The organism is Ruegeria sp. CK3, assembly GCF_056536565.1.
The window spans coordinates 111,814-200,255 of record NZ_JBQFPV010000012.1 but is presented as its reverse complement, the minus strand read 5'-3'; the positions used below and the strand labels follow the sequence as shown (position 1 = coordinate 200,255).

General features: G+C 55.6%; 84 protein-coding genes, 4 tRNA genes and 4 pseudogenes (1 of these 92 running past the window's edge). 59 read left to right on the top strand and 33 right to left on the bottom strand.

The genetic code is table 11. From position 1 onward, the window contains the following. The first annotated feature begins 49 nt into the window (after nt 1-49). The 10 genes and pseudogenes from ACR0C3_RS19275 to ACR0C3_RS19230 all read left to right on the top strand — a co-directional run bounded on the left by ACR0C3_RS19275 (nt 50) and on the right by ACR0C3_RS19230 (nt 6,429). A complete protein-coding gene (locus ACR0C3_RS19275) occupies nt 50-256 on the top strand; it encodes a transcriptional coactivator p15/PC4 family protein (RefSeq protein WP_480760002.1) in 207 nt (68 codons plus the stop codon). Continuing rightward, nucleotides 257-745, top strand: coding sequence for a hypothetical protein (locus ACR0C3_RS19270; protein WP_480760000.1), 489 nt, complete (start codon nt 257-259; stop codon nt 743-745). A gap of 184 nt (nt 746-929) precedes the next feature. Then, nucleotides 930-1,268, top strand: a complete 339-nt coding sequence (locus tag ACR0C3_RS19265; protein WP_480759998.1) for a DUF5681 domain-containing protein — start codon at nt 930-932, stop codon at nt 1,266-1,268. Between the two features lie 103 nt (nt 1,269-1,371). Next, nucleotides 1,372-1,512, top strand: coding sequence for a hypothetical protein (locus tag ACR0C3_RS19260; protein WP_480759997.1), 141 nt, complete (start codon nt 1,372-1,374; stop codon nt 1,510-1,512). Nucleotides 1,513-2,444: 932 nt separating this feature from the next. Further along, a complete protein-coding gene (locus tag ACR0C3_RS19255) occupies nt 2,445-2,618 on the top strand; it encodes a hypothetical protein (protein WP_480759995.1) in 174 nt (57 codons plus the stop codon). Between the two features lie 74 nt (nt 2,619-2,692). Next, nucleotides 2,693-3,232, top strand: a pseudogene (locus ACR0C3_RS19250) (IS30 family transposase); the annotation flags it as partial. A gap of 130 nt (nt 3,233-3,362) precedes the next feature. Next, the gene (locus ACR0C3_RS19245; protein WP_480759993.1) at nt 3,363-3,731 is read left to right on the top strand and encodes a hypothetical protein; all 369 of its coding nucleotides are present in this window, start codon (nt 3,363-3,365) and stop codon (nt 3,729-3,731) included. Further along, the gene (locus ACR0C3_RS19240; protein WP_480759991.1) at nt 3,683-4,111 is read left to right on the top strand and encodes a hypothetical protein; all 429 of its coding nucleotides are present in this window, start codon (nt 3,683-3,685) and stop codon (nt 4,109-4,111) included. Before ACR0C3_RS19245 ends, ACR0C3_RS19240 begins: the two co-directional genes overlap by 49 nt. A gap of 260 nt (nt 4,112-4,371) precedes the next feature. Beyond that, nucleotides 4,372-5,883, top strand: coding sequence for a peptidoglycan-binding domain-containing protein (locus ACR0C3_RS19235; protein ID WP_480759990.1), 1,512 nt, complete (start codon nt 4,372-4,374; stop codon nt 5,881-5,883). 63 nt (nt 5,884-5,946) lie between these two features. Then, nucleotides 5,947-6,429: a hypothetical protein gene (locus tag ACR0C3_RS19230; protein WP_480759989.1), complete on the top strand. Its 483-nt coding sequence runs from the start codon at nt 5,947-5,949 to the stop codon at nt 6,427-6,429. Nucleotides 6,430-6,452: 23 nt separating this feature from the next. Here ACR0C3_RS19230 and ccmI read toward each other — a convergent pair whose 3' ends face one another. From ccmI to ACR0C3_RS19210, 4 genes are read right to left on the bottom strand one after another with little or no spacing between them, the layout of a single operon-like run. Continuing rightward, nucleotides 6,453-7,667, bottom strand: coding sequence for a c-type cytochrome biogenesis protein CcmI (gene ccmI / locus ACR0C3_RS19225; protein WP_480759988.1), 1,215 nt, complete (start codon nt 7,665-7,667; stop codon nt 6,453-6,455). Then, entirely contained in the window at nt 7,667-8,122 is a 456-nt protein-coding gene (locus tag ACR0C3_RS19220) for a cytochrome c-type biogenesis protein (protein WP_480759987.1), read from the bottom strand. Before ACR0C3_RS19220 ends, ccmI begins: the two co-directional genes overlap by 1 nt. Before the next feature lie 29 nt (nt 8,123-8,151). Further along, nucleotides 8,152-10,125: a heme lyase CcmF/NrfE family subunit gene (locus tag ACR0C3_RS19215; protein WP_480759986.1), complete on the bottom strand. Its 1,974-nt coding sequence runs from the start codon at nt 10,123-10,125 to the stop codon at nt 8,152-8,154. Between the two features lie 53 nt (nt 10,126-10,178). Then, a complete protein-coding gene (locus ACR0C3_RS19210; protein WP_480759985.1) occupies nt 10,179-11,267 on the bottom strand; it encodes an OmpA family protein in 1,089 nt (362 codons plus the stop codon). Between the two features lie 167 nt (nt 11,268-11,434). Between ACR0C3_RS19210 and ACR0C3_RS19205 the strand changes: the two genes are divergently transcribed. After that, complete coding sequence (locus ACR0C3_RS19205; protein WP_480759984.1) at nt 11,435-12,664, top strand: caspase family protein; 1,230 nt, start codon at nt 11,435-11,437, stop codon at nt 12,662-12,664. 56 nt (nt 12,665-12,720) lie between these two features. On the opposite strand, the gene ACR0C3_RS19200 is transcribed toward ACR0C3_RS19205, so the two are convergent. Further along, complete coding sequence (locus ACR0C3_RS19200; protein WP_480759982.1) at nt 12,721-14,637, bottom strand: hypothetical protein; 1,917 nt, start codon at nt 14,635-14,637, stop codon at nt 12,721-12,723. Nucleotides 14,638-15,579: 942 nt separating this feature from the next. On the opposite strand from ACR0C3_RS19200, the gene ACR0C3_RS19195 reads away from it, so the two are divergent. After that, a complete protein-coding gene (locus ACR0C3_RS19195) occupies nt 15,580-15,963 on the top strand; it encodes a hypothetical protein (RefSeq protein WP_480759980.1) in 384 nt (127 codons plus the stop codon). A 924-nt stretch (nt 15,964-16,887) separates the two neighbouring features. Here ACR0C3_RS19195 and ACR0C3_RS19190 read toward each other — a convergent pair. Then, nucleotides 16,888-17,052, bottom strand: a pseudogene (locus tag ACR0C3_RS19190) (integrase core domain-containing protein); the annotation flags it as partial. A gap of 74 nt (nt 17,053-17,126) precedes the next feature. On the opposite strand from ACR0C3_RS19190, the pseudogene ACR0C3_RS19185 reads away from it, so the two are divergent. The 5 genes and pseudogenes from ACR0C3_RS19185 to ACR0C3_RS19165 form a co-directional block, all read left to right on the top strand. Continuing rightward, nucleotides 17,127-17,309: pseudogene (locus tag ACR0C3_RS19185) on the top strand (class 1b ribonucleoside-diphosphate reductase subunit beta); the annotation flags it as partial. Nucleotides 17,310-17,479: 170 nt separating this feature from the next. Continuing rightward, the gene (locus ACR0C3_RS19180) at nt 17,480-17,890 is read left to right on the top strand and encodes a hypothetical protein (RefSeq protein ID WP_480759979.1); all 411 of its coding nucleotides are present in this window, start codon (nt 17,480-17,482) and stop codon (nt 17,888-17,890) included. Nucleotides 17,891-17,894: 4 nt separating this feature from the next. Further along, nucleotides 17,895-19,226 carry a hypothetical protein gene (locus tag ACR0C3_RS19175; protein WP_480759977.1) on the top strand — a complete coding sequence of 444 codons (1,332 nt, stop codon included), beginning with the start codon at nt 17,895-17,897 and terminating at the stop codon, nt 19,224-19,226. Beyond that, entirely contained in the window at nt 19,227-20,351 is a 1,125-nt protein-coding gene (locus ACR0C3_RS19170) for a hypothetical protein (RefSeq protein ID WP_480759976.1), read from the top strand. A gap of 5 nt (nt 20,352-20,356) precedes the next feature. Beyond that, complete coding sequence (locus ACR0C3_RS19165) at nt 20,357-20,776, top strand: hypothetical protein (protein ID WP_480759975.1); 420 nt, start codon at nt 20,357-20,359, stop codon at nt 20,774-20,776. A 1,239-nt stretch (nt 20,777-22,015) separates the two neighbouring features. Here the strand turns inward: ACR0C3_RS19165 and ACR0C3_RS19160 are convergent. Continuing rightward, a complete protein-coding gene (locus ACR0C3_RS19160; protein WP_480759974.1) occupies nt 22,016-23,281 on the bottom strand; it encodes a radical SAM protein in 1,266 nt (421 codons plus the stop codon). A gap of 611 nt (nt 23,282-23,892) precedes the next feature. On the opposite strand from ACR0C3_RS19160, the gene ACR0C3_RS19155 reads away from it, so the two are divergent. From ACR0C3_RS19155 to ACR0C3_RS19145, 3 genes are all read left to right on the top strand, one after another. Further along, on the top strand, nt 23,893-25,200 hold the full coding sequence (locus ACR0C3_RS19155) for a hypothetical protein (RefSeq protein WP_480759972.1): 1,308 nt from the start codon (nt 23,893-23,895) through the stop codon (nt 25,198-25,200). 1 nt (nt 25,201) lies between these two features. After that, nucleotides 25,202-25,600 (top strand): inorganic diphosphatase, encoded by a 399-nt coding sequence (locus ACR0C3_RS19150; RefSeq protein WP_480759971.1) that lies wholly within the window; start codon nt 25,202-25,204, stop codon nt 25,598-25,600. A gap of 98 nt (nt 25,601-25,698) precedes the next feature. Continuing rightward, complete coding sequence (locus ACR0C3_RS19145) at nt 25,699-27,384, top strand: hypothetical protein (protein WP_480759969.1); 1,686 nt, start codon at nt 25,699-25,701, stop codon at nt 27,382-27,384. 245 nt (nt 27,385-27,629) lie between these two features. Here ACR0C3_RS19145 and ACR0C3_RS19140 read toward each other — a convergent pair whose 3' ends face one another. Continuing rightward, the gene (locus ACR0C3_RS19140; protein WP_480759968.1) at nt 27,630-28,817 is read right to left on the bottom strand and encodes a T6SS phospholipase effector Tle1-like catalytic domain-containing protein; all 1,188 of its coding nucleotides are present in this window, start codon (nt 28,815-28,817) and stop codon (nt 27,630-27,632) included. Between the two features lie 186 nt (nt 28,818-29,003). Here ACR0C3_RS19140 and ACR0C3_RS19135 point away from each other — a divergent pair, with 186 nt between their 5' ends. Continuing rightward, nucleotides 29,004-30,827, top strand: a complete 1,824-nt coding sequence (locus ACR0C3_RS19135) for a hypothetical protein (protein ID WP_480759967.1) — start codon at nt 29,004-29,006, stop codon at nt 30,825-30,827. A 104-nt stretch (nt 30,828-30,931) separates the two neighbouring features. Here ACR0C3_RS19135 and ACR0C3_RS19130 read toward each other — a convergent pair whose 3' ends face one another. Further along, complete coding sequence (locus ACR0C3_RS19130) at nt 30,932-31,435, bottom strand: hypothetical protein (protein WP_480759966.1); 504 nt, start codon at nt 31,433-31,435, stop codon at nt 30,932-30,934. Nucleotides 31,436-31,661: 226 nt separating this feature from the next. On the opposite strand from ACR0C3_RS19130, the gene ACR0C3_RS19125 reads away from it, so the two are divergent. From ACR0C3_RS19125 to ACR0C3_RS19105, 5 genes are all read left to right on the top strand, one after another. Further along, nucleotides 31,662-32,126 (top strand): hypothetical protein, encoded by a 465-nt coding sequence (locus tag ACR0C3_RS19125; protein WP_480759964.1) that lies wholly within the window; start codon nt 31,662-31,664, stop codon nt 32,124-32,126. 198 nt (nt 32,127-32,324) lie between these two features. After that, nucleotides 32,325-33,506 carry a tyrosine-type recombinase/integrase gene (locus ACR0C3_RS19120; RefSeq protein ID WP_480759963.1) on the top strand — a complete coding sequence of 394 codons (1,182 nt, stop codon included), beginning with the start codon at nt 32,325-32,327 and terminating at the stop codon, nt 33,504-33,506. Beyond that, a complete protein-coding gene (locus ACR0C3_RS19115; protein ID WP_480759962.1) occupies nt 33,503-34,120 on the top strand; it encodes a hypothetical protein in 618 nt (205 codons plus the stop codon). Before ACR0C3_RS19120 ends, ACR0C3_RS19115 begins: the two co-directional genes overlap by 4 nt. 64 nt (nt 34,121-34,184) lie before the next feature. Then, entirely contained in the window at nt 34,185-34,373 is a 189-nt protein-coding gene (locus tag ACR0C3_RS19110; protein ID WP_480759960.1) for a helix-turn-helix transcriptional regulator, read from the top strand. Further along, complete coding sequence (locus ACR0C3_RS19105; RefSeq protein ID WP_480759959.1) at nt 34,366-36,759, top strand: DUF5906 domain-containing protein; 2,394 nt, start codon at nt 34,366-34,368, stop codon at nt 36,757-36,759. The genes ACR0C3_RS19110 and ACR0C3_RS19105 overlap by 8 nt, the downstream gene beginning before the upstream one ends. A gap of 426 nt (nt 36,760-37,185) precedes the next feature. Here ACR0C3_RS19105 and ACR0C3_RS19100 read toward each other — a convergent pair whose 3' ends face one another. The 4 genes from ACR0C3_RS19100 to ACR0C3_RS19085 are packed head-to-tail and all read right to left on the bottom strand — an operon-like array spanning nt 37,186 to nt 41,162. After that, nucleotides 37,186-38,724 carry an SAVED domain-containing protein gene (locus ACR0C3_RS19100; protein WP_480759958.1) on the bottom strand — a complete coding sequence of 513 codons (1,539 nt, stop codon included), beginning with the start codon at nt 38,722-38,724 and terminating at the stop codon, nt 37,186-37,188. Nucleotides 38,725-38,733: 9 nt separating this feature from the next. Next, nucleotides 38,734-39,675, bottom strand: coding sequence for an AAA family ATPase (locus tag ACR0C3_RS19095; protein ID WP_480759956.1), 942 nt, complete (start codon nt 39,673-39,675; stop codon nt 38,734-38,736). Beyond that, entirely contained in the window at nt 39,675-40,187 is a 513-nt protein-coding gene (locus ACR0C3_RS19090) for an HORMA-1 domain-containing protein (protein WP_480759955.1), read from the bottom strand. The genes ACR0C3_RS19095 and ACR0C3_RS19090 overlap by 1 nt, the downstream gene beginning before the upstream one ends. 9 nt (nt 40,188-40,196) lie before the next feature. After that, nucleotides 40,197-41,162 carry a CBASS oligonucleotide cyclase gene (locus ACR0C3_RS19085; RefSeq protein ID WP_480759954.1) on the bottom strand — a complete coding sequence of 322 codons (966 nt, stop codon included), beginning with the start codon at nt 41,160-41,162 and terminating at the stop codon, nt 40,197-40,199. Between the two features lie 123 nt (nt 41,163-41,285). Here ACR0C3_RS19085 and ACR0C3_RS19080 point away from each other — a divergent pair, with 123 nt between their 5' ends. Continuing rightward, nucleotides 41,286-42,176 carry a helix-turn-helix transcriptional regulator gene (locus ACR0C3_RS19080; RefSeq protein WP_480759952.1) on the top strand — a complete coding sequence of 297 codons (891 nt, stop codon included), beginning with the start codon at nt 41,286-41,288 and terminating at the stop codon, nt 42,174-42,176. 324 nt (nt 42,177-42,500) lie between these two features. Here ACR0C3_RS19080 and ACR0C3_RS19075 read toward each other — a convergent pair. Beyond that, nucleotides 42,501-42,576, bottom strand: a tRNA-Thr gene (locus ACR0C3_RS19075). A 290-nt stretch (nt 42,577-42,866) separates the two neighbouring features. Here ACR0C3_RS19075 and ACR0C3_RS19070 point away from each other — a divergent pair. Genes ACR0C3_RS19070 through arsB form a run of 4 tightly spaced genes read left to right on the top strand, consistent with a single transcriptional unit; the run spans nt 42,867 to nt 46,975 of the window. After that, nucleotides 42,867-43,694, top strand: coding sequence for an arsenate reductase/protein-tyrosine-phosphatase family protein (locus ACR0C3_RS19070; protein ID WP_480759951.1), 828 nt, complete (start codon nt 42,867-42,869; stop codon nt 43,692-43,694). Nucleotide 43,695: 1 nt separating this feature from the next. Continuing rightward, complete coding sequence (locus ACR0C3_RS19065; RefSeq protein WP_480759949.1) at nt 43,696-44,694, top strand: ArsJ-associated glyceraldehyde-3-phosphate dehydrogenase; 999 nt, start codon at nt 43,696-43,698, stop codon at nt 44,692-44,694. Further along, nucleotides 44,691-45,956 (top strand): organoarsenical effux MFS transporter ArsJ, encoded by a 1,266-nt coding sequence (arsJ, locus tag ACR0C3_RS19060; RefSeq protein ID WP_475217246.1) that lies wholly within the window; start codon nt 44,691-44,693, stop codon nt 45,954-45,956. The genes ACR0C3_RS19065 and arsJ overlap by 4 nt, the downstream gene beginning before the upstream one ends. Further along, entirely contained in the window at nt 45,953-46,975 is a 1,023-nt protein-coding gene (arsB, locus tag ACR0C3_RS19055; protein WP_480759948.1) for an ACR3 family arsenite efflux transporter, read from the top strand. The genes arsJ and arsB overlap by 4 nt, the downstream gene beginning before the upstream one ends. Before the next feature lie 5 nt (nt 46,976-46,980). Here arsB and ACR0C3_RS19050 read toward each other — a convergent pair whose 3' ends face one another. Together ACR0C3_RS19050 and ACR0C3_RS19045 are read right to left on the bottom strand one after the other, a co-directional pair. Then, nucleotides 46,981-48,387: a bifunctional enoyl-CoA hydratase/phosphate acetyltransferase gene (locus ACR0C3_RS19050; protein ID WP_480760014.1), complete on the bottom strand. Its 1,407-nt coding sequence runs from the start codon at nt 48,385-48,387 to the stop codon at nt 46,981-46,983. Nucleotides 48,388-48,497: 110 nt separating this feature from the next. Continuing rightward, nucleotides 48,498-49,526, bottom strand: a complete 1,029-nt coding sequence (locus tag ACR0C3_RS19045; protein ID WP_480759947.1) for an AraC family transcriptional regulator — start codon at nt 49,524-49,526, stop codon at nt 48,498-48,500. Nucleotides 49,527-49,640: 114 nt separating this feature from the next. On the opposite strand from ACR0C3_RS19045, the gene ACR0C3_RS19040 reads away from it, so the two are divergent. The 3 genes from ACR0C3_RS19040 to ACR0C3_RS19030 are packed head-to-tail and all read left to right on the top strand — an operon-like array spanning nt 49,641 to nt 53,866. Beyond that, nucleotides 49,641-51,404 carry an acyl-CoA dehydrogenase family protein gene (locus ACR0C3_RS19040; RefSeq protein WP_480759945.1) on the top strand — a complete coding sequence of 588 codons (1,764 nt, stop codon included), beginning with the start codon at nt 49,641-49,643 and terminating at the stop codon, nt 51,402-51,404. Nucleotides 51,405-51,426: 22 nt separating this feature from the next. Further along, nucleotides 51,427-52,236, top strand: a complete 810-nt coding sequence (gene dmdD / locus ACR0C3_RS19035; RefSeq protein WP_170462976.1) for a methylthioacryloyl-CoA hydratase — start codon at nt 51,427-51,429, stop codon at nt 52,234-52,236. 16 nt (nt 52,237-52,252) lie between these two features. Then, complete coding sequence (locus ACR0C3_RS19030) at nt 52,253-53,866, top strand: AMP-binding protein (RefSeq protein ID WP_480759944.1); 1,614 nt, start codon at nt 52,253-52,255, stop codon at nt 53,864-53,866. 85 nt (nt 53,867-53,951) lie between these two features. Here ACR0C3_RS19030 and ACR0C3_RS19025 read toward each other — a convergent pair. After that, nucleotides 53,952-54,026 (bottom strand) — tRNA-Thr (locus ACR0C3_RS19025). 83 nt (nt 54,027-54,109) lie between these two features. On the opposite strand from ACR0C3_RS19025, the gene ACR0C3_RS19020 reads away from it, so the two are divergent. The 9 genes from ACR0C3_RS19020 to ACR0C3_RS18980 all read left to right on the top strand — a co-directional run bounded on the left by ACR0C3_RS19020 (nt 54,110) and on the right by ACR0C3_RS18980 (nt 59,914). Further along, nucleotides 54,110-54,265 carry a hypothetical protein gene (locus tag ACR0C3_RS19020; protein WP_170379886.1) on the top strand — a complete coding sequence of 52 codons (156 nt, stop codon included), beginning with the start codon at nt 54,110-54,112 and terminating at the stop codon, nt 54,263-54,265. Nucleotides 54,266-54,271: 6 nt separating this feature from the next. Next, complete coding sequence (murA, locus tag ACR0C3_RS19015; protein ID WP_480759943.1) at nt 54,272-55,540, top strand: UDP-N-acetylglucosamine 1-carboxyvinyltransferase; 1,269 nt, start codon at nt 54,272-54,274, stop codon at nt 55,538-55,540. Continuing rightward, complete coding sequence (locus ACR0C3_RS19010; protein ID WP_170470878.1) at nt 55,537-56,013, top strand: DUF2948 family protein; 477 nt, start codon at nt 55,537-55,539, stop codon at nt 56,011-56,013. Before murA ends, ACR0C3_RS19010 begins: the two co-directional genes overlap by 4 nt. A 61-nt stretch (nt 56,014-56,074) precedes the next feature. Continuing rightward, the gene (locus ACR0C3_RS19005) at nt 56,075-56,530 is read left to right on the top strand and encodes a GNAT family N-acetyltransferase (RefSeq protein ID WP_480759942.1); all 456 of its coding nucleotides are present in this window, start codon (nt 56,075-56,077) and stop codon (nt 56,528-56,530) included. 53 nt (nt 56,531-56,583) lie between these two features. Continuing rightward, nucleotides 56,584-57,885 carry a histidinol dehydrogenase gene (gene hisD / locus ACR0C3_RS19000; protein ID WP_480759941.1) on the top strand — a complete coding sequence of 434 codons (1,302 nt, stop codon included), beginning with the start codon at nt 56,584-56,586 and terminating at the stop codon, nt 57,883-57,885. A 99-nt stretch (nt 57,886-57,984) separates the two neighbouring features. Then, a complete protein-coding gene (locus tag ACR0C3_RS18995) occupies nt 57,985-58,464 on the top strand; it encodes a UPF0262 family protein (protein WP_170379879.1) in 480 nt (159 codons plus the stop codon). Between the two features lie 3 nt (nt 58,465-58,467). Beyond that, entirely contained in the window at nt 58,468-58,920 is a 453-nt protein-coding gene (locus ACR0C3_RS18990) for an arsenate-mycothiol transferase ArsC (RefSeq protein ID WP_480759940.1), read from the top strand. 3 nt (nt 58,921-58,923) lie between these two features. Further along, a complete protein-coding gene (locus tag ACR0C3_RS18985; RefSeq protein ID WP_475217216.1) occupies nt 58,924-59,322 on the top strand; it encodes a ketosteroid isomerase-related protein in 399 nt (132 codons plus the stop codon). Beyond that, on the top strand, nt 59,315-59,914 hold the full coding sequence (locus tag ACR0C3_RS18980) for a GNAT family N-acetyltransferase (protein WP_480759938.1): 600 nt from the start codon (nt 59,315-59,317) through the stop codon (nt 59,912-59,914). The genes ACR0C3_RS18985 and ACR0C3_RS18980 overlap by 8 nt, the downstream gene beginning before the upstream one ends. Nucleotides 59,915-60,017: 103 nt before the next feature. Here ACR0C3_RS18980 and ACR0C3_RS18975 read toward each other — a convergent pair whose 3' ends face one another. Further along, a complete protein-coding gene (locus ACR0C3_RS18975; RefSeq protein WP_480759937.1) occupies nt 60,018-60,227 on the bottom strand; it encodes a hypothetical protein in 210 nt (69 codons plus the stop codon). A 146-nt stretch (nt 60,228-60,373) separates the two neighbouring features. Here ACR0C3_RS18975 and ACR0C3_RS18970 point away from each other — a divergent pair, with 146 nt between their 5' ends. The 7 genes from ACR0C3_RS18970 (at nt 60,374) to ACR0C3_RS18940 (ending at nt 63,824) form a co-directional block, all read left to right on the top strand. Beyond that, nucleotides 60,374-61,249 (top strand): carbon-nitrogen hydrolase family protein, encoded by an 876-nt coding sequence (locus ACR0C3_RS18970; protein ID WP_480759936.1) that lies wholly within the window; start codon nt 60,374-60,376, stop codon nt 61,247-61,249. A gap of 90 nt (nt 61,250-61,339) precedes the next feature. Continuing rightward, entirely contained in the window at nt 61,340-61,558 is a 219-nt protein-coding gene (gene infA / locus ACR0C3_RS18965) for a translation initiation factor IF-1 (RefSeq protein ID WP_005978431.1), read from the top strand. An 11-nt stretch (nt 61,559-61,569) separates the two neighbouring features. After that, entirely contained in the window at nt 61,570-62,148 is a 579-nt protein-coding gene (locus ACR0C3_RS18960) for a Maf family protein (RefSeq protein ID WP_480759934.1), read from the top strand. Continuing rightward, entirely contained in the window at nt 62,145-63,167 is a 1,023-nt protein-coding gene (locus ACR0C3_RS18955) for a ribonuclease E/G (protein ID WP_480759933.1), read from the top strand. Before ACR0C3_RS18960 ends, ACR0C3_RS18955 begins: the two co-directional genes overlap by 4 nt. Next, on the top strand, nt 63,164-63,346 hold the full coding sequence (locus ACR0C3_RS18950; RefSeq protein ID WP_170462961.1) for a DNA gyrase inhibitor YacG: 183 nt from the start codon (nt 63,164-63,166) through the stop codon (nt 63,344-63,346). Before ACR0C3_RS18955 ends, ACR0C3_RS18950 begins: the two co-directional genes overlap by 4 nt. Nucleotides 63,347-63,425: 79 nt before the next feature. Then, nucleotides 63,426-63,500 (top strand) — tRNA-Phe (locus ACR0C3_RS18945). A 168-nt stretch (nt 63,501-63,668) separates the two neighbouring features. Next, on the top strand, nt 63,669-63,824 hold the full coding sequence (locus tag ACR0C3_RS18940; RefSeq protein ID WP_480566303.1) for a DUF6538 domain-containing protein: 156 nt from the start codon (nt 63,669-63,671) through the stop codon (nt 63,822-63,824). A gap of 128 nt (nt 63,825-63,952) precedes the next feature. Here the strand turns inward: ACR0C3_RS18940 and nadC are convergent, their stop codons facing one another. The 5 genes from nadC to ACR0C3_RS18915 form a co-directional block, all read right to left on the bottom strand. Continuing rightward, nucleotides 63,953-64,822: a carboxylating nicotinate-nucleotide diphosphorylase gene (nadC, locus tag ACR0C3_RS18935; protein ID WP_480759932.1), complete on the bottom strand. Its 870-nt coding sequence runs from the start codon at nt 64,820-64,822 to the stop codon at nt 63,953-63,955. A gap of 3 nt (nt 64,823-64,825) precedes the next feature. Then, a complete protein-coding gene (locus tag ACR0C3_RS18930) occupies nt 64,826-66,364 on the bottom strand; it encodes an L-aspartate oxidase (RefSeq protein ID WP_480759931.1) in 1,539 nt (512 codons plus the stop codon). Continuing rightward, a complete protein-coding gene (nadA, locus tag ACR0C3_RS18925) occupies nt 66,361-67,332 on the bottom strand; it encodes a quinolinate synthase NadA (protein WP_480759929.1) in 972 nt (323 codons plus the stop codon). The genes ACR0C3_RS18930 and nadA overlap by 4 nt, the downstream gene beginning before the upstream one ends. A 77-nt stretch (nt 67,333-67,409) precedes the next feature. Further along, a complete protein-coding gene (locus tag ACR0C3_RS18920) occupies nt 67,410-68,330 on the bottom strand; it encodes an NUDIX hydrolase (protein ID WP_480759928.1) in 921 nt (306 codons plus the stop codon). A 117-nt stretch (nt 68,331-68,447) separates the two neighbouring features. Beyond that, nucleotides 68,448-68,524 (bottom strand) — tRNA-Arg (locus ACR0C3_RS18915). A gap of 137 nt (nt 68,525-68,661) precedes the next feature. Between ACR0C3_RS18915 and ACR0C3_RS18910 the strand changes: the two genes are divergently transcribed. Both ACR0C3_RS18910 and ACR0C3_RS18905 read left to right on the top strand, forming a co-directional pair. Further along, nucleotides 68,662-69,687 carry a LacI family DNA-binding transcriptional regulator gene (locus tag ACR0C3_RS18910; protein WP_170380279.1) on the top strand — a complete coding sequence of 342 codons (1,026 nt, stop codon included), beginning with the start codon at nt 68,662-68,664 and terminating at the stop codon, nt 69,685-69,687. Between the two features lie 4 nt (nt 69,688-69,691). Further along, complete coding sequence (locus ACR0C3_RS18905) at nt 69,692-70,906, top strand: winged helix-turn-helix domain-containing protein (RefSeq protein WP_480759927.1); 1,215 nt, start codon at nt 69,692-69,694, stop codon at nt 70,904-70,906. Nucleotides 70,907-70,909: 3 nt separating this feature from the next. On the opposite strand, the pseudogene ACR0C3_RS18900 reads toward ACR0C3_RS18905, so the two are convergent. The 3 genes and pseudogenes from ACR0C3_RS18900 to ACR0C3_RS18890 form a co-directional block, all read right to left on the bottom strand. Next, nucleotides 70,910-71,605 (bottom strand): annotated as a pseudogene (locus tag ACR0C3_RS18900) (fumarylacetoacetate hydrolase family protein). A gap of 531 nt (nt 71,606-72,136) precedes the next feature. After that, the gene (gene hpaR / locus ACR0C3_RS18895) at nt 72,137-72,571 is read right to left on the bottom strand and encodes a homoprotocatechuate degradation operon regulator HpaR (protein ID WP_170380277.1); all 435 of its coding nucleotides are present in this window, start codon (nt 72,569-72,571) and stop codon (nt 72,137-72,139) included. Between the two features lie 99 nt (nt 72,572-72,670). After that, on the bottom strand, nt 72,671-73,813 hold the full coding sequence (locus ACR0C3_RS18890) for a DUF3095 domain-containing protein (protein ID WP_480759925.1): 1,143 nt from the start codon (nt 73,811-73,813) through the stop codon (nt 72,671-72,673). A 141-nt stretch (nt 73,814-73,954) separates the two neighbouring features. On the opposite strand from ACR0C3_RS18890, the gene ACR0C3_RS18885 reads away from it, so the two are divergent. From ACR0C3_RS18885 to ACR0C3_RS18870, 4 genes are all read left to right on the top strand, one after another. Beyond that, entirely contained in the window at nt 73,955-75,127 is a 1,173-nt protein-coding gene (locus ACR0C3_RS18885; protein ID WP_480524318.1) for an MFS transporter, read from the top strand. A gap of 21 nt (nt 75,128-75,148) precedes the next feature. Continuing rightward, nucleotides 75,149-76,180, top strand: a complete 1,032-nt coding sequence (locus tag ACR0C3_RS18880) for a glycosyltransferase family 4 protein (protein WP_480524153.1) — start codon at nt 75,149-75,151, stop codon at nt 76,178-76,180. Between the two features lie 103 nt (nt 76,181-76,283). Further along, nucleotides 76,284-77,306 carry an aspartate-semialdehyde dehydrogenase gene (locus ACR0C3_RS18875; protein ID WP_170380274.1) on the top strand — a complete coding sequence of 341 codons (1,023 nt, stop codon included), beginning with the start codon at nt 76,284-76,286 and terminating at the stop codon, nt 77,304-77,306. A gap of 160 nt (nt 77,307-77,466) precedes the next feature. Further along, nucleotides 77,467-79,299 carry an amidohydrolase gene (locus ACR0C3_RS18870; protein WP_480759923.1) on the top strand — a complete coding sequence of 611 codons (1,833 nt, stop codon included), beginning with the start codon at nt 77,467-77,469 and terminating at the stop codon, nt 79,297-79,299. 150 nt (nt 79,300-79,449) lie between these two features. Here the strand turns inward: ACR0C3_RS18870 and ACR0C3_RS18865 are convergent, their stop codons facing one another. Next, on the bottom strand, nt 79,450-79,857 hold the full coding sequence (locus ACR0C3_RS18865) for an SRPBCC family protein (protein WP_480759922.1): 408 nt from the start codon (nt 79,855-79,857) through the stop codon (nt 79,450-79,452). A gap of 84 nt (nt 79,858-79,941) precedes the next feature. Beyond that, complete coding sequence (locus tag ACR0C3_RS18860; protein ID WP_170380271.1) at nt 79,942-80,592, bottom strand: carbonic anhydrase; 651 nt, start codon at nt 80,590-80,592, stop codon at nt 79,942-79,944. Nucleotides 80,593-80,736: 144 nt separating this feature from the next. Between ACR0C3_RS18860 and ACR0C3_RS18855 the strand changes: the two genes are divergently transcribed. The 3 genes from ACR0C3_RS18855 (at nt 80,737) to ACR0C3_RS18845 (ending at nt 83,451) form a co-directional block, all read left to right on the top strand. Next, entirely contained in the window at nt 80,737-81,126 is a 390-nt protein-coding gene (locus ACR0C3_RS18855; RefSeq protein ID WP_170661074.1) for a hypothetical protein, read from the top strand. A gap of 64 nt (nt 81,127-81,190) precedes the next feature. After that, nucleotides 81,191-82,573 (top strand): leucyl aminopeptidase family protein, encoded by a 1,383-nt coding sequence (locus tag ACR0C3_RS18850; protein WP_480759920.1) that lies wholly within the window; start codon nt 81,191-81,193, stop codon nt 82,571-82,573. Continuing rightward, nucleotides 82,570-83,451: a C40 family peptidase gene (locus tag ACR0C3_RS18845; RefSeq protein ID WP_480759919.1), complete on the top strand. Its 882-nt coding sequence runs from the start codon at nt 82,570-82,572 to the stop codon at nt 83,449-83,451. The genes ACR0C3_RS18850 and ACR0C3_RS18845 overlap by 4 nt, the downstream gene beginning before the upstream one ends. A 3-nt stretch (nt 83,452-83,454) precedes the next feature. Here ACR0C3_RS18845 and ACR0C3_RS18840 read toward each other — a convergent pair whose 3' ends face one another. The 5 genes from ACR0C3_RS18840 to ACR0C3_RS18820 all read right to left on the bottom strand — a co-directional run. After that, complete coding sequence (locus tag ACR0C3_RS18840; protein ID WP_480760012.1) at nt 83,455-83,805, bottom strand: DUF2794 domain-containing protein; 351 nt, start codon at nt 83,803-83,805, stop codon at nt 83,455-83,457. 73 nt (nt 83,806-83,878) lie between these two features. After that, entirely contained in the window at nt 83,879-85,543 is a 1,665-nt protein-coding gene (locus tag ACR0C3_RS18835) for an ABC transporter permease (RefSeq protein WP_480759917.1), read from the bottom strand. A gap of 115 nt (nt 85,544-85,658) precedes the next feature. After that, a complete protein-coding gene (locus ACR0C3_RS18830; RefSeq protein WP_480760011.1) occupies nt 85,659-86,876 on the bottom strand; it encodes a phenylacetate--CoA ligase family protein in 1,218 nt (405 codons plus the stop codon). Between the two features lie 19 nt (nt 86,877-86,895). Continuing rightward, nucleotides 86,896-87,729, bottom strand: a complete 834-nt coding sequence (locus ACR0C3_RS18825) for an ABC transporter ATP-binding protein (protein WP_170380267.1) — start codon at nt 87,727-87,729, stop codon at nt 86,896-86,898. 72 nt (nt 87,730-87,801) lie between these two features. Then, nucleotides 87,802-88,442 carry the 3' end of an ABC transporter substrate-binding protein gene (locus ACR0C3_RS18820; RefSeq protein WP_170380266.1) on the bottom strand. It continues 643 nt past the right edge of the window, so only the last 641 of its 1,284 coding nucleotides appear in the window; its start codon lies beyond the right edge, outside the window — the gene reads right to left on this strand; its stop codon occupies nt 87,802-87,804.

Below are 88,442 nucleotides of genomic sequence, written 5' to 3'. Positions count from 1 at the left end.
AAGCCGCTGCACGCATCGTAGCAACCCTTTACTACGGCGAGGGTCGCTAATGGCCCTCATTACCCAGATCCCCAAGAACAGCCGCGAGGAATACCGTGTCAGCCGAGATGATTTCCGGGGGCACGACCTAATCAACATCCGGGTCAATTACATCTCAGAAGAAGGTGAGATGCGCCCTCGCAAACAGGGCGTTTCATTTCGGGCTGAGTTGCTTCCCGATTTCGTTGACGCGCTCAGCAACGCGGAGGCTACGTAGATGGGGCGCGACAGGAAGAACGAGAAACGCGGCGAGCATTGGACCAAGCTTGTCAGAAACATGATGGAGGAGCCCGCTTGGCGGGCCCTCTCGTCAACGGCGCAGGCACTCTACCCATGGCTGAGGCTGGAATGGCACGGTGCAGAATACAACAATAACGGCAAGATTTGTCTAAGCGTCAGACAAGCCGCTGAGCGTTTGGGAGTGTCATACAACACCGCTGCCAAAGCGTTTAGAGAACTTCAAGCAAAGGGTTTCATAGCCGTTACGCGTCCACCAAAGCTGGGCATCAGCGGCGTCGCATCTTCTCCGCTCTTTGAACTCACCGAGATTGCACTGCCAACCGCACACGGCGAGTCCGGCAGAAGGTTGTACAAGCAGTGGTCGAAGGGCTCAGATTTCGCAGTCGTCAAAGCCCCGATCACAACCCAACTGGCAAACGCGGAAAAACAAAACCCTGTCTCAAAAACTGCGACGAGACCGTCGTAGAATTTGCGACGAGAAAAACGGAGGCGACGCAATAAATGCGACAGGCCGTATCAATGTTTGCGACGAAAACACCCGATTTCGGCAGGTCTCCCGTCGCAATATTTAAGACATCTTTAATCTACCAGGGGGTCTGGGGGAAACGGACACGTTCTGCACTAACAATCCAACAAGCGAGGAATGAGCAATGACGGATGAATCAGACCGAAAAAACGGCATGACAACGGACGAGCGAAATCCGGACGGCACTTTCGCAGCTGGCAACTCAGGAAGACCCCGAGGAGCACGTCACAAGGTCACGCGCGCCGTTGAGGAGCTGCTTGAGGGACAGTCTGAAGCAATCACCCAAAAGGCGGTGGAAATGGCGCTAGAGGGCGACAGCACGGCCCTGCGTCTCTGTCTAGAGCGGATAGCGCCTACGAGGAAGGACGCCCCGGTTAGTTTCGACCTGCCCCTATCAAATCCGCTGTGGACGCCTCAGAGGCCGCTCAGGCGGTCTTACAGGCGGTTTCCCAGGGCGAAGTGACGCCATTTTAGGGCGCCACGGTCATGGGACTGTTGGAGCAGTACAGGCGCGTGCTGGAAACAAGCGAACTGGAGCGCCGGATCACGGCATTGGAGGCGCAGAAATGAGTGTAAGAAAAAGACTAGAAAAGCTTGAACAGGTGTCCGAAAGCGGTCCGATCCTTGCCTTGCCCAAAGTCGAGTTTTATTCCGAAGATGGCAAACTCGTATACGAGGTCTCAGGTTTAGGCGTCGCCACTGGCTAATTTTCCGAAAAGTACGAGCCTATTATTTTCTTCGCTAAAGCCAAAATAGACGGTTTGGAAGACATTAACGTTGAACGGTTCAACGGCGAAGACTTCAATAACTTAAGTACTCGCCTTGATGAAGCATGCGAGAAAGCGCTTAGAACCGAAAACAAAGGTCGATTCTTGCCAGTTTTCGGCTGGCGTTTTGCATGGCACTGACCAACCAATTGCTGTCAGCAAAAACTAGTAAATGAAAACAGGTACGACGCGCCGAACTCGTACCCCCTCATTTACAATCGCAAACCCCATTCAAGACGCGCCGCACTTACCCGCTATCGCACGTGAATGTTTGAATTGTGACAGTTTGATGAAAGAGACGTGCGAAGTTTGCTGACGTAGCGGAAAGCACTTCTTTGCTATCGTTGGTTGCTTAAGGGATTCGTTGGGTGACACGCCGAACCAATTAACCCCCTCGAATCCAGTCGGAAAAACCAGAACGTTCTAAAAAACAAACATGTCACCCACGGTCAGAGGATCGCATTGTGGCGAAATTGTGTCCACGATTCATTGTGAAACTTTCCGTTTCGGACCCAGAAACAAATCGTTTCGCCGCAAAACTGGGCGATACGGGGTTTCCCCAATTTTAACCCAACAGCTTTGGTGTCACAGTGTGTCAGACTACAAACACCTCCACTCACTCACGGGTGAGGATAAGGGGTTGGTCCTTACCCCCTCGACCAACCCCTCAAATCACCAAAAGCTCCAAGACTTAGAAACACGGACAGCTTACAGGCGCCACATGTTCCCAGACTGAACTTGAACGTTGAATGGCTGGTCGTCCAGGAATTTACCAAAATTTAGCTTCTGCGCTTTTGCGGTGTAGCCGGGGCACATTCTAAACTGGGTTGCGACAGATCCCCTACCTTGCTGAAAAGCAAGGAGAACGGAGATTGGAACACACAGAGCTGGATCTACGCGAGCAGCGGGCGAATGAGAACTTATTGAACGCAAAGCTGCGTGTGAGCAAGATCACGGCCGAGATCGGCAGGCATCGTTCAACCGTCAATCGGGAAATCAATCGCAACCGTTTCGAAGATGATGAATTGCCTCATTTGAGTAGCTAATATGGTGTCAACGCACAACGAACTGCGTATTCCACACGGGCTTGTCGTCAGAAGCTGATCCGGCTGGATGGCCTGACGTGGCGCCTCGAAGTCAGTTTGGACACTGGGAGTGCGATTGGACGCGGTTCAAACAGAGCCTTGAACAGTCGAATGTGACGTCGCTGGTCGAACGGTTCAGCCGGTTCACGGTGCTGCTGAAGAACCCAAACAAGCGTACGAGACCAGTTATGGCAAGATCATGAAAACGGTGCGCGACCGGCCTCTACTGGCTCGAATACCCATCACATTTGACCGCCACACCGAGTTCGCCAGCTGACCGCTCTTTCAAACTAAGATCGGAACGCAAACGTGGTTCTGCGACCCATCTTCTCCATGGCAGAAAGGAACCGTCGAAAACAAAATTCGCAGGGGCAGGCGCTGGCTTCCCACCAGCGCGACCTCACGGCGGTCTCAGACTATGAATTGAGAATGATCTGGACCGCCTCAATGCAATGCCCAGAAAACGCCTGGGTTGGAAGACTCCCGCCGAGGCGTTATGCCAAAAAATGCTGGAGGAACCGGACAAAGTCCCGTTAGACGACGTTTTGAGAAAAGAACCTAATATGATACTCTAGTAGAGTGTTCCTAGGAGGAATTTTGTGAATATAGATATTAGCTTAGCGGTTTCCAACATGTGGAACAAAGGGAAACCCCACATTTTTTGCTTTCTCAAAATCCAAAACTCCGCCGAGCACTCCTTTGGCCGTGGAAGCCAAAAAAATTGGAGGAAAAACTGGAATGCACTTGGCAAAAATGGTTGGGCTAGGAAACCTTAAGCCTGAGCAGGAATTGGTGGTGTTTGCCGTGAAACTACCGATCGACAGAGGCGTCATCGGCAAACCCCTAAAAAAGGATGGCGTTCCTTTGTACCCACTTGGTAAAGCGGCGAAATTACAACATGTCGGATTTCTGCGCGCCGATGAGAAGCACAAACCCGGCTATTTGAGGAAAAAAGTCGGTGACCCGCTAGTCTGGCAAGTAGACGACAGGACGTCATTTTTCTCGATCGCAAAAAAATGGTGCAAATGCTCCAGCAGAACACGCTGGACAATTGGGCAAAGAAGAGCAGGTTGATCTTGCGCCTAGTCGCCGCGGACCGAAATGTTGAGCGTGTCAGAAAGGGCTACTTTACTTTAGCATCAGCCGCAAAAGGCAAGACACCCAAACAATTGGAAACCCTCTTGGGGTTCAACAGCGGCACATTCAAAAACGGTGTGCATGTCTTTGTCGCCAAAGCTTCGCAACTCAGCCTGTCGAATGTGGACTTCAAAGGCTACACCAATACCATCGGCGGAATTTGCCGCACGAAAATGACAGAAGAGCAATGGAAAGAAGCACGTAAAAACTACAAACCCGGAACGGGCGTTGTTCAGATCAATGTTACCAAACCTATCTCCGTGAAAAATTTCACTGCAAAGAAACCTCTGGGGTACAATGAGAAAATTAGTTTTTGATTTCATACTCAGCCATCATTAACCTTGTGTAAGACTCCGCCTCACCCGGGCAAAGGTTTTTGATCAAATATTTATCAGATTCGGTCGAACCAAACACATTGGGGTTTTCGGCGGATTACGTTAACTTAACTTTAATTTTTTTTATGATTACTCGTGATCATAATGCGAGGTGCAACATTCCAAACTTTATGTATAGCGCCTGAAAAAACTAGTGATTAAGGTCGCTCCATAAGGATTTTTTTATTTAATGGGTGGCAGTTATGGCCGAATTACCAGCTGGGAAATCAAAAAAATTACAAGAGATGCTTAACCGTGTCACCAAGCCAAAGCCGCTGCTGGAAATCGATGGTATTGTCGGGGAAAAAACCAAGAACGCATTGCGCGTATTGCAAGGTATGGGCGGCCTAAAGAAAACCGGTGAGATTGATAGCGATACCGCTTCATTGATTGCGCGAACGATCAAATCCGGAAAGGTTGACAAAGAGCAACCAAAACTCTTCGTGAAATCATCCAAGGGCGTTATCGGTTTATCCGAGCGGCAATACGCTGCGCAAAGGAAGAAGCTGATTGCCCAGCTCAAATCCGGCCCGATCGCGCAAATGCGTACAACGGTTGCAAGAACCGAAGCAGAGTGGATCTATATGGCTGATCTCAACAAGGACCAATGGTTTGTAAGTTTTTGCATCGAGACAACCCGCGGCGTCGATCTACCACCGAAATCGGCAATCAGCCGGGCGCGCAAGGCTTATGAGGCCTGTGCCGCAGCCGTGTCGTCGGGAGACCTGCAAAAGTATTATTCGATCGCACCCAAGTCAGAGGCCGTGATCAACGACGCCTCTTACCGAATGAAAATTTACCGGCAGAAAATGATAGATGGCGGTGACGATTGGGTAACCGTTTTAACCTTCACCAAAACCGGCTCTTTCGCGTTTCTGGGTACTTTTGCCGCCCCGATGGCTGGCGCAGCCCTTGGCACAAGCGTTGTGGCTTCGGCGGTGATCGGCGGGGCCGCTGTGTCGGCCACCGAAAGCGTAGCAACCGAAATCGGGAATCTATCCGCCGGTCAGAAAAACTGGACCGTCGGGGGGGCGATTAAGCGCACCCTGATCGACACCGGAGTTGGAGGAGTTCTGGGGGTAATTGCCAAAGGCGGCGGGGGTGGAAAGCATGTGGTCGAAGCGATGGTCAGCAAGCTTGGGCTGCAACTTGCCAAACAGACGGGTTTCAAGTTGTTGTCGACGGCAACACTAAGACGCGTCGCGCTTTTCCTAGTGACGGAAGGAGCTAAGAATACCCTTGAAGGAGCGGTCAAAGACACTGCAAATGCCCTCAAAGGCGACCCGAAACTCACGATGGACAAATTCATCGGAAACCTTTGCAATAATTTCGTCTCGGGCGCAGCACTTAGCCCGCTGGGCAAGGTGATCGAAGCGTTCTCAAAAAAGGCATCCGGCGCATTAGATCCCGCGGATCGTAAGAGAATCTGGGATGTGGTGTTGAAAGAACTGTCCAAGCAAGCCAAGGGGAAGACAATCCACATCGGCATGATCGACAAGCGCACCCAGGCCTTGGTTGAAAAATACATAGACGATCAGGTGAAAAGCCAGCTCGATAACGTCCTTGCGGAGGTCTACGACAAATGGAAAGGCCCGATGTCGCCACAGGCTTTGCAAAAGAAAATTTCCGAGACTGTGACTGGCGGAAGCAAAGGTAAAAAAATCGCAGCCGGGGCCGTAAAGATTGCGAAAAAACAAACCATGCAAACCAATTGACCTTTGAATGGTCCGTTCAAGAAAATGTTAAAAAGTCCAATTTTTTGAAAGGGAGATTTTCTTATGGCCGCGCCACCCTCCTCCAGAAATCCTGCGAAAACCAGGCAAAACGCCGCGCAATCAAAAAAAAACGTTGCGCTGAATAAAGCCGATCAAAAAAGGAAAATGGCGGCCCGTAAGTCCGTCAAATCCCAATTGGACAAGATCCAAAAAGAAATCGAAAAGGCGAAAAAAGTCAGTGAGCGCATGGTTGCATCTGCCAAAGCCAACGAAGCGCGCATTCTCGAAATCCAAAAGAGCATCGAACTGCAACGGATCGAATTACAAAAACGTTTGAAAGCCCAAAAAGAACAAGAAGAGATGCTGGCGCGTTACGGTCGTGCCGCCGTCAAGAAAGCGCAGGAGTTGTACACCGAGATCAAGATAGACGGCTACGAATTTCCCACGCCCCCCAAACCTCAATCCGGGCCGGCCATACTTTGGGTTGTGAGTTTCTGGGCCGCGCTCATCGCGCATATAGTGACGGCCAAGAGAGCGGCAAAATAGAACCTCTGACCCAACCGATGCCGTTAGTTCAAGCCCAATGACATGGCCAGATTGTCAAACTGCGACAAAGTCAGCGGGTTCTCGGAAAAGGTACGGCGCGCTTTCGACAGCGCGCTTTCCGCCTGAGGCCGGTCACCAAGCACAGTGTAGGACCGGATCAGCCTTGCCCATCCTTCCGGGTCGTTCGGGTCTTGTTCCAACCTCTGTGCAAGCCCTTCGACCATCGACAAAATCATCGCCTGCCTTTCATTGGCGCTCAATGAATTGGCGGCTTCAACCTGTTCGGCCGTCGGGCCGACTGACCCAGATCGCGGCACCGAAGTTCGCGACTGGGAAGGCTCTACGGATATGTTCAGTTCAGCCGAAATCTCACGGATACGGTTCATCATAGTCGGACGCCATTCAGCGTTTTCGGATGCTTGATTTGCAAGTTCCATCCACAGCGTCAACGCATCGCGTTTCTGCCCATTCTGGTCCAATGCAAGCCCCTCATAATAAGCAGCCCTGGCGTTGCCCGGGTCGAGATCAAGGCTCTTGAGGAACGCGTCCCGCGCATGTTGAGACACCTTTCCATCTGAATTTACGACAACCGCGGCGCCATACAGAGAAAGAAGTTCAGCATCGTTGGGCCGCAGCGCGACCGCGCGCGCATAAGCCTGAACAGCAGCGGGGAAATTGGCGGTCTTGGTATATGACCACCCCAGCATTTTCCAACCTTCCACATCGCTAGGGGCGTTTTCCAGACGGGATGCCAAACGTGCTATCATCGTGTCTACATCCGCCACAGGCTGCGCATTTTGCAGTGGAGCTGTTGGAGCGGCTAAACCACTGACATTCGCAGCCACGAAATCGGCAATGCGGCTTGCCTGCGGCGGTTCGTCCGTCAGGTCAGGCCGACCTATCGACAGGTAAAGCACCGCGCTTCCCAGGCAAACCCACCCCATGGTTATACCCACTCCGACTATCCGAACTGCATCGCGGCTTCCGCTCATTTCGAGGCCTCTTTTCTGTTTTGCAATTTTCAGCGCCCTGCGTTCAATTTCAAGCTGAAGACTCTCTTTTTCGTTCTGGGACACGATGCCTTGCGCAGCCTCCTGTTCAAGCGCCCGCATCTGCTCTTTAAGCAGAGAGGCTTCCAGGACGTTTCCGTCTGTCTGGGCGTCGAAGCTCTTTAGAAATGACCGTGCAAGCATCAAGGCGGCCACGATCAGCATCAGGCTGAACACCAGAAGCAACATCAACTCTTGTCCCCACCCACCTCAAAAAAGCCCTTCAGCAGCTTCTTTTCGTCTGCCGAAATCGGTTCGTCGACCAATTGCGACTTGGTGCTTGATCGCCAAAGCCCGGAAAAACCCCAAATCGTCAGCAGCAATAACACTACCGGCGCAGACCAAAGCAGGTAAGTCGATGGCTTCACCGGGGGATTTAGAAGGATGTATTCGCCATAGCGATCAACAAGATACTGTACAGCTTCGGCATCGCTGTCACCTGCGACCAACCGTTCCCGCAGGGCAAGTCTCATATCCCTAGAAATGCCCGAGTTTGAGTCGTCGATGCTTTGGTTCCGACAGACAACGCACCGCAAATCTTTGCTTATATTGCGCGCGCGGTCTTCCAAATTGGGATCACCTAATATTTCATCTGGGTTTACCGCCGAGACAGGTGAAACGGTGCCGATCAAAAGGATCGCCATAAGAAAGACATGTCTCCTCAGCACTCCGATCACACTGCTGACCTCATACCGGCATGGGGCGACTGTACGCCGATGCGCACTCGTTTATCGGCCAGCGACAACACCCCACCCAATGCCATGAGGGCTGGCCCCAACCAAATCAGAATGACAAACGGGTGGTAATAGATCCGAAGCACCCAGGTTTCCCCGCCGACGGGTCCCCCAAAAGAAACGTATAAGTTTGTTAAGAACCGGGCGCTGATCGCCGCCTCGGTCGTCACTGTTTCGCTTACGGTGTAGTATCGCCGCTCTGCCGCCATGACTTTGGGCGCTGCATGGGTTCCGTCAGAGACTGAAACAAGCGCTCTCTGGGCTTCATAATTTGGACCTCGATCCAAAACGACGGACTGGAGCGTAAATGCGTAACCTCCGACCTCGACCGTCCCGCCCAAGGGCAAGGCAACGATCTCTTCATCTTGCCATGCTGAAACCGCGGTAATACCGGCAACAAGCAAACCCAGACCTGCATGCGCAGCAATCATTCCCCAGGTCGAACTTGGGGTTGAAAGTACCAATTGCCAGCTTCGCTCGAAGTCTCGCGCCTTCAACCGGATGCGCGAAACCAAGATCGCTAAAGCGCCAAAAACCACCCATGCAGCCAGACCGAGGGCAAGAATTGGCCCAAGATTGCGTAGGCCGAACAACAGAACAAGCATCAGGATTGCGCCACCAGTCCCGACACCGACAAACCTGATGCGCCGCAACACTTGCAGGGCGTCATCCCGTTTCCAGCGCAGTACACCCCCGAAAGTGATCGCAAAAAGCAACGGCAACATGATCGGGATAAAGCTGCGATTGAAGTAGGGAGGACCAACCGAAATTTTCTCGGGGCTCGTGAGTTCGACAAACAGCGGATAAAACGTACCGACAAAAACCGTTGCTGTCGCCACCGCCAACAGAATGTTGTTCAGGACAAGCCCGGATTCCCGGCTGATCACTCGAAAGGTCGCCTGCCCGCTCAGCGAGTGGCTTCGAAAGGAGAACAGCAGCAATCCACCGCCAGTGAAGAAGATCAAAATACCGAGTATCCATATGCCTCGGGCGGGATCGGTCACAAAGGCATGGACGCTGGTGATAACACCTGAGCGCACAAGAAACGTGCCGACGAGGCTCAGGGAAAATGTCAGGATCGCCAGCAAGATGGTCCAAACGATCAAAGCCTGGCGCTTTTCGACAACTATCGCGGAATGCAGCAAGGCTGTGCAAATCAGCCAAGGCATGAACGAGGCGTTTTCCACAGGGTCCCAGAACCACCAGCCGCCCCAACCCAGTTCGTAGTAGGCCCAGAAACTTCCCAATGTGATACCGATCGTCAGAAAGACCCAGGCCAACAGTACCCAGGGCCGCACAAGCCTGGCCCAAGTCGGGTCCACCTTACCTTCGATCAGGGCTCCGATCGCGAAAGAAAACACGATTGAGACACCAACATAACCCAAATACAGAAAGGGCGGATGCAGCACCAGGCCGATATCCTGCAACAAAGGGTTCAATTCCATCCCGGCCGAAGGTGCTGGCGACAACCTCTCGAACGGGCTTGAGGTAAAGAGCGTCAAAGCCAGGAAAGCAGCGGAGATCAGACCCTGAATTGCCAGAACGCGGGCCTTAAGCGTTTCAGGCATTATTGCCGTCGCGGCGACTGCGGCGCCAAAAACAGACAGGATTAGTATCCACAGCAAAAGGGAACCTTCATGATTTCCCCATGTCGCCGACAATCTGAAATGCAGCGGCATGGCGCTGTTGGAATTGCTTGCGACGACAAGCAACGAATAATCCGACACAGCAAATGCGTACATCAACAAACCAAAGGACAGGGTGACAAAAATCACCTGTGCGAAAGCGGCATGAGAGGCAAAAGCTATTAGGTTTGGATCGCGTCGCGCTGCCCCGATCTGAGGTATGATTGCCTGCCCAACGGCAATCATCAAAGCTAGAATCAAGGCAAAAAGACCGACCTCTGCCGACACTAGCGGCCTCCTCTTATTGTCATCAGATCACATACGCGAATTCTACACACGCCTTATCTGTAAAGCGAGAATTCAATACGGCGGTTCCTGCTTTTGTTGAAGTCCGAGTCATTTGGAACCATCGGCCTCAATTCACCGTGGCCTGTTGTAACGAGACGGAAGGAATTCACACCCTGCCCGATGAGGTATCGTTGAACAGATCGTGCGCGCTCTTCGGACAGGGACTGGTTGTAAACTTCTGATCCGTCACTGTCCGTGTGGCCCGAAACGAGGATGCGCAGCCCCGGACACCGCTGCACAATGTCCAATATGGTGCGGAGAACGAAAAAACTTTCTTCCTTCAGACGCGCACTTCCGGAGGAGAAATATATGTTCCCGGTTTCAGACAGAATTTCAAATCGACCAACGCATTCCTCAAGCGAAAAGTCACCTTGGGTTTCCAGCGCTGCCGGTTCTGTCGGCTGTTGCTCTTCGGCCACTTGCACGGGTGGCGCACCTCCGACCTTGCGGTTGAAGGCGAAATCGAAGTTGAGCTCCATTTGTGGGACGATATCAAATCCACCCGCTGTTTCGGCAATTTTGCGCAGGTCATTCCCAAGCCCAAACTGCTCAACAAAGAAGATTATCGGCTCGTTAGACTTTGCTGAGAACGTGTTCTCGTCAATGACTGAGATCAGAACACTGGCCTCCAGACGGTTGGACACATCCTTTATCTTCAGATTGAATGGCACCGAAACGACCTTTTGCGAACCCACGGCCAATCCCTGAACCATGTCCTCTGTCAATTTGAGGGTTACAACGCCTTCCGGGTATTTAAAGCTTTCGAAAAACAAAAACCGCATCCGGACGTTTCTTAGATCGTTTTGCGTGTCCACTGAGTCCATTGTGACGGTAATCTTTGCCTCGCCAGCTTCGTCAATGGAACCGGTAAATGTGGCAAATGAATGCGTCTCCGCAATACGCTCACCCTTTTCGAACTTCACAGAACTGAAGGTAATTTCCGACGCCTCTGGGTCAATGTTCCAACCAGCTCTCAAGGAATCCGCCGAAACGGTTAGCGACCCCGAAACCAGCAGCAAGACTGCAAGGATCGTGGTACGCATGTTGAAATACGTAGTTGAAATCCCGGATAAGAAGATCATGTGGTGCCTCCACAATTGCCAATGCTACGCTGTCTTAATTCCAAGCATTGGGGTGCGTTTCTAACCAAATGAAAGAAATTGCATTTTTTCAAACTTTTAATGCTCATACCGATCTGGTATCCTTGAACGTCAAAGATCACTCTTTGATGTTAGTTTAGTAGCTCGCCGTGTTTCAACAAAATCTCATATCTCTCTTTATTGTACTTTTTTCTGCGACATGTTGTTTTGCGCAGGATCGCATTGCTCTTGTTATAGGCAATGGCAGCTACGAGCACGTAGGAGTCCTCGACAATCCCAGAAACGACGCTGATTTGATGGCAAAAACTCTTGAAAGCGTTGGTTTTAATGTGACCAAGGTCGTGGACTCGGACCAATTCGCCATGAAACGCGCCATTTCCGAGTTCGGACGCTCGTTGCGAGAGGCCGGAACCGACTCAACCGCTTTGTTTTTTTATGCGGGCCATGCAGTTCAGTCATACGGCAACAACTATTTGCTTCCCGTTGACAGTAAAATCCAGCATCAGGCGGATCTTGATTTGTATGGTGTCGAGGCAGATGGGATCCTGCGTCAATTATTCGCCGCGCGGGTTGAAACCAGTATTGTCATTCTGGATGCCTGCCGAAATAATCCGTTCGAAAGCCAAACTGGCCTCAGGAATGAGGGGTTGGCCGAAATGAACGCGCCGGTTGGGTCGTTTATTGCCTATGCAACCTCACCGGGCAAAGTTGCGGCTGACGGTTTGGGCGCCAACAGCCCCTATACGACTGCATTGGCCAACGCGATCGAAACACAGGTTCAACCTATTGAGCAATTGTTCAAATCTGTTCGCGTCGAAGTTCTGAAACAGACCGGCGGGGCACAAACACCGTGGGACAGTTCTTCGCTGACCAATGATTTTTATTTCCAGCCCCCAGCGCAAAGCGGTGATAGCACCGATGCCGAAAGAAACTTCTGGCTTTCCATTTCAAAGTCCAAAACCCCCGAACAAGTTGAGCTTTTTTTGAAGATTTATCCAAACAGCAGATTCAAGGACGAAGCTTCAGAGCTTTTGGCGGCATTGCAACAAGAGCAGCTGCCAACTCAACCAGAAATCCCGTCCGGGCCATTTACCTTTAACACCCCGATCTCCCAAGGCGATCCGCTGATTGTTGGGCGTTCCATTCAAGAAGTGTTTACGACAGCGTCCCCAATGTTTCCTCCGTTCGACGGGTTGCCGGAAGAGCTCTGGAAAGGACAAAAATGCAGCAACTGCCACCAGTGGACCAAAGAACTGCTGTGTGAACAGGGGCAGTTTTACCTCGGCTCGAGTGCGACGCGTTCCCTTGAGCGACAGCACCCGCTAGGCGGCAGCTTCAAGGTGAATCTGCGCGATTGGGCCAAGGGCGGCTGCCTTTAAGTTTCAGATCTCTGAATCGCTGTGGCACAATAGAAGCTGAACCCAAGCGTCGTTGATCAAAACGACCTCGATACCCCGGCGGTAACAAAGTACTGGCGTTGCCGAACAATGCTGGTCGAGGACTCGGTCTTGGACCAGTTCCCACCAACTTCGAACTGCAGTTCCGTTTCACGGTTAATTTTGTAACGAGAATAGATTGATGGGACGATGAACTTCTCTTGCCCGCCGTCGTCTTCGTCCCGATAGCCAATGCGAATGCGCGGTCGGATCAGCCACTTGTCTGAAATTGGATACCGCAAAGAGGAAGAAGCCACATACAAACCGTCGTCGTCGCTTCGTGAATAACGCAGACCAAGGTTCAATCGGTCATTCAGTTTGAAAATCGACGTGCCAGAAACGCCGAATCCGACATAGGTTCGGACCCCATCGCCTTCGATCGCTTGAACATCATCTGCGCCGGGCAAACCCACCGTAGCAGGCGTTCCGCTGGTGTCATAAAGTGAAGCATACGCAGAAAAATCCCAATCTTCGTTAATCGGGCCGAAATAGGTTAGTCCGAAGGTTGTAACCTTGGAAGTCCGATCAAGAGCCAGATCTTCGATTTCATCATTGCTCAAGGTGGTCTGCAATTCTTCAATTGAAGTCGCGGATTGCCCGATTAGTGCATTCTCAAGCGAGAGCGTCGGGCTTCGGTAATAGGCCAATCTGGCCGTAATTCGCCCTGAATTGGGTAACACTTGAGTGCCGGAAACTAGAATTCGATTAAATTCCTGGAACATGACATCGTATTCAGCATTGGCAAACATTGCGCCGTTTTCAAAGTCATAGTCATATTCCAAGCCCAGAACGCGGCGATCCGTGTAGTCGTCGGTTCGTTCTTCATATAGGTAACCCGACAGCGCTCCGGGACCGGCAATACCCGCCGCAAGTGTGGCACTGACCCCGAATAGATATGAGTCCGCAGCAAAGAAATCGGTTCGTGTGCTCTCAACCGAAGATCCGGCATACACACCCAACTCTACGCCGGAGGTTGTCGGCCAGCGATAAGACAAACCATCTAGCCGATATGCAATTGCCCGTGGCTCCATTCGTTGGCGTCCAAAGGTAAGAATACCGCCGGAGTTCTTATTTTCCCACCTGAAGAATGCTTCGTAAAGCCGGGTCTCGCTGTCTTCGCTGTCTTCAAATGACAAGGTCTGATTTCCCGAAAACGAGAATGTGAGCCGTTTGTTCCTATCATCATAAGTACGCGTATACCGAAGCGCCAGGCTCAGAGCGTTATCGAAAACGTCGTCATCCTTTTCCGAGATCCCCGGAATGCCATCCGGTCTCAGTTCAGTGAATTCGTTGGAGCCTTCGTTGTAACGATAGACCAGACGCGCAGCGCCGCGCGATGTCATCGTTCTTTGGTCTGGATCTGCACCATCAACGCCGCTTTGTCCTTCTCTGCCATAACTGGTGCGAACGGGCTCACTTCTGGGTAGTTGTGTGTTTGGCCCTGTGGCTGGTTGACGTACGCGGTTTTCCGAAACTTCCGGGTCTTTTTGAACCGGAGCAGCCCCCCCCAAAATACTATTGAGTCGCCGCTGAACGCGTTCCGCCCCAGGTCCATCTGGGTACTTTCCAAGATAGGCTTCATACTCGGCCACCGCATGGGCCAGTTGCCCGTTGGCCTCCCTGACATTTCCAAGAAGTTCTTGGGCTTCACGACTGTGGACATGAGCTGGTGAATTCACCAGCCGGGTCAACAACTGGGTAGCCTGCAGGTAGTTTTCGGTTTCGATTGCGGCCAGGGATTCTCGGTACAATTGTTCGATGGCGGGGCTCGACCGGCTTGACTGCGCTGTCATTCGATTGGGAACCATCAAAGTCGGCGCTAGGATCAACAAGACAATCGTAACATACCTGTTCATTTTCTGCCCTTTCCTAGCTACTGCCTTTTTTTGTTTTTCTTGCTGAAAAGCTTTGATCACGTTCTAGTTCCTCACGCATAGCGCGGGCGCAGGACCAGGTGGTCCCGGAGGCGCCCCCCAAAGCCCTGAATCGTGGCATGTTGAACACGTGGTCATTATCTCAGAGTGACACATGAAGGGGGTTGTCTCAGCGCCGGCGCTGTGACAGGCCACACAGTCGTTGGAGACCGCGCTATGCGGGAATCCGGGAATACCCACGCCAGCACCAGCGTGACAGCTCTCACATTCGGCACCAGACGAGATGGTGAGCAAGGTGTGGTCCACGGTGCTACCGGGCAGAGGCGGTTCTCCGGAAGCGTGGCAAGACGTACAATCCACCCCAGCCATAGCGGGCTCAAAATGCCAACTTGGCCTTGGTGTAGCACCCCAGTTTGATCCGGGTACGTGACAGGCAACACAATTATCTGTAGCTGCGTCGTGGTTCATTACAGCGTTGCCGAAGCTAAACGTATCGATGTGGCAATCGCTGCATTCCAAGATATCCTCGGTATGCCACGCTGGAGAAACGGTTGCGCCGTAGAAATTGCCGGGCGAATGGCAGTTCGCACAGAAACCTGTTGTTTCGTCATGATCCATTGATACGACAGAAAAGGACTGCGTGCTGACATGGCAAGCCTCGCAAACCATGCTCGTGTCGTTATGGGCAGCTGGCATTGATACAGCGCCAAATGGATTTCCCGCGTAGTGACAGTCCGAGCAATTGCCGATGACCTGGCTATGATCTACTCGGCCAAAGGCGAATGAGAATGTCGTGTGACAAGATTCACAGTCGTTTCCAGCTGTTATATGATCCGACGGCTTTGCCTCGGCGCCCCACGGGTTTCCGGCAAAGTGACACGACGCGCAATCTCCTGGTACTACGTCGTGGTCAAAGTCGACATTTGTCCAAAGTTGTTCGAAAAAGGGTGTGTGGCAATCACTGCACGTTTCCGGAGCAGGCAAATGGTCGACCGGTTTACCCGAAATGACGAAGTTGTTGTGGCAGTCCACGCAGAGTTGATTGAAGAAATTGTGGTCTACAATCCCTCCAGCAAAAGTCAGCGTGGAATGGCACTCGCTGCACTCGACCCCGGGGACCTGAATGTGATCGACTGTCTGTCCGGGGGCAATGGAACCATTGTGGCACGAACTACATGTTCCTTCGACGGCCGAGTGTTCAAACCTCACTTCCGAGAAACCAGTGGTTACATGGCAATTGTCGCAACTTCCCGCCACCTGGATGTGATTTGCAGGTTGCCCGCGTGCCCGTCCTGCACCGTGACAGCTGGTGCAATCTTCTTGAATCGAGACATGGTCGAAGGCAAATGGTGTGAAGTTTGCGGTTGAATGGCAGTTCGAACAATTGTTACCAGCCGGGGGGTGATTGGACGGCTTACCGCCTGCAATCCCGCCACTATGACACGATACACAGTCCCGCGGGGTTCCCGCGAGTTTATTGTCGATGTGGCACGATTCACATATGATTTGGCTGTGCTTTCCATTTAATGGAAAATTCGCCATTTCAGCGTGATCAAATCCAGGAATATCCAGAACACCTGTTACTGTCTCTTGAGCTGAGGCAGAAATGTGAAGAAAGAACACAGACGCAAATGCTAAGATGAAGTCCAATAGCTTTTGCCGCCGTTTCGTCATCCCCAATATGCCTCTCAAATCCCAACTTGGCTATTGTCACTCGAAAAAAACATGAGCTGACCCTCACGGGTTTGTGATCACGGTATTACGCTGCACCGCAACTTTTCAACACTAAAAAGAAAATTGTGCATTTTGTGTGGGTTAAATGCCCGTAGTCTTTTTTCTACTATTATTCAAAATTTTGGATAATATTTTCCCATCGGCACGGCGCTGAAAAATTCAAATCGAAGACCTGTAAAGTATATTTGAGTGCACGAATCCGAAGTTGAGGCTCCTCGACTATTGACTTCCGGAGTTTCAGCACGAATGCACAATTTTTTCTGACCGAAGCATTCTACTCCTCCAGCGATGTGAAGACGCTTACTGAATACAGAATTTCCTGACAATGCGCCCCGGCTTGACTGTTGATTGGCCGCAACAATCATGGAAAAGAGCGCGGATTCCTGATCCTGTCCGCAGTAGTTTTACATTCGATAAGTGGACTGCTGCCGGTTTCGTGGACGGCCACTAAAGCTTTCATAACTCGCTCCAAAAATGTGATAGGGCTTAGATAGCCATGATCAGTCCCACTTGTGTGGTCCAATTTGATTGTTAGTGCATGACCGGCCTTTGGTCCATTTAAACGATAGTTTCCGGGGAATGCGGTTTATTTCCCAAAACACTGTGCGGGCGTTTTGTGTTGCAGTGTTTCCTCCATTCTTCGATCAAAATCTGCGCTTCTGTTAGACAGTAGAAGAATTCCACGAACTCTCTCTTGATTGCCACCTTGGCTTGTCGGAAGTTGCGACTGAAGCGCGGCGAAACATGATAAGAGCTTCATTGTAAACGGCTTTGAGATGCGTCTTTGACAGTGTGACAACAAAGCGTTGCAGAACCTTGGTTTCGACGCGCTGTTCCCAGCAAATATCTCAGAGGTGAAACCGGCGATCCTGGCGGCACTCGGCCCCGACGGCGAAAACCACGACTTCTTCTCGGGATCTGGGTCGTCTTACATCATAGGTAAGTCTGTTACGACTGAAGACGAAGACTGTAACTTCTAAAGACAGCAGGGGAGCCACAAGCTCCCTTTTTCATTTGCATTATCATAATGAGACTTATGTCTGCGCCTCAGATTCGTATTAAGTCCCTGTAAACAAACATATTGATTCAATAATGAATCCCATTAAGCTCGGCTCAGTTTGCCGAGTTTTTTTGTTTTTAAGGACATAATATGCCAACACCAGAAGACTACGAGCTGGAATACAGCTACGATATGCTGGCCGTTGAAATCCCCGAAGACACATCTGTCATAGACGAAATCTACAAAACAGCTTCTGCGGAATTTGCATCCTATGAAGCTGGTGATCTGCGCAGTGTCATCCTGGAGGACGGTCAAACACGATCATTGGGGATCGTCGCATTGTTCCGGGGTATGGAAGACGTATTTCAGCGTCATGCACCGGACACGGAAGATGAGGCGAAGTGGTTCGAATTCCGCCATCAGTCTGTCGCCGGAAAATCTACAAATTTCTCCAGATCTTTATTCATTGCTCTCCGCCTCGCACAGGAAGACCCGTCGGTTTTCAGTGATGAGCTGAAGAATAAGCACAAAGAACTGTTCGCGACGCATTTTAAGGACTGAGTACATGTTTTTGACGATACTATTGGTGATCTCCTTGGGATGCCTGGCTTGGCTGGCCAAGGAGAAGAAAGTTAAGCATGCATGGATCGTCGGCGGCCTGAATGCTTTGGCCCTGTACACCTGGGTTGATATTCAGTGGCCGTTCCTGACCGGTGTGGTCCTGCTGATTGCGGCCGGGGTCGGGGTTGTGAATACCATGAAGACCCTGAACGGGGGTTCCTCGTCATCGGCGAACAAAGCCGTTGGGTCAACGCAAGGGGCCGGCAAGCGGGCGGCTCAACAAGGACAGCCTTGCACAGCCACCAAGCCGTCAGGGCTTCCAGAGGGCTGCAAGTTTCTGTTGACCCCAACCAGGCTCGAATGGGAATACATCTTTGCTGATTGCTCCTTTGCTATCGCATATGCGGGCCGCAAGATGGTGGTTCCGGAAGGCTCTTTGGTTGTGATGTATCCCACAATCCAAGAGACAGAGGACACCAAGTTTCAGGTTGGTCGCATCACGTACTATGCCCCGATGACAGCGAAAGTCTGGAAGCAAGTCGCGTGGAATGAGCACAAGATTGTCGAAGAATATCTTCAGGAGACAGGAGAGGAGACAGGAGACGCCAAATGGCTGGCTGGCGAGGTCCATTACCTCAATCTGGATGAGAACTGGGACTACGCCCATTTGAACGGCGGCAGCGCCATCTATTGGGGGTCAAGTATGGCAGGCATCCAGATGCCAGAGAGTGTCGAAGGCAAAGGGTACTCAAATCTGACTGCTGAACTGATGGTGGACGTCGAGCTTCAGGCACAGGATTCTGGAGACAATCTCATCGGGATTAACCCCGCAGTGATAATGCGTAACGTGGGCAACGATGGTGTTCTGGTCTCTGCTCGCGCCATCCATGATCACTTCTTTAAAGCCGAGCAAGGCAATGGAGACAGAGCGTCTAACGAGGAAGGTATTCCAGAGGCGCTGAAGACCGGCGCCAAGGCGGAGAGCGCACCCAGGCGTAACTTCCCGGTACAAACTGGCAGGCTAGTGGATCCGCTGGGTGTCCAGATCGGTGGCGCTTACATGTCCGGTGATGGAGAACTGACCGTGGGTCTGGGCGAGAACGTCTCAGTCACGGATCGGGGCCTCAACTACAAGGTCGGTGATGTGACCTTCGGAGACAAAGGTGCCACGACAGATGTCATGGGTATGGAAGTCAATTTATCCCCCGGCAATCCTTTCGATACCAAGAAGAAAGAAGGGAAGATCATGACGGCATTCGGTGAAAAGGATGATACCGAAATGACGCTCTTTGGCCCCAAAAAGAAGAACAAAAAAGGTGGCGGTTTCTTTGGCTAAATGCCGACCGCGGAAATAGAATTTTACAAGGAGACTTTGTTAACAATGTCCTGTTTTTGGAAAACTCTCGCAGTTGCGGCAGTGTTCTCACCAGTTGCTGCGCTAGCAGACTCGTTCTCAGTGAGAATAGTGGCTGATGTCGATAAAATTGAACCTTTGTACGGGTTTCACGCCCTTGGTGGTGAGGTGGACAACTCAGCTTTTGAGGCAGCTTTCAATCACGACAAAACAGACACAGTCGTGTTGACGCTGGTTTTTGATGGGGACGGTATAGAGATCACCTCCGATGAACGTATCAAAGACGAAACTCTGCTCACATATGCATCATTGACGATTGGAGACTACACGGCAACTTTTCCGCCCGGAAGCGTGTTCATGCAAGACGGAGAGACATTGGATTCGATGGGTTTCCAAGTTGATGCTGACGACAGCGCACCAAAAGTCGGCGAGTATTCACTGTTTAGAATAATTGTTAGCGCAAAGGCTTTCAAAAAAGACTACGTGGTATCAGGCCAAAGCACACGATCTGCTGTAGAAACATGGACCGCCTTACCGGAGGCAGGAACAGAGCAGACGTCGATTGATGTCAGGTTTAGTCACCCCGATGCTTCAAAGCCTTTCTATGGCGGTGCCATAACCGCAAAAGGTACATCCTTACAGGTTACAAAGTCAGATGCCCCAGCCTTTCAGCCTGGGGCTTATTCTGGTCCCTTGGACTATAAGGAGTTGTGGGCACTGGGCGCCCACGTCACGGCGTGTATTTCACCGCGCGGTTTTATTGGTTTCAACGAAATGTATGACATCTCCAATGAAGCTGATCGGCCTCGCATGGCATGGATGGGGGAAAATGGTCTCTTTGGACGTGACTTGAAATTGAAGAGGGTCCAAGAGGCGGCATCGCAGGAAAACGCCCAATACCGTCTGATCGAAGTCGATATCGCATTCAATAACGAGTACATGGTGGGCCAGCAGCGGGGCAGCTACTTCGTTTCCATCCTGGAAAGTGAATCTGGGCAAAGCAAAGTAGAAATCGTTGGTCGCGAAGGCGGCCCCAACATCAACGATAAGCGGGAAAATTATCCCTGTCCGCTTGGTGAGTGGATGAGTATTGATCGTTTCACTTGAGGCGATTGGAACGCAAACACGGAACAAATTTTGAGGATTTTTCTATGCCTGATTATTGCAGAATACTTTTTGTTGCCTTGGCGGCCGTGACATTTTTTGGATCCGTAGTCCAGGCTCAGGAACTCCAACAAGGAACCTATCGTGGCGACACCGAGTATAACACAACGGTTGTCGTGAATATCCAAGGCAAACGAGCGTGGGCTTCGATCATCGCCAACGGCTGCCTTGGCGACGTTGAGGGGAAACTGGCACGTAATGATGCCGGTCAACTCTATCTGGTCGATGATCTCTACAACGAGACACAATGCGCGATTGCAATTATCCCGGACAGCACCACCAGCTTCCAGACAGAACAAGGGCCTGAATGCAGCTACCATCATGGCGCGGCTTGTGATTTTAACGCCTACGTTCGATTGCAGCAGTAATATTTGCGCAATTCTTTTGAAGACGTGATTTGTGAGTCAATTTGGTTTTTTGGCTTTTTGCACCGTCTTGACCAAGACATATTGTATTGCGTAACCGTCTGCTCCAAAAATCGGGATTTTGAAGTTTTGGTACTGTAAGATTTGTAAAACTCTACAGGCTAACTTCGCTCATTGTCATCACCGTCAGCATGTTTGTCATCTCACGTTCAGCGTCGCTTCGGGGGCAAACGGCGATGTTTGCGGTGCAGCTCGATGAAACAAATGCGGTATTGTTCGCGATGAACTCTTCACCGATGCCATCGGGTTAGCCACTCAAAGTTCACACCCCAATCATCCTGTAGCGTTGGCTCGCTGCGGTATTCGCGAATGCCCTCCAATTTGCATTTGAGGTCGAAAGGAATTGTTCTGGGCCATTTTTTCATTACTAAATGTTCCATTCTTGTTCTCATCTAGGTCAACGCAAGAATTTACAGCTTTGTCCCCCATATGTCCCCTAGCGCGGCAACGCAGCAGGTTTTGGCTTGAGTATATCTGGACAATGCCAGTCTCAAATTATTGTTTTGAAAATGAAAAAAGTGGTGAGCCGTGCAAGATTCGAACCTGCGACACCCAAAGACGAACTTCGCTCAATGCGAGCGAAATCAAACACAATACAATCTGTCTGGGTGGTTATAAGGGTGGTTTCATCAAGACAAACTGTATTCAAATATTTGATTTTAAAAGATTATTGATTTTTTATTGGTGCCGCTGAAGGGACTCGAACCCCCGACCCCATCATTACGAATTTTGCCGTCCAGTTGTTGGACGTGACCGGACGAGACCCTCCAAATCCGTATAACTCGTTATGATTAAGTAGCTATTTTCTCGGCGCGCTTGGATGGTGCTGGATGTACCCAGAGGACGTTCGACGCACAGTCCCTACTAAAACCCTACTAGTCGAACACACCCCCGCCCCATCCACGGCTAAGTTTTACTTGAGGGCGTCACGCGCTCTCGGTCCAACCACTATCTGGTGCAAAGCTAGTCCCTTGACGGCGAACGTTCGGGCAACTTACAGCGAACGGCAACTAAGAGCCCAAAGCATTGGATGCTGCAATCTGCACTGAAGTCTGCACTATCAGTCATTCCGGACCTTCAGACCGAACTGCACCCGGATTTGGGCAGCTTGACAGCCGGTTGGTAGGCGGGCCGATAGGCTGGAAGGCGCAGCTGGCAGCTGGAAGCAGTGTTTCTTAATGCTCAAACCTCCACGTCCGCCCGTGGCCGCCCGATCCAGGTACACAAGTAGTCCATATGCACGAGGCATTCGCTGTCATCGATGGGCGGATCGACCGGGAAGGGTACATCTGGCGCCATGTCGCGTGGGCAGTAAGGATCCTTGGCGAGCATCGTTTTTTCGCCACCCGACAGATGGCTATGGTAGAGATACGAGCGCGCCGCGCAGCCCCCGCCACAGCCCTTTAGATACGCGCACTCGGCGCAGTCTCCGACCTTTTCGGGATTGGCGTTGCGCTGACGGAACGCCTTAAACTGAGGGCTGTTGATGATGTCGATCAGGTCGTGCTTCAGCAGGTCCATCGGCGCCTTAAAGTCATGCAGGTAGACGCAGGGGCTGACTAAGATTTCGCCGTTGGGCGTGATCGAGTGGATGCGGAACGAAGTCCGTCCGCAAGGGCAGCGCCGGGCTTGGGAGTACTGCGTCATCGCAGCAATCGGTGGCTCGCCCAGATCGACTGCGTGGCAAAGCTCCATCAATCGCGAGAACCCACGGTAGTAATCCTCGACCGGCAGCGCCATGCTCAAGTGATGTGGCTCGATCGGCTTGACGGGATTGATCCGAATGTTGGCATTGTGTGTCCGTGCCAGCACGAAGAGTGCATCGATATGGCGCAGGCTGAAGTTCCAGTTCATTGCAGCCATAATGCAGGTATGCGGAACATCATGCGCCGAGCATAGGTCAAGCGCTTCTATCGCCTGATAGAAGATGTTCGCGCCGCGGTTTTTGTTGTGTTCTTCCTCGAACGGGGAATCGAATGAGACGTCGACGTCGTTCAGCTTCAAGAAGGACGATTTGTGGCGCTCGTAAAGCTTGAGGATCGAGATACCGCTGGTGGTCAGGCCAACTTGGATGCCAGCATCGTCGAGCGCATCGATAATGTAATGTAAAAGCGAGTCGTCAAGCTTGATGCCATTGGTGAAGATTGGTTCGTTGCCGCCCAGATTCACTGTGGCGACGCCGACCTTAGCAAGCTGCTTCACGATGCGGTCGATCATGGGCTTGTTCATGTCGCGCCCGCGCTCTCGCGCGTTCATGCTGTAGCAATGCGTGCATCGGTAGGGGCAGTCGTTCCCGAGCGTCCAGCCGATGTTGCGGATGTTCGCTGGGGTTTCGTCTAGGCCCTCGAACTCGTCGACGGGGCCTACGACGCGAGAGTAATGCTCAAATCGATCGAACTCACTATTGGCATCAAGAATGTTGCCCAGCTTTTGCTCATCATAGCTCAATTCAGTCACCTAATTGCGCATTGGATATCGAGCGGAAGGTACGCAATATCAAGTTTCGTTAAAAGTGTCTCGAGACGCCAGCACGGCAGACTCAATCTGACTTTGTATGGAGGCATGTACCAAAAAAGCGCTCTTGGAAGTACACTGCAGTAAAGATGAAATGAAGGCATCTCCATTGAGTACAAGCGCACCAAGGAGATTTACTTAGTTCAGCACGCATCTTAGCGTCGAAACGTGAGAGTGCAGGTCATCCAAAAGCTGGTCGATCTTGCGTGTGGGTCACCTACGGTCTGGGATATCCAGCGTAGTAACGCAACCTTTAGTAACCTAGGAGGACCCGTTTGTCTTCACCTACGTCGCAATCTGAGACAGACGTGCCATTGGTACCCGTGTCAGATACCCTCAATTGGCTGACTACGCCGACCAGGACTGTCCCAATCTTACCTGGGCATGACCACACGCTTTTGCACGCGGAAGAGTTGGTGCTGCAAACGACAGCTCTGCAGCGGATGCGAAAGCTACGACAGATGGGAATGGCCTACCACGAATACCCATTGGCCGAACACACTAGATATCTACACAGTTTGGGTACCTCGTACTGGGCCACAAAGATGTTTGATGGACTAACGCGTTCAACTGGCGATCTACTTCGTAGCAACCATGCAATAGTCAGTGAGATGCGGAGGGTACTTGGAAAAGAACTCTCACTCGAACTAGTTCTGCGCCTATACTCAATCATCCATGATATTGCCCTCCTACCGCTGGGCCACACGCTTAGAATCCAGAGTCAGCGTTTCAATACGTCAGATTTTATTTTTGAGAAATTATTCGGCGGACGCGTTTCGGATATTCTTGACGAAATCGAAATACTAAACATATCTGAGAAAAAAAAGCTTTTACTAAAGAAGCATTTGGTAGTTGCAGAGGCTGTCGGGCACGCACCTAGAATTTTCCGAGACGACATACACCACCTAAAAGATACACTTTTTCAGCGCATTTCATTTTTGGAAGCGACAGAGAAACTTCCAGTTCTTTGTTTTGCCTATGACCTCGTGCACGGAGTCTGTGCAGCCGATCTTCTAGATTGGTGTCACCGAGATATTTCTGCGATCGGAATCCAAAATGATATTCCGGCGTACCCGTTCTCAGCTGGAGCGGCAATAAAGGTAAATCCCGGCGACAGGGCCTTCCCAATCAATAAGGCCAATATAAAGGAACCTGTATTCAGGTACGGGTTGGACTGCAGCGAGGAATCTGGCTGGGGTCTCAACGCTCTCTTTAGGCTGGCAAGCCTCCATAAGTTGCGCGTCGAAGTAATTCTACGAGGCAACTATTCAGGACAGAAAACTGTTGCAGATGCCGTTCTCGACAAATCGATAAGACTGATTGAGGCGGCAACAGGTGAGCCAATCGAATCTGGGATATCCGCAGGCATGGTTCTGACAATGGGAGACGACGAATTTCTTACACTTCTTGGCAGCAAGCTGAATGCGCTGGATCAGACAAAGGTAACGGATGCATTACAAAATCCTCATCATTACGAAAACGTCATTGAGATGAAAGAGTCCGATTTTGGGCCAGGCTTCACGCGCCGCCTAACAACCCTCGCCTCGAGCGAGGAGCGGTCCGGGCTAGAAGGATCATTGGCTCAATTTCTAAATGCGCGTTACGAAGATGTAATTGTCAGCGTGACCCCAAAAGACATGCAAGGCAAGGTGCCAGATACAATTGTCAATGTAGGAGACTTCGGTTGGCAACCTTTGTGGATGTTGGCATGCAGCAGCCATCTGATACCCGATCTCCGAGACCTTAAGGATGCCTACGTGGTTGGAGCACGGATTTCGGTTATACTGCGAAAAGACGTAGTGTTTGAAAAAAGGTCACTTAATGGGTTTCTAAAAAAGTTATTGGAAAAGTAGCATGCCAAGACATACAGAAAGTCTTCAACCGTGGCTTGGAAAGGCCGTAGAAGTCATCTTGGATAGGCCGAGGGGAAGCGCGCATCCTGACTGGCCAGACCTCGTATACCCGATTGACTATGGATATATTCCGAACACTATCGGAGGCGATAATAGCCCGATCGATGTATATCTAGTTGATGGCTATTTCGGTCACGAAGATTGCGAAACGCGGGTGATTGGTGCGGTAGACAGATTGGACGATGTTGAGTTCAAACTAATTGCTTCTCGCGACAATATATATCGCTCAGTCACTGATATTTTCGAGGCAGTTAGCTTTGTTGAGAAGTACTTTGACGTTGAGATAGTGACTTGCTGCGATACAAAAAGCTTCAGAAGAGGGACACCATTGGCGCCGTAAGAACGCACCCACAAGACTGACAGACAAGAACTTGCGCAACCGATCAGTCAAATATCCCGCGCCAAACATGAACATTTTAACGGACGGAGCAGAGTTTTGTGTCCACACTAATCGAAATTGAGCGACCAGTTTTCCTTCATTTCTTGGATCAAGAAGCTTCTCTTTCGTTTGGGAGCGAGCGTTCGGAAAGAACCGATATCGAAATCATCCATGCACTTGTGCTATTTCATATATCCGGCTTTTCGGTAAATCTTCACCCGCTGACGATGTACCTGAATGAACGTCAAAAGCTTCTTGACCTGATCCTGAAGCTCAATCGATATGACATTCTTTTGAATACGAGCAGCGATCGATCCGTACCAAGTTTTTTACGGACTCGTCAGGAGATGTACGGCTTGGACCCTGCTTCGAAGCCTATATTCTTTCAAAACGCCGATTCAGTACTCGATTTTCAGATTCACAAGACGAATTCTTACTCTATGACTGATAAGATACGTGGAGAAATCTTCTCGATCTCTGGAAGAAGATTCCCTGATTTTGCGGTGCGGGCTACACTTAACGACAAAGAAGAGTTTTTCCTTCATCTCGACGAGGTCCAACGAGTCTTGTTCGAATATGATTACTTGGCCATTACGACAGACAACATATTGGCAGCGAGCTCTTCAAATATGCTCGACGAGAAATTTGCAAATTCCTCGCGACGCGTTTTGTCGGCTCTTTATTACGAGCACTACTGTGACAACAACCTCACTGTCACTGCTTCTGGCATCCCGAAAATGAACTCCAGCGCGGATGATCTTGCTCATTTCCCGCACTACGACATTGCCGTGCTCCAGCGTATGATAGTTTCTCTGGGACTCTTGGAACCACTTGGCAGAGCTTCAGCTAACTTAGAGCTATTTGAGACCTACTACTCGGAGGAGCATTGGCGGTTTGTTTCATCTGCCCAGGCCTTCATAGCTGCGTGTTATGCGCAGGCACTTGCAACAATTGGAGTCGCACACGTGACGCCAGACAATGCACAAACCTTGCGCATTGCAACAGTGAACGTGCTTATGGCGGTGTTGAACAAGGCAATTGGAGGCTCGCTTCAGCCTGACGGACCATTGTTGGAGGCGTATCGCAGAATTGACGAAGCCTTATTTCTAGCTGGAGAGTTCGGCAGCCAAGGAAATCGGCATTTTGCTCATACTTGGCAAAACTCATCAGCTAGATCTTCTTTTGTTCCATTGGTTGGTTTTTCTAGATTGGAACGAAGGTTGACTGCCTTGCGGAATGAACTGCAGCGTAGCGGAGACCTAACGGACCATGAACTGGCAGACCTTATGCAGCCACTTGCGGTATTACTAAATTATTCGGGTCAACTACTGATCGACAACTCGATCGACAGGGTAATAAATGAGGCGGAGTTTCAGGATAGGATCAGGCAAGTTTTAAGGAGTAACCCTCGAATAGGGGAAGCGTTGGAACAGCATCCTCAAGTAGGGGCTGGAATAGCTGATTTGTCCTTTAAGGGAATTAGGATTGAGCTTAAATCTGTTAGTGATAAACGGCTGAAGCTGGCAGATTGCAGAAAGTACATCGATCAAGCGTCGAGCTACAGTACGGCAAGCGGAAGAAAAGTTTCGATATTGTGCGTTCTTGATTGCTCTAAGAAGTCCAGCGTACCGTATCTTGCCGAGGATTGTGTTTCGGTCATGTATCCAAAAGATGGCTCCCGTACTCCTGTTGTTGTAATCCTAATGCAGGGCAACCTCGCACCACCCAGCATGCATTCGCGATAGGCTGTGATTACCTGAATGCGACCACTTAAGATCTGTTTTCTCGTTATGATCGACCCTATAAAGTAGTTCAATTTGACTGTTTGAGCGTGACGAGCCAGTCGTCCAACGGCGCGATGATTACCTTCCCGGTTCCTTCACTTAACAGGAGCCCTCCGCCGTCAGCAGCATTTCAAGATGCTGTATGTTCACCTAAAACTTGGCATCCCCTCAACTCGGTTGATAATTCCTCCAATGCTGGAAGCTGCTCACGCATCCTCAACGACATAATTTACTGGAAGGTTGGACCTTTTAACTGGAGATGATCCATTATCGTGTTCAAAGACAGTTGAGTGAACGGTGGCACCTTCAGGAACAATTCTTTCTTCGAACCATGGAACATAGAGACCCAGAATTCTCTTTCTTCTCGTTGAAACGTGTCGCCTCTTAGGCCTTGGCACTGCCTCCAACAAAGACCAAGCCGCATTCATTGAGTTATTGATTGGCGCTTGCAAATTAGGACCGACGTAGTGTCCACCGTTCTTCGCAAGAACAATTGTATTGATAGTGCGCGTCTTGAGCTCTAGGCCTGCCTTTTTCGCTTCATTGACCATCCACTCAAGCGGTATCTTAGCAATCGCGCTCTTGGCTTCGGGATAGCCGCCACCGACATCTCCATGTGAACCAACAAACCAGACCTCCTTTACGTCTTGCTCGATCTCCGACTTCGGGTCGAAGTGCTTTGTGCGGTAAGGGTTGCCGGTTGGCCAAAGTTGTGGCTGAAACATTGTTCTTCGTTCATCCAGGGCGACGGCATGCCGCACACTCTCAATGCTGGGATTGGTCGTTGTAAACGCATGCGATCTAAGTCTAGGCCCATATCTTCCGCTTTCAATGACTGATCCAACAGTGTCAAACAGGCCTAATAGACGGATTCTGGGTCGAGTTGGCCGCAGTATTCGCTCAAATAGGCGAACTTCGGCGAACGCATTCTCGCCGCCCTCGCTCTTTTCGTTGTCGCCAATGCTCTTATAAGCTCGGTAGGCGTAATCCAACAGGTTCAGGTTATCTGGATGCATTAGCCCAACTGCATGAATAAAGCCCGCCAATACCCTTGCGGTGTAAGCGCCACGACTGAATCCGAAAATGAAGATCCGATCGCCTTCGGTATCAGCTCCGTCTCCTGACCGATGCTCGTAGTGTTGCACAAGATAGCGATAGGCTTCCTTTACGTTTGCATCTAGACCCCAACCGGTCGCCAAACCCCAAATCTCAACGCCCCGCCGGTAGTAGTAGGAAGCGGAGTTCTCAGCTCCAAATGTGCCTACCCCGGGATCATAAAACACAGACTGTTCCGGCGACTTGTTTAGGCATCCAAACAGCCGCAGTATGTTGGTCCTATCCTGCGAAATCTCATTCGATGTTCCGTCGCACAAAATGACGATGTTCTTGCTCAAATGCTGCATCCTATGGGTAAATCGTATACAGGTAGACTAACACCAAGCGTTTTAACTTGAACCGAAATTTTCAAAGAAGTCTCTTGTTGCCGTCGGAGTGCCGAAGGCGGAGTAATTTTGAGGTAAAAGATGACTATTTCTTATGACGATTGCCGACCATATCTATCGGCCACTCTATTCACAATCGTGGATGACAGTGACGACCTTCTTGTGGATCTAAGAAAAGATATCATCGCTGAACTGCGGTCTAGCGTACTGCCAAAGAACGAAGCATCTTCAGCAACTCGCAGCTTCTCCAGCGTCCAAGATCCAGCAGACGCACCGGATGGAATGCAGCTTACCTGGCTGGCGTATGATGAGAAACGTCCACCAGCTTGGTACACTCAGGATGACCTGAAAAACACTCTGCACCATCTCGTCGTTGTGTCTGCGTTGGGAAATGTTCTTTCCATTTGTTGCACAGACAATGGCGCCAGGCAGACGATTGTACGTTCAATAATCAAAGCAGAAAAAGCATCCTTCAAACGCATCGAAAGAATGGGCGCAAGCGACGTTGAAGCGGCGTTTGTTGAAGGAAAGGTCCGGACTCTGTGGCTAAGTGGCGCTCATCGTCGTTCGCTCGTCAAGCCGGACTCCAAAGTGCTCTCCGGAGCGGAGTTAGAAAACGCCTTGGATCCTTTGGATGACCAAAGTTACTTCTTCAGTTCGGTACGCACCACATCATCAAATGCTGAACTTGAGCATGCAGGTCGTCCTGCCATCGTGGGAGCTAGTCCGAAGCATGCTCGAGTATGGCTTGGCCCAAGTAAAGATTGGGAACAATTTGCGGACCGAATGGCGAAATTGCTTCTTCAGGCGAAACAAAGGTTGGTCGACGGGGCTGACGATTATAGTCCAATTCCGGTGCTTGCGCGCCCCACAACAGACCTTGAGGGTGTAGAACATCCCTATGACGTAGCGATCGTCGTGCCTGAACAATTGCTTGCTGACGAAGTCGCACGGGGCGATGACAATCGCTGGCTACAACAGTTCGCAGACCAAGTTCACTTTGCTGTAACTGAACAAGACGGTTCGCGCGATTTCCGCGCCCGAGTGATTTGGGGAGATGAGGAGTATGGAGAACTGGCGTTTAGCTTCGAAGCCAAGTCTGACGGAAGTCATAAACTTATCATTGAAAAACAGACCTGGGATGAAACTAGGGAACATCATGAGGAAATTCTTGCGGTCTGCAGCGAGCCGGAGAACCTGACGCTCTACTTTGACACCGGCCACACCTATTCGCGTGGTCAGTTCTACCGAACTCAATTCCGAGATGCGCAGTTTGAAGACTGGGAATGGATAGACATGGCTGCTGCTGGTGTTTCCGTAAAACAAGAGAAACCTTTGGACGGCCGCCGCTTTGCTGTTGAAGCCATAGGTGACGATGATGATACATCACTGTTTGGTTTGGTTGTGCGTAATTGGCCGATCACCGTGAACTTTGGTGACCCTTCTGGCTGGCTTGTTTGTGACGATGGCGCCGGTGAATCAGCCGATTTCATCCACCTAGACGATACCCCGGGCGCTGCGAAACTCACTCTGATCCACGCAAAAGGTAGCGGGTCTGAGAACGACACTAGGCAAATTTCTGTCTCTGACTACGAAGTAGTAGTCGGCCAAGCCATCAAGAACCTGCGACATGTTGATCGAAATCTCCTTCGCGAGAAGCTCGAACTGAATGGAGAGGGAGTTTTGCGCGATGCAGTGTGGCACAATGGAGTCCGCCAAGCTGACAGAACTGGGTTTCTAGCCGCTTTGGCTGCCGTTGGCTCAAGCGCCGAACTGGAAGTGGTCATTCTGCAACCAAGAGTCCGACAGGAAGCACTTGCAAACGCAAGACAAGCAATGACCGATGGGCATGCAAACGCCACGACGCGGAGAATGCAGCAACTCGATGCTCTACTATTGGGCGCAAAGGCAAACTGCGGGGCTCTCGGAGCCAGCTTTGTCGTAATCAGCGACGCTAGTTAGGAAGCGATGCAAAGAAGAGTTTGACTTTTCGCAAGGGCAAGTATGCTTAAGCGCCCTTATGTTAAGTTGTACATTCGGAGGCTGACACCACGTGTTGGGAACAATTAGGTCGGATGCCGAACCACTCTGTAGCGTTTTTTGAACTCGCGAAGAACCAGTTCGAGCGTAGAGACAAATTCCGACTCGTTGAAACTCATGCTTTTGCCGCCTTCATGTAGATAGCGCCAATCAACGAACGCGTTTTGATGCTGGTACAAGACGTTTCGGATTCCATTCTCAGCGAAGATGCTGGGGAACATCGGAGCAACGGTACGTCTGAACTCTGTATCCAGCTTTTGCTTGCTGTCTAGCGCAAGTCGGTCAAACAGCTTGATTAGATTGTGACTTCTCGGAAACTTCGGGTCATCATAATCGAACACAAACCATGCCTTAAGGGCCAATTCCATCGATAGAGCAAGGAGCATTGGCTCAACACCTATATGAATGCGCTCGTCCCAATCCTCACCCTCTTCGATATCAAAATCTTGGTTAGGGATCGTTTTGGTCTTGCGCAAAATTGCTTGCGCAGCGTTTCCGATCTCAATTGCTTTCGTTAAGCGAGCGCTCATGAATTCTTCCAAGCATAAGACTGGTAGATGCGGTCGACGGGGTATCCACCACCCACAAACTATTGCCGCTGATGAAGAGATGTCGAGGCCCGCTTCAGAAACAGATTCGTATCCTAGCACCCAAGGATTGGGGGCACCCCACCCCATCGACGGGTATCTGTCCAGATCAGGTAGGGCGCGCTCTCGGTCCAAGCGACTTGGCGAGCACTAGTGATCCCTATGAGCATTGAGCCGTTTGAATTTGACAGTCTCCACAAGGCAACGCGCAGATGCTATCAAAAACCAAGTGAGCAGGATCGAGATGACGCTTGGAATGACAACAGAGTTCTTGCCTTGGACTAAGGCTTTTGAAATGGCGGGTGTCGAGGAAATGCCCCAGACTGCCAGAGGGTTTTGGGGGCACGCACGGGGCGCAGGTGGTCACGTTGTATGCTCGGTGTGGGACGATCAAATACAAATGGGGCAGGCCCGCGCGCACATCCCCAAAGACAACCGAGGTGGCTACAAGGAGGCGGCTTCCGAGCTCAATATCGGTGATCGGGTTATCGTCCTACTCCGCTCGCGATCGACAGACCTTGGGAAAGTTATGCCAACTCTTTGGCAAGTTGCCTCGAAGCACTTTGATCAACCCGGCCAAAACAGCATCGGGTATCTTGTTATGGAAAACACCGGCGAAGACTTCCCTGGTTAGGTCCTTCTAGCTGGTGCAGCAAACGAGCCGCGGTCTCCGGATACAGGAAAGCATGTAAGTGTTTAACGGGCGATCCTACCTTGCCTACTTACGCGCGCGCGCGCCTGACTACGCTTGATTTGCCTGATTAACTATCTGATTTTGATTGTAATTTCGAGATTTCAGTCCTAAAATGAGGTGAGGCCAAAGGAGGTCTCAATGGCTACATTTCGATTCACAAAGCGCGCAGTAGAGGCGCTTCCACACCCTTCAGAGGGGCAAATCCTTCACAGAGATCAGTTGTTACGCGGCCTCGGGGTTCGGGTTGGTGCAATCTCCAAGGTTTTCTACGTCGAAGGCCAAGTAAACGGTCGGACGCGCAGGGTTACAATCGGGCGTGCGGATGTCTTGTCCGTCGATGAAGCGCGCAAGCGCGCACTGGTTAGTCTGAGTAGTATGGCTTCGGGGATAGACCCTAACGCGGAGAAACGAAAAGCCGCCCAGGACAACATTTCAACCTCTCTGGCGTTTAACCGATTTTTCGAAACGCGAACAACCTTAGCTGAAAGTTCTCGCGACAGGTACTCACGCACGATCAAGCTCTATCTGCGCAAATGGAAGTCATTGCCCCTAACCTCAATTACCAGGCAAATGGTCTTGAAGCGGCACCAGCAGATAGCAAAAGACCATGGGGAAGTTACTGCGAACACGGTCATGCGCCACTTTCGGTCCGTTTATAATGTGACCGCAGCTGGCTACGACGAGTTCCCGCCAAACCCTGTCCAGATACTGACCCAGGCTCGCGCGTGGTTTCCTGAATCCCGACGGCGTAGCGCCGTCTCAGCTGGCGATCTGCCTGCATGGTGGACCGCAGTCATGAATGAACCGGAATATTCGCGCGACTTTCTGTTGATTGCGCTATTCACAGGGATGCGTAGAAACGAAATCGCGAGCCTAAGGTGGGAACAAATCAACCTTTCGGAGAAGGCACTGCATATCCCCAAGACAAAGAACGGAGACCCACTTGATTTGCCTTTGTCAGATTTCTTAGTGGAGTTGCTTCAAGAACGTCGAGAAACGCGTCGAAACTCGCCCTGGGTCTTTCCCAGCAATGGGCGAACTGGCCATATCGTTGAAACCAAGAAGTTCACATCCCGCGTCTGCGAGGCAAGCGGTGTCAAATTCACTCTGCACGACTTACGCCGCACCTTTATCACTATCGCCGAAAGCCTCGACATCCCCCACTACGCGTTGAAACGCCTGCTGAACCATCGGCTTTCTGGAGATGTCACGGCTGGCTATATTGTCAGTGATGTTGAGCGCCTTCGAGCACCCGTTGCTGCCGTGGCAAACAGAATCCTTGAGCTCGTGTCCAATGAAGAAATGAGGGAGGCATCATGAACGGCTCCGACGAGAATTGGTTCGACGACATGACAATTGAAGATGTTGACTGGCGTGACGTAAGCCCGCTCTCAAACGCATTTGTCGACACACTTCTTTTGGCACTCATTCGCGCGCACCCAATGCAGTCAGGCAAAGCAGTGAATGAACTCGAACGGCTCCGCGACGCGAAGGAGGCGCTGTTCGGCATCAAGCCAAAAGACGACCTGAAAACCATTCGGGACTTCCCACTTCTGGCAGAAATGGCGCGGGAGTACATCGCAGATCGCGGAGGAGCCACATACCAAATGGGTGACAACAAGGTCGTTTGGGGCGACGATTTAGCATCAGAGTGCCGAGGAGTGAAAACACTGGCGCGTGAAGTAATCCATCAACGCAAAGAACTCGGGGAAGAGTTTAGCACGATGGTCGAGGAGGATAGCGTCGTTAACAGGCTAGCCCGCAAGTTTCGAACTCAGCGCGACGAGCTCGTCAATCAGGTCACGATCTACGACGGCATAGAGACCGGGCATGACTTGGGGTGGCTCCAACAAGCCAGGTCGCTTCTTGGCCCGTTCATGATCCCAGTTGCCGAACCAGGGGAGCCGGTGCGGGACATGAAGCACCTATTTTGAATGATTGGCTCTGACTAGATTTGTTTGATTATTGGGAGACCTCCACAGACGAAGGAGGTTTCCAATGGAGAATACAAACGACCCGCTCTTCAACACCAAGCAAGCTGCGGCGCTGCTTGGTCTCAGCCACCAGACACTTGAGAAGTGGCGTTCTCTTGGCATCGGACCAAGCTATCTGAAGCTTGGAAACAAAGCGGTCCGCTATCGCCGTTCAGCATTGCTGGCCTTCATCGATGGAGGCACAGATGTCTGAAGATCTCAAACTCAGCGATGCTGTAATTGATCTGCTGGATGGAATTGCCGCGCTCGGCAACCCGCAGACGCACGCAATCTACAATGCGCTCGGCCAGCCAAAGTATCGCCCCATTAAGTCAGGTGTTTCGCGTGCCGCAATCGTCCGACATTTAAATGGTGAAAGACCAATCGGTGGTTACTTTGTTCTTTCTGATTCAACGCGTGTCGCAGTCATCGATTTTGATGATCACGATGGAGATATGTCGTGGGACGAGATGGAGGCAGCAGCGTTACCAATAATAAGAGAATTGCACAGTCGAGGTTTGAAGACACTCTGTTGCCGCTCAGGCGGTGGCGCCGGGCTCCATGTCTGGATGTTTTGGGAGGAACCACAATCAGCAAAACTAGTTCAGCAGTTCATAAGGGCTGTCATAGAAAGCTGCGGCTTCAAGCACGGAACAAAGGGTGGGGTCCGCGAAAAGGTCGTCGAGGTCTTTCCAAAGAATGTGAAAGTTGCTGAAGGGAAACTCGGCAACCTGGTGGCGTTTCCTTTTGCTCGCAAGTCGGTCCCATTAAATGCGGCTTTGCACCCAGTCCCTTGGGGCGATTATCAACCGCTGAAGATCGACGAACTCTACTCACCAAACGTTGAGTCTTTATACGATCCACCGGCTCCAAAAGGGCCGAAGAAGTCCGTACAAACAAGACAATTGCCAAAGACAGCCCCCATGGACAATGGCTCAAGCGCGGACGAAAAGGAGGTTCAAGCAGCGCTAAATTTCATAGATTCCGATGACTACGAGACTTGGACAAAGGTTGCTTTCGCTTTGAAACACAACCTTGGAGAACAGGGTTTCGAACTCTGGGATCGATGGGCCTCCTCCTCTACAAAATATGATGGCGCGGACGAATCCCGTAAAATTTGGGACAGTATTGAACCTGACGGCACTCTTACTATCGGAACGGTTTTTCATCTCGCAAAAGATGGAGGTTGGGAGGGGAAAACGCACCCAGTAATTCGCGAATACAACGCCAAGTATGGGCTGCTAACCTACGCTGCAACGACGCGCATCATATTAAAGAATTCCACAAGCTATGAGGTTCTTTCTTGGCTGAGCAAGCAAGCATTCATCGACCGAAACAAATCGGAAAGGTTTTCGGTGGTCGATGAAAATGGAAATGTCCGCCAGCGCTCCAAGACTGATTTCTGGCTCCAAAGCGCTGATACGCAACACTACCACGAGGTGATTTTTGATCCATCTTTGCCTTCCGGTCACAACGGCGAACGGTGGAACACATGGCGTGGTTTCGCGGTCGAACCGGAGCCGGGCGACTGGAGTGGCATGCAGGAGCACATCCACCAAAACATCTGCAGCGGCGACAATGAGAGATTCGAATGGACGCTCAACTGGATGGCTTTGGGTGTTCAGCAGCCAGCACATGTTATCGGCACTGCCCCTGCGCTTATCGGCCTGCCAGGCACAGGGAAGGGCGTGTGGGCTAATGCATATGGTGCACTTTGGTTTCCGCACTTTGTGACCATCACAAAGGACGATCACGTCAGAGGCCGCTTCAATCATCACATGCTCGGGCGACGGTTAGTCTATGTCGACGAAGCAATGTTTGGAGGTGATCGGCGAAACGCGGGCGTGATTAAGACAATGATCACGGAACCATACATCATGATCGAACAAAAAGGGGTTGATCCAATCATGATGAAGAACCGCATGATCTTCATTGTAACCTCAAATGAACGATCCGTTGTTCCCGCAGATGTCGGTGATCGCCGTTGGCAAGTATTCTACGTATCCGACCAAAGGAGAGACGACAAAGCCTATTTCGCAGCGATAATGCAGCAGATGCAAAATGGTGGATACCAAGCCATGTTGTATGACCTGGTAGAGCGTGACATCTCAAAAGGACCAGATCCACGCAAAACGATCAAAACGCCGGAGCTTTTTGACCAGATCATTCAGGCACAAGGCCCGATAGAGAAATACCTTTACCACGTCTTGGACCTCGGGCAGTTGCCACAACCAGACGCTCCTGGAAACGGTCCAGGGATCACAACGATCGCTGCAATGCACTCCGAGTTGGTTCGCAAGTTTCCTAAATCTGATTATGTCCAGGAGACCATCTTCGGTCGGGAACTCTCAAGAGTGTTCGGCAAAATGCGCAAGGTGCTAAGTGGGAGTTTTATCGCCGGTCACCTACGCTCAGGCGATCCCATTCTGGACCGTTCGACACGATATTACTTTCCCTCCCTTTCGATCTGTCGCAGACGCTTCGAAGATTTCATAGGTCAGACTATTCCGTGGTCTAATGACACAAGCGAGTGGCTCGGAGATGCCGACCCTCCGAAAGATTACGGCGACTTCGATCCCGGCGGTGCGCCGCCATTTTGATATGGGTGAAATAGGCAAAATGGGTGGTTTGGTGCCGCCCATTTTTGTTTGGTCTATGGTGTTTAGCCTGTTTACCCATACTACCTATATTACCCATACTTCTATTTGTTTACCCGGCTCAACATTGCGTGCGGGCACCAGATCATCCTGGGCGCTTCTGTGGGCAGTGTACACTCGCCTTGTTGCTATGATGGCAGAGTACCTGGTGTTTTACGTTTAGTGCCTCAGCGGAGCAATATGAGGCCCAGGGGGCATTCATGAAACTAGCTTTGCGAAGTCCAAACTAAACGGGAGGATTCAGGACATTCGCGGTTGATGCAAATAGTAGTAACCCAAGTCAGTCATAGCGGACATCGAGGTTGTTAGGTGTCCGCAACCCGAGCCCTTATGCAGCTCAAGTGCGATCAACTAGTTGGCATCAACGATTTAGAGACCTTCTTGTGCTGAAATTGGAAAAGACAGCGAGGGGCGATAACTGCGGTCACGCCCACCCTCAAAGTCAAACTCATATAGGCACAGGCGTCCGAGCCCTGGTGCTTGTTGACCGAGGAAGAACGTTAACGCATTGGGCGCTGCGACAAACAGATGGGTTACTGATCTAGGTGGTCGCGTGCAATCTGCTGAGCGCATCGCGTTCCCTGCAGATTGAGCGAGATCGAATGCATGCCGCCCCGCTGTGACAGCCAACGAACTCGATCCCGTTGAGGGGCGAAGTACCAACAACCGCCCGACAGAGGGCAGCTCGTTTTCAACGTAACGGAGAACATCACTAGCGATATCGTGCGTAATACCAACGGCCACAGCGATGTCAGGTGCGTCAGTTGGCAGGTTGATGAGCGTCTGATCGAGTCTCGACCATTCTGAATCAGCAGGAACGTCATCTGCGGCCCAAATGTTTCGCGCGATCGTTCTCTGTTCTAATTCGACACTTCGACCGGACTTAATATTGAGCACGCTACCAGCCGCGAAGGATAAAGTGGTGTGAGTGTCCAGCGCCAGTCGCAACCTTACTTGGTCACTTGCAGCGGACCGGAGGAATTCTGAGAGCTCCGGATAAATTGTAGCTGACCAATCCGCGTCATCACGAATGTATCTTTCGTCAAAAACGGGAACAAAATTCAGAACTTCATCACATCGATCTTCGAGCCGATCAAAGGCGTGCTCGAACGACTTCACCCCATATACCTTAGGACGCTCTAGGGTATTTCCGAAGAGGCCCTCTCCCTCGCACAGCGCGCTGAAACTATCACGGTCGAACTCCACTTTGCCTTGGCCCATCCACTGAAAGATGAGGTCATCGTATAAGAACGCGCTTTCATGAGGTGGGACTCGGCGCAGTCCAACAAAGGCAAAAAGCAAATCCAACCTATCACGCAAATCGTTTAAGGTTTCCGAGGTGTGTCCGAAGGCCATTGTATTTGCCAGAAGCCGCAATTCGTCCTCATCGATGTTGAGATGCTCCCTCCATGCTTTTCGGATTCTGCCAACGGCACTGTTATCCGTCTTGGCCGCATAAAGGCGATCCAGGCGGATAGAACCCGACCGCTGACTGATGACAGGATTGAGCGCGTCGGCACGATCTAGCTGCCAATTTGTCACCAGCTTGAATTGAGCGCCGTACCCGTCTGGTGCATTTTTCTGCTGCGCGTCGCGTGCACGCTGAAGAAGTGAGCGGGAATTTGCATTGATGAACTCCGGATCCGCTAGATCGGAGTATCCATAGGTGCCCGGGGAAACATGCCACTTGCATTGCAAGTGCTCTCGTTTCAGCGGCTTGCCGGACGCATCCTTCGGCTCGCTACCGGAAGCATATTCCGTCCAGACATCATCAAAACTCTTTGGCCCGTTTTCGAAACCGACACGAATGATCGGACTGTCCGGGTCAAGTAGCCTGGCCGCGCGGAGCCAGAACTGACGGGCCTGGAAGGTGTCACCATCTCGCCTTGAGGTCACCGCCTGCGTCATCGGTTTAGCTCAAACTGCAACAGCGTCGTGAAATGGAGGTGTCGGCTTCATCTCTCGTGCAATTTGAACCGCACGCGCACCATCTACAGGTCGTAATGGGTAAGCATCGAGTACGAGCGCAGGGATGAGCCGCTGTGTTAAGTCGGAAAATGTAAATCCATGCGACCTGCCTTCGGCAGGGCCTGTCGCCGCCACGAGCGCTTGCAAATGCTGTGGCGTTAGACCGAGCGGCTCAAGACGGTTCGAAAGAACGAATCGGCGCTGCGCATCGTCAGGTCGCGAAAACTCCAAAATATCGGCTGCGCGCCTCCTGACGGCGGGATCAAGAGAATTCAGCCGATTTGTACACATGATGATAGCGGCAGGAACCTTTGCATTCGCAATTTGATCGACGCCACGTATGAAGGCATTCACACCGGCGCGATCTTCGTGATGCATCTGGCTTGCTTCGCGCGACTGCGCCAATGCATCTGCTTCATCGACAAGCAGTATAACCGCACCCCGATTTTTGACGCCGCCGGTGGCCAGTTTTTCGGCCGCCTGTAATGTGTACTCAAAAGCTGAAGAGATCAGTTGCGTCATTTCACCGACCCGGCCCTGGCCCCGCGTAGACAAGCTAAGTGGCATCAAAGTAATGTCTATCTTCTCTTGGCGGGCAACGGCATCACCAATGGTTTCGGCAAGCTCGGTCTTACCCGATCCTACGTCACCAGCGAGAACAACTAGTGGAGGTCTGCGCAGCACGGTATCCAGCAGCGCAGCTGCACCGGGGTGATGACGATTGGCCCATTCGGCTAAGCCTCCGGGATTGACCAAAAGGCCCAGAACTTTCGCCAGTCGGTCTTTTTGCTGATCCAAACCGACGAGGCGTGCGAGCCGCTCTTGTGGTTCGAAATCCGGATATACGAGGCATCTGTCAAACAATTCGCCTAGGGTTGGCTTCATCTCCATCACAAACTCCGTACGGTTGCTCGTTCGAGGGCGCGACCACCCGAAGAATATGTCTTATCATTCGAAAGATACCCACTCACCGTGGGTTCCGCTGCACCGGTTCGGACGTATGGTAGTTCTGCTTCAAACGCGTCTTGTTCAGCTGTGCTCAAAGCGTGCCATTTGGCGCTGTAGTCCAGATATGTGTAGAAAGAAGCTCCTACAACGTCGGCCCCTGGGCGGATTTTCCCCGGGTCGTCATCCGCAGAACCACTGAAAAGGTCTTGAGCGGTGTACTTCAGCGTTGGTTCTATCCAGAAACCGTTTCGCTTGAATCCGTACCAAACGTAATTCAGATAACCGGCTTTTATCAATGCGATTGCTTCTGTTTCATACTGAGAAATCTTGTGATCACTTGGCGACCCATAAAGGCGCTGAACGCGCTTCAGATCAGTCGCAATCTTTGCCGCCATATGACGGGCATGTGTAACCGTGAAGGTCGTGCTGTCAGAAATTGTAAGACTGTAAGACATGCTGCTACCTCAAACTTGAAAAGTCGAGCCAAAGACCTTTTGCCAATAGGCAATCGTCAGCTGTTTTGTTGGTGCCGCCAAAGCAGCATCTATTGCATCGCCAGCATCAAGCGCGGCGTCTACAATCGCGTCTGCGTTCGATGGCGTGTATAGGCGCGCGACGTTGTTGTCTGCATTTACTGGGTCGATGATCTGCACCGTGTCCGTAAGAGAACCGACGCTTGATGGCGAATAGTAGTCTGAGAAAACAATCCGTTCTCGCATATTGCTCTTCGCGATGTACGTGAAGAAATGCTGGAGAGCCTCGGGATAGTCGCCAAGGTCAAGACCATCATCGCAGAGCTTCGCCAAGATCATTTCGATCATGAATGACTTGAATCGGAAATCCGGATCTTCATTTTTCAGTCGCCGTGCCCAAAACTTCACCAGCCGCACGACCTGAGCGAAATGTGTCTCCTGAGACTTCTTGCGTTTTGACGCAAAATCAAGGTGAAGTGGAATGCTGGTTTTAAGGAATGATCCGTCTTCCTGGCTGACTAAGTCACCATACCATTGTGGGTCTCCGCTGTAGAGTATCGGGACGATGTCTACATCAAGTCCTGTTCCCTTGAACGAAACTGTAACCGAATAGGTCTGGGGCTGAACTTGGTCCGAAGTGAAATTCGGAAACGCTTTGCGCAATCGCTCTGCAATGTAGTTGAGGAGTTCATCGACGTCCTTTGGAGCGTCAGCGCCACTCACATAGCATGCTACATCGATGTCATTGAGTGACCGAAGCGCGGTTCCTTTGGCCAAGCTACCAGAGAGCAGCATCTTTTTCAGCGTGAAGTCGGGATGCTCATTGAGGTAACCTTCCAGCTTTTCACGAAGTCGCCGGGCCTGGGCTCTAAACTCATCCGCCTTCGCTTTGGGTAGATTTACTCGATCAGTGGCAAACTGTGCAATTTCCTTATGCCCTACGTGATCTCTGCTCATTTCCTCAGCCTCTCTGCTGCAAGCCTCTATTTCATGACCCGAATCTCCCTCTATTCGCATCAACACTATTGAAACTATATGGGTATAGATGCTATACATGTCAAGAAGCAATAGGGGTCAAAAATGCCTGATATTTCACCACCGGGACGCAACCTCACTCCCCGCTTCGAATTCATCGAATGGCGTTTATTCTGGGAAGGCCATCTGAACCGGAGCGATCTTGAGGAGCGTTTTGGGATTTCGACGCCGCAGGCCTCGGTTGATCTTAGAAACTATCGAGAAGCGGCCGGGGAGAATATTGAGTACAACGCGACAGAGAAACGTTTTGTCGCATCAAAATCGATGAAGCCTCGTTTCCTGAGCGTTTCGGCCAATCGGCTCCTTTTGCAGCTTAGGGCCTTGGTTAACGGCGTTCTTAAACGCGATGACCTAATGTTCAGCCAGACCCCTCCGGTCGATATCACACCGGAGATTGTGCGAGACGTCAGGGCAGAAGTCCTTCAGGGCATTTTGGGTGCTATAAAATCCAAAAGAGCTCTTGCGGTTCTCTACCAGTCACTTACCAGCTCTCGATGGCGCGAAATCGCTCCTCATGCACTGGCATTCGATGGTCATCGTTGGCACGCGCGGGCTTGGTGCTGCGAACGTGAGGAGTTTCGTGATTTCGTATTGACCCGCATTGAGAAGCTCGGGAAATCGAGAGAGGTGGACTTTGACCCCGATCACGACTTTGCTTGGCAGACCAAGGCAGAGCTTTGCTTGTGCCCCCACCCTGAATTGAGCAAAGAACAGAGTGACGCGATAGAACGTGACTACGATATGCAGGATGGGGTTCGTAGAATTGAGATGCGGTTGTCACTGGCTTTCTATTTCATCAAACGCCTAAACTTGGACCTTGATGTCTTGGAGCCGGCCCGCGCCCAGATACGGTTAGCCAACCTCACTGAAGTTGAGGCTGCAATCTTGGACGCTCGAGAAAAGTCAATACTTTTTAGTGCAAATAGAAAGTCCTGACACGATACAGGCGACTGGGCGAGATCAATCTCAGGAATGGACCTCCGCGATGCAGAAACAGCGAGGCCGGAACGACAACGCCTTGGTCGTGAAAAAACTCTCCCAGACTGCTGGCGTGTTCGGGAAGGCTTCCAACCAAGCCCCGATCTAGTGAGACATATATGCGAAGCGCAACAAAAGCCCCCGTCTAGCAGACCTCGAATTCGCCACTACTCAGAGTCTGCAGTTGGAGTGAATGCCTTCTCTGACGGGCGGCCCTGCGGCATCAGGAAGGTAGGTCGAAGGTCCGGATCGGGCCAAATTGATTGCACCTGAGCAGGATAGTGGTGCCTCAAGAGGGACTCGAACCCCCGACCTTGTCCTTACGAAGGACCTGCTCTACCAGCTGAGCTATTGAGGCTTTCAGGCCCTACTATGGCCCTACTAGTTCTATGTCTTTGCCGCGAAGCCTTTGGTTTCGCAAGTCATTCTCGCGGGGACCCGCTAATTACGAATGACGTGCTCTACCAGCTGAGCTACAGCGGCACCGTTGGTCCTCCGAAGCTGAATTCGGAAGGATGCGAAGGCTTTTTTAATTCGTCAGGTCTGCGCCTGCAAGCCCGGATCAGCGCGCTGCGGCTTCATGAAAGTTCTGTGACACAACAGGTTTTCCGGTTGACCACCAACTTCTATTTCCATATTTCATGAAATATGATAGAAGAGATCACCGATCAGCTGGCCATTCTGGGCCATCCGCAGCGCATCACTGTCTTTCGCATGTTAATGCGACGGTTTCCCGACACTGTGCCCGCGGGTGAGCTGGCCTCGGAGCTGGATATCAAGCCCAGCACCATGTCGAACTATCTGAATGCGCTGCAAAGGTCCGGGCTGGTGACTCAGGAACGCTCAGGCACTTCCCTGCTTTATTCCGTCGATATGACAAAAGTGCAGGGAATGCTTGATTTTCTAGTCGTCGATTGCTGCCGGGGTCGTCCCGATATCTGCATGCCTTTCACACAGGGAAATGAAGACATGACTGACCGCAAGTTCAACGTCCTGTTTCTATGCGTGGGCAATTCCGCCCGCTCGATCTTTGCCGAAACACTGCTGCGCCAATTGGGTGGCGACAGGTTCACCGTCTATTCCGCCGGAACGCAGCCCGCGTCCGAGTTGAATCCCTTTGCCGTGCAGGTGTTGCAGGACAAGGGTCACGATACTTCGGTCCTGCGCTCCAAGCATATGTCGGAATTTGCAACCGACGGGGCGCCGGAAATGGATTTTGTTTTTACCGTTTGCAATCAAGCTGCGAACGAAGACTGCCCGGCCTGGGAAGGCCAACCGATCAGCGGCCATTGGGGCATGGAAGACCCGGTGAAAGCTACCGGAACCGATGCCGAGAAAAGCCTCGCCTTTCAAAACGCCTATGGCGCGCTGAAGCGCCGGATCGAGGCGTTCACCTCCTTGCCGGTCGAAAGCCTTGACCGGATCGCCCTACAATCTGCTGTCGATGACATCGGCAGAACCTCTGTCGGAGACTGAAATGACCACATATGCTGTGAATGGCCTGGGCCGGATAGGAAAACTGGCTCTGAAACCGCTGTTGGAGAAAGGCGCCAAGATCGCCTGGATCAACGACGCGGTCGGAGATGCCGAGATGCACGCGCATCTGTTGGAGTTCGACACGGTTCATGGCCGTTGGGACGCCACTTTCGAGCATGATGACGAAAGCGTCACCATCAACGGCACCCGCCTGCCCTTCATCGGCACCAAGGATCTGAGCGCTCTGCCGCTGGACGGCGTCGATGTGGTGATTGACTGCACCGGTGTCTTCAAGACCGAGGCAAAACTGGCCCCCTATTTCGATGCGGGCGTAAAAAAAGTTGTCGTCTCGGCCCCGGTCAAGGACGGCCCGACCGCCAACATCGTGATGGGTGTAAATGAAGACATCTACGATCCGGCTACCCATCAGATCGTGACCGCAGCCTCCTGTACAACGAACTGTCTGGCCCCGGTGGTGAAGGTCATCCACGAGAATCTGGGCATCCGCCACGGCTCGATCACCACGATTCATGACGTGACCAACACGCAGACCATCGTCGACCGTCCCGCCAAGGACTTGCGGCGCGCGCGGTCGGCGTTGAACTCGCTGATCCCGACCACAACCGGCTCGGCCACGGCAATCACACTGATCTACCCCGAACTCAAGGGGCGTCTGAACGGCCATGCGGTGCGGGTGCCGCTGTTGAACGCCTCACTGACCGACTGCGTGTTCGAGGTTGAGCGTGAAACCACCGTCGAAGAGGTCAACGCCTTCTTCAAAGCCGCCGCCGAAGGTGAATTGAATGGCATTCTGGGCTATGAGACCCGTCCGCTGGTGTCAACCGACTACACCAATGACGAGCGCTCTTCGATCGTCGATGCGCCGTCGACCATGGTGGTGAACGGGACACAGGTGAAAATCTATGCCTGGTATGACAACGAGATGGGCTATGCCCACCGCCTGGTCGATGTGGCGTTGATGGTTGGGGCCTCGCTGTGACCGATCGGCCCGAGGGGCTGTCGGCCTATATCGCGGTCACGGCGGCCTATTGGGCTTTTATGCTGACCGACGGAGCCTTGCGGATGCTGGTGCTGTTGCACTTTCACACGCTTGGCTTCTCGCCGGTGCAACTGGCCTATCTGTTTGTCCTCTATGAGATCGCCGGGATGGTGACGAACCTTGCAGCGGGCTGGATCGCGGCGCGGTTTGGCTTGACCTCGACGCTCTATGCAGGGCTGGGCTTGCAGGTTGTGGCGCTGCTGGCGCTGACGCAACTAGACCCTAATTGGGCGATTAGCGCATCTGTGGCCTTCGTCATGATCGTGCAAGGCGCAAGCGGAGTGGCCAAGGATCTGGCCAAAATGTCCTCAAAATCCGCAGTGAAATTGCTGGCCCCGACCGAGGGCGGCGGGCTGTTTCGCTGGGTAGCGGTGCTGACCGGATCCAAGAACGCGGTCAAAGGGCTGGGCTTCCTTCTTGGTGCAGCCATGCTAGCAACGCTGGGCTTTCAGGCGGCGATCATCGTGATGGCACTCGTTCTCGCCGTGATCCTGTTCGCCGTCATCCGCTTCATGCCCCCCGGCCTGCCCAAGGGGCGCAAGGGCGCAAAGTTCTCTGAGGTCTTTTCGAAATCTGCCAACGTCAATTGGCTGTCCGCCGCGCGGGTCTTTCTGTTTGGTGCCCGCGACGTTTGGTTCGTGGTCGGCATCCCAATCTATTTCTACGCCGTCCTCTCGGATGGTACGGAAGAGGGCAACCGCGCCGCCTTTTTCATGATCGGCACCTTCATGGCGTTCTGGATCATCCTCTACGGCGTCATTCAGGCCAACGCGCCCAAAATCGTGCGGGCCTCAGACCGGTCCGAGGGCGATTTAATCCGCGCCGCACGCAGCTGGGCCGCCATGCTGTTCTGCGTTCCTGCGGCTCTAACGCTAGCAGTTTTGCTGTCTTCCGGGCCGGAAACATGGCTGACAATCACTTTGGTCGTAGGCCTTCTGGTGTTTGGAGCAATCTTCGCCGTTAACTCATCCCTGCATTCCTACCTGATCCTCGCCTTCACCAAGTCCGAACGGGTCACGATGGATGTCGGCTTCTACTATATGGCCAACGCGACAGGACGCCTTTTGGGCACCGTCCTGTCCGGCTTTACCTATCAGGTCGGCGGCCTGCCCCTTGTGCTGGGCACAGCGGCTGTCATGGTGGCCCTTGCGGCGCTCACTTCGGGCAAGCTGACCGACCAAACAACTGAGGCATATTCATGAGCATCTTCGAGCGCTATCTGACCATCTGGGTCGCCCTCGCCATGGTCGGCGGCGTGCTGATCGGACTGGCCGCGCCTGGTCTGGTCGGCCTGATCGCCGGGGCCGAGGTGGCCAGCGTCAACCTGGTCGTGGCCCTGCTGATCTGGGCCATGGTCTATCCGATGATGGTCGGCGTCGATTTCAAAGCGGTCGCGGGCGTGGCCCGGCAACCCAAAGGTCTGATCGTGACGCTGGCGGTCAACTGGCTGATCAAACCCTTCACCATGGCTCTACTGGCAGTATTGTTCTTCGACTATGTCTTCGCCCCGTGGATTCAGCCGGAAGATGCTGCACAATACACCGCGGGTCTGATCCTGTTGGGGGCCGCACCCTGCACCGCGATGGTATTCGTCTGGTCGCAACTGACCAAAGGCGATGCGACCTATACTCTGGTGCAGGTCTCAGTAAATGACTTGATCATGGTGGTGGCTTTTGCGCCGATCGTCGCCTTTTTGCTGGGGGTCACCGATATCTCAGTCCCATGGCAAACGCTGGTTCTGGCCACCGTTCTCTATGTGGTTTTGCCCCTGATGGCCGGTTTGATCACCCGCAAGCGGCTGGGCTCGCAGGAGGCCATCGATGCCTTTTCCGCCTGGGTCAAGCCGTGGTCGATCATGGGTCTGATCGCAACGGTGGTGATCCTTTTCGGCCTTCAGGGAGAGACGATCCTGGCCAAGCCCATGGTCATCGTCTTGATTGCCGTGCCGATCCTGATCCAAAGCTATGGCATCTTCGCGCTGGCGTACGGAGCTGCCTATGCCCTGAAGGTCCCGCACCGGATCGCGGCCCCGTGCGCCATGATCGGAACCTCAAACTTTTTCGAGCTGGCCGTTGCCGTCGCCATCAGCCTTTTCGGCCTGAACTCCGGCGCGGCGCTTGCAACGGTGGTGGGTGTGCTGGTCGAGGTACCGGTGATGTTGTCACTGGTGGCCTTCGCCAACCGCACGCGGGCCCGGTTTCCCGAATCCGCGACCCTGTAAACCATTCAGCGCACCGAATGATCATACAACACCGCAATCGCCGCCGAGGCGATGCGTGTGCGCCGGTCATCGGCACGACTTGTCAGCATAATCGGCACCTGCGCGCCCAGGACAATCCCCGCAGCCTCGGCCCCTGCCAGATACATGAGCTGCTTGGCAATCATGTTGCCGGCCTCAAGGTCCGGCGCGACCAGAATATCGGCCTGCCCCGCCACGTCGGACTTGATGCCCTTGGTCGTGACCGCGCGCATCGACACGGCGTTGTCAAAGGCCAGAGGGCCATCAAGCATACCGCCCGTGATCTGCCCACGATCCGCCATTTTGCACAGGGCACCAGCCTCGACCGTGGATTGCAGCCGGGGTGTAATGGTCTCAACCGCTGACAGGATCGCTACTTTTGGCGTCTCGATCCCGATGGCGCGGGCCAGATCAATCGCATTCTGAACCATATCCGCCTTGGTCTGCAGATCGGGCGCTATGTTGATGGCCGCATCGGTGATCAAAAGCGGTTTGGAATAGGTCGGCACATCCATGACGTAGACATGGCTCATCCGGCGTTCGCTGCGTAGACCATTGGTCTTGGAGACGACGGCCGACATGACCTCATCCGTGTGCAACGCGCCCTTCATCAGGGCCTTAACACGACCATCACGCGCCAGATGCACCGCGCGTTCGGCCGAGGCATGGCTGTGCGGTGTATCAATGATCTCAAGCCCGCCGATATCCAACCCGGCCGCATCCGCCGCATGTAGTATCCGGCTGCGCGGACCGACCAAAACAGGCTCTAACAAACCTAAATCGCGGGCCGAGAGCGCCCCCTCCAACGCGCTTTCATCACAGGGATGGACCACAGCCGTCGGCAACGGATCCATTTTCTGAGCCGCGCTCAACAATCGGTCATAGGAGGCGCCTCGGTGATGCAAAACCAGATCCGGCATCGCCATTCGGGGCCTTTTGACCTTTTTGTCCGGCGCGATCACAACGGCCTGGCCAGTGATCACAGGCTTGCCATCGCCAGTCGTACAGAGACAATCCAGAGTGACGTGCTTATTCGCGGGCTGCTTTTCGGTCACGGTGACGCGCACAGTGACCGTATCGCCGATACCAACGGGTTTAAGGAATTTCAGGGTCTGATCCAGGTAAATCGTCCCCGGCCCAGGTAATTGCGTACCTAACACATTGGATATCAGCGCGCCGCCCCACATGCCATGTGCGACCACCCTGTGAAAAACGTCCGCCTGGGCAAAGGCCTCATCCACATGGGCCGGGTTCACATCGCCTGAGATCGCTGCAAAGGCGTCGATATCCTGCGCGGTCAAGGTGCGGGACAGCTCGGCGGTATCTCCGACACTTATCTCATCAAACGGCCGATTTTCGATGAAGCCGATGCCGGTATCCTCATCCGATGACATCCATTCCCCTTTCAATACAAAAGCCAAACCTTGGGCAGACAACCCGAACAGTTGCTGTTCAACGACCCATAAAGGCTCAATATGACAGAGACATGCAAGCGCCGCGACGGTCAGACCGCGCGATCCTGTGCGCGATACGAACCCGGGCTGCGGTTGGTCCATTTCCGGAATGCGCGGTGAAAATTCGCCGGGGCCGAGAAACCCGTATCGAACGCAATCTGCTCGATACTGTCGCCGCTTTGCTGCAGGGCGCGGATCGCAATATCGCGGCGCAGGGCGTCCTTGATGTCCTGAAACGAGGTGCCCTCGTCCTTGAGACGCCGGTTCAGGGTCCGGGGCGTCATCTTCAGAGCAAGGGCCGCATCGGAAAGCTGGCTGCTTTTCCAGGACGTCCGATACAGGAACGCCCGGACCTGCAGGCTGTTTGTATGGGCGCGTGAGTTGGTGAAAATCCAGTCGATCGGCGCGCGTTCCAGAAATAGAGACGCCTCAGCCGGACTGCGCGTGATCGGGGGATCAAAGCGGCGCGGATCGAACAGAATGCTGGTCTGCGGAGCATCGAATGTGACCGCGCAGGGGAAGACAACCGCATAGTCCGCCGCAAAACTTGGCCGCGCAAAGGCAAAGCGAACGGCTTTCACCGGCGTTTCCGATCCGCTCAGCCATGACAGCAGCCCATGCGCAAGTTTCAGGATCAGCATATGGCCAAAGCGCTGGGGTGCCGTGTTCTGTCGATACGGTACCAGCGAAAGCTCAGCCACGTCCGGCCCGGTGCGAAGGTCCAGGTGGAAATCGTCCAGCAACAAATTCCAGAATGTCGAGAAACGATACAGCGCCGAGGTCAGACTGCTTGCTTCCCGCAGGACAGTCACAAGGTGCTGCAGCGCGCGCGGTCGGATGGGACGGCTCCAGAGGCCCATCATCTCGTCCCCGGTCTCAGGCGCCGCAAGTTGGTACAGGCGGGCGATTTCCTGAAGCGTCACGCGCTGTGCAGGCTCTGACGCAGTGACGTGCAGGCCCGAACGGCTCAGCAGGAACTGCATCTGATCTGCGCTGCAACACTTCCCCAATGCCTCAAGCCAATCCCGGATGAAACCGGCAGAAACGGTTGTAAGTGAGATGGGGTCATTGCTGACCATGATCGCCCCCAGTTTGGCAATATCGGATAGTAACTTGGCAATATATGAGCTTTTCGGCAAGCTAAACGGCATATAAATGACGTAAAACCACAACGACCATTGGGGGAATCTGGCATGTCCTATCAGCCACCCGTGCAGGATCTGATGTTCTGTATCGAACACCTGTCCCATTGGGAAACAGTGTCCACTCTGGACGCATACTCTGGTTTCGACCTGACCGATATCGGCGCTGCGCTAGAAGGCTATGCCCGGTTTTGCAGCGAACAGATCGCGCCCCTGTCCCATATCGGAGACACGTTGGGCGCACAGTTTGACAACGGTCGCGTGACGATGCCCGAAGGGGACGCGCAGGCCTATGCACAGTTTGTTGAAATGGGCTGGCAGGCCCTCACGCACCCGCCAGAGTTTGGCGGCATGGGACTGCCGCGTACGGTTGGCGCGGCGGCAGTCGAGATGCTGAACGCTGCCGACATGAGCTTTGGCCTGTGCCCCTTGCTGACCGATGGTGCGATCGAGGCGCTGCTGCTCACGGGCTCGGACGCGCAGAAAGCTACCTATTTAGAGCCCTTAATTGCTGGGCGCTGGTCGGGCACGATGAACCTGACCGAACCGCAGGCGGGCAGCGATCTGGGTCGCGTCTCGACCAAGGCGGTGCGGCGCGAAGATGGTAGCTATGGCGTGTCCGGCACCAAGATCTTCATCACTTATGGCGCACATGACCTGACTGAGAACATCATTCATCTGGTTCTGGCACGCACCCCTGACGCGCCCGCCGGACCGAAGGGGCTGAGCCTGTTCATCGTCCCGCAGAAGATGGTGGCAGAGGATGGCTCGGTCGGGGCCGAGAATTCGGTGAACTGTGTCAGCATCGAACACAAGCTGGGCGTACGCGCCAGCCCGACGGCGGTGCTGGAATACAAGGACGCCAAGGGCTTCCTGATCGGTGACGAAAACCGCGGGCTGGAATATATGTTCATCATGATGAACGCGGCGCGCTTTTCGGTCGGCGTTCAGGGCATCGCGACATCAGAACGCGCCTATCAGCGCGCCTTGGCTTATGCGCGGGACCGGGTCCAAAGCCGCCCCGTGAATGGTCAGGTCAAGGATGCCGTGACGATCATCGAACACCCCGACGTGCGCCGCATGTTGATGCGGATGCGCAGCCTCACCGAAGGCGGGCGGGCCATGGCGGCGGCCACAGCCGGTTTGCTAGATATCGCACATCATCAGAGTGATCCGGAGATGGCCGCCCTGGCCGAGTTCATGGTTCCGCTGGTCAAGGGCTTCTGCTCGGAACGCGCGGTCGAGGTCGCCTCACTGGGCGTTCAAATCCACGGCGGCATGGGCTTCATCGAAGAAACCGGAGCCGCTCAGCACTATCGCGACGCCCGCATTCTGCCGATCTACGAGGGCACCACCGCCATTCAGGCCAACGACCTTCTGGGCCGCAAAGTCATGCGTGACGGGGGCGAGACCGCCCGCCGGTTCGCCGCCCGTATAGCGGCAACCGAGGCCGAGCTGGCAGAAGGCGATGCCACCGCGCAAGCCATCGGTGCAAGCCTTTCGCAGGCACGCGCCGCGTTTGAAGCCGCGCTGGATTGGCTATTGGAAAACAGCCGCAAAGATATCGACGCCGCTTTTGCGGGCTCGGTCCCGTTCCTGATGCTGGCAGGTACGCTTGCGGCGGGTTGGAAACTGGCAAAAGGCGTCACCCCGGCGCAGGCGGCGTTGAACGATGGACAGAACACTCAGTTCATGACCCAGAAGATCGCCACCGCGCTGTTCTTTGCCCAGCACATCCTGCCGGAATGCAGTGCCGAACACACCCGCATCTTACACGGCGCGCGCAGCCTACTTGATGCGGCCTTCCCCGAATAACACCTTTAAAAGGATCCGCAATATGAATGATGTCGTGAACCCCGCCACCTATGAGAACCTCGCGATTTCCGAGCGTGACAACGGCCTCTATGTCGTGACCCTGAACCGCCCGACCAAGCGCAATGCACTGGACGTGGCTACAATCGAAGAACTGATCCGCTTTTTCAGCGGCGCGCGTATGGCCGGCGTGCGGGCGGTGGTGCTGACTGGCGAGGGCGATCACTTCTGCGCGGGTCTTGATCTGGTGGAACACTGGAAAGCCGACCGCAGCCCCGATGACTTTATGCATGTTTGCCTGCGCTGGCATGAGGCGTTCAACAAGATGGAATATGGTGGCGTGCCGATCATCGCCGCCCTGAAAGGCGCGGTGGTTGGCGGAGGGTTGGAGCTTGCCAGCGCCGCCCATATCCGCGTCATCGACCCCGGCACCTATTTCGCTTTGCCCGAAGGTCAGCGCGGGATTTTCACGGGCGGAGGCGCAACCATCCGCGTCTCGGACATGATCGGCAAATACCGCATGATCGACATGATCCTGACCGGCCGTGTCTATCAGGGGCAAGAGGCCGTCGATCTGGGGCTGGCGCAGTACATCACCGAAGACGGTGGCAGCATGGCCAAGGCAATGGAACTGGCAGACCAAATCGCGCAGAACCTGCCTTTGACCAACTTTGCGATCTGTTCAGCAATCAGCCATTTGAACAACATGTCCGGCATGGATGCAGCTTATGCCGAAGCCGTGGTCGGCGGCGTGGTTAACACGCAGCCCGCTGCGCGCGAACGGCTGGAAGCCTTTGCCAACAAAACCGCCGCCCGCGTGCGGCCCAACAGCTAAGACAGGCAGGACTCGGATGCGTCACCATTTCGAAGCTCTTCAGAAGACACGGGCCAACCACGTGCCTTTGTCACCTTTGTCCTTCCTGCGCCGCGCCGAAACCCTGCACGGCGCGCGCACCGCTGTTATCTATGGTGACATCCGACGAAGCTGGGCGGACACTGCCGCCCGTATTCGCGCGGTGGCCAGTGGGTTGGCCGCGCTTGGGGTGCAGAAAGGCGATACGGTCTCGGTCCTCAGCCCGAACATCCCGGAACTGTTTGAGCTGCATTTCGCCCTGCCCTTGACCGGAGGGGTGCTGAATGCGCTCAACACCCGGCTCGAGCCCGAAACCATCGCCTATATTCTGGATCATGCGGACACCAAGCTGGTGATCGTGGACCGGGAACTGGTGCCGCTTCTGTCCAAAGCCTTTGATCTGCTGGGTCGCACAATACCTGTGGTCGAAATCGCCGATCCTGCCGCCACTGGTCAGAGCCTTGGCGGCCAGACCTATGAGGCGCTTACCAAGGCCCCGCCCCTGCCTATCGATCTGCCCGATGATGAGTGGGACGCGATTGCGCTGAACTACACCTCAGGCACCTCGGGTCGCCCCAAGGGTGTCGTCTATCACCACCGCGGCGCTTACCTGATGGCGCTGGGTACGGGCACCGCGTGGCAGATGCCGCCCTATCCGGTCTACCTATCCGTTGTGCCGATGTTCCACTGCAATGGCTGGGGCCATCCCTGGTTGATGGCAATGCTCGGCGGGACGGTTGTATTTACACGCATCCCGGCCGCAGACCGTATTCTGGAGGCGATCCGCACCCATGGTGTGACCCATTTCGGTGCCGCCCCCATCGTTCTGCAAATGCTGGCCGAAGCCGAAATCGACGCTGCCCCGTTTGATCCCGCAATCCGCGTGCTGACCGCAGGCGCGCCTCCGCCCCCTTCGGTCTTGGAGAAGACCCGCGCGATGGGGTTTGACGTCATGCAAGTCTATGGCCTGACCGAGACTTACGGCCACATCTCGCAATGCCTCTGGCAGGAGGAGTGGAACGATCTCAGCCCCGCGGAACAGGCTGAATTGCAAGCGCAACAGGGCATCGCCTTCCCGATGGTCGAAGAGGTCACGGTGATCGACCGCGACAGCGGCGCGCCGGTGCCGCGCGATGGTGCCACACAAGGTGAGATCGCCATCCGGGGCAACACGGTCATGGCCGGGTACTACAAAGACGCCGAGGCGACCTCGAGCGCCTTCAAGGACGGCTGGTTCTGGTCCGGCGACGGAGCTGTGATGCATGAAAACGGCTACATCCAGATCCGCGACCGGCTGAAGGACGTGATCATCTCGGGTGGCGAAAACATCTCATCCGTCGAGGTCGAAGCGGTGCTGTATCGCCATGACGCAGTGCAGGCCGCCGCCGTGGTCGCAATGCCGCATGAGAAATGGGGCGAGGTCCCCTGCGCCTTTATCGAATTGCGCGACGGGGCCGAGGCAACCGCCGAGGATATCATCGCTTTCTGCCGCGATCATCTGGCCGGGTTCAAGGCCCCAAAAGCGGTTGTTTTTGAAACACTTCCCAAGACCTCAACCGGCAAGATCCAGAAGTTCCAACTGCGCGACCGTGGCAAAACACTGTCGCTTTGACGTATCTCTGCCCGGGTTTCTCCAACGAAACTCGGGCAAAGCTTCAAACCTTGGCAAACACGTCTCGGTTCTGTCTGGGAAATCATGGTGCTGCTGGAGAGAATTGAACTCTCGACCTCTCCCTTACCAAGGGAGTGCTCTACCTCTGAGCTACAGCAGCATCGTGGGCGGGTGATTAGACTCAAACGAAACGCGGCGCAAGGGTGTCTGGACGGTTTTTTTCGCCTCCTGTAGAGAAAGACCATGGCAGACAAAGATACACCTAAAAAACACGGCAAATCCGGTGATGCGCGGGAAGAGCGGCTGAAAGCGGCGCTCAAGGCCAACATGGCGCGGCGCAAGGCGCAGGCCAAGGCGCGGGCAGCCTCGGATGACAAAGCCGACAAGGACGAGGGATAAGAGCAGATGGATTCGATTCTAGTAACGGGCAACGGCCCGCTGAACGGTCAGATACCGATTGCGGGGGCCAAGAATGCGTGCCTGACGCTGATGCCCGCGACACTTCTCAGCGAAGAACCGCTGACGCTGACCAACGCGCCACGCCTCAGCGACATCAAGACCATGACAGCGCTGCTGCAATCGCTGGGGTCCGAGGTGTCCGCGCTGCAGGACGGTCAGGTGATCGCGATGTCCAGCCATGATCTGACCAGCCAGACGGCGGACTATGACATCGTGCGCAAGATGCGGGCCTCAAATCTGGTACTGGGGCCGTTGCTGGCGCGATTCGGGCAGGCGGTCGTGTCGCTGCCGGGTGGCTGCGCCATTGGCGCGCGGCCGATGGATTTGCATGTCGAAGGGCTTGAGGCGCTAGGCGCCGAGATCGAACTGAAAGACGGGTATCTGCACGCCAAGGCTCCGAGTGGGCTGAAAGGCGCGGTGCACGAGATGCGCTTTGCCTCGGTTGGGGCGACCGAGAACATCGTCATGGCTGCAACCTTGGCCAAAGGCACCACCGTCCTGAAAAACGCCGCGCGCGAGCCAGAGATTGTCGATCTGGTCGAGTGTTTGCGTAAGATGGGCGCTCAGATCTCGGGCGAAGGGACGTCGACGATCGAGATTCAGGGCGTCGACCGCCTGCACGGTGCCACCCATCAGGTGGTGACGGACCGGATCGAATTGGGCACCTATATGCTGGCCCCTGCGATCTGCGGCGGCGAGGTAGAACTGCTGGGCGGGCGCATGTCGCTGGTCAGCTCCTTCGTGGAAAAACTCGAAGCCGCAGGCGTCAGCGTTTCGGAAACCGAAAAGGGCCTGAAAGTTGCGCGCAAGAATGGTCGCGTGCGGGCCGTGGACGTGGTCACCGAGCCTTTCCCCGGCTTCCCCACCGACCTGCAGGCGCAGATGATGGCGCTGATGTGTACGGCCGAAGGGACCTCGGTTCTCGAGGAGCGCATTTTCGAAAATCGCTTCATGCACGCGCCGGAGCTGACCCGCATGGGTGCGCAGATCGAGGTGCATGGCGGGACGGCCACGGTCACCGGGGTTGAGCAGCTGAAAGGCGCGCCGGTTATGGCCACAGATCTGCGGGCTTCGGTCTCGTTGATACTGGCAGGTCTGGCGGCAGAAGGCGAAACAACTGTCAGCCGGGTCTATCATCTGGACCGCGGATATGAGCATGTGGTGCGTAAACTGGAAGGCGTGGGTGCCAAAATCGAACGGATCAAGGGCGAATGACAGACGCAAGTTTTGAAGACGGCCGCGAAGCGCCGCTGAATCTGGGCGCCGAAGACGGTGATGACCTGCAGGTGATCTCGTCGCTTGCGCAGGATGCGGTGTTCCCAGTGACCGAGATGAAGTGGCAACCCTCGCAGCGCCGTTTCGGGCTGTTGCTGAACCGCTTTAGGTGGGAGGACAAGGATGCCGCCACGCGCCGCGACCGCCCATTTGAGCGCGTGCAGTCGGTTCTTGTGTTCGACTCGGTGTTGTCGGTCGCCAGTCAAGGGATCGACCGCCGCGACACGGATATGGTGATGTCGCTGCTCTCGGTCGATTTCGAGGCCGGCGAGGACGGCGCAGGCCAGATCCTGCTGACCCTTGCGGGCGACGGCGCGATCCGCCTGACGGTCGAGGCAATTGAAGCCACCCTGAAAGACGTGACGCGCCCCTATCAGGCTCCCTCGGGTCAGGCACCGCATCATCCAGAATAAACGCGGCATATCGCAGGCCTTCTCTGGACCCGCCTCGGGTCTGGAGCTGCGCCGTGCGACCGTGTTCGATGTGTTCCAGATCAGCCAGGTGCTGATCCGCTCTATCACCCATCTCTGCGCCGCGGATCACCACAAAGACCCCGAACTTGTGGCGTTGTGGACCGCCAATAAAGACCCGCAGACCGTTCGCGGCTGGATACAAAGCGGCTCGGATATCTGGGTGGCTGAGCTAGACGGACAGATCGTGGCCGTCGGAGGGCTGCGCCACGGTTCGATGATCTCACTGCTTTATGTCGATCCCGGCCATGTGCGGCGTGGTACCGGGCGGGCCCTGCTGGCCAGGCTGGAAAAGGAGTTGGCGGATCAGGGCTGCGCACAGGCCTATCTGGATGCAACACACACAGCACGGGCCTTCTACCTCAGATATGGCTGGGTTTCGGCGGGTGATGAGGAAGAGTGGCACGGTATGACCCAATTCCCCCTGCGCAAATCGCTGCACCCGGCCGAGAAGGGTTGAGACCAACCCTTACGGGCGATATGTCCCCGTGAAACGCTCCGGAGTGCCAGATCATGCCCGTTTTCCTCGACACCACCTCGCCCGAGTTTGAAGCCGCCTTTCAAACGCTTCTATCGGCCAAGCGCGAAGACAGCCCGGATGTGGATGCGGTGGTGGCTGGAATCATCGACGATGTCCGCAGCCGTGGCGATGCAGCGGTGATCGAGCTGACCGCGAGATTCGACCGGTTGGAACTGACGCCCGAGACACTGGCGTTTTCGGCTGACGAAATTGCCGAGGCGGTCGCACAGGTAACTCCGGAAGACCGCGCCGCGTTGGAACTGGCGGCAGAGCGCATCCGCGCCTACCACGAAAAGCAGATGCCCGAAGACCACCAGTGGACTGATGAGACCGGGGCGACGCTCGGCTGGCGCTGGTCGGCTGTCTCGGCGGCGGGTCTTTACGTGCCGGGCGGTTTGGCCTCCTACCCCTCGTCCGTTCTGATGAACGCAATCCCGGCCAAGGTGGCAGGGGTTGAGCGGCTGGCCATCGTCGTGCCCACGCCGGACGGGCAGGCAAACCCGCTGGTCCTACTGGCCGCGCAACTGTCCGGTGTGGATGAGATCTATCGTATCGGCGGCGCGCAAGCGGTTGCCGCGCTGGCCTATGGCACTGAAACGATAGCTCCGGTCGACAAGATAACCGGCCCGGGCAACGCCTTTGTCGCCGCAGCCAAACGCCGGGTGTTCGGCAAGGTCGGAATCGACATGATCGCGGGTCCGTCGGAGATCCTCGCAATTGCTGACAAGGACAATGAGCCCGACTGGATCGCGTTGGATCTGCTCAGCCAGGCCGAACATGATGAAAGCGCGCAGTCGATCTTGATCACAGACGATGCCGAGTTCAGTCAGGCCGTGGCGCAGGCGGTCGAAAAACGCCTTGAGACCCTACAGCGCCGCGCCATCGCCGGCGCCAGCTGGCGCGACTTTGGTGCGATCATCACCGTGCGCGATCTGGATGAGGCCGCCGCTTTGTCGAACCGCATCGCGCCGGAGCATTTGGAACTGTGCGTGGCCGACCCGGTCGCGCTGAGCGAAAAGACCATCCACGCAGGCGCGATTTTCCTTGGGCAGTACACACCCGAAGCCATCGGAGACTATGTCGGCGGCCCCAACCATGTGCTACCGACAGCACGGTCGGCGCGGTTCTCATCCGGCCTCAGCGTGATGGACTTCCTAAAACGCACCACCCTAAGCCAGATGACCCCAGAAGCGCTGCGCGCGATCGGCCCCGCAGCCGAGACCTTGGCGCAATCGGAAAGCCTCGAGGCGCATGGTTTGTCCGTCACCGCACGTCTGAACCGGCTGAACGGCTGATGGGACGCAACGATCGCCAGCTTGTGGCGTTTCTGTGCGTTGCCCATTGAAATCCATTGTTATAGGTCTGAGCAGACGTGAAGGATAGTGACCGTTAAAATGACCCGTATCTCGCATATCGAACTGGATGACCGGAACCTGCCCCCGCCGACCCCTGAGATCGAGCAGGAGCGTAAGGTCGCCATCTATGATCTGCTTGAGGAGAACAGCTTTGACCTTCCTCAGCGGGATGATCGCGCCATTCCTGATGGCCCCTATCACCTGCAGCTTTCGATCCGCGACAAACGTCTGGTCTTTGATATCAGCACCGAAGACAGCCAGAAAGCGGCTGAATTCCACCTGTCCCTCGGGCCGTTCCGGCAGGTGGTGAAGGACTATTTCCAGATCTGCCAAAGCTATTTCGACGCGGTCAAATCTCTGCCGCCCAGCCAGATCGAAACCATCGACATGGCCCGGCGCGGCATTCACAACGAAGGCAGCCGGGTTCTGCAGGAACGACTGGAAGGCAAGGCCGACGTAGACACCGACACCGCCCGACGCCTGTTCACGCTGATCTGCGTGCTACATTTCGGAGGCTAACGGGTGACGCCTCTGCCGCAGTCCATTCTGTTCTGTTGCGACCACAACTCGGTTCGGTCTCCGATGGCCGAAGGCATCATGAAAAAGTTCTACGGCACCGGCACCTATGTGCAATCCGCTGGCGTCCGCAACGATCTGGACATTGACGGCTTCTGCATCGCGGTCTGTCAGGAAATGGGCGTTGAACTGTCCCGCCACCGCACCCGATCCTTTGACGAGATGCAGGAATGGGGCGACGACCTCAGCTCGTTCGATCTGATCGTCGCTTTGTCCCCGGCCAGTCAGCGCAAAGCGCTGGAGCTGACCCGGATTTTCCACCTCCATGTCGATTATTGGCCAATAATGGACCCTACCGGGATGGGCGAGACACGGGAATCAAAGCTACATCACTACCGACAGACCCGCGATCAGATCATAAATCATCTGAAAGACCGCTGGGGCGAACCAACGGAGTGACCCATGAACCAGACCGTGAAGACCTATTTCGACGCCTTCAACGCCGGTGATGTCGATGGCATGCTGGCCTGTCTGTCCGATGACGTGGCCCATCATGTGAACGAAGGCCAGATCCGCGTCGGCAAAGAGAAATTCGCAGCTTTCTGCGCCCATATGAACCGCTGCTACGAAGAGAACCTGACCGATATCGTGGTGTTCGATGCCGAAGGTGGCACCCGCGCTGCGGCCGAGTTTATCGTCAACGGCACCTATCTGGAGACCGACGAGGGCCTGCCCGAGGCGCATGGCCAGACCTACCGCCTGCCTGCAGGCTCGTTCTTTGACCTGCATGACGGCAAGATCACCCGCGTCACCACCTTCTACAACCTTGCGGACTGGACCAAACAGGTCTCGAATGGCTGAGGTTACATCCGTCCGGCCCCTGACCGGAGCGGCACTTGAGGCCGCTTTGGACGACGTGGCGCGACTGCGGATCGAGGTGTTTCGGTCCTGGCCTTACCTCTATGATGGCGACCTGGAATACGAGCGCAACTACCTGCAATCCTATCGCGACAGTGACAAGGCCATCGTTGTCGGTGCCTTCGACAATGACCGCCTGATCGGAGCCTCGACGGGTGCGCCTCTGACCGACCACGCCGACGATTTTGCCACCGCGTTTCAAGGTACAGGTCTAGATCTGTCACAGATTTTCTACTGTGCCGAATCCGTCCTTCTGTCCGACTACCGAGGCCAAGGCGTTGGTCACAAATTCTTCGATCAGCGCGAGGCCCATGCCCGCGCACAGGGTTTCACCAAATGTGCCTTCTGCAGCGTCCAACGCCCAGCAGATCACCCCATGCGGCCCGCAACCTATCGCCCACTTGATACGTTCTGGAGATCCCGCGGCTACGAACCATTGCCCGGAGCCATCGCGCAATTCTCGTGGAAAGATGTCGGGGACGAGGGCGAGACGCTCAAGCCATTGCAGTTTTGGATCCGAGATTTGTCAGCATGAGCCTTGCCGGCAGTCTCTGGTGCTATAGCCAATCAACGCAGGCTTGAACTGCAGCAACGTTCTTAGGAAGTCTTGAAAGACACGCGAGGCAAAGTTCTCAAGCTCAGCGCTTTCTACTGATCAAACCGTATTTGACGGCCCAGCCGCGGAGAGACCTAGTTTTACGCTTTTTTGGGGTCACGCTGTCTTTGCTTTGCGCGCCACCTTTTCGATTAAACTCATAAACGTCAATGACACGTTCCGCGCAGCCGCAGGCCTCGCCCATGCCGACCTTGGCGAAATAGAACTTCTCGAAGCTTTCCGGCTTTTGCATGGTGTCCTCCGGGCTCGATTAAACCACATGGGCCTGAGACCTCCAATTCACTTTGTCGTCGTTTCGTCCGACCGCAAGGTTGGGCCTGTACACGCCTGGGCATCGTCACTTAGTGTCCCGACAAATCAGTACCGAAGGACGGATTCATGAGAGTCGCCACCGCCGCCTATGACCTCGACTGGCTCGACAGTTGGGCGCAGTATGAGGACAAGCTGAACGCATGGGTGGCGCAGGCCGCCGGGAACGGGGCTGAGTTGCTGGTCTTTCCCGAATACGGCGCAATGGAGCTGTCGACGCTGGACGGGGCCGACGTGGCGGGTGATCTGGAACGGTCGATTCAAGCGGTCTCGGACCGGATAGAGGATGTGCAAAACCTGCACCGGCGCTTGGCGAAGGAATACAAGACGTACATCCTCGGGGCCTCAGCACCAGTTGCGACAGGTGTGGGGCGTCCGGTGAACCGGGCTGAACTTTATGCGCCGGACGGGGGCCAGGATCATCAGGACAAACAGATCATGACCCGGTTCGAGCGCGAACAATGGGACATCGCCCCCGGCGGCCCTCTTAAACTGTTCGACACGGCGTTGGGCAAGATCGGCGTACTGATTTGCTATGACAGCGAGTTCCCCCTGCTGGGCCGCGCGCTGAGCGAAGCGGATCTGATCCTTGTCCCCTCCTGCACCGAAGCGCTGGCCGGATATTGGCGCGTGCGCATCGGGGCGATGTCGCGTGCCTTGGAAAATCAATGCGTTACGGTTATGGCGTCCTTGGTGGGGAACAATGACTGGTCGGAAGCCGTGGATATGAACACCGGGACGGGCGGTATTTTTGGCCCACCTGACAAAGGCTTTCCACAGACAGGCGTTCTGGCCGAAGGGGTGTTGAACCAAACGGGCTGGACCTATGCCGATATCGACCTGAGCGATATCGCCGATGTCCGCGCCGACGGGCATGTCCTGAATCGAACCCACTGGGACGAGCAATCCCCCCGAGTCGAATCTGTCACATTCTCCGCGCTTTAATGATTCCGCCCTTGAAATAAGGGAAAAATAGGCTCATTTAAGCGAACATCCTCGCAGATTCTGCGAGTGCAACGTAATGATGGAGACAACATGGCCAAGGAAGATACGCTCGAATTTCCCGGTGTCGTGAAGGAACTCCTGCCTAATGCGACGTTTCGGGTCGAGCTGGAAAACGGCCATGAGATCATCGCACATACGGCAGGCAAGATGCGCAAGAACCGCATCCGTGTTCTGGCAGGCGACAAGGTTCAGGTCGAGATGACCCCTTACGATCTGACCAAGGGTCGGATCAACTACCGCTTCAAGTAACGCCCTACCTCATGGCGTTTATCCTCGGATCGGGCAGCCCAAGGCGGCTGGACCTGCTGGCGCAGCTTGGCGTGCAGCCCGATGCCGTGCGCCCTCCTGACATTGACGAAACGCCCTTGAAGGGTGAGCTTCCGGTTCCCTATTGCAGCCGTATTGCGCGCGAAAAAGCGCAGTCCGTTCAGGCGGATAGTGCAGATATTGTCTTGTGCGCAGATACCACGGTGGCGCTGGGGCGTCGCATTCTGGGCAAACCCGAAAACGCAGGCGAAGCAGCCGAGTTTCTGCACGCTCTGTCCGGGCGTCGGCATCGGGTCGTGACATCGGTCGCGGTGCGCTGCGGAGGTCGGGTTTTGCAGCGAGACGTGGTCTCTCAGGTCAAGATGAAACGCTTATCGGATGTCGAGGTGAACGCCTATCTTGCGACAGATGACTGGCAGGGCAAGGCGGGCGGTTATGCCATCCAAGGTCTGGCTGGGGCGTTCATTCCCTGGATTTCCGGATCGTTCACCGGCATCGTGGGCCTGCCCCTGTCCGAGACCGCCGCACTTTTGCAGGCAATCGGCTACCCATTGTACAGAGAGGCGCCATGAAAGGCCGCACAATCGTTCTGGACCATATCGAGGGCCGCGAAGCAGCCGCGTTGATGGTCGACGGCAAGCTCGACGATTTTCTGATCGCCGGAGACGCGCCGCCTCCCGGCACGATCTACCGGGCCCGCGCAGATCGCCCGGTCAAAGGCCAAGGCGGCATGTTCCTCACCACACCGGACGGGCCCGCCTTTCTGCGTCAGGTCAAGGGCCTCGCACCCGGAGCGCTTCTGCTGGTGCAGGTGACAGGTTTTGCTGAACCGGGCAAAGCCGTTCCGGTCACCGATCGCGTTCTGTTTAAAAGCCGCTATGCGATTGTCACGCCCGAGGCTCCGGGCCTGAACATCTCGCGCAGCATCAAGGATGAGGATGAGCGCGACCGCCTGCTGGAAATCGCCCACGAGGTCATGGGTGACAGCGCCTATGGCCTGATTCTGCGGTCATGCTGCGTTGGTGCGGATGCAGATGACATCGCCGAAGACATCGGTGCCATGCTAACGCAGACCGAACAGGTCCTGAACGATCCGGGCACCGAGCCTGAAACCCTGGCCGAGGGCGACGGCCCTCATATTCTGGCATGGCGCGATTGGACCGAACCTGCGGATGTCGTAACCGAGGCCGGTGGCTTCGAACATTACGGCGTTCTAGACGCGCTGGACATTGCCCTAGGCATTGCAGAGCCTCTGCCGGGCGGAGGGCATCTATACATCGAACCCACCCGCGCGCTTATTGCGGTGGATGTAAACACCGGAGCCGACACTTCGCTCGCAGCCGGCACAAAGGCCAATTTCGCCTGCGCCAAGACCCTTCCACGCGCCCTTAGGGTTCGTGGTCTGGGCGGGCAAATCACTATCGACATGGCCCCGATGCCCAAGAAAGACCGTCGCGGTCTTGAACAGGCCCTACGCGCCGCGTTCAAGGCGGATGGGATCGAAACAACGCTCGCAGGCTGGACGCCGCTGGGCCATTTCGAGCTGCAACGCAAACGTGGGCGTATCCCTCTGAGCGAGGTGCTGGAATGACTTGCCCGATCTGTCAGGAAAAGACGGTTTCCAAATACCGCCCGTTCTGTTCCAAACGCTGTGCGGATCTGGATCTGGCGAAGTGGCTGAACGGATCCTACGCCGTGCCCTCGCAACGCGAAGAGGATATCGAAGACGCGATTTCAGAACCCGAAGACATCCCCCGCCGTCCACACTGAAAAAATGTCAAAAAGCCTCTGGACACTGCTTGGTGCAAGTCATAGAAGGCCTCCACCCAATGGCAATTGCCGTTCCCGTGCCCGGGTAGCTCAGGGGTAGAGCAGTGGATTGAAAATCCTCGTGTCGGTGGTTCGATTCCGCCCCCGGGCACCATTCCCAACAGGTAAGCTACTGTTTCCCTTCAGCTTTAATTGGAGCTGACCAAGGGCGTAGTACATGCTGGAGAGCAAAACCGTTCCCTTCTCATTTGTGAAAGCAGGGGGCTTGTACTTCACACAGCGGGTACCGAAAGACCTCGATCACCATTATACCACCGGATAAATATCGTTTTCGCTGCGGACAAGATCAGCGGCGTCCGCAAAGTCCCGAGCGCAAAGAACTTCTCAGCAATTGGATGATCACTGGTATCATCTATGTATCCAATACGTAGACCTACCGGGTAAGCATCTTCTGAGGATGACTGCCCTCTCTGGATGAGACGAGACTAGGTCCCGTCAGATTCACTAAACTTTCGACTCTATGATGTTTTGTATTCCAGACTTAGGGGATGCTTACCCTATGGGCCAGCGATGACCGCAGCGCCCAGTTCTGAGCGGTCAATATTTTCAGGGGTGACTGGAAACGAAGTCCAAACCGATATCAAGGCAGGGTGCGCTGTGGGTGATCCAGCCCATGGAAATCAGATCGACCCCGGTTTCAGCCACGACGCGCACGGTGTCGGGTGTGATCCCGCCGGAGGCTTCGGCAATGGCTCTCCCATCAATCATACCCACTGCTTCGCGCAAGGTGGCCGGCGTCATGTTGTCGAGCAGCACAGCATCGGCACCAATTTCCAAAACCTGTTCCAACTGCGCGAGTGTATCGACCTCGATCTCGATCTTGATCATATGTCCGACCGTTTGTTTCGCGCTGGTCAGGGCCGGGCCGACGCCTCCGGCAATGGCGATGTGGTTGTCCTTGATGAGCACCGCGTCGCTTAGGGAATAGCGGTGATTCATGCCTCCGCCAGCGCGTACGGCATATTTTTCCAGCGCGCGCAGACCCGGGGTTGTCTTGCGGGTGCAGGCGATCGAGACATGCGTGCCTTCGACACGGCGCACCAGATCAGCGGTCGCGCTGGCAATGCCCGAGAGATGACCCATGAAATTGAGCGCGGTCCGCTCAGCGATCAGCAGGCTGCGGGACGGCCCTTGGAATGTTGCAATCGGCGCGCCGCTCGAAACCGAGTCTCCGTCGTTCACATGGCGAGTCATAGTAATGGCGGGATCAACCAAGGCGCAGGCCAGTTCGGCACAGTCCAGACCGGCGATGCAACCGGGTTGACGGGCGCAGGCCACAACCTCGGATCGATGATCTGATGGAATGACGGCGGCAGAGGTGACATCGCCCGCCAGACCGAGGTCTTCATCCAGAGCGCGGCGGATCATCGGCTCAAACATCGTGCGCGGCAACGGGGTAAGGGGCATGGCGGTCATGGATCAGGCTGTCCTCAGCTGGCGTTCTTGGTCGACCGAACCCGCATGCGACAGGATTTCGGTCATATTCATCTGGTTTGATCGCGGATTAGTCTCTGGTTCGGGGGAATCGCCACGATAGTGCCCGCCGCAGGAGCCCCGACGCTGTTCGGCGAAAACCGCGATTGCAAACGCCACGAGGGCCGGGTCCGAAGTTGGCCCACATGACTGAACATGCGGCAAAAGGTTCGCGATCGCGTTCCGCATCCCGGCCCCATGCCGGATCACACCCAGATGCCCCGACATCATCGGCCGGACAGCGCCGGGATCGGGATCAGGCAACGCAGCGGGGTTGGGGACAAAAGCCCGGTCTCGCATCTTGCTGGCCGCAACATCGCTGGCGGCGCGACGAGCCATTACAACAGCCTCGAGCAGAGAATTGCTGGCAAGGCGATTGGCCCCGTGCAAGCCGGTCGCTGCACATTCACCGATGGCCCACAACCCGGGCAGCGTGCTCTGGCCGGTCTGGTTAACGGCAATGCCACCCATGTGGTAGTGCGCAGCAGGGCGTATCGGAATCGGGTCGCGCGCTGGGTCGATACCTTGGGCTGCGCACAGGGCCTGAATGCTCGGAAATCGTTTGGCAAAGCCTGCGCCCAGCGCCGCGCGGGCGTCAAGAAACGCGCGCCCTCCGCCTGCGATGACCTGATGCACAGCGCGGGCCACCACGTCCCGTGGGGCCAGTTCGGCATCCGCGATATGTGCCATGAACCGCTTGCCTTTCTGGTCGATCAGAGTTGCCCCCTCGCCCCGCACCGCCTCGCTGATCAGGGCCAAGGGTGCTTGGGAGGTGGCCAGCGCGGTCGGGTGAAATTGTACGAATTCCATATCGCGCAGAGCTGCGCCTGCACGTGCGGCCATCACCAGCCCTTGCCCGAAATTGCCGGATGGGTTGGTGCTGGCGTCGAACAGACCCCCGCAGCCACCTGTCGCCATGATGACCTGAGCGGTTCGCAATACGGCCGCTTGACCCATCGCTTGCAGATGAACTCCGGCAACGCACCCGTCGGCGGTCACAATACGCCGGGCTTCGACGCCCGTGAGGCAGGTGATTGAGGGGCAATTCTGCACGGCGCGGGTCAGAGCGGACATGATATCGGCCCCGGTTCGGTCGCCGCCGATATGCAGAATACGGCGATGGGAATGCGCGGCCTCGCGCGCCAGGGCAAATGTGCCATCCTGCGCCCTGTCGAAGTGAATGCCGTATCGCTCAAGCACAGCGATCGCCTCGGCGGCCTCTGACAGGATGCCTGAGGCGACAGTTGCATCACATAGCCCATCTCCGGCCCGCAGCGTATCAGCCAGATGCCAGACAGGATCGTCATCAGCACCCAGCGCCGCTGCAATCCCGCCTTGCGCCCAGGCACTTGAGCATTCCTGCCCCAGCCCGGCGCGAGTGATCAGCACCACGGGCTGCGGCGCCAGTTCCAGTGCGGCCACCAGCCCTGCGATACCGCCACCGATGATGGCGACCCTATCATGGAGCCCCTCAAGCCGGATCATTTCACGGCCAGCATCCGCTCGACCGAACGGCGCGCATCGTCGGCGATGGCGGGATCGACGGTGACTTCGTGACGCCCTAACTCCAAAGCCTCGCGGATATTGCGCAGACTGATGCGCTTCATGTGCGGGCACAGATTGCACGGTCGCACAAACTCCACGTCTGGATGGTTCAACGCCACGTTGTCGCTCATGGAGCATTCGGTCAGAAGGCAAACTCTTGCAGGTTTCTTTTCGCCGACGAAGTCCGACATCACGGCGGTAGAGCCTGAGAAATCCGCCTCGGCCACGACCTCGGGTGGACATTCCGGGTGGGCCAGCACCGTGACACCCGGCCATGCCTCGCGCATAGCCCGAATGTCGTCCGGAGTGAACAGCTCATGCACCTCGCAATGCCCGTGCCAGGCGATCAGTTCGACATCGGTCTCTTTGGCGACGTTCTTGGCAAGGTACTCATCCGGTATCATCAACACACGCGGCACCCCGAGGGACTCCACCACTTTCACCGCGTTGCCCGAGGTGCAGCAGATATCTGAGGCAGCCTTCACCGCGGCCGACGTGTTAACATAGGTGATCACCGGCACACCCGGATGGGCTTCGCGCAACAGTGCGATATCTTCGGGCGTGATGGAATCTGCCAGCGAACATCCCGCCCCCGTATCCGGAATCAGCACGGTTTTTTCTGGGTTCAGCAGCTTGGCGGTTTCGGCCATGAAGTGCACACCGGCCAGTACAATGACGTCAGCGTCGACCTCAACGGCTTCGCGCGCCAGGGCGAGGCTGTCGCCCACGATATCGGCCACGCCGTGAAAGATCTCGGGCGTTTGGTAATTGTGCGCAAGAATGACGGCATTCTTCTGCCGCTTCAGGTCGAGGATGGCTTCCAGATCCTCTTCGTACTGCATCCATTCAGCTGGCGGAATGATTTGCTTAACCCGGTCATACAACTCTGGCAGGCGGAAATCTTTCATTGGCTCCTCCATTTATACTCGATTCGAGTACATTCGAGCCGTGATTATTCTCGATTCGAGATTATGTCAAGCACAACTCAGGATTTGGACAGAGGCAGTCTTGCGCCCGACAGCATGCGGGCCTCAAGAATGGCGGGTCGGTACCGGAACAATCGCGCTGGGCGGCCGCCGGTGCCGCTCGAGATTTCGCCCGTTTCTTCAACCAGTTCCTGCTGGTCGATCTGGCGGCGGAAATTGGGTTTGTGCAAGTGCAGACCCGACAGCGCCTCGACCGTGCGCTGCAATTGAAGCAGGGTAAAGCTTTCGGGCATCAGCTCGAACACGACCGGAGAATATTTGATCTTGGCCCTCAACCGCGAAATGCCAGTGGCAAGGATGCGGCGGTTGTCGCCCGCCATGGGCAGGCCAAACTCGGGCACATCGACCAGACCGGCCTCATACATCAGCTCATAGCGCTGCAGAACCAGTTCCTCGTTCCACGTCTTTCCGTTCAGACCGAACAGATAGTCGATACGCTGTGACTTGAGCGGATCTGCCCCTGCCCAAGCCGTCAGGCGATCAGCGATACGCGGCACTTCCTCGGGGATGCTGTCGCGATGGTCTTCCCAGGGGAAGTACCGGTACCAGCTGCGCCAGGACGGGCGCCCTGCTCCGGCTGCATCCTGTTCGCGCACCAGCCCTAGATAGCTGATCGAAATCCGCTGCGAGGTTTCTACATCCCCAGACCGAGGATCGCGATCCCTGTCCGCAAAGGTATAGAGTTGCTCAAGATAACCCACGGGATGGCCGGTCTGCGCCTCGATCCAAGCGCGCAAACTGCTCTGCAGGCTGCGATGAGAAGACTCGAACGGCCCCGATGGCAGCGCCTCACCCCCCTGCAAGGTCATAACACGCGGCTGGTTGTCGGTCACGGCGACAAGGATTGCGATTAGTTCGGCAGGGGCTAGTCCGCTGGGCAAGAAGGTACCTGTGTATTGCGCAATGCCAGTCGTTGACATCGTGTTTGATTTCTAACCCAGATTTCAAACCTTTGCTTGAGGAAAATGCCATGGCGCCAACACCGACCTCAAAATGGGGTTTTCGCCGATGATTGAAGGTATTTCCGGCAATTGCAGTGGCGACCCCGGCAGGATTCGAACCTGCAACCTGCCCCTTAGGAGGGGGCTGCTCTATCCAGTTGAGCCACGGGGCCGTGCAAAGCCCTCTCTACCTTTGTTTTTTCGGCTTGTCATGGGGTTTACTGTGGGTTTGCTGTAGGCGTGCTGAACAGTTGTAAACTGCAGGGTGTTTACGCTAGCATCAGATAAAACAACAACGCAGGTGCCTTCCGTGAACACAGAAACAAAACGCCCGCTTACCCTTCGCGATGTCTCTGAGGCCTCTGGGGTATCCGAGATGACGGTCAGCCGGGTCCTGCGCAATCGGGGCGATGTGTCGGATGCGACGCGCACCCGCGTTTTGGCCGCTGCGAAGGAACTGGGCTATGTGCCCAACAAAATCGCAGGCGCGCTGGCCTCAAGCCGGGTCAACCTGGTGGCGGTTATCATTCCATCCCTGTCCAATATGGTTTTTCCCGAGGTCCTCACCGGCATCAATCAGGTGCTTGAGGACACCGATCTTCAGCCTGTGGTCGGCGTCACCGACTACTTGCCTGAGAAAGAGGAAAAAGTGCTGTATGAGATGCTCTCATGGCGGCCCTCGGGGGTAATTATTGCCGGGCTCGAGCATACAGACGCGGCGCGGGCGATGCTGGATTCGGCCGGAATTCCAGTGGTTGAGATCATGGATACCGATGGCAAACCGGTTGATGCGATGGTCGGGATTTCTCATCGTCGTGCGGGGCGCGAGATGGCACAGGCGATCCTGAAAGCGGGTTATGAACATATCGGCTTCATGGGCACCAAGATGCCTCTGGACCACCGGGCGCGGAAACGGTTCGAAGGTTTCACCGAGGTTATGGGCAAGCACGGGATCGAGATCGAGGATCGGGAGTTCTATTCCGGCGGCTCGGCTCTGGCCAAGGGGCGTGAGATGACGCAAGCTATGCTGGAACGCTCGCCCGATTTGGATTTCCTGTATTATTCCAACGATATGATCGGCGCGGGTGGTCTGTTGTATCTGCTAGAGCAAGGCATCGACATTCCCGGCCAGATCGGCTTGGCAGGTTTCAACAACGTCGAACTTCTGCAGGGCCTGCCCCGCAAACTGGCGACGATGGATGCCTGCCGACTTGAGATCGGACAGCAAGCGGCCAAGATCATCGCCACGCAGCTTGACGATCCGAATGCCGAGATCGAGACCCGCGTGACTCTGACCCCCAAGGTCAACTTTGGGGATACGCTGAAACGGCGCTGATATTATGGCGCTGAAACAGCTGGACAACCGCACGGCGCGGGCGATCTTCATGGATCGCCACGCGCTGGCCGAACCTCCTTCGGGCGGCTCCAAGGGCACCGATCTGCTGGATTTGATCCAGAGGCTGGGCTTCGTTCAACTCGACAGCATCAATACGGTAGCGCGCGCGCATGACATGATCCTGTTCTCGCGCAGGCCCAGCTATCGCAGCGGGAACCTCAAGCGTTTGTATGAGCGGGACCGGGCGCTGTTTGAACACTGGACCCACGATGCCGCCGTCATTCCGATGGAGTATTACGCGCATTGGCATCTGCGGTTTCAGCGCGATGCGGATCTGCTGAAATCGCGGTGGAAGAACTGGCGTCGGGATGGGTTCGAGCAGCAGTTCGAAACGGTTCTGAGCCATATCCGCGATCATGGACCTGTGTCTTCGTCCGACGTGGGGAAGGATGAAAAGAAGGGCTCGGGCGGGTGGTGGGACTGGCACCCGTCCAAGACCGCGCTTGAGTATCTGTGGCGCTCGGGCGCGCTGACCGTTGTCGGGCGGGAGGGGTTTCAGAAACGCTATGATCTGACCGAACGGGTTATCGAAACGCATCTCTGCCCCGGTCAGCGACCCTATGACGCCGAGGCGACGGTTGATTGGCTTTGCAATGCGGCGCTGGACCGGCTTGGCTTTGCCACTTCGGGTGAGCTGGCCGCGTTTTGGGATACCGTTAGCGCGGCTGAGGCTAAGGCCTGGTGCGCCCAAGGGTTGCAATCAGGCGCACTAGAGGAGGTCGAGGTCGCTTGCGTCGACGGACGCCTTCGCAAACTGTTTACCCGCCCCGATCTGACCGATGGCTTGAGCGATCTGCCCGCACCAACAGGCCGCATCCGAGTTCTCAGCCCATTCGATCCGATGCTGCGTGACCGGAACCGGGCCGAGCGGCTGTTCGGTTTTCACTACCGGATCGAAGTCTTCGTGCCCGAGGCCAAGCGGACCTACGGTTACTATGTTTTCCCGCTTCTGGAAGGCGACAAGCTGATTGGCCGGATCGACATGAAAGCCCATCGCGACGAAGGCGTTCTGCGCGTCAAAGCCCTCTGGCCGGAGCGCGCGATACGCTGGTCGGATGCGCGCAAGCGACGACTGGATTCCGAATTGGACAGACTGCGCCGGTTTGCCGGTCTTGATACGGTCGAATTTGCCAATGACTGGCTGAAAGAGACTAAATAGACTCTATTCTGCGTCCGTCAGGGTCAGGTGAATGGGCTCCAACCCAACTATCCCACCTTCAATTTCATCCCCTGCTGTAACCGGCCCTACCCCGGCGGGGGTGCCTGTCAGGATCACATCGCCGGGACGCAAGTGATAGAAACCGGACAGGTGGCAGATGATCTCATCAATTTTCCAGATCAACTCATGCAAAGTCGCGTCTTGCCTAACCTCGGCGTTGACGTTCAGGTGAATGCGCTTGTTGTCCTCTGGGGACCACTCGGCGGCTCGGGTCAAAGGCGCAAAGACAGCGCCGTTCTCCACATCCTTGCCCAGATCCCAAGGGCGCTGTTGGTTGCGCTCGCGGATCTGAAGATCGCGACGGGTCATATCCAGCGCGCAGCCATAGCCAAAGACTGCCTCCCACGCCTCTGCAGGGGTGGCGCGGAACAAGGGGCGACCGATGGCGACTGCCAGTTCCATCTCGTGGTGCTAGTTTTCGGTCCCCGGCGGGTATGGCACGCTCGCTCCAGTCAGAATGGCGTTTGCGGACGACTTGGTGAAATAGAACGGTGCCTCACGATCTACCTCGTGGCCCATTTCAGCGGCATGCGCCGCATAGTTCCGCCCAACGCAGAAAATCCGACCGATGGGATAGGTCGCCTGTTCGCCGACCACGGGGATGGAGATTGGTTCGGGTAGTGAAAACAGATACGGCATGATGATCCCCTGAGTGTTGCGCCGCGCAGCTTATCGTCTGGCACGCAACTGGCAAGCCGTCGCGATGCGCCGGTTCACGCCGACATCTGCGGCGTGATCTGGCGCAAAGCCGCCCAATTCCTACCGCGGCGCATCTGGGCGTATGAATCCCTTGGAAACAGGTAAAATCGGGCTAAATCGCCTAGTAGATTTGAGAATTGATGGCACCCTCACCACCTGCCCGGCACAGAAGTTCTGCCGGAAAGATCAATACGACTGAAGTGACCTGAAGATACCTCTTGCGGACGCCTCAACATGTCCGCATTGGGACGTGAACGTATCGGAGACGGCAGGCGAAGACACCCATCCCCCTGGGAGTTTCGCCCGTGTTAGACCCTGTTTCAGGGCTGACGCGCCCTCCGACACGTGGGCCGGGCCGTCGGGTAAGACGACACGCAACGGCCTTGGGCCAGGCACAGAATCCAACCCGGGTCTGGCCACCCCGCCGGAGAATTCCCCCTACCTTCTCCGGCGGGGTTTTAGCTCAGCGGCTCACTCTTTGAAATTTTTCAGCTCGTTGAGGATATCCAGAAGCGTTTCATGCTTTTCGGGACCAAGATGCGCGCGCATGCGATCGGCCTGTTGAACAATGCCCGTCAGATTGTCCTGAATGATCTGTTCGCCCTTCGCGGTGATCTCGACGATCTGACGTCGTCGATCTTTGGGGTGACAGCGGCGCTTGATCAGGCCCTTGTCTTCCAGTTTTTGCAAGATGCGCGTCAGGCTGGGCAACAACAGGCATGCCCGTTCGGATATATCGGTCGGCTCGCTTGCACCTTCTTCTTTCAGAAGGCGCAGCACGCGCCATTGCTGCTCGGTCACCCCGGCATCAATCAGCAATTTGCGAATGGGGCCCATCACCCTTTCTCGGGCGCGCAACAAAGCGATGGGCAGGGATCGCGACACCAATGGGAGTTGATCGGACATGCTGAATCATCGCTGAAAAAGCAGGAAGTCTCAAGTCGCCCTGAGAGGAAAGGCTCGTAAGACTCTGATAGCTATAGGTTTAAATCCACTACTGGTGAGCTAAACCCGCATCGCCTCGGCGGCTTTTGCATATCCACCAGAAGCCCCATCCACGAAATGCACATGATCGTCCCGCATGGCTGAGGGGACAAAGCAGGTCATCATCGCCTCATCCTGTACGTGCAGGCCGTAGCGTATTTTGCCGCGGCCGCGGGCTTCATCCAGCATACGCTGGAGGCGGTCCAACGTGGCAGGGTCACAGTCCAGCGTCATTTTCAGACCATCGTCGAATTTGCGGTAGTCCGCGTTTTGGCTGACCATGCGCCGATAGTGACCGGGTTCGAACTGCCCCAACCGCTTGCCCGTAAGAAACAACAGGGCGATCAACAGGTTCTGCCCGAGCAGTTTCAGTTTTTGCGCAAACAGATTGCCCCCGGCGCGCGAGACATGGGCATCCAGCCCAACATCCGGCGGCGGCCATGTCATCGGAGGTCCGTTTTCAGGAACCGGATGCCCCGAACGATCCAGTTCGGCGGCCATGGTGACAACAGATTGCGCCAGATCCGCAAAATCCCGCTCGGTCGCCTGGGCCGTCGGCTGCACCACGACCGAGACGATCTGGCCATGCTGCGCAGGGCTGTTAGACCAGCGGCAGGACAGGCCGTCCAGATTTGGCTGCGCGTTGGGCGCGGCGGGGTCGACCGAATAGTGCCCGGATTTCATCTGCGCCTCGGCCCAAGCCAGACCTCCTCCCGCGAACATGGCATAGTCCACACCGGTAGACGGGGCATAGCGCGCCACCCTCAGGTCTTTCCCGGCTTTGCGCAGTTCCGCCACCGGGACCAGGGCCGCGCGCAACGGCATCTCAAACTCCTCTTCGGCCCAGCGCCGCAGGGTTGCCAACGCTCCAGCCGCGATATCCGCCGCACTGGGTGGCACGGCGAAGCCTGCCCCATCGCCACCAAAGACATATGGGAAAGGCTTGTTTTCCAGAGCGTTGATCATGGCCGAGATCACCGCAGCACCGACCATGTTGACGGTTTTGTACCGTCCCTGGGCGATCTGCGCGGTCGAATCCACGATGTCGGCAACACCCACAACCCAATCGTCCGGAACCGAGGCAAACTGCGCCGGGTCCGACAGAAGGGTAAAATCGCGCCAAAGCGGCAGGGACTCGTAAAAATCTGAATGGAGGTCTTTCATCGTCCCCCCTTTGTTCCAATTGGAGGTTAAGCTAGCCCGAATGTGATCGCTGTCCTACCCTTGCAACATAGTACACGTGCTTGTGCGTTTTGCCACGGCGTGCCAATCAGGGCGGTGGAAATGCGCAGGAAAGGGCCGTTCATGCAGGCTGGTTTGGTTGTACTATGTCTGGCTTATGTCCTGAGCCAGTTTTTTCGCGCGTTCCTTGCCGTTCTCAGCCTTGATCTGGCGCGCGATATCGGAGCCTCGCCCGAGGATCTGGCCTTTGCCTCGGGCCTGTGGTTTCTGGTCTTTGCCGCGATGCAGCTACCGGTGGGCTGGGCGCTGGACCGCATTGGACCACGGCTCAGCGCATCCGTTCTGTTGATGATCGGCGGGGCCGGAGGGGCGCTTGTTTTTGCTGCCGCCACCAACTCGCTGCATGTCAGCATCGCGATGGCCCTGATCGGTGTTGGCTGTTCCCCGGTTCTGATGGCCTCGTACTTCATCTTTGCGCGCGAATATCCTCCGGCTCGGTTTGCTACGCTTGCGGCGCTGATGTTGGGCGTCGGGTCGGTTGGCAATCTTGTTGCGTCCTACCCAACGGCGCTAGCTGTCGAGCTGATGGGTTGGCGCGCCACGATGGTTGGGTTGGCGGTTCTGTCCGCCGCAATCGCTTTGGGCATCTGGTTCAGCGTGCGCGATCCGAAAAAGGTAGAGACCGACCACAAAGGATCTCTACTGGACTTGCTGAAAGAGCCTGCCTTGTGGCTCATCCTGCCACTAATGCTGGTCGCTTACGCCCCGGCGGCTGCACTGCGCGGGCTTTGGGCGGGGCCATACCTGAACGATGTGTTCAACCTGACCACCACGCAAATCGGCACGGCCACGTTGGTGATGGGAACCGCAATGATCGCGGGAACTTTTGTCTACGGCCCGTTGGACCGTCTTCTGGGCACCCGCAAATGGGTGATTGTCGGAGGCAATGTCCTCTGTGCGGCTGCGCTTGGGCTTTTGTGCCTATGGGTCGACAACGCTGTTTGGGTGTCCGTCGTGATGTTGTCGCTGATCGGGTTTTTGGGCGCGAGCTTTCCAGTCATAATGGCCCATGGTCGCGCCTTCATTCCGCCGCATCTGACTGGGCGCGGCGTGACCTTGCTGAACCTTTTCGGCATCGGCGGCGTAGGGCTTGCGCAATTTGCCACCGGGCAAATTCACGCCGCCTATGCGGGCTCAAGCCCCACGGCCCCCTACACGGCGATATTCGGCTTTTTCGCTGTGACCCTTGCCATTGGATGCGTGATCTATCTATTCAGCCGGGATAGCGTCGACTGACGCAACGATCAGGAGAGCCCGGTGAAAGACCCCGTCGTCATTGCCCCCAATCTCAAACGCAGGCTTTCGGGCGTGACGGCAACGATTGCGCGGCTGGTCCCCTTGCAGGCGCAACAGATCGACATCGCCGCTACCGGGCCGGGGCTGCCCGCTGACATCCCGCATATCCCACTGGGCCGCCTACCATTCCTGTCCCGTCGAACGCTGCGGGTCTGGCACGCGCGCCGCAATACCGAGATGCTTCTTGGCCTGATCTTGCGCAATGTGTTCCGGTTGAAGCTGAAACTGCTGTTCACCAGCGCCTCACAACGGGCGCATACGGGCTATACCAAATGGCTGATCGACAAGATGGACGCGATTGTCGCGACCTCGCGCAAGACCGCGGGCTATCTGGAACGGGACGCGCAGGTGATCATGCATGGCATCAACCTGGACGACTTTACCCCGCCTGAGGACAAAGCCGCCCTTCGCGCACGGCTGGGCCTGCCGGACGGCCTGCTGCTAGGCTGCTACGGACGCATCCGCCATCAGAAAGGTACGGACGCTTTCGTCGACGCCATGATTGATCTGTGCGCCCGGTCCGAGGGCGTCTCGGGCATCGTCATGGGTCGCGCGACGGATAAACACACGGGTTTTCTGGCCGAGCAGAAAGACAAGGTCGCCAAGGCGGGCCTGTCGGACCGTATCCTCTTTATGCCCGAGGTGACGGTCGATCAGATTGCCGAATGGTATCAGGTACTGGACCTGTTCATCGCCCCCCAACGGTGGGAGGGCTTCGGCCTCACCCCGCTTGAGGCGATGGCCTGCGGCGTGCCCGTTGTTGCAACCGATGTCGGCGCGTTTTCTGAGATCGTGACCGACCCGTCTCTGGGCCGGGTGGTGGACCCGGGTGACATCCCGGCACTGGCCAATGCGGCGGCAGAAATGCTGGAAAACCGTGATTCCCTATCCCAGGCCGGACAGGCCGCCCGCGCCCATGTTGAGCAGAATTTCGATATCCAAGGTGAAGCACAGACCCTCGTGGCCCTCTACAAGCGCCTGCTGAGCGAGTGAAGCGCCTCAAATCGGCGTCATTCGTCGAAATACGGCGCAAAAGCCCTTTTGTCCCGACGGCAACGCGGCTATGAACGCGCGTCCTTAACTTTGGAGACATGAAATGGGCTATCGCGTCGTCGTCGTCGGCGCCACAGGTAATGTGGGCCGCGAAATGCTGAACATCCTGGCGGAACGCCAGTTCCCCGTGGACGAAATTGCCGTGCTGGCAAGCCGTCGTTCGCTGGGTACTGAGGTGACATTTGGCGACAAGACACTCACGACCAAAGACCTGGATACCTTTGATTTCACCGGCTGGGATATGGCCCTGTTCGCTGTAGGCTCTGCCGCGACCAAGGACTATGCGCCAAAGGCCGCTGCGGCGGGCTGCGTGGTGATCGACAACTCGTCGCTCTATCGCTACGACCCCGAGATCCCTCTGATCGTGCCGGAATGCAACCCGCAAGCGATCCACGACTACAAAAACAAGAACATTATCGCCAACCCCAACTGCTCGACCGCGCAGATGGTCGTCGCGCTGAAGCCGCTGCATGACCGCGCCAAGATCAAACGCGTTGTCGTGTCAACCTATCAGTCGGTGTCCGGTGCAGGCAAAGAGGGCATGGACGAGCTGTGGGAGCAGACCAAGGCCGTCTACAACCCGATCAACGAGGTTGAGCCAAAGAAGTTCCAGAAGCAGATCGCCTTCAACGTCATCCCTCAGATCGACGTCTTCATGGAAGACGGCTCGACCAAGGAAGAGTGGAAGATGGTTGTCGAGACCAAGAAGATCGTCGATCCGTCGATCAAGGTCACGGCCACCTGCGTTCGCGTGCCTGTATTCGTTGGCCACTCTGAGGCCGTGAACATCGAGTTCGAGGAATTCCTCGATGAAGATGAGGCTCGCGATATCCTGCGCGAAGCACCGGGCATCATGGTGATCGACAAGCGTGAGGCCGGCGGCTACGTCTCGCCCACCGAATGCGTTGGCGATTTCGCGACCTTCATCAGCCGTATCCGTCAGGACTCGACCGTTGAGAACGGTATCAACCTGTGGTGCGTCTCGGACAACCTGCGCAAAGGTGCCGCCCTGAACGCAGTCCAGATTGCCGAGCTTCTGGGCCGTGAGGTTCTGAAAAAGGGCTGATCCCTGACATGATATTCTTCGCAAGGGGCCGTTTCATCAGAAGCGGCCCTTTTTCTTTGCGTGCACTCCGACATGATCCCGTTCAAGACAAAGGACAGACACAGCAATCCGTGCTAAGTTGCGCCCATAGCCTTAAGAAAACCATCCAAAGGGTTTCACGATGCGCATTTTCTCTGTTCCTTTCATTATACTCGCCGCTCTTTCTCCGCTGTCCGCGAAATCACAGGAGATCGCCGATACGATCTATTCCGGCGGTCCCATTCTGACGATCAATGATGACCAACCCTCGGCCGAGGCCGTGGCGGTCCGAGATGGCCGCATTCTGGCGGTTGGATCGCTTGCGGATATGGCCGCGCATCAAGGCGACGGGACCGTAGCGTTCGATCTTGCAGGGCGCGCAATGTTGCCTGGATTTGTCGACAGCCACGGGCACGTTGTGATGGGCGGGCTGCAAGCCTTGTCGGCCAACATGCTGGCACCTCCGGACGGAGAGGTGACAGACATCGCCAGCCTGCAGGCCACTCTGACAGCATGGGCCGAGGCAAATGCCGAAGCCGTGGAAAACGCGAACATGATCATTGGCTTTGGGTATGACAATGCGCAACTGGCCGAATTGCGGCATCCCACGCGCCAGGATCTGGACGCGGTTTCCACAACCATACCCGTCGTGATCATCCACCAATCCGGACATTTGGGCGTGGGCAACTCAAAGGCACTGGAACTGGCGGGCATCACCGCCGAATCCGAAGCGCCGCCAGGCGGCGTTATCCAGCGGGATGAAAACGGAGAACCCAACGGCGTACTAGAAGAATACGCGTTTTTCGCCTTGTTAGTGCCTCTTCTTGGTGATCTGGGCGAAGACGGTCTGGCTGAATTTGCCCGTGCCGGCAGCGCGCTTTGGGCGCGGTTCGGATACACCACCGGGCAAGAGGGCCGATCATCCGGTGAGATCGTCGAGGTGCTGAAAAAGGTTGGAGCCGATGGCGAACTGCCCATTGACGTGGTTGCCTTTCCCGACGTTCTAGAGGCGCAGGACTACATTGGCAGCAATGTCTCAGAGGATTACACGAATAGGGTCCGCGTGGGCGGCTGCAAGCTGACCATTGATGGTTCACCCCAGGGGTTCACGGCGCTGCGCGACCGTCCATATTTCGACCCGGTCGGCTCTTACCCCGCAGGCTATGCGGGCTATTCTGCGATCACGATGGAGCAGCTTCAGAGCGCGGTGAACTGGTGCTATGAGAACGGCATTCAGATCCTGGTGCATTCGAATGGCGAAGGCGCATCGGATATGCTGATCGCCGCTCTGGAAGAAGCCCAAATGAAGTATGGCGACCCCGGAAATCGCCCGGTTCTGATCCATGGCCAGTTTCTGCGCGAGGATCAGGTCGTCAGTTTCAAGCGCTTGGGTGTATTCCCGTCGGTCTTTCCTATGCACACATTCTATTGGGGAGACTGGCATCGCGACCATACCGTCGGCCCGATCAACGGCGAGAATATCTCGCCGACCGGATGGATACGAGAGCGTGAAATGATGTTCGGAACCCATCACGACGCGCCGGTCGCCTTGCCCGACAGCATGCGTGTTCTAGCCGCGACAGTGACGCGACGCACCCGATCGGGCGACATTCTGGGCCCTCATCAACGTGTCGATGTCATGACCGCGCTCAAGGCCATGACAATTTGGCCCGCATGGCAGCATTTCGAAGAGGATCAGAAGGGCTCGATCGAGGTTGGGAAGGTAGCTGACTTCGTAATCCTTTCGGACGATCCGACGGCGGTGGACCCCGAAACCCTGGCCGAGCTACAGGTTCTGGTGACCGTGAAGAACAATACAGTTGTCTACGAAGCTAAAGAAGGCATCCGAGAAGGAAAGCTGGACGTCTCACCCTTTTCTAACGATCCGGTTGTTGCACATACCTTCCTGCACGCGATTTATCAGGGGATGAAAGTCGAACAGCCTTGGCTGGCGACGGAACCAATACGCAATTAAAGGGCGTTTCCGAGGGCAGGGCTATCCCTGCCCTTCCACCAAAACCTTGAGGTTCATCAGACCGCGCTCATATTCCGGGCCAAGCCAGCGGTCCATCATTACCCCCATCCAACGAGACATCGGGTTCATGCCCAACTCAGACTCGAAGCCTCATGTCACCCGCGTCTGATCTTCATCGGGCTGCAGCAGGAATGCGGCTGTGGCGGTCCCCATCGGGCCGAAATCAAGCGCGGTCTGGACGCTTTGGTTTTCGACGCTCGCCACAATCTCTGGCGATCCGGTGCCGACCTGTGGGTCGTCAGAGCTCCAGTTCAAAATATTCCCAACCCCCGACTCTGGCCCGGAATAGATCAGCTTGGCCTCGGGGTCCCGGTGCAACCAGGGTGACCAATGCTCGGTTTGCTGCATCGAGTTCACATAGGGAAAAATCACCTCAGGCGCGGCGTTGATGGTGATACTGCGGGATACATCAGCTTTTGAGGGCAGCAGGTACGCAATGCCGACCAGTGCCAGTACAACAACGATCAGGCCAAGAAAAACGCGCTTATTCAATTTCATAATATGCTCCAAAGGGTAATTCCTTTGTCCGGAGCATATCATAGAAAACTGGACGGAACCGCCGCTTACCGCGATGCTAGGGCGTTAGACCGGAACGAACTTTTTCTGATAGGGATCGAAACACTCCAACCCGCCCGCGCCGATATCTGTCCAAAGCCCGTGCAGGCTGAGCGTGTCGTTCTTGACAGCGTCTGACACAAACGGGAAGGTCATCAGGTTTTCCAGCGACGCAACGACGGCCTGACGTTCAAACTGGCGGGCCTGCTCGACACCATCTTCGATATCCGCAACCTGTTCATACTTGGGCTTGAGGATATCCATCCAACGGCCAACAAAGCTTTCTTTTGCTTCTAGCTGCGGGGCTTCACCCTTGCACATGTCGATACAGCCCTGCACCCCACCGCATTGCGAATGACCAAGCACGATCAGATGCGCCACTTTCAACGCGGTCACAGCATATTCGATGGCTGCGCTGGTCCCGTGGTGATCCCCATCCGGGGCGTAAGGGGGCACGAGGTTGGCAATGTTGCGGTGAATGAAGAACTCACCCTGATCGGCACCGAAGATCGCGGTTACATGAACCCGGCTGTCGCAACAGCAAATCACCATCGCGCGGGGGCGCTGCCCCTCATCTGCCAAACGTCGATACCAGACCTGATTTTCGGAATAGGTCGTCGCTTTCCAGCCGTGATACCGTTTCACCAGATAGGTCGGCAAAGGTTTGGCTAAATCCATTTCGGCATTCCCGTCTTTCGTTGCGTAGGCTGCTGTAAACCGAATTCAAGAAAAATTCGAGCCATTATCCAAATTCATCGCAAGGTTTTGCAAAGGAATTGACAGCAAGGATCAATGCCACGCCGTGGGGGCGACGAAACTAGGGTGAATGTGGTGGAAAACATACTCAGGCTTGAACACAAGGAAACCGTGCGACTGGATCCGGATCGCCTCAGCGGGCTGTACCGGCAATTGGGCGACAAGAACGCGTTGGACGTGCTGTGCCGCACGGTCGAAGAACTGGCCGTGCGCCTGTCAAACTGCGAACGGCACTGGCGGCAGCGCGATTGGGAGGCCTTGCGCAAATGCGCCAAATCGCTGGTGGCAATCGCCGATCAGATCGGAATGACGGCGCTGGCGCGGGTTGCGAACGATGTCACCGACACCGTGGATGCGGGCGATGCCGTTGCAGCAGGTGCAACGCTAGGGCGGTTAATCCGGGTTGGAGAGCGCTCTCTGACCGCGATCTGGGATCAGCAGGACCTTTCGGTGTGACGGGGGTTGCGGGCAGACCGCAGGCGGATAGTCTGGTCGCAAATTCACTCAGCCCGAGACACCTATGACCCTCAGCTTTGCTCAACCCTCTGACACCTCTGTGCCCCTGCATGTGGTGGCGCAACCTGATCTGGACGATTGGCTGGCCGGTCAGTCCGATAACATCCGAAATTGGGTTGCAGCGAACGGGTTCAAGGGCGCGCTAGGTCAAGTCTTGACGGTGCCAAGCACGGACGGCGGTGCGGGGTTTGCGCTGGCCGGATACGGGACCGAGGGCAAGCGCGCCCGCAAGCGGTTCCCTCTGGCCGCTGCAGCGGATGCACTGCCCGAAGGCAGCTATCACATCGCGACCGGCGTCCCGACGGAGCATCTGGAGATGGAGTGTCTGGGCTGGTTGCTGACCGGCTACGCCTTTGATCGTTATGCGCCTCAATCCGCCGCCACGGCGCGTCTGGTAGCTCCCGAAGGCGTTGATGCCGCGCGGTTGGAGGTACTGGCATATGCCGAAGCACTGACCCGCGATCTGGTCAACACGCCAGCCTCTGATATGGGACCTGATCAACTTCAAGCCGCAGTCGAGGCGCTGGCGGACGAATTCGGAGCCACGTGCAAAACGATAACCGGCGACGCGCTGCTGGAACAGAATTTCCCGTTGATCCATACGGTTGGGCGCGCCGCAGATCAGGCCCCGCGACTGATCGAGATGAATTGGGGCGCGGCCGGACCGACGCTGACGCTTGTCGGCAAGGGTGTGTGTTTCGATACCGGCGGGCTGAACCTGAAACCGGGCGCGTCGATGGGTCTGATGAAAAAGGACATGGGGGGTGCCGCCAGTGTTCTGGGCCTTGCCCGGATGATCATGGCGCTGAACCTGCCGCTGCAACTGCGAGTGCTGATTCCGGCGGTCGAGAATGCGGTCGCAGGCAACGCCTTCCGGCCAGGGGATATCCTGACCTCTCGCAAGGGCCTGACCGTCGAGATCAACAACACTGATGCCGAGGGACGGCTGGTTTTGGCCGACGCGCTGGCGCTGGCGGACGAGGGGAAACCGGACCTTGTGATCTCGATGGCAACTCTGACAGGCGCTGCGCGCGTGGCCGTGGGGCCTGATCTGGCGCCGTTCTATACAGATGACGACCGCGCCGCCGAGGCGCTGAGCAAAGCTGCCGACCAAGCCGCCGATCCGGTCTGGCGCATGCCGTTTCACACACCCTATGAGACGATGATTGAACCCGGTATCGCCGATCTGGACAACGCGCCCTCGGGCGGTTTCGCAGGCTCCATCACCGCAGCCCTGTTCCTGCGCCGTTTTGTCGAGGACAGCAGCTACATGCATTTCGACATCTATTCCTGGCAGCCCAGCAAACAACCGGGTCGCAGTAAGGGAGGGCTGGGGCAAGGCCCACGCGCCCTACTGACCGCACTGCCCGAGATTTTGGGCCTATGACCGATCACAGGCTTCTACCCTTCAACGGTCGGGTCGCGCATTCTTCGCTGAAAGGTCAGGTCGAGGCCGAGGTTTTTACAGACGGCGAACCCTTTCGAATTCAAAGGTTTGTGCAGGACATTCTGGACGAACCCAATGGCACTCGTCAGTGCCAAATGGTGTCCGGAGAGGTCTTCGTCATTCTCGACAAGACGGACGATTCTCTGTTCGGATACCGCGAGAAAGACGGCTATGTCGGATGGATCAGGCCCGGAATTCAAAAGCGCCCGATTGAGCCGACCCATCGGATTCGCGTACCCAGAGCGGTCTCGTTGGAACACCCTGATGTGACCAAAAACGCGAATGAGAGGATTCTACCTTTCGGAACACTCGTTGAATACTGGCCGCGCCGTGACCCGGACCGAGAAAACACCATTCGATCAACCGGCTGGGTTTGCGTGAAGGAGGAGGGTTACGTCCCGACGGCTCGGTATATTCGCGAAACGCAGCTGGCCGAATTGGACTGGATGGCGTCAGATCCTGTGACCGTCGCAGAACAGTTTCTTACGACCCCGTACCTTTATGGCGGTGACACGGGGCTTGGGATTGATTGTTCTGGCCTGGTTCAGATTGCGTATCAGTCCTGCGGAATGGCCTGCCCGCGCGATAGTGACATGCAATCCAGGTTTTTCAAGCCGATCTTAAAACCTGACCTGCGTCGAGGCGATCTGGTGTTTTGGAAAGGTCATGTGGGCATGATGCTGGATCAAGATACGCTTTTGCATTCAAACGCATATCACATGGCCGTCGCGAAAGAGCCTCTGGAGGAGGCCATCGCGCGTATCGGTCAAAAGGAATTCGGCGCCGTAACTGGCTACGGGCGGCATCCGGAGCTTTAGGCTCTAATCCGGTGAAACTGAGCGGATCAGCTTGCGCTCCAATACCCGCAAGACCGTGCGCAGGTCATGGCCGCGTTTCAGGATCCGTCCGTCCATCCCCACAACGGAATACATCCCCTGCTTTTGGCGCAGACGGGGGTGCTTCTCGATCCTGTAGATGGGATGCTCGGCGGTGCGCCGGAAGATCGAAAAAATCGCCATGTCGCCCAGGTTGGAAATTCCGTAGTCGCGCCATTCTCCGGCGGCGACCATCTTACCATAGACGGACAGGATATGGGACATCTCGCGCCGGTCGAACGCGACGGGCATCTGGGCCGAGTTTGTAGGGAACCGGCTGGGAGGCTGCATGTTCATATCCCAAGCCTTGCCGGAAAACGCGGCTGAATCAAGCCCGATGCGCAAGCGGGCCATAATTCGTCAACCTGTGTTACCGCCGCCCGACCTGTCGGCAGATCAGGATCACAGGCAGCAATCCAACGGTCAGAATGACCAATGATGGCACCGCCGCCCCCTCGAGCCGCTCGTCCGAGGCCAGCCTGTAGGCCTGTACTGCCAGCGTGTCAAAGTTGAAGGGGCGCATGATCAGCGTTGCGGGCAGTTCCTTCATCACGTCGACAAAGACGATCAATAAGGCCGTGAGCAACGAGGGCGTCAGGATCGGCAGATGCACCCGCCTGAGCGTGCCCAGAGGCGTTTGCCCCAAGGACCTGGCCGCAGCGTCCATATTGGCATGAACCGTACTCTGCCCGCCTTCATAAGCACTTAGGGCCGCCGCAAGGAACCGCACCATATAGGCGGCCACCAACAGCCAGATGGACCCGGTCACCAGCAATCCCGTCGATACATCAAATGTCGCGCGCATCCACGCGTCCAACGCATTGTCAAAGCTGGCAAAAGGCACCAGCAGACCAACCGCGATCACCCCGCCCGGCACCGCATAGCCCAGCCTCGCGATATAGCCCGCGATGGTCGAGGGCCGCCCCGGTCTCAAGCGCTGAAAGAACCCAACGCTGACGGCCGCAATAACGGTGATGACAGCAGCCGTCCCGGCGAGGATCAGCGAATTCTGAATGAAGCCAAGGTAGCGGGGCGACAGTAGGCTCTGCTCGGACTTCAACCCCATCTCAAACAGAACAACCACCGGCAAAAGGAACCCGAAAAACACCGGAATGGCGCAGAGGGCAAAGGCCCCGATCGCGCGCCATCCAGTCAGTTGCGCCGCGGGCAGAGCCGCATGTTGCTTGCCCGCCTGATAATACCTGGCCTTGCCGCGCCGCGTGCGTTCAGCCACAGCCAATACAAGCGCGAAGGTCAACAAGCACAAGGCCAGTTGCGCAGCCCCGGCGCGATCACCCAGCGAAAACCAACTGGTATAAATGCCCGTGGCGAAGGTCTGGACGCCAAAATACGAGACGGTTCCGAAATCGGCGATAGTCTCCATGATCGCCAGAAGAACGCCTCCGGCAATGGCAGGACGCGCCATCGGCAGCGAGACCCGCCGAAAGGCCAGCCAGGGGCTGTTTCCCAACGCCCGCGCCGCCAGAAACGCGGTAGCGCTTTGCTGCAGGAACGCTGCCCGCGCCAACAGGTAGACATAGGGGTAAAGCACCAGCGTCAGCATCAACGCTGCCCCTTCGGTCGAGCGGATTTCGGGGAACCAGTAGTCGCGCGGCCCCCAACCCGTCACATCGCGCAGTGTGGCCTGCACGATACCGGGATGATCCAGAATGAACGTGTAGGCATAAGCCAGAACGTAGGCCGGGAAGGCCAATGGCAGGACCAGAGCGATTTCCAAAAGGCGCACGCCGGGGAACCGCGTCATCGTCACCAGCCACGCGGCTCCGGTCCCGATGCTGAACGTGCCCACGGCCACCAGAACCACCAATATGGCGGTGGTCATCGTGTAGCGGGGCAGCACGGTTTCAGCGAGGTGCGAGATGGTTTCCGTTCCACCGGTCAGCGCCGCCAGAACCACCGCGACCATCGGCAACAAACAGGCCGCCGCTACGATATAGGCAATACCCGCCAACAGCCGCGTGCCACGCACGCCGCGGTTTCGTGATCCATTTTCAGAATATTCGATCTGGGCCATTGTCCGGGCTTGTAAGTGGCGAGGGCGTCCTCTTTCTCGACTAAAACACTAGGAAACGCCAGTGCCCAGAGCAATAAATCTAGCAACAAATCTGCGGCATCAAACGCCGCAGATATCAGTCATAGACGCGCTGATCCTCGATCACCAGGCCATCCTTGGGCAAGGACCCGGGGGCCACAACCTCGATTGCGCCTTTCAGCTTCAGCACTTCGGCCACGGATTTCGCATAGGCCATGTCATCGCCACCCGCGCTTTCGATCTGGACGGTCATCGTGTCCATCTCACCCTGACGGGCCGCGATCACACGGGCCTTTACAATTTCGGCATGTTTGTCGACCAGCGCTGCCACCTGCTCGGGCCGGACGAACATGCCCTTGATCTTGGTGGTCTGATCGGCACGCCCCATCCATCCCATGATCCGAGCATTCGTACGACCACAAGGCGACTGACCCGGCATGATGGCCGACAGGTCGCCGGTCGCAAACCGGATCAGCGGGTAATCTGGGTTGAGAGAGGTCACCACGACCTCACCAACCTCACCGGGCGCAACCGGAGTGCCGGTGCCGGGAGTGACAATTTCGACGATGACATGTTCGTCCAGAATCATCCCCTCCATCGCGGCGCTTTCATAGGCGATATTGCCCAGATCGGCCGTGGCATAGCATTGCAAACAGGCAATGCCGCGATCCGCATATTCCTGCCGCAACGAAGGGAACAACGCCCCCCCACCCACAGCGGCCTTTGAGAAACTCAGCGCGACGCCCATGGCATCGGCCTTGTCCAGAATGACCTTCAGATAGTCGGGCGTACCCGCATAGGCCGTGCATCCAACGTCGCGGGCGGCGGTCACCTGTAGCTCGGTCTGGCCGGTCCCGGCGGGTAGAACAGCCGCGCCAACCGCGCGTGCGCCGTTTTCAAAGATCATGCCCGCAGGCGTCAGATGATAGCCGAAGCAGTTCTGAACAATGTCGCCCGCACCGACACCGGCAGCGTTCAGGAACCGGCCCATGCGCCACCAATCGTGGTCGGTGCGGCCCGGCTCATAGATCGGACCGGGGGATTGGAACACATGGTGAAAGTGCCGCGCCGGTTTGACTGTAAAGCCGCCGAAGGGCGGGCGCTCTCCTTGCGCGCGGGTCAGGTCCGACTTGCGAAGCACCGGTAGCATGGGCAGGTCTTCGGCCGTTTTCACCGTATTAGTGTCTGTTTCAGCGAAATGCGCCATGAACCCCGGCGCAGACCGCGCCCGCTCCAGTTGCGCCTGCAGCGCCACCGCCTGATCCGAGGCGCGCTGATCCGCCGAGCGCGTTTCAAGTGCGTCGAAATAGGTCATCGCCATATCCTCCATCAGATCACAACCACCGCTTGCGGCGGCGGTACGAGCGCACATCGCGAAAGCTTTTGCGGCCTTCGTCCGACATGCCGAGGTAGAATTCCTTCACATCCGGGTTCTCACGCAGCTCGGCAGCGGGGCCGTCCATCACCACGCGACCGGATTCCAGAATGTACCCGTAGTGCGCAAATCTGAGCGCCACGTTGGTGTTCTGCTCGGCCAACAGGAACGAGACACCCTCTTTCTCGTTCAGATCTCTTACAATGCCGAAAATCTCTTCGACCAGCTGCGGGGCGAGCCCCATCGAGGGTTCATCCAGCAGGATCGTCTCCGGCCTTGACATCAGCGCGCGGCCCATCGCGACCATCTGCTGTTCCCCGCCCGAGGTATAGCCAGCCTGACTTTTGCGGCGTTCTTTCAAGCGCGGGAAGTAGTTGTAGACCAGCTCCAGATCGCTCTGGATCGCGGCATTACCGTCCTTGCGGGTATAGGCCCCGGTCAGCAGGTTTTCCTCGACCGTGAGGTGCTCGAAACAGTGACGCCCCTCCATCACCTGAATGACGCCTTTTTCCACCAGATCCGCCGGGTCGCTTTCATGCACGCTTTGGCCGCGATACTTGATCGAGCCCTTGGTGACCTCACCCCGTTCGGAATGCAGCAGGTTCGACACCGCCTTAAGCGTCGTGGTCTTGCCCGCACCATTCCCCCCAAGCAGCGCCGTGATGCCGCCTTTGGGAACCGTCAGGCTGACGCCCTTCAGCACGAGGATCACGTGATTGTAGATCACCTCGATATTGTTGACCTCAAGCAGGGTTTCCGCCTGCACATCCGTGGTTTGGGCCGCATCCAGCATCAGCGCCTATCCTCGTTCGCGTGTTCGGGTCAGGGCGGCAGTAAACCGCCGCCCCGCTTGGTTCAGAGCGCTTTAGTTGCAGCGCGTTTCGATATTGTTTTCAGCCGCATAAGCCGCCGAGTCTTCTGCGATTAGAGCATTGATGACTTCGGCATCTGTCGGTTTGAAGTCCTGAACCGGGTTCCAGGTTCCGGCTGCTGCATCCCACTGGACCACACCCACAAGACCGGGGCCGCCATGGTTTTCACATGAAACCGAGAATTCCGGTCCGAAACCGACCATGCCCAGACCTTCCATCTTGGCATTGGTGATTTCCAACGCTTCCATGCCATCGCGCATCATTGACGCGTCGATCTCGGCAGTGCCGTGCATTTCCTGCGCAGTCTTTACCGCTTCAGCCGCCAACATCGCAGCATAGAGTCCGCGGTTGTACTGAACCGTGCCCAGCTGATCCCCTGCGCCTGCGGCTTTACCGGCATCGACAACGTATTTCTGCAGATCGTCATAGACCGGATAGTCCATACCTAGGCCCGTGAAGGTCAGCGCCTTGTAGCCGGTGGCCTTTTCACCTGCAGGCTCGACATCGAATTCAGCACCTGACCACCAGACGCCAATGAAGTTCTCCATCGGGAAGCGAATGTTGGCCGCTTCCTGAACCGCAACCTGGTTCATGACGCCCCAGCCCCACATGATCACAAAATCGGGCTTTTCGC

Excerpts from the sequence above, each read along its gene's own strand:
- ACR0C3_RS19045 (WP_480759947.1), bottom strand. The coding sequence starts at position 49,526 with ATGGTCAGCAATGACCCCATCTCACTTACAACCGTTTCTGCCGGTTTC.
- ACR0C3_RS19120 (WP_480759963.1), top strand. The coding sequence starts at position 32,325 with ATGGCTACATTTCGATTCACAAAGCGCGCAGTAGAGGCGCTTCCACAC.
- ACR0C3_RS19040 (WP_480759945.1), top strand. The coding sequence starts at position 49,641 with ATGTCCTATCAGCCACCCGTGCAGGATCTGATGTTCTGTATCGAACAC.
- ACR0C3_RS19085 (WP_480759954.1), bottom strand. The coding sequence starts at position 41,162 with ATGAGCAGAGATCACGTAGGGCATAAGGAAATTGCACAGTTTGCCACT.
- ACR0C3_RS19170 (WP_480759976.1), top strand. The coding sequence starts at position 19,227 with ATGCCGACCGCGGAAATAGAATTTTACAAGGAGACTTTGTTAACAATG.
- ACR0C3_RS19070 (WP_480759951.1), top strand. The coding sequence starts at position 42,867 with ATGATAGAAGAGATCACCGATCAGCTGGCCATTCTGGGCCATCCGCAG.
- ACR0C3_RS18975 (WP_480759937.1), bottom strand. The coding sequence starts at position 60,227 with ATGCAAAAGCCGGAAAGCTTCGAGAAGTTCTATTTCGCCAAGGTCGGC.
- ACR0C3_RS19175 (WP_480759977.1), top strand. The coding sequence starts at position 17,895 with ATGTTTTTGACGATACTATTGGTGATCTCCTTGGGATGCCTGGCTTGG.
- nadA (WP_480759929.1), bottom strand. The coding sequence starts at position 67,332 with ATGAAAGATTTCCGCCTGCCAGAGTTGTATGACCGGGTTAAGCAAATC.
- ACR0C3_RS19105 (WP_480759959.1), top strand. The coding sequence starts at position 34,366 with ATGTCTGAAGATCTCAAACTCAGCGATGCTGTAATTGATCTGCTGGAT.
- ACR0C3_RS19270 (WP_480760000.1), top strand. The coding sequence starts at position 257 with ATGGGGCGCGACAGGAAGAACGAGAAACGCGGCGAGCATTGGACCAAG.
- ACR0C3_RS18980 (WP_480759938.1), top strand. The coding sequence starts at position 59,315 with ATGGCTGAGGTTACATCCGTCCGGCCCCTGACCGGAGCGGCACTTGAG.
- ACR0C3_RS18875 (WP_170380274.1), top strand. The coding sequence starts at position 76,284 with ATGGGCTATCGCGTCGTCGTCGTCGGCGCCACAGGTAATGTGGGCCGC.
- ACR0C3_RS19275 (WP_480760002.1), top strand. The coding sequence starts at position 50 with ATGGCCCTCATTACCCAGATCCCCAAGAACAGCCGCGAGGAATACCGT.
- hpaR (WP_170380277.1), bottom strand. The coding sequence starts at position 72,571 with ATGTCCGATCAACTCCCATTGGTGTCGCGATCCCTGCCCATCGCTTTG.
- ACR0C3_RS18845 (WP_480759919.1), top strand. The coding sequence starts at position 82,570 with ATGACCGATCACAGGCTTCTACCCTTCAACGGTCGGGTCGCGCATTCT.
- ACR0C3_RS18825 (WP_170380267.1), bottom strand. The coding sequence starts at position 87,729 with ATGCTGGATGCGGCCCAAACCACGGATGTGCAGGCGGAAACCCTGCTT.
- ACR0C3_RS19150 (WP_480759971.1), top strand. The coding sequence starts at position 25,202 with ATGCCAAGACATACAGAAAGTCTTCAACCGTGGCTTGGAAAGGCCGTA.
- ACR0C3_RS19090 (WP_480759955.1), bottom strand. The coding sequence starts at position 40,187 with ATGTCTTACAGTCTTACAATTTCTGACAGCACGACCTTCACGGTTACA.
- ACR0C3_RS19230 (WP_480759989.1), top strand. The coding sequence starts at position 5,947 with ATGGCCGCGCCACCCTCCTCCAGAAATCCTGCGAAAACCAGGCAAAAC.
- ACR0C3_RS18905 (WP_480759927.1), top strand. The coding sequence starts at position 69,692 with ATGGCGCTGAAACAGCTGGACAACCGCACGGCGCGGGCGATCTTCATG.
- ACR0C3_RS19100 (WP_480759958.1), bottom strand. The coding sequence starts at position 38,724 with ATGACGCAGGCGGTGACCTCAAGGCGAGATGGTGACACCTTCCAGGCC.
- ACR0C3_RS18860 (WP_170380271.1), bottom strand. The coding sequence starts at position 80,592 with ATGGATTTAGCCAAACCTTTGCCGACCTATCTGGTGAAACGGTATCAC.
- ccmI (WP_480759988.1), bottom strand. The coding sequence starts at position 7,667 with ATGTTGCTTCTGGTGTTCAGCCTGATGCTGATCGTGGCCGCCTTGATG.
- ACR0C3_RS18840 (WP_480760012.1), bottom strand. The coding sequence starts at position 83,805 with ATGAACATGCAGCCTCCCAGCCGGTTCCCTACAAACTCGGCCCAGATG.
- ACR0C3_RS19020 (WP_170379886.1), top strand. The coding sequence starts at position 54,110 with ATGGCAGACAAAGATACACCTAAAAAACACGGCAAATCCGGTGATGCG.
- ACR0C3_RS19080 (WP_480759952.1), top strand. The coding sequence starts at position 41,286 with ATGCCTGATATTTCACCACCGGGACGCAACCTCACTCCCCGCTTCGAA.
- ACR0C3_RS18985 (WP_475217216.1), top strand. The coding sequence starts at position 58,924 with ATGAACCAGACCGTGAAGACCTATTTCGACGCCTTCAACGCCGGTGAT.
- ACR0C3_RS18930 (WP_480759931.1), bottom strand. The coding sequence starts at position 66,364 with ATGATCCGGCTTGAGGGGCTCCATGATAGGGTCGCCATCATCGGTGGC.
- ACR0C3_RS19030 (WP_480759944.1), top strand. The coding sequence starts at position 52,253 with ATGCGTCACCATTTCGAAGCTCTTCAGAAGACACGGGCCAACCACGTG.
- ACR0C3_RS18890 (WP_480759925.1), bottom strand. The coding sequence starts at position 73,813 with ATGAAAGACCTCCATTCAGATTTTTACGAGTCCCTGCCGCTTTGGCGC.
- ACR0C3_RS18850 (WP_480759920.1), top strand. The coding sequence starts at position 81,191 with ATGACCCTCAGCTTTGCTCAACCCTCTGACACCTCTGTGCCCCTGCAT.
- ACR0C3_RS19235 (WP_480759990.1), top strand. The coding sequence starts at position 4,372 with ATGGCCGAATTACCAGCTGGGAAATCAAAAAAATTACAAGAGATGCTT.
- ACR0C3_RS18960 (WP_480759934.1), top strand. The coding sequence starts at position 61,570 with ATGGCGTTTATCCTCGGATCGGGCAGCCCAAGGCGGCTGGACCTGCTG.
- ACR0C3_RS19210 (WP_480759985.1), bottom strand. The coding sequence starts at position 11,267 with ATGATCTTCTTATCCGGGATTTCAACTACGTATTTCAACATGCGTACC.
- ACR0C3_RS19155 (WP_480759972.1), top strand. The coding sequence starts at position 23,893 with ATGTTTGATGGACTAACGCGTTCAACTGGCGATCTACTTCGTAGCAAC.
- ACR0C3_RS19050 (WP_480760014.1), bottom strand. The coding sequence starts at position 48,387 with ATGTCATCGGATGAGGATACCGGCATCGGCTTCATCGAAAATCGGCCG.
- ACR0C3_RS18950 (WP_170462961.1), top strand. The coding sequence starts at position 63,164 with ATGACTTGCCCGATCTGTCAGGAAAAGACGGTTTCCAAATACCGCCCG.
- ACR0C3_RS19220 (WP_480759987.1), bottom strand. The coding sequence starts at position 8,122 with ATGGCGATCCTTTTGATCGGCACCGTTTCACCTGTCTCGGCGGTAAAC.
- ACR0C3_RS19095 (WP_480759956.1), bottom strand. The coding sequence starts at position 39,675 with ATGGAGATGAAGCCAACCCTAGGCGAATTGTTTGACAGATGCCTCGTA.
- ACR0C3_RS18835 (WP_480759917.1), bottom strand. The coding sequence starts at position 85,543 with ATGGCCCAGATCGAATATTCTGAAAATGGATCACGAAACCGCGGCGTG.
- ACR0C3_RS18830 (WP_480760011.1), bottom strand. The coding sequence starts at position 86,876 with ATGACCTATTTCGACGCACTTGAAACGCGCTCGGCGGATCAGCGCGCC.
- ACR0C3_RS19110 (WP_480759960.1), top strand. The coding sequence starts at position 34,185 with ATGGAGAATACAAACGACCCGCTCTTCAACACCAAGCAAGCTGCGGCG.
- ACR0C3_RS19240 (WP_480759991.1), top strand. The coding sequence starts at position 3,683 with ATGCTCCAGCAGAACACGCTGGACAATTGGGCAAAGAAGAGCAGGTTG.
- ACR0C3_RS18920 (WP_480759928.1), bottom strand. The coding sequence starts at position 68,330 with ATGTCAACGACTGGCATTGCGCAATACACAGGTACCTTCTTGCCCAGC.
- infA (WP_005978431.1), top strand. The coding sequence starts at position 61,340 with ATGGCCAAGGAAGATACGCTCGAATTTCCCGGTGTCGTGAAGGAACTC.
- ACR0C3_RS19265 (WP_480759998.1), top strand. The coding sequence starts at position 930 with ATGACGGATGAATCAGACCGAAAAAACGGCATGACAACGGACGAGCGA.
- arsB (WP_480759948.1), top strand. The coding sequence starts at position 45,953 with ATGAGCATCTTCGAGCGCTATCTGACCATCTGGGTCGCCCTCGCCATG.
- ACR0C3_RS18885 (WP_480524318.1), top strand. The coding sequence starts at position 73,955 with ATGCAGGCTGGTTTGGTTGTACTATGTCTGGCTTATGTCCTGAGCCAG.
- ACR0C3_RS19180 (WP_480759979.1), top strand. The coding sequence starts at position 17,480 with ATGCCAACACCAGAAGACTACGAGCTGGAATACAGCTACGATATGCTG.
- ACR0C3_RS19115 (WP_480759962.1), top strand. The coding sequence starts at position 33,503 with ATGAACGGCTCCGACGAGAATTGGTTCGACGACATGACAATTGAAGAT.
- ACR0C3_RS19195 (WP_480759980.1), top strand. The coding sequence starts at position 15,580 with ATGGTCGACCGGTTTACCCGAAATGACGAAGTTGTTGTGGCAGTCCAC.
- ACR0C3_RS18955 (WP_480759933.1), top strand. The coding sequence starts at position 62,145 with ATGAAAGGCCGCACAATCGTTCTGGACCATATCGAGGGCCGCGAAGCA.
- murA (WP_480759943.1), top strand. The coding sequence starts at position 54,272 with ATGGATTCGATTCTAGTAACGGGCAACGGCCCGCTGAACGGTCAGATA.
- ACR0C3_RS18970 (WP_480759936.1), top strand. The coding sequence starts at position 60,374 with ATGAGAGTCGCCACCGCCGCCTATGACCTCGACTGGCTCGACAGTTGG.
- ACR0C3_RS19065 (WP_480759949.1), top strand. The coding sequence starts at position 43,696 with ATGACCACATATGCTGTGAATGGCCTGGGCCGGATAGGAAAACTGGCT.
- ACR0C3_RS19010 (WP_170470878.1), top strand. The coding sequence starts at position 55,537 with ATGACAGACGCAAGTTTTGAAGACGGCCGCGAAGCGCCGCTGAATCTG.
- ACR0C3_RS18865 (WP_480759922.1), bottom strand. The coding sequence starts at position 79,857 with ATGAAATTGAATAAGCGCGTTTTTCTTGGCCTGATCGTTGTTGTACTG.
- hisD (WP_480759941.1), top strand. The coding sequence starts at position 56,584 with ATGCCCGTTTTCCTCGACACCACCTCGCCCGAGTTTGAAGCCGCCTTT.
- dmdD (WP_170462976.1), top strand. The coding sequence starts at position 51,427 with ATGAATGATGTCGTGAACCCCGCCACCTATGAGAACCTCGCGATTTCC.
- ACR0C3_RS18995 (WP_170379879.1), top strand. The coding sequence starts at position 57,985 with ATGACCCGTATCTCGCATATCGAACTGGATGACCGGAACCTGCCCCCG.
- ACR0C3_RS18870 (WP_480759923.1), top strand. The coding sequence starts at position 77,467 with ATGCGCATTTTCTCTGTTCCTTTCATTATACTCGCCGCTCTTTCTCCG.
- ACR0C3_RS19130 (WP_480759966.1), bottom strand. The coding sequence starts at position 31,435 with ATGAGCGCTCGCTTAACGAAAGCAATTGAGATCGGAAACGCTGCGCAA.
- nadC (WP_480759932.1), bottom strand. The coding sequence starts at position 64,822 with ATGACCGCCATGCCCCTTACCCCGTTGCCGCGCACGATGTTTGAGCCG.
- ACR0C3_RS19260 (WP_480759997.1), top strand. The coding sequence starts at position 1,372 with ATGAGTGTAAGAAAAAGACTAGAAAAGCTTGAACAGGTGTCCGAAAGC.